The following is a 112,747-nucleotide window of genomic DNA, read 5'->3' on the forward strand; positions in this document are numbered from 1 at the left end:
CCGGTTGCGCCTACCAGCACCCATACCGCCCTGGGCTGGCTGTACTGCAGCGAGGGGTCCAACCTGGGCGCTGCCTTTCTGTTCAAGCAAAGCCAGCAGATCGGCCTGAGCGCTGAAAAGGGTGCCCGCCACCTGGCCGCCCACCCCGATGGTCGCGGCCTGCAATGGCGCCAGTTCGTCGCCCTGCTCGACGGCCTGGCGCTGAGCGAAAGCCAGCGCGAAGAAGCCGTCGGCGGCGCCGTGGCGGCATTCGAACTCTATCGCGCAGCCTTGCGGAACATCTTTCCCGCTGCCTGATGCTTCACTGCGACGCCGGGCTAAACCCAGGCGTCGCCGCCCGCCTTCCGCTGTCACGCCCTGCTAGAATGCCGTCCTCACCCGGAGGACCCATGGCCGAACACGACTTTCGCTACAACCTGCTCAACCCCGAACACACCCTGATCGAGTGCCGCGCCCTGGCTCCAGGTCGTTATCAGGTCACCGGTAACGGGGGTTCGATCAAGGGCAACGACACCCTGGTCGTCAGCCTCAAGGGCAGCCGCGACCTGAGCATGCGTCTGCAGGTCGACAAGGTTCGCCATCTGATCAACCCGCCCGGCCAATGGGTCGCCGTCGCCCACGGGCCGGCGTTCACCGAGCTGTCGATCTTCAACTGGCAGGTCACCTGCGACAGCTGCGCCAGGCAACTGGACTTCGAATTCGCGGTCGACAGTGCACTGGGCAAAAAAGTCCAGACGCCAGCCGCCGACGCCCGCCTTGCCGAGCTGGGCTGGCGCAAACAGCAGGACAAGCACCTGTGCCCTGCGTGCATTAGAAAGGAGGCCTGATGAAACCGCTTCTCGCCCTTGGTCTGCTCGCCGCAGCCCTGGCTGGCTGCGCGGCAAAACCTGTGCAGCTGGAAAACGAGCGCACCTACCGCGTGGAATGGATCGGCGAACGCCCGCTGATCGACAATAGCCACCTGACCATCATCCTTGGCGAAGACGGCCGTGCCTACGGCAACGCCGGCTGCAACCACTGGTTCGCCAGCTATCAGCGTGACGCCGACAAGCTGACCTTCGGTGACGCCGGCAGCACCCGCAAACTGTGCGCACCGGCATTGATGGAACAGGAAAACCGCTTCCTGCAGAGCCTGACGAGCATCGAGCGCTGGGATGTTTCGCCCATCAAGCAACTGCGCCTGTGGCCCGCCAGCGGCAAACCGATCCGCCTGTGGCCTGACGAATAAGCGGCGCTATGGCCAGGTGAGCCGCCCTGCCCACCTGGCCATCCTCTTTCTACCGTTCAGAGGTGGTGAACAGATCCAGCTGTTCATGCTTGCCGCGCAGATCCTGCAACCGCACGCCAACACCGAGTAACCGCACGGGCCGATTGCCGCGGGCATGGGCACTGGTCAGCAACACTCGATAGCTTTCCAGATCCCGCGCCGCGCCAGCCTGTTCCAGGGTGGTCTGGGTAAAGTCGTGGAACTTGACCTTGACGAAGGGCTTGCCCGCTCGGTAGCTGCTGTCCAGCCGCGTCATGCGCCGCTCCAGCTCTTCCAGCAGGGCCGGCAGCTGCGCCAGACAGGCCTGCAGATCCGGCAGGTCCTGATCGTAGGTGTTCTCCACGCTCATCGACTGGCGGCGGCTGTCGGTCTGCACCGCCCGCTCGTCGATGCCGTGCGCCAGGCTCCATAGCCGCTCACCGAAACTGCCGAACTCGCGCACCAGGCGCAGCTTGTTCCACTCGCGCAGATCACGGCAGGTACGTATACCCAGGCGGGTGAGCTTGTCCGCGGTGACCTTGCCCACCCCATGCAGCTTGTTGACCGGCAGCTCGGCCACGAAGTCCTCGACCTGATCCGGGGTGATCACGAAGATGCCGTTGGGCTTGCGCCAGTCGCTGGCGATCTTGGCCAGGAACTTGTTGGGCGCCACGCCCGCGGACACGGTGATATGCAGGTCACTGGACACCCGCCGGCGAATGTCCTGGGCGATACGCGTGGCGCTGCCGCCGAAGTGCTCGCAGTTGGAGACATCGAGAAAGGCCTCGTCCAGGGACAACGGCTCGATCTGGTCGGTGTAATCGCGAAAGATCCCGTGGATCTCCCGGGACACCGCGCGGTAAACGTCGAAGCGTGGTTTGACGATCAGCAGGTCCGGGCACAGCTTCAGCGCATGCCCCGAGGCCATGGCCGAGCGCACGCCATAGGCGCGCGCCTCGTAGTTGCAGGTGGCAATCACTCCGCGCCGATCGGCCGAGCCGCCCACGGCCATGGGCTTGTCGGCCAGCGCCGGGTTGTCGCGCATCTCGACCGACGCATAGAAGGCATCGCAATCGATGTGGATGATCTTTCTCTGCCGCCTATCCATGTAGCTCTATCGAATGTTCCCAGATCAAAGGGGGGGGGTTAACGGCAGCCGTTCAGGCGCCGCCGCAGGGCGCCATTGTCCTCCCTCGATGCCGACACGGCCAGCGGATTGCGCTGGCTTAGCTAACCTGAACGCACCGGGGCGGCAGCCGTTTCATTGCCTTGATACCGGCCATCCGAAAGTTCCCTGCCAACCCGAAAGATTGCCGACCTCACGTCGGATATGGGGTGAAGCCGCTTCTACCGTTGCCGATAGCCTGGGTAACTGCGTTCCATCCAGCGAAAGGCGATCATCATGCTTCTACGACGTATAAATGTGGCTCCCCGAGCGGCATTGTTTTTCTCATTAATCGTGTTGATCGTCGTCCTGCTGGGCGCAGTGGCGATCATCCAGATGAAAACCCTGCGCGAAGTCGAACAGGACGTGGAAACCAACTGGATGGCCAGCGTGCGCCTGGCGGGCCTGATGAACGCCGGTGTACTGCGGCTGAGACTGGAAAGCCTGCGGGGCACCACCACGGACGACCCACAAATTCGCCAGCAAACCCTCGATGGTTTCGCGGGATATCGGACGGCGTTCTTCGATACGGTCAACAACTACGAGAAGCTGGTGACAAACGAAGACGAACGCAAGCTCTACGGGGATATCCGTGCCAGCGCCCAGGCCTACGCACGGCTTCTGGATCAGTTCGAGCCCCTGATGCGCAACGGCGACAATGCCGCAGCCGTGGCACTGATCAACACCTCGATCAGGCCGGCGACCAATGCCATGCAGGAGCAGATTACCGCCCTGCGCGATTTCAACGACCGTGGTGCAGAAGCGGCGGGCATTCGCGCCAGCCAAGCCTATTCCACCGGCCTGACCCTGGTTGGCACCCTGATTGCCATCGCGATCATTGCCACGATTCTGCTGGCCTACCTGTTGACACGCAGCATTACCGTGCCGATCAGCGAAGCGGTGCAGATCGCCCAGCGCATCGCCAAGAAGGATTTGACGGAAAGAATCGTGGTGATCGGTGAGGACGAAGCGGCTGCCATGTTGAGCGCCCTTCACCAGATGCAGGGGAATCTCCGCCAGACCATCGGCCATATCGCCGACAGCTCGAACCAGCTGGCCTCGGCCTCGGAGGAAATGGCCTCGGTGACCGAAGAATCCAGCCGCGGCCTGGTTCGTCAGAACGACGAGGTCAACCAGGCCGCGACAGCGGTAACCGAAATGAGCGCCGCGGTCGATGAGGTCGCCCGAAATGCGGCCGAAGCCGCCGATGCCTCGCAGCGCACCCATGCGCTCACCAGCGCCGGCATCGACAACGTGGCACGCACGCTCAAGGCCATCCAGGATCTGACCCAGAACGTGGGCCATACCAGCGGCCAGGTGCAGCAGCTGTCGGCACGCGCCCAGGAAATCAGCAAAGTGGTCGAGGTGATTCGCGCCATTGCCGAACAAACCAATCTGCTGGCCCTCAACGCCGCCATCGAAGCGGCTCGCGCAGGCGAGCAAGGCCGTGGCTTCGCCGTAGTCGCCGATGAGGTACGCGCGCTGGCTCATCGCACTCAACAGTCCACCCAGGAAATCGAGCAGATGATCGGTGGCATACAAAACGATTCCGTGCAGGCCGTCCGCGCCATGGAGCACAGCCAGCAGATGGCCGGCGATTCCACCGCGGTCGCGCAGAATGCCGACAGCTCGCTACAACAGATTGCCGAGGCCATCACCCTGATCAACGAGCGCAACATCCTTATCGCCACCGCGGCGGAAGAACAGGCCCAGGTGGCTCGTGAAATTGACCGCAACATCACCAGCATCCGCGAACTGTCGACGCAAAGCGCCGAGGGCGCCAGCCAGACCGCGATGGCCAGCGGGGAGGTCTCGAAACTCGCGGTTGGGCTGAATCGTGTAGTGGGAGAGTTCGTGATTTGACCGTTTAGCTACGCACCCTGGCATTGAGGGACCAATGCCAGATCGCGGCGCTCCCCTGGCCTGCACGGCCTTCTCTACTGTCACCGAACAATACGCCGGGAGCGCCCGCAAGGCGCGCTCTTGAGCCGCAGGCACAGGCCTTCCCCGTGCTAACCATTTGAACGGAAAACAGATTTTTCTCCGATAAGCGTTGACACTGGGCCTCAGATGAATAGAATGGCGACCGCGGGATGGAGCAGTCTGGTAGCTCGTCGGGCTCATAACCCGAAGGTCGTCGGTTCAAATCCGGCTCCCGCAACCAGATACCCAGAAAGGCCACTCAATCGAGTGGCCTTTTTGTTTTTCTGCATCTTCGATTTAACCAATTGATTAAAAAGAAGAAATCGATTGACAGAAGCCTCATCTCGGATAGAATGGCGGCCGCGGGATGGAGCAGTCTGGTAGCTCGTCGGGCTCATAACCCGAAGGTCGTCGGTTCAAATCCGGCTCCCGCAACCAGATACCCAGAAAGGCCACTCAATCGAGTGGCCTTTTTGTTTTTCCGCCCTGCCAGTTTTAACCGATTGATTGAAAACGCAAAAGTCGGTTGACAGCATTCGCTTTATCCATATAATGGCCGCCGCGGGATGGAGCAGTCTGGTAGCTCGTCGGGCTCATAACCCGAAGGTCGTCGGTTCAAATCCGGCTCCCGCAACCACCTTCGAAACAAAAGCCCCGACAGTTCGCTGTCGGGGCTTTTGTTTATGGGCGCTGAAAAAACCAGCCTCGCCGTCACCCCACGCTGATCGACCCATCTTTCCAGGTGCCTGCCATGGACACCTTGAAGCGCTTCGCTCAAGCTCATACATTATTTGATACAAATTGGAACTTGGCTTCCAACCTTCAATCTGAGCCGCACTGCCCAAGAGGTATCCGATGCGCGCCAGCTCCGACGCTACTGCTCCCCCTTCGCTGCCCAAATCCAAACTGCTGCTCTGGCGCCAACGCCTGGATCGATACCGCCAGCCCCTGGGGCTGAGTGTCGCCCTGGCACTGTTCGTCATCGCCCTGCTGGCCTGCCGGCATCTGCTCGATGAGCTGGACCCCGGCGCGCTGCATACTTCCATTCTGGCGGTGCCCAAGCTCAATCTGTTCGGCGCTGTCGGCCTGACCGTCATTGGCTTCATCGCCCTGCTCGGCTACGAGTGGTCGGCCAGCCGTTATGCCGGTGTCAGCCTGCCTGGCCGTACCCTGGCCACCGGTGGCTTCTGCGCCTTCGCCATCGGCAACGCCGTGGGCCTGTCGATGCTCTCCGGCGGCTCGATCCGCTACCGCCTGTATGCCCGCCATGGCATCGGCGGCGTCGAAATCGCCCGCATGACGGTGTTCGCCAGCCTATCCCTGGGCTGCGCGCTGCCCATTCTCGCCGCCCTCGCGGCACTGGCTGACCCATCTGCCGCGGCCGCTGCGCTACGCTTGCCACAAGCGTTATTGATAGTCGTCGCCGTGGTGCTGCTGGCACTGGGCGCGGCTTTGCTGCTGGTGCTGCACCGCGCGCGTCTGGCTGAACGGCCGAACGCCGATTGCGTGACGGTGCGGGTGAGCCGCCACCTGCTGCGCATGCCGGGCGCCCGCCTGACCCTGCTGCAGGTGCTGATCACCCTGGTCGACGTCAGCGCTGCGGCCGGCGTGTTGTATCTGCTGCTGCCCGAAGCACCGCCCTTCACCACCTTCCTGCTCGTCTACCTGCTGGCCCTGGCCGCCGGCGTGCTCAGCCATGTGCCGGGTGGCGTCGGGGTGTTCGAGGCGGTGCTGCTGGCCGCCTTCGCCAGCGAGCTGGGCGCTGCGCCCCTGGCGGCGGCGCTGCTGCTCTATCGCCTCATCTATATCGTTCTGCCGCTGCTGGTGGCCTGCCTGCTGCTACTCGGCATGGAGCTGCGCCGGCTGGTCAACGCCCGCCAAGCGATCCGCGCCGCCAGCGGCCTGGCCGCGCCGATCCTCGCGCTGCTGGTGTTCATTTCCGGCATGGTGCTGCTGTTCTCCGGCGCGACGCCGAGCCTGGACGAGCGCCTGGAGATTCTCGACTTCCTCATTCCCCACCGGCTGATCGACGCTTCACACTTTGGCGCCAGCCTGATCGGCCTGCTCTGCCTGCTGCTCGCCCAGGGGCTGCGTCGGCGCTTGTCCGCGGCCTGGGCGATGACCCTGGGCCTGCTGGTGACCGGCGCAATCCTGTCGCTGCTCAAGGGCTTCGACTGGGAAGAGGCGCTGCTGCTGAGCATCACCGCCGGCTTGCTGGCGCTGTTTCGCCCCTACTTCTATCGCCCCAGCCGGTTGATGGAATTGCCCCTCTCGCCCTGGCATCTGGCGGCCAGCGCCTGCGTGCTTGGCGCCTCCATCTGGCTGCTGTTCTTCGCCTACCAGGACGTGCCCTATGAAAACCAGCTGTGGTGGCAATTCGCGGTGAACGCCGATGCGCCACGGGGCCTGCGCGCCGCCCTGGGCTGCGTACTGGTGCTCGGCGTGGTGTTCCTGGCCTGGCTGCTGCGCGCCGCCCCGCCGGCCATCACCTTGCCGAGCAGCGAGGAGCTGGACCGTGCCGCGCAGATCGTCAAGGCCTCCAACCAGGCCGACGGCGGCCTCGCCCTGACCGGTGACAAGGCGCTGCTGGTGCACCCGGAGGGCGACGCCTTTCTGATGTATTCGCGACGCGCGCGCAGCATGGTCGCGCTGTTCGACCCCATTGGCACCGCCCAGCGCCGCGCCGAGCTGGTGTGGCAGTTCCGCGACCTGTGCGACCGCCACCACACCCGCCCGGTGTTCTACCAGGTACGCGCCGAAAACCTGCCGCTGTACATGGACATCGGCCTGACCGCCATCAAGCTTGGCGAAGAGGCGCGGGTGGACCTGAACCGCTTCGAGCTGGAGAGCACCGGCAAGGCCATGAAGGACTTGCGCTACACCTGGAACCGCGGCCAGCGCGACGGCCTGGTGCTGGAGTTCCACGAACCCGGTCAGGCGCCGTTCGACGAGCTGCGTGCCATCTCCGATGCCTGGCTGGCCGGCAAGCAGATGCGCGAGAAAGGCTTCTCTCTGGGCCGTTTCGATCCGACCTATCTGAACCGTTTCCGTATCGTCATCGCCCGGGTCAAGGGCCGCGCCGTGGCCTTCGCCAACCTGCTGGAAACCGACAGCCGGGGCCTTGCTACCCTGGACCTGATGCGCGTGCTGCCCGATGCGCCGAAGCTGACCATGGAATTCCTCATGCTTGGCTTGATCCTGCACTTCAAGGCCGCCGGCTTCGCCCGCTTCAGCCTGGGCATGGTGCCGTTGTCCGGCCTGCAACCACGCCGCGGCGCGCCACTGGCGCAGCGCCTCGGCGCGCTGGTGTTCAAGCGTGGCGAAGCGTTCTACAACTTCCAGGGCCTGCGCCGCTTCAAGGACAAGTTCCAGCCCGACTGGGAACCGCGCTACATGGCCGTACCGGCCGGGCTCGACCCGCTGGTGGCGCTGACCGACACCGCCGCGCTGATCGCTGGCGGCTTTACCGGACTGGTGAAACGCTGATGACCCGTACCGCCAAACGTCGGTTGCCGATCCTCGCTCTGCTGCTGGTGGTGATTGCCGGTGGCCTCTACCTGTGGCTGCGCCCACCGGCTACTGCCAGCCTGGCGCACCATGGGCTGGCGTCCGGCGGCGACCTGCAGGTCGCCACCCCGGGCGGCAAGGTCCAGCGCCGCGTGCTGCTGGTGCTGCCGAGGGATCAACTGCTCGGTGATGAACAGCTGCTGGAGCTGGCCCAGTCCAACCACGCGCTGATCGGCCAGTACCCGGCCACCACGCAAAGCTGCGAAGCGCAAGGCAAGACCCTGCAGGACGCGGCCGCGCATCTGGGCGGGCCGCCGAACCTGGTCGTCGGCAGCGAGAACGCCGCCATGCTCGCCTGGCGCTGGCTCGCCAGCCAGACCGACGACCAGGCCCAGGCGCTGTCGGTCGGTTTCGCGCTGCAGAAACCCGACTGCGATACCCCGCCGCCGGCGAGCAGCGGCCATGGGCATTGGCTGGCCGCCTGGAACGACAACCCGGACGACGCCAGCGCCCGCTTCGTGCGCGAGCAGGCCAACGCCGAAACCCTGATCGGCGATTACGACACCGCGCCCAAGGCGCTGCTGATCGCCCAGTTGCGCCGCCTGCTGCAAGGCGCCAGCGACGACCTGCCGGTGGTCGAGGTGCCGTCCACGCCGCCTGGCGATACGGTAAGCCTGTTCTACTCCGGCGACGGCGGCTGGCGTGATCTGGACAAGGCCGTGGCCGAGCAGATGGCCGAGCGCGGCTACCCGGTGGTCGGCCTCGATACCCTGCGCTACTTCTGGCAGCGCAAGAGCCCGGACCAGGCCGCCAGCGACCTGTCCGAGATGATGCGAGAGTATCGCGAGAAGTGGCACGCCAAGCGGTTCGTGCTGATCGGCTACTCCTTCGGTGCCGACGTGATGCCGGCGCTCTACAACCGCCTGCCCGACAGCGACAAACAGCAGGTCGATGCCGTGCTGCTGCTGGCTCTGGCGCGCAGTGGCGCCTTCGAGATCCAGGTCGAGGGCTGGCTCGGCAAGGACGCCGACGAAGCCACCACCGGGCCGGAGCTGATCAAGCTGCCGGCCGAAAAGGTGCTCTGCGTGTATGGCAGCGAAGAGGCGCCGGAGAGCGGTTGCACCCAGCCGCAGAGCGTCGGCGAGAAGCTGGAGCTGCCGGGCGGCCACCACTACGACAAGGATTACCCGGCCCTGGCCGAACGCCTGATCATTGCGATCAAGAGGCGCCAGCAGGCCGCGCAGTGATCCTCGTGCTGCCGGTTACGCGACCGGCAGCACCCTTTCGCTTCCACCAGAAAGTCGAACGCCCTGCCACGCCTGAATCCACCAGCATGATCAGGCATTAGCTCAGATGCCCCCGCCTCCACCCAGGCGGTAGCCAAAGCGGCAAGGCCCTTGGCACGCGGTCGCGGCTACCCGGCGTATCGACGTACGCTGCAACAGCAGCTTTCGGCCCTGGTTGAGCGGCCCGCATCCACATCCTGTCGGCAGTGCTGGAAAAGTGCCTCGCACGCCGCTAGAATTGCGCACTTTTTGACCAGAGGCGCCCAAAGCGCCCGGCCCGTCTTAGCCCTGAGGTTCACCTGCATGACCACCACCGCCACCCCGAAAGTTGGGTTCGTTTCCCTTGGCTGCCCCAAGGCCTTGGTAGATTCCGAACGCATCCTGACCCAGCTGCGCATGGAAGGTTATGAAGTGGTACCGACCTACCAGGACGCCGACGTGGTGGTGGTCAACACCTGCGGCTTTATCGACAGCGCCAAGGCCGAGTCCCTGGAAGTGATCGGTGAAGCGATCAAGGAAAACGGCAAGGTCATCGTCACCGGCTGCATGGGCGTCGAGGAAGGCAACATCCGTGACGTGCACCCCAGCGTGCTGTCGGTCACCGGCCCGCAGCAGTACGAGCAGGTGGTCAACGCCGTCCACGAAGTGGTGCCGCCGCGCCAGGATCACAACCCGCTGGTCGATCTGATCCCGCCGCAAGGCGTCAAGCTCACCCCGCGCCACTACGCCTACCTGAAGATTTCCGAAGGCTGCAACCACAGCTGCAGCTTCTGCATCATCCCGTCGATGCGCGGCAAGCTGGTCAGCCGCCCGGTCGGCGATGTGCTCAGCGAGGCCGAGCGCCTGGTCAAGGCCGGCGTCAAGGAACTGCTGGTGATCAGCCAGGACACCAGCGCCTACGGTGTCGACCTCAAGTACAAGACCGACTTCTGGAACGGCCAGCCGGTCAAGACGCGCATGAAAGAGCTCTGCGAAGCGCTTTCCAGCATGGGCGTGTGGGTGCGCCTGCACTACGTGTACCCCTACCCCAACGTAGACGACATCATCCCGCTGATGGCCGCCGGCAAACTGCTGCCGTACCTCGACATCCCGTTCCAGCACGCCAGCCCGCGCGTACTCAAGCTGATGAAGCGCCCGGCCTTCGAAGACCGCACCCTGGCGCGCATCAAATCCTGGCGCGAACAGTGCCCGGACCTGACCATCCGCTCGACCTTCATCGTCGGCTTCCCCGGCGAAACCGAAGAAGACTTCCAGTACCTGCTCGACTGGCTGACCGAAGCCCAGCTCGACCGCGTCGGCTGCTTCCAGTACTCGCCGGTCGAAGGCGCGCCGGCCAACGACCTGGACGTCGACATCGTGCCCGATGACGTCAAACAGGATCGCTGGGACCGCTTCATGGCCCACCAGCAGGCCATCAGCACCGCCCGCTTGCAACTGAAGATCGGCCGCGAAATGGACGTGCTGATCGACGAAGTCGACGACCAGGGCGCCGTCGCCCGCTCCTGGGCCGACGCCCCGGAAATCGACGGCAGTGTCTTTATCGAAGGCACCGACTTCCAGCCGGGCGACAAGGTGCGGGTGCGCATCATCGACGCCGATGAGTACGATATGTGGGCAGAGCGGGTTTAACCCCTCGCCTCAGCAAACGCCCACTGCGTCGCCTGACCCAGTGGGCGTTTTTGTATTGGCGCCGATGGAGATGGCCGGCACGAGCCGAGTAGTGTCTTGCCAGTCCCAACCAGGCGCTGACGGCCCCTTGGCACGTCACCGAAGCGCAAGGATCACTGTATGAGCCTTGCTCAGCAACAACGCCGCTTGCAATCACCGATGCTTCGGGGCGTTCAGAATTGTAAAGAAGGCAAAGCTCAGATTCCTTTATGCCCCTTTGGTAGCTCCAATCTCTGTCGCGGGTTTGTCACTCTGCATTTCTTATGATGGTAATACCGTATTTGCAGATCAGATCGTGTGGCAACCGTGCAATTCAAAGGAAATAGTTTTGGAGTGCGACCTAGCCTCTTCCAACGCTTTCGTTGAGATAAATAACCGGCATCGAGTTCGACTATGCCATGCCATTTTGGATATGCACTGGCGGGCTTTAACTAGGTGCTAGGCGCTCAACGCCAAACGTGCATACCATTCTAACCAATGGTTCAAAACCGCTCGCTATCACTGAGACCGGCCTAAAGCCCGCCCCTTATCCCAACGTTAGGACTGGTCATGCACATCGAGGCCTATAATTATGAAATACGACGATCAGAAAATTTCGGAAGTTGTTCTGGCACTGCTTGGAGTGTTTGAGTTTGAAAATGGCAGGATCTGGAAGCGGATTGAATTCAGCGTAATGGATGAGCTATTTGAAAAAGGCTACATCACCGACCCAAAAGGCAAATCTGAGTCTGCTTACTTAACAGAGGAAGGTATGCAGCTAGCTAACAACTTGCAAAAAAGCACTTTTCCGCACAGGAGTAGCCTCTAACTATGTGTTCACCCCCATTTTCCTCGAGCCGGGCGCTAGGCAAACGGTCAAATACCAGTCGTAAGCAAACCAGAGCAGCAAGTAGGATGGACAACGCGAAGCTTGTTCACCGCACTCTGCACGGGACTTAACTCTGCGACTCAATATCGCCACGGTGGATGGAAACAGCCATCCACCCTACCCATTAGCGGTAATCCGTTCGATGAGCATCTTCCAAAAATCCTGGACACGCGCCTGGTCAGGCCTCGGGCTGCAGCCTGACGCCAATCTCCTCGAGAGGTTGCTTGCCGCCTATGCAGAGCCTCAGCGCCATTACCACTCCCTGCAGCATCTGGAGGAATGCCTGACGCATTTCGATCAGGCTCGGCATCTGGCCAAGCACCCCGAGGAGGTCGAAATTGCCTTGTGGTTTCACGATGCCGTCTATGACGTTCGCGGTACGGCAAATGAGCAGCAGAGTACAGACTGGGCTGTGCGTGCCCTGCTGGCCGGCAACGCATCGCGATCTACACAGAACCGCGTCGAGCAGTTGATCATGGCCACCCGGCACGATGCAGCGCCTGTCGATAGTGACGAGCGCCTGCTGGTCGATATCGACCTTTCGATTCTTGGTGCTACGCCCGAGCGCTTTGCCGAATACGACATGCAGGTGCGGGCTGAATATAGCTGGGTGCCGGAAGTTATCTACGGTATGAAGCGCAAAGAGGTGCTCAGCTCATTCCTGGCCCGCTCAAGCATTTACAGCACGCCCTATTTCTACGGACGCTATGAGGCACAGGCGCGTATCAACTTGGCGGTATCTGCCTGATTGGCAAAGCAATCGCGGTCATGGAAGCCTGCACGGATGATCGCGGGCATTGCCGAGGCTGGCATTGGTATAGCTAGCCTCGACGGGTAAACAGTCGACACCCGGTAACGCATCTCGCTGCACAGCCCCAAGTTCCCCCGCCAAGCGTCCAGCCTGTCTCACTTTGTCCAACCTTCGTGCACCTGGATGAATACGATTCGCACCTGCAAACGATTCGTAAGGACTATTCCATGCACGCGCCCTTCCCTCGCCGCCCTGTCGGCACGCTGATTCGCCTGGCGACTCTCTGCCTGGCCACTGGCAGCACCCTTGCCCATGCCGAGCCCCTTGAACTGGACGATATGGTGGTGACCGCTTCCGGCTTCGCCCAGAACCTGGAAGACGCGCCAGCCTCGGTCACCGTGATCAGCGGTGATGACCTGCGCAAGCGCTCGGTACAAAACCTGGCCGATGCGGTGCGCGACGTGGAAGGCGTGGTGGCCAACGGCGGTGCCAACGAGACCGATATCCAGATCCGTGGCATGCCGGGCGACTACACGCTGATTCTGGTCGACGGCAAACGCCAGAGCGGGCGCGATTCGCGGGTCAATGGCAACCGCGGTTACGAACAGAGCTTCGTGCCGCCGGCTGCGGCCATCGAGCGTATCGAAGTGGTGCGCGGGCCGATGTCCTCGCTGTACGGCTCGGACGCCATCGGTGGGGTGATCAACATCATCACCCGCAAGGTATCGCCCGAGTGGGGCGGCAATGTGTCCTACGACTATTCGGCGCGCCCGAACAGCGATCAGGGCAATGCCCGCAATACCCAGTTCTACCTCAATGGCCCGCTGGTCAACGAGGTGCTGGGGCTGCAGGTATGGGGCAATTACCTCGACCGCCAGGCCGATGACGACGCCGAAGCCAACGAGGGCTTCGCCAAGTCCGACAACAAGAGCCTGACCGCACGCCTGGCCCTGACGCCGACCGAGAACCACGACTTCCTGCTCGAAGCGGGCGCCTCACGTTTGAAGAATGGTGATGGCCTGAGTGCCAACTGGTCGACCCGGGAGCAGAAGAACAACCGTGATCACTGGTCGCTGACTCACGAGGGCCGTTGGGGCTGGGCGGATTCGACGCTGTCGTTCGCCGAAGAGACCACCAGCCGCGAAGGCAAGGCCACGCCGGCGCAGGCCGACGTGTACGGGCGCAAGCCGGAGATCCGCAACCGCGTGCTGGACGGCAAGCTGGTGATCCCCACCGATTACCACGTCACCACCACCGGCGTGCAGTGGAACGAGGCCACGCTGACCGACTGGAACCAGGCCAACCGCGGCACCCCGCGCGAGCGTGAGAACGAGGAATACTCGGTGGTGCAGAAGGCCCTGTTCGCCGAAGACGAGTGGTCGATCACCGATGAATTCGCCCTGACCACCGGCCTGCGCCTGGACCATCACGAGCAGTACGGCAGCCACGTCAATCCCCGCGTCTACGGGGTCTGGCACCTGACCAACGAGTGGACGCTGAAAGGCGGCGTGGCCCGCGGCTTCAAGGCACCGGAGCTGCGCGCGGTGATCGACGACTACGCGGTGGTGCGCCGTAACCGCTTCGTGCAGTTCGGCAATGCCAACCTCAAACCCGAGAGCAGTACCAACTATGAGTTGAGCGCGATGTGGTCGAACCGCGACGACCTCTCGGCCGGCGCCACGCTGTTCTACAACGACTTCAAGGACAAGCTCTCCACCGTCACCACCACCGAACAGTGGCAGGGCCTGACCGTGATGGAACGGGTCAACGTCGACAAGGCGGTGATCCGCGGCCTGGAGTTGAGCGGCAACTGGCAGGCACTGAGCAACGTGGCGATCAAGGGTAACTTCACCTACCTGGACTCCGAACAGAAGAGCGGCGTCGACAGGGGCCGACCATTGTCACTGACACCCAAACGCAAGGCGAGCCTGCGCGCCGACTGGGATATCAGCAACCGAGCCCTGGCCTGGGCCGCGACCCACTACAACGGCGAGGAGTATGGCGCCACGCTGACCGGCCAATCGTCGCGCGCCTACACCACTGCCGATGTCGGCGGCTCGTACAAGCTGACCGAGGCGCTGACGCTCAATTCGGCGATCTACAACCTGGGCAACAAGCGCCTGAATGATGAGGACGACGGCACGGTCAATTACGGCCGCACCTACTGGCTGGGAGCATCGCTGGACTTCTGATGACCTGATCGTTCCCAGGCGGAGCGTGGGAACGATCACAAGGGAGAGCCAGCATGTTGTGGGAGCGCGCCATGCGCGCGAATCGCAGGCATGGACTGGGCGTCCCCGCCCGCTCCCACAGGGTATCGCCGAACCGCTGCCAGCGCCTTGTGACTTTCGAGATGAGTAGACCGGTTGGCGATCCGCTTCGGCCCATCAACCGGTCGCCTTGTCTAGCCATGAACGACCGCCTTTATCTGCGGCATCTCCCGCCTGCTCATCTCATCGGCCTGCCTGCCCAGGTACCAGCCAAGCGCGCCCCAGACCAATGCGCAGCCCGCGCCAACCAACGCCACCAGCACCGCGCCCTGGCCAAGCAGATCGAGAAAGCTCTTCACCCAGCCGCTAAGCGCGTCGCCGGCGCGGTAGACCACGGTGTCGATAAAGTTCTTCGCCTTGTATTTGCTCTCCGCGTCCAGCGGTGCGAAGAGCATTTCCCGGCCTGGCCGCACGAATGCGTATTCACCGATGCGCCGCACGATCATCAGCGCCGCCAGCATGGCAAAGCTGGGCGCCAGGGCGAGGCCGATAAAGCCCACGCAGACCAGCAGCGGCACCATGGCCAGCAGCACCCGCACGCCCATCTTCTGGGCGATGCGCCCGGTGATGAACACCTGCGACAGCAAGGCGCCGGCCTGCACGATGACGTCGATGATGCCGAACACGCGGATCTGCGCGTCGCGATCCGGGAAGCGCTCGGCCACCAGGCGTGCCTGCTCGAAGTACAGAAAGGTGGTCACCGTGGCGAGCAGCACCACGAACCCGGCGATCGCCAGCAGATAAGGCGATTGCAGCACCCGCGTCAGGCCGCTGAACGGGTTGCCGGCCACCGGCTTGCGCGAACTCTCGGCCTTCACGGCGCCCGGCCGGCCTGCGCCGCCGACTTCTCGCCAACGCATCAGCGGCGCCTTGAGGGCCAGGGCAACGCCCAGCAGCACACCGGCCAGCAATACCAGGCCGCTTTCGCCGATCACCCCGACCAGCAAGGCACTCATGGCCGGCCCGACCAGGCCGCCGACACTGGCACCGGCGGCGATAAAGGCGAACAAGCGCTTGGCCTGCTGGCTGTCGAACACATCGGCCATCAGGCTCCAGGCCACCGACACCACGAACAGGTTGTAGACCGAGATCCACACGTAGAACACCCGCGCCAGCCAGACGTTGTCATCGCCGAGCTGGAACAGCACGGCGAAGGCCAGCAGGTTCAGGCAGAAGAAGCCGTACACCCAGTCGACGAAATGAATGCGCGGCACCCGTGAGCTGAGCCAGGCGAACAGCGGCACGGCCACCAGCATCACCACGAAGGTGGCGGTGAACAGCCATTGCAGGTTCTCGACCCCGGCCATGATGCCCATCGACTCGCGGATGGGCCGCAGCATGAAATAGCCGGAGAACAGGCAGAAGAACAGCGCGAAGCCGGCCAGCGCCGGCCCCAGTTCGTGGCGCTCGGCGTTGATGGCGGCGCCAAGGCGCCGCACCAGAACAGTGGGAAACATGATGGGCGCTCCTGGCGGTTATCAGCGGTAGGTGACGCCGGTCAGTTGTTCGGCGACCGTCCACAGGCGTGCGGCGGCCTTGGCATCCTGAGCAACCGCCGGCACCGTGGCCAGGCCCAGCGGCCCGCGCTTTTCTTCCTCGCCGGTCGGCCCGTAGTAGGCGCCGCCCTGGGCCTGGTGCGCGGTGGCGGCATAGAGCGTCGGCAGTGCACCCTGGGCGGCGGAGTGGTACTCGTCACGATCCTTGGCCCAGTTGCGGCCGAACTCGCTGTCCAGCCCCGGCCCACGGGCGATCAGCTCGGTCACGGCAACACCCGGGTGCGCGGCGATGCTCTGGATGCCCCAGCCCTGCTGCTCACTGCGGCGCTGCAGCTCGAAGGCGAACATCAGGGTCGCCAGCTTGGATTGCGCATAGGCGGCATAGGGGTTGTAGGCCCGTTCGGACTGCAGGTCATCGAAGTCGAGGTTGCCGCGCAACACGGCGATGCTCGACAGCGTGACCACCCGTGGCGCAGTGCTCTTGCGCAGCAGCGGCAGCACATGGCCGGTCAGGGCGAAGTGGCCCAGGTAGTTGGTGGCCAGCTGCAGTTCATGGCCGTCGGCCGAGGTTCTGCGCTCCGGCGGCGCCATGACCGCCGCGTTGTTGATCAGCCCGTCGAGGCGTGGCAGCTTGGCATTGAGGCGCTCGCCAAGGGCTTTCACCGAAGCCAGGTCGGCCAGGTCGACTTCCTCGAACTGCACCTGGGCGCCGCGAATTTCCTCCTTGATGCGCGCCATCGCCTCCCTGCCCCGCTGCGGGTTGCGAGCGGCGATCACCACTTCGGCGCCCGCGGCGGCCAGGGCCTTGGCATCTTCGAAGCCCATGCCGCTGGTGCCGCCGGTGACCAGGAAGATGCGCCCGCTTTGCGAGGGCATGTCCGCCAGGCTCCAGTCCGGCTTGGGCGGGTTCTGGGCGGTAGCACTGTTCGCCTCCAATGCGAAGCCCAGGGTCAGGCTAAGGGTCGCCAGCCACTTGCGCCAGGGGGCGCCGGGGCTGGCCAGGGTTTCGGTTGGTACGATGGTGGCTGTCATTGTTCGGTCCTCTCGTTGGTGGAGATCCAACGGTTCGCAGCGATGCGGCCCGTCGACGTGAACCATTGTTCATCGGCGGGCAGGCCACGATAAGCCGTATAAAATTGGACGCCATGTACGACCATTCGTACAATCCAGCCACCAACCTCGAGGTGTCCAGCCATGCGCCAGCCCAACCTGACGGACGTCGCCCTGTTTGCTGCCGTGGTCGAAGCCGGTGGCTTCCGGGTGGCGGCGCAGAAACGCGGCATGCCGGCCTCGTCGATCAGCGACTGCGTACGTCGCCTGGAAAGTGACCTCGGCGTGCGCCTGCTCAACCGCACCACCCGCAGCGTGTACCCCACCGAAATTGGCGCACGCCTGCTGCAACGGCTGCGCCCGGCCCTCGCTGAAATCGGCGCCGCCTTCAGCGACCTCGACGACGAGGCGCAACAGCCCGTGGGCACCTTGCGCCTCAACGTGCCGGTGCCCATCGCCCGCTTCGTGCTGCCGCGCCTGGTTCCTGCCTTTCTCGAGCGTTACCCCGGCGTCAGCGTCGAGGTGACGATGGACAACACCTTCGTCGACGTGGTCGCGGCCGGCTACGACGCTGGCGTGCGCTACGAGGAGAGCCTGGCCAAGGACATGATCGCCGTGCCCATCGGGCCACGCCGGCAACGCTTCGTGGCCGGCGCGTCGCCGGCCTACCTCGCGCGTCACGGCACGCCGCAGCAACCGCGCGATCTGCTCGAACATCGCCTGATCGGCCATCGTTTCGAGAGCGGCAAGCTGGGTGTCTGGGAGCTGGAGAAGGATGGCGAGATCGTCCGCGTGCCCCCCCAGGGGCCGCTGCTGTCCTCGTCCCAGGACCTGGAAGTGGGCGCCGCGGTGGCCGGCGTCGGCATCATCTACACCTTCGAGGAATACCTGGGCCCACTGTTCGCACAGGGCGCGCTGGCGCCGGTGCTGGAAGACTGGTGGCAGGCGTTCGACGGCCCCTACCTCTACTACAACGACCGCCGCCACGTGCCCTCGCCACTCAGGGCATTCGTGGATTTTCTCAAGGCCGAGAACCAGGGCTGAGCCAGCTCACCCCTGCGCCGGTAAGCGCACCACCGCGCACAGGCCGGCAGGCGGGCGGTTTTCCAGGCTCAGCTCACCGCCATGGGCCTGCACGCAGGCGCGGGCGATGGCCAGCCCGAGACCCAGGCCTCTGCCACGCCGCTCGCCACTCAACTGCACGAACGGCTCGAACACCTGCACCAGCTTCCCGGGCTCGATGCCAGGGCCGTGGTCGAGAATTTCCAGGCACAGCTCGCCGGACGCATGCCGCTGCAGGGTGACCTGCGCATCGCCGCCATGCTGCAGCGCGTTGTCGATCAGGTTGGTCAATGCTCGCTTGAGGGCCAGCGGCCTGCAGCGGCAGAACAACTCGTCACCGAGCCGCCAGACGACCGGCTGATCGAGGGTGCGATAACGCTGCGCCAGGTCTTCCAGCAGCCGGTTCAGGGACAGGCGCACCGTTGGCTCCTGCACCGCATCGTCGCGGATGAAATCCAGCGTTTCGGCGACCATGGCACGCAGCTCGTCGAGGCTTTCCAGCAGATCCTCGCGCAGCCGGCCCTCATCGAGCAGCTCGAGTTGCAGGCGCAGCTCGGTCAGCGGCGTGTTGAGGTCATGGCTGAGCGCCGCCAGCATGCGCGTGCGCCCTTCCACATGGCGAGCGACGCGCTCCTCCATGCGGTTGAACGCCTGGCCCAGCTCCTGCGCCTCGCGGGGTCCCGATAGCGGCAGCGGGGCGATACGCTCGCCGCGGCTGATGCTCTCGGTGGCCGCGGCCAAGACAGCGAAGGGCCGTACCACCCGGCCGACGAAGAACAACAGAATAAGCAGGATCGGCACGATACTGACCGGCAGCGCATAGGCCAGCAGGCGTCCCCATTCGTAGGCGCCGGACGGATGCTGCAGGGCATTCAGATACGCCCCGCCCGGCAGCGCGATGCTGCTGCGCAGCCGCAGCGGCTCCCAGCCCGCCGGGCTCAACACCTGTTCGCGGGCCGGGCCGCCGCCGACACGTTCGAGCTGCATATGGATCCGCTCGGGCGGCACCTGCAGCCGCGTGGCCAGCTGACGGGTCAGGCGCCGTTCTTCGGCACGCATCGAGAAAGGCTGCACGTCCGCCGCACCGGCCACCCAGAACCGCGCCTCGGCGTCGCCCATGGCCGTCAGCAGCAACCCAGTGTCGGTCGGGGCCAGCTGCGTGGCAGCGTGGTAGGCGGTGCTCAGCCGCTCCAGCACCTGATCGCGAGACAGCGGGTGCACCAGCGCGCCGGTGCGCTGCAACAGCAGCACGGCAATGGCGTGAGACGCCAGCAGGGCGATGATCAGCAATACCGCGAGCTGATGAACCAGGCGCTGCGGCCACAACCGCACCAAGCCCTTCATGCAGAAGTTACATCCGCCACCAGCATGTAGCCGTCGCCCCACACGGTGCGCAGCAGGTCATCGCGTCCGGAACTGGCGATCAATTTGCGGCGCAGGCGACTGACCTGGCGGTCGACGGTGCGGTCGAACAGGTCGCTGTCCGCCCGGGCGGTCAGGTCGATCAGTTGCGCGCGGCTCAACAGCTGATGGGGATGTTCGAGAAACACCTGCAACAGACGCCCCTCCGCGGTACTCAGCCGCGTGGTATGTCCCGCGCTGTCGCACAGGCTGGCACTGCCACTGGCGAAGGCCAGGCCGGCGAACCGGTAATGGCGTACCGGCGCCGGCGGCTCGACCCGCTGCGGCTCTGCCTCGACCGGGCCGCGCCTGCGCAGCACGCTGTTGAGGCGCGCCACCAGTTCGCGCGGTTCGAAGGGTTTGGTCAGGTAGTCGTCAGCGCCCAGGTCCAGGCCACGAATGCGGTCGCAGGTGGCGTCACGGGCGGTAAGCAGGATCACCGGCATGCCGCTGCGCCGATGCAGGCGGCTGCACAGCTCGAAACCGTCGCCATCGGGCAGCATCACATCCAGCACCAGCACATCGAACGCCTCGCCGTCGAGCAACTGCCACATGCCTTCGGCGCTTTCCACGGTGCGCACGTCGAACCCGTGCTTGCGCAGGTAGGCGGCCAGCGGCTCGCGGATCTTGCGGTGGTCATCGACGACCAGCACGCGCGGGGCGGAAAGCGGAGAGCGTGAATTCATGACGGCGCGCAGAGCTGCTTATGCGGAGGATTATCATTTGCATGGCGATGATACCCCAGTGCCATCCCGCCTGCCGAGTCGCCACGGCGCAGCGCACCGTCTCATACCATTTGCTGACATGCGGTTTCGCGGCGCGCACGCCGCGGCTTATCATGCCGGCCATGATCAAAGACCCGTTTCAACGCCTGAACCTCGACCGCGAGGTGCTCAGCGTCAGCCAGCTCAACAACCGCGCGCGCCTGCTGCTCGAAGATGTCTTCGGCGGCATCTGGGTCGAGGGCGAGATTTCCAACCTGGCGCGCCCGGCTTCCGGGCACATCTACTTCACCCTCAAAGACAGCCAGGCCCAGGTGCGCTGCGCGCTGTTCCGGCAGAACGCCGCGCGGGTGCGCCAGGCGCTGCGCGACGGCCTGGCAGTCAAGGTGCGCGGCAAGGTCTCGCTGTTCGAGGGCCGTGGCGATTACCAGCTGATTCTCGACGTGGTAGAGCCGGCCGGTGATGGCGCCCTGCGCCTGGCCTTCGAGGCGCTGAAGGAGAAGCTCGGCGCCGAAGGCCTGTTCGCCGCCGAAAGCAAACGCGCCCTGCCCGCCCATCCACGGCGCATCGGCATTGTCAGCTCGCCGACTGGTGCGGTGATCCGCGACATCATCAGCGTGTTCCGACGCCGCGCCCCGCAGGTCGAGCTAAGCCTGATTCCCACCGCCGTGCAAGGCCGCGAGGCCACCGCGCAGATCGTCCGCGCCCTGAAGCTGGCCGATGCCCAGGGCTTCGATGCGCTGATCCTGGCCCGCGGCGGCGGCTCCCTGGAAGACCTGTGGTGCTTCAACGAGGAAGCCGTGGCCCGCGCCGTGGCGGCCTGCGTGACGCCCATCGTCAGCGCGGTGGGCCATGAAACCGATGTGTCGATCAGTGATTTCGTCGCCGACGTGCGCGCCCCCACCCCGTCGGCCGCCGCCGAACTGCTGGCGCCGCACAGCAATGACCTGGCGCAACGGGTCAACGTATTGCAACGGCGCCTGACCCTGGCGATGAACGGCCGCCTGGCCCGTGAGCGCATGCGCCTCGACGGTCTGACCCGGCGCATGCGCCATCCCGGCGAACGGCTGCGCCAGCAGGCCCAGCGTCTCGATGATCTGGACATGCGCCTGCGCCGCGCCTTCGCCCAGCAGCTCAATCAGCGCAGCCATAAAGTGGCGCAACTCGAAGCCCGTCTGGCCGGTCAACACCCGGGGCGTCATCTCAAGTTGCTGCGCCAGCGCCTCGACAGCCTGGCCGAGCGCCTGCCACGGGTGATGAAGGAAGGCCTCAAGGCACGTCGCCTGGCGTTGCACAGCCAGATGCAGACGCTGCACGTGGTCAGCCCGCTGGCGACCCTGGGTCGTGGCTACAGCATTCTGCTCGACGAGCGTGGCCGGGCGATTCGCAGCGCGGCTGCCACCCAGCCCGGGCAAAGACTCAAGGCGCGCCTGGGCGAAGGCGAACTGGAGGTGCGCGTCGAAGACAACCACCTCGCGCCCGTCACGCTATCGCTGCTCGACTGATACCAATTAAGGAAGCTCCATGCGTTCGTTGTTGTTGCTGCTCACCCTGTGCCTCGCCCTGCCCGCCCACGCCGAAGGCTTTATCAGCCGGCTGCTCAACAAGCCAGTGCCGGGCGGCGTGGCGGTGGTCGACCTGGGCAGTGGTGCCAACGCGCCCAGCGCCACCTATCAAGGCAAGCCGGTGCTGGTGGTGAAAGAGGACGGGCAACGCTGGATCGCCATCGTCGGCATCCCGCTGAGCGTCAAACCCGGTACCCAGCAGATCGAGTCCGCTGGCCAGCGCCTGAGCTTCCAGGTGGGCAGCAAGAAGTACGTCGAGCAGCGCATCACCATCAAGAACCAGCAGCAGGTCAACCCGAACGCCAAGAACCTTGCGCGCATCGAAAAGGAGCTGGCCGAGCAGACCCGCGCCTACCGGCAGTTCAGCCCACGCCAGCCGAGCAACCTGCTGTTCGACAAGCCGGTCAACGGCCCGCTGTCGAGCCCCTTTGGCCTGCGCCGCTTCTTCAATGGCGAAGAGCGCAACCCGCACTCCGGGTTGGACTTCGCCGCCAACCGCGGCACGCCGATCAAGGCACCGGCGGCCGGCACGGTGATTCTGGTCGGCGACTACTTCTTCAACGGCAAGACGGTGTTCGTCGACCATGGCCAGGGGCTGATCAGCATGTTCTGCCACCTCTCGGAGATCGGCGTGAAGGTCGGTGATGAACTGCCCCGTGGCGGCGTGCTCGGCAAGGTCGGCGCCACTGGCCGCGCCACCGGGCCGCACCTGCACTGGAACGTCAGCCTCAACGATGCGCGGGTCGATCCGGCGATCTTCATTGGTGCGTTCAAGCCTTGAGGCGAGGTAGCTAGGCGGCGCTGCATGTTCGCGACTAATCTGAGCGGCAGTCGCCCGACCGCCCCCAGGAGCTCCGATGATCACCGTCCACCACCTGAACAATTCGCGCTCGCAGCGCATTCTCTGGCTGCTCGAAGAACTGGGCGTCGATTACCAGATCAAGCGCTACGAGCGTGACCGCAAGACCATGCTCGCCCCGCCGGAGCTGCGCGCCGTGCACCCGCTGGGCAAGTCGCCGGTGATCACCGACGGCGACCTGACCCTGGCCGAGTCCGGCGCCATCATCGACTACCTGGCCAACCGCCATGGCCCGCACCTGCTACCCCCTGCCGACAGCCCCGAGCGCCTGCGCTGCAATTACTGGCTGCACTACGCCGAAGGTTCGGCCATGCCGCCGCTGTTGCTCAAGCTGGTGTTCGACAAGGTGGAAAACAGCCCGATGCCGTTCTTCGTCAAACCCATCGCCCGGGGCATCGCCCGGAAAGTCAAGAATACCTTCGTCGCCCCGCAACTCAAGCTGCACCTGGACTACCTGGAAAGCGAGCTGGCCAAGAGCACCTGGTTCGCCGGCGAGCAATTCAGCGCCGCCGACATCCAGCTGAGCTTCCCCCTGGAAGCCGCCGCCGCGCGCGCCGGCCTGGACGCCAGCCGCCCGCGGCTGGTGGCCTTTCTCGAACGCATCCATGCCCGCCCCGCTTACCGGCGCGCCCTGGAAAAAGGCGGCGAATACGCCTACGCCAAGTGAGGCCACGATCGGCGTCATGCGATGGGCGCCCGTCGCCGCTGCACCGCTGGAGACCTGCGCAGCCACCGAGCCAATGGTTACCAGAGATGCGCCAACGCCCGCCGGCAATCCGGGTTTGCTAAGGTACGCGCGCCATCGCCCGGCGCGCCGACGATGGCGGCCATGAAACGAGCGAGAGACGCGATGAACGAACAGTACCAGGCCACCCTCAAGTGGCTTCAGCAATACCCGGAGTTGCACGCCCTGATCAGCCTGAGCCTGCTGATCCTCGGTGCCTGGATCGCCAACTGGGTGGTCAAGCGCATCCTGGTGCGCGGCCTCTACCGCGCGCTGCGCTCGACCAGCATCGGCCAGGACAAGGTACTGGGCGACTCCCATGTGGTGCGCCGCCTGGCCAACATCGTGCCGGCGCTGATCCTGGCGGGCGGCATCAAGGTGATTCCGCACCTGCCGGCGGCCGTGGTCACGGTGGTGGAAAACGTTTGCAGCGCCTTCATCATCCTCACCATCGCCCTGGCCATGGGCGGCGTGCTGAATCTGGTCAACGCCTTCTACCAGCGCCGCCCGAACGCACACCTCAAGCCGATCAAGGGCTACATCCAGGTGGTGACCATCGTCATCTACGCCATTGCCAACATTCTGATGATCGCCACGTTGATCGACCGTTCGCCACTGATCCTGCTCTCCGGCCTCGGCGCCATGGCCGCGGTGCTGATGCTGATCTTCCAGGACACCCTGCTGTCGCTGGTGGCCAGCGTGCAGATTTCCTCCAGCGATATCGTGCGCGTCGGTGACTGGATCGAGATGCCACAGCTCAATGCCGACGGTGATGTCATCGATATCGCCCTGCACACGGTCAAGGTGCAGAACTTCGACAAGACCATCACCACCATCCCGACCAAGCGCTTTATCAGCGACCCGTTCAAGAACTGGCGCGGCATGCAGGAGTCCGGCGGGCGGCGCATCAAGCGCTGCCTGTACCTGGATCAGACCAGCGTGCGCTTTCTCAGCCCGGACGAGATCGCTCGCCTGCAGCGCTTCCTGCTGCTCGGCCAGTACCTGAGCAGCAAGCAAAGCGAACTGCTGAGCTGGAATACCGAGCTGGCCGAAGCGGCACAGGAGCCGGCCAACACCCGCCGGGTGACCAACATCGGCACCTTGCGCGCCTACATCGAGCTTTACCTGCGCCAGCACCGCGGCATCAATCAGGACATGACCCTGCTGGTACGCCAGCTGCAACCCACCGCCGATGGTCTGCCGCTGGAGCTGTACTGCTTTACCAATACCGTGGCCTGGGCGGCATACGAAGGCTACCAGTCGGATATTTTCGACCACCTGCTGGCGATCCTCCCGGAGTTCGGCCTGCGCGTCTTCCAGCACCCCAGCGGGGCGGACATGCGCGAGCTGCGCCCTGCCCTGCACGGCAGCGGCTCTTCTCCGCTCTGAATACCGAGCAACGCACCCGCAAAAAACTCCTCAGGCACGCAATAAAAAACCACCAAGGCGCTTACCTTGGTGGTTTCCACCAATTTCCAAGACAGACTTGCCAGCTTTACCCTCAATGGTTAGGGTTGAGCCCATGACTATCTCCCAGACCCTCATCCTGCTTCGGCAACACGCCAATCTCTGTCTGGTCGCTCAGCGACTGCGCTAGGGTCTGCCGGCCCCCTTCTCGCGTTTCGCTTTCTCTCTTTTTCCAGCACGGCCCACCCTGGCCCTCGCCTTCAGGATCGATTCATGAGCATGCTCAAAGACCCGTCGCAGAAGTACCGCCCGTTCACCCGGATTCAGATCCCGGATCGCACCTGGCCCGACAAGATCATCGACAAGGCGCCGATCTGGCTGTCCACCGACCTGCGTGACGGCAACCAGTCGCTGATCGAGCCGATGGATGCCGAGAAGAAGATGCGCTTCTTCAAGTGCCTGGTGCAGGTCGGCCTGAAGGAAATCGAGGTGGGCTTCCCGTCCGCCTCGCAGACCGATTTCGACTTCGTGCGCGAATTGATCGAAGGCGGCCATATCCCGGACGACGTGACCATCCAGGTACTGACCCAGGCCCGTGACGACCTTATCGAGCGTACCTTCGAGTCCCTCAAGGGCGCCAAGAAGGCCATCGTCCACTACTACAACGCCTGCGCACCGAGCTTTCGCAAGATCGTCTTCAACCAGGACAAGGCCGGCGTCAAGGCCATCGCCGTTTCCGCCGGCACCACCATCAAGCGCCTGGCCGCTGCCGCGCCGCAAACCCAGTGGGGCTTCGAGTACTCGCCGGAAGTGTTCAGCAGCACCGAGATCGACTTCGCCGTCGAGGTGTGCAACGCGGTGATCGAGGTGTTCCAGCCGACCCCGGCCAACCCGTTGATCCTCAACCTGCCCGCCACCATCGAGTGCGCCACGCCGAACAACTATGCCGACCAGATCGAGTGGTTCGGCCGCCACGTGAGCAAGCGCGACAGCGTGCTGATCAGCGTGCACACCCATAACGACCGTGGCACCGGTGTTGCGGCTTCGGAGCTGGCCGTCATGGCCGGCGCCGATCGCGTCGAAGGCTGCCTGTTCGGCAACGGCGAGCGTACCGGCAACGTCTGCCTGGTAACCCTGGCGCTGAACCTCTACACCCAGAGCGTCAACCCACAGCTGGACTTCTCCGACATCGATGCGGTGCGCAAGGTGGTCGAGGACTGCAACCAGCTTCCGGTGCACCCGCGCCACCCCTATGTGGGCGACCTGGTCCACACCGCCTTCTCCGGCTCCCACCAGGATGCCATCCGCAAGGGCTTCGCCCAGCAGCAGGATGGCGCGCTGTGGGAAGTGCCCTACCTGCCGATCGACCCGGCCGACATTGGCCGCGACTACGAGGCGGTGATCCGCGTCAACAGCCAGTCCGGCAAGGGTGGCATCAGCTTCCTGCTCGAGCAGGAATACGGCATCAACCTGCCGCGGCGCATGCAGATCGAGTTCAGCCAGGTGGTGCAGAAGGAAACCGACCGCCTGGGCCTGGAGATGACCGCCTCGCAGATCCACAAGCTGCTCGACAGCGAATACCTCAAGGCCACCTCACCCTATGAACTGAAGGGCCATCGCCTGGAAGAAGAGAACGGCGAAAGCCGCGTCGACGCCAAGGTGCAGGTCAACGGCCAGGAACAACGCTGGAGCGGTTCGGGCAAGGGCGCGCTGGAAGCCCTGGCCTCCAGCCTGCCGGTCGCCGTCGAAGTGATGGACTACCACGAGCACGCCATTGGAGGCGGCGCCAACGCCAAGGCGGCCTGCTACATCGAAATCCGCCTCGATGGTCAGCGCCCGCTGCACGGCATCGGCATCGACGAGAACATCACCACGGCGAGCTTCCGCGCCCTGTTCAGCGCCCTGAACCGTGCGGTGAAACAAGCCGAGGAAAAGACCCAGGCCGCGTGATAATCGGCCTGCGGTAAACGACAAAGGGACGCTTCGGCGTCCCTTTGTCGTTTCTGAGCTCGTAGGGCGGACCGGGACGCCGGCCGCTCGTAGCGAAGCGAACAGTCCGCCATAACCTATCGATCCTGACACAACGGCAACGGCGTACTGCTTCGCGAGTACGCCCTACTGCGCTACCGCGACTTAGCCGGCTTCATCTGCTTCTGCAGGGTGTTGCCCCTGAAGAACGCCGGCGCTTGCCAGCGGGCGATGAACATCAGTACCAGGCCCAGCAGCAGGATCACCACGGCGATCACGAACACCAGGCCGAGACCACCGACGTGCGAGCCGCTGCCGAAGTCCGGCGACATGCTGTCCAGGGTGGTTTGCCAGAAAATGACCGACAGCATCACCGCCCCCACCAGCGGGCACAGGCCGCGCATGAAGAAGTGCCGTGCGCTGTCGAACAGGCTGTGGCGAAAGTACCAGACGCAGGCAAACGCCGTCAGCGCGTAGTAGAAGCAGATCATCATGCCCAGGGCGGTGATGGTATCGGCCAGCACGTTCTCGCTCAGCGTGCGCATGGTCACGTAGAACACCGCGGTGGCGATGCCGGCGGCGATGGTCGCGTAGCGCGGCGTCTGCGAATGGGGGTGCACGCTGGCGAAGCGCTTGGGCACCGCTCGGTAGTAGCCCATGGCAAGCAGCGTGCGCGCCGGCGAAATGAAGGTCGATTGCAGCGATGCCGCGGTACTGGCCAATACGGCGATGGACATCAGGATCGCCAGCGGGCCCATCACCGGGCCGGCCAGGTGGGCGAAGACGTTTTCCTGGATCTGCGCATTGCCCAGCCCCAGGCCGCTGTCGCCGGTGCCGGCGAACTGCAGGGTGGCCGCTGCGGTGAACAGGTACAGGGCGAGAATCAGCAGCACGGTCAGGGTCGCTGCGCGCCCCGGCACCTTTTCGCTACCGACCGATTCCTCGCTGACGGTCAGGCACACGTCCCAGCCCCAGAAGATGAAGATCGACAGCGACAGGCCCGCCGCGAAGGCCGAGAACGAATCGATATTGAACGGGTTGAACCACTCGGGATGGAAGACCACCGGCGAGCTGTCCGGCGCGGCGGCGAAGGCGGCGATGGAGAAGCCGATCAGCACCACCAGCTGCAGCGCCACCAGGGTGTATTGCACGCCCATGGTCATGCCGATGCCCCGGCAGCACACCCACACCGCCATGGCGATGAAGGCGCAGCAGGTGACGATGTTGACCAGCAGGTTGCGGGTCAGGTCGGCCAGCCAGTCCAGACCGGTGAGCTGGGCAAGGAACAGGTAGAAGAAGTCCACCGCGATGCCCGCCAGGTTGGACAGCACGATGGTGGTGGCGGTGACCAGCCCCCAGCCGCCGATCCAGCCGATCATCGGCCCGAAGGCCCGCGCCGACCAGGTGAAGGAGGTACCGCTGTCCGGCTCCGCGGCATTCAGCTCGCGGTAACCCAGGGCCACCAGCAGCATCGGCAGAAAGCCGACGATAAAGACTGCCGGCAGGTACACGCCGACCTCGCGCACCGTCGGGCCCAATGCGCCGGTCAGGGTATAGACCGGTGCGATGGTGGAGATGCCCAGCACCACGCAGGCCAGCAAACCGACCTTGCCCTGGGCCAGGCCCTTGCCGGAAACCACGGCGGCGGCGCCAGCGACGGGCGTTGCCTGTACGTGCGATGCCGACGCGTCTGTGTAATCACTCATAAGTCTCTGCCATCGTCTTGGAATTGTTTCCGAACGTGGCCGGGATCTGCCTGGCGCAACTCGCTGCGCCGGCTGGCTGAGGCTGCAGAGCCGATCCCGACCCGTTCAGGTCAGAGCGCCCCGAACCCGAGGGGGTTCAGGGCGGATTCAGCGGGCGTCGCGCGCCTGGGCATAGGCCTGGCAGGCATCGCGGAACGCCTGGAACAACCTCAGCGATTCGGGGTTGTCGCTGAAGCGCCACTCCGGGTGCCACTGCACGCCGATCAGAAAGCCCGGCGCATCGGGAATCGACACCGCTTCCACCAGGCCATCGGGCGCCAGCGCTTCGACGCGCAGGCGCTCGGCCAGGCGGTCGATGCCCTGGCTGTGCAGCGAGTTGACCTGGAACTGCGCCGGCAGGCCGATCCGCTCGAACACCCCGCCCGGCTGCACGGCGACCGCGTGCTGCGGCGCGTACTGCTCGGCCACCGAATCGCGCTGCGGCTCGCGGTGGTCCAGGTAGCCCGGCAGCTCCTGCACACGCTGGTGCAGGGTGCCGCCCAGGGTCACGTTGAGCTCCTGGAAGCCGCGGCAGATGCAGAACACCGGCACACCCTTGTCGATCGCCAGGCGCAGCAGCGGCAAGGTGTTGGCATCACGGCTGGGGTCGTGCTGGGTGCCTTCCAGGCTCGGCGTGCCCTGGTAATGCCGCGGCTCGACGTTGGACGGCGAGCCGGTAAACAGGATGCCGTCGAGTTGCTCGAGCAGCTGCCGGGGGTCACTCGGCGTGCTGCGCGCGGGCAGCACCAGTGGCAGGCCGGCGTAGGCCGCCGCTTCGACGTATTTGTCGCCGACCGTGTGCGAATCGTATTTGCCAAGTTGCTGCCGGCAGGCAGTCACGCCGATCAGGGGCATGCGGGTCATGGTGTTCTCTCCGGAAAAGCCTGCCGACGGCGCACGTCGGCAGGCGCAGCATCAGAAACCCAGGCGGTCACGCAGCTGGTAATAGGCGGCACCCAGGGCGGTGAAGGGCACGCGCAGCAGCTGCCCACCCGGGAACGGGTAATGCGGCAGCCCGGCGAAGGCGTCGAAACGCTCGGCCTGGCCGCGCAGCGCCTCGGCCAGGACCTTGCCGGCCAGGTGCGTATAGGTCACGCCATGGCCGCTGCAGCCTTGGGAGTAGTAGATGTTCTCGCCGATGCGGCCGACCTGGGGCAGGCGCGACAGGGTCAGCAGGAAGTTGCCGGTCCAGGTGTAATCGATCTTCACGTCCTTGAGCTGCGGGAAGGTCTTGAGCAGCTTGGGGCGGATGATCGCCTCGATGTCCGCCGGGTCGCGGGCGCCATAGACCACACCGCCACCGTAGATCAGGCGCTTGTCGGCTGTCAGGCGATAGTAATCGAGCAGGTAGTTGCAGTCTTCCACGCAGTAGTCCTGGGGCAGCAGGCTGCGGGCCAGCTCGTCGCTCAGCGGCTCGGTGGCGATCACCTGGGTGCCGCAGGGCATCGACTTGCTCGCCAGTTCGGGCACCAGGCCGCCCAGGTAGGCGTTCCCGGCGACCACCACGAACCTGGCCTTCACCTGCCCGTTCGGCGTATGCACCACCGGCTGCGGGCCGCGATCGATGCGGGTGGCCGGGCTCTGCTCATGGATCGCGCCACCCAGTGAGGCCACCGCAGCGGCTTCACCCAGGGCCAGGTTGAGCGGGTGGATATGGCCGCCGCTCATGTCCAGCATGCCGCCGACATAGCGGTCGGTGCCGACCACTTCGCGAATACGGCGCTCGTCCATCAGCTCCAACTGGGTATGGCCGTAGCGCTCCCAGAGCTTCTTCTGGGCTTCGAGGTGGCCCAGCTGCTTGCCGGTGATGGCGGCGAACACGCCACCGTCCTTCAGGTCGCACTGGATGCCGTACTTGGCGACCCGCTCACGGATGATGCGCCCGCCCTCGAAGGCCATCTCGCCGAGCAGCTGGGCCTGGCGCGCGCCGACCTGCTTTTCGATGACGTCGATGTCGCGGCTGTAGCTGTTGACGATCTGCCCGCCGTTACGCCCCGAGGCGCCGAAACCGACCTTGGCGGCTTCCAGCACGGTCACCCGGAAACCGTTTTCCAGCAGGAACAGCGCGGTGGAAAGGCCGGTGTAGCCGGCGCCGATGATGCACACATCCGTCTCGACGACGTCGGTGAGCGCTGGGTAATCGACCCGCGGGTTGCGCGAGGCGGCGTAGTAACTGTCGACGTGTTGAGTCATTTGAAACTCCCTAACAACTGCAAATTTCCGCCTTGGGACAAAGCCGTTCAAGAACGCGCGAGCTAGAGCCATGCAAGACCTAGGCGGCCCCGCAAAAAGCAGGCAAGGAAGCGACCGGGGTCGCGGGCGATTGTACTGTGGTACATGAGCATTCCGAGCCTGTTTTTTAACGCCGCAGGGCCGACGCGCAGCGGGTCGGTTTTACCCTCAGAGCTTGATCCAGGTCGCTTTCAGTTCGGTGTACTTGTCGAAGGCATGCAGCGACTTGTCGCGGCCATTGCCCGATTGCTTGAAGCCGCCGAACGGCGCGGTCATGTCGCCGCCGTCGTACTGGTTCACCCACACGCTGCCGGCGCGCAACGCCCGCGCGGTGCGGTGGGCGCGGGAAATGTCGCGGGTCCACACCGCTGCGGCCAGGCCGTAGGGCGTGTCGTTGGCGATGCGGATGGCTTCCTCGTCGCTGTCGAAGGTAATCACCGACAGCACCGGGCCGAAGATTTCCTCGCGGGCGATGCGCATGGCGTTGTTCACGCCGGCGAAAAGGGTCGGCTGCACGTAGCTGCCGCCGGTTTCCTGCAGGGCGCGTTCGCCACCGGTAAGGATCTCGGCGCCCTCCTGGCGACCGGCCTCGATGAAACCGAGCACGGTGGCCAGGTGGCCGTCATCGACCAGTGCGCCGACGCGGGTGTCCGGCTCCAGGGCGTGGCCGGGTTTCCACCTCTGCAGCGCCTCGACCACCATGGGCAGGAAACGCTCCTTGATCGAGCTTTCCACCAGCAGGCGCGAGCCGGCGACGCAGACTTCGCCCTGGTTGAAGGCGATGGCGGTGGCCGCTGCCTCGGCGGCGGCCTGCAGGTCCGGCGCATCGGCGAAGACGATATTGGGGCTTTTGCCGCCGGCCTCCAGCCACACGCGCTTCATGTTCGACTCACCGGAATAGATCAGCAGTTGCTTGGCGATCCTGGTGGAGCCGGTGAACACGAGGGTGTCGACATCCATGTGCAAGGCCAGGGCCTTGCCGACGGTGTGGCCGTAACCGGGCAGCACGTTGAACACGCCGGCCGGAATGCCGGCTTCCAGCGCCAACTGGGCGACACGGATGGCAGTCAGCGGCGACTTCTCGGAGGGTTTGAGGATCACCGAATTGCCGCTGGCCAGCGCCGGGCCGAGCTTCCAGCTGGACATCAGCAACGGGAAGTTCCACGGCACGATGGCCGCCACCACGCCGACCGCCTCGCGGGTCACCAGGCCAAGCTGGTCGTGGGGCGTGGGCGCCACTTCGTCATACAGCTTGTCGATCGCCTCGGCGCTCCAGCGGATGGCATTGGCCGCCGCCGGTACGTCGATGCTCAACGAATCGCTGATCGGCTTGCCCATGTCGAGGGTTTCCAGCAACGCCAGTTCCTCGACATTGGCCAGCAGCTTGTCGGCGAAGGCGATCAGCACACGCTTGCGCTGTGCCGGGGCGAGTCTTGCCCAGTCGCCGCGCTCGAACACGGCGCGAGCGGCCTTTACGGCCAGCTCGGCATCCTCGGCCATGCAGCTGGCCACGCTGGCCAGATGTCGGCCATCCACCGGGCTGATGCTGTCGAAGGTCGCACCGCCCACGGCATCGCGATAGCTGCCGTCGATAAAGGCCCGGCCCTCGATGCGCAGGCCCCGGTAACGCTGCTCCCAATCCTGGCGAGTCATGGTGGTCATGTTCATCACTCCCTCAGACGGTATGCAGGTACCAGTTGTATTCCAGGTCGGAAATGGTGGTCTCGAACTCGTGCATTTCCGCTTCCTTGCAGGCCACGAAGATGTCGATGTACTCGGGACGGATGTACTTGTTCATCACTTCGCTGTCGTCCAGCTCGCGCAGGGCATCGCGCAGGTTGTTCGGCAGGCTCTGCTCCAGCTGTTCGTAGGAGTTGCCCTCGATCGGCGCCCCCGGCTCCAGCCTGTTGGTCAGGCCGTGGTGAATACCGGCGAGGATCGAGGCCATCATCAGGTACGGGTTGGCGTCGGCACCGGCCACGCGGTGCTCGATGCGGATCGCGTCGCTGCTGCCGGTCGGCACGCGTACCGCCACGGTGCGGTTGTCCAGGCCCCAGCTCGGCGCATTGGGTACGTAGAACTGCGCGCCGAAACGGCGGTAGGAGTTGACGTTCGGACACAGGAAGGCCATCGACGCCGGCATGGTGTCGAGGATCCCGGCGATGGCATGGCGCAGCGGCGCGTGCTGCTCCGGATCGTCGGTGGCGAAGATGTTCTGGCCGGTCTTCTTGTCGAGCAGCGAGATATGCACGTGCAGACCGTTACCCGCCTGGCCCGGATAGGGCTTGGCCATGAAGGTCGAATCCATTTCATGGTCGTAGGCGATGTTCTTGATCAGGCGCTTGAGCAGCACCGCGTAGTCGCAGGCCTTGATGGCGTCCTCGACGTGGTGCAGGTTGACCTCGAACTGCGCCGGGGCACTTTCCTTGACGATGGCGTCGGCCGGCAGGTCCTGCTCCTTGGCGGCTTCGAGCATGTCCTGCAGGCAGTCGACGTACTCGTCGAGGTCGTCGATCAGGTAGACCTGGGTGGAAATCGGGCGCTTGCCGGAAATCGGCGAGCGCGGTGGCTGCGGGCGGCCGTTCACGTTTTCCTGGTCGATCAGATAGAACTCCAGCTCGAAGGCCGCGCAAATGGTCAGGCCCAGCTCGTCGAACTTCTCCACCACCTGGCGCAGCACTTCACGGGGGTCGGCGAAGAACGGCGCGCCGTCCAGCTCGTGCATGGTCATCAACAGCTGTGCGGTCGGGCGCTTCTGCCAGGGCTCCTTGCACAGGGTATCGGGGATCGGGTAGCAGATGCGGTCGGCATCGCCGATGTCCAGGCCCAGGCCGGTGCTTTCCACGGTGGAGCCATTGATGTCCAGGGCGAACAACGAGGCCGGCAGGTTGATGCCTTTTTCATAGACCTTGTGCAGGCTGGCGCGCTCGACGCGCTTGCCACGCACGATACCGTTCATGTCGGTGATCAGCAGGTCGACGTACTGAACCTCAGGGTGCTCCTTGAGAAAGGTGTTCGCTTCGTTGAGCTGAACAACACGTGGGGAAACCGAAGTCATGGGAAATACATCCTTTCGCATCGGCGCGCCCGCGGAAGACATCTCACGAGCCTTGGCGCCTCATTATTCTGGGTATCCGCTAGCGGATTTGATTCTAGGCAACGCCTTGAGTATAAGTGGGCGCACACGCAACCGATACTGGCAACAGAGCAATTGATGATTGCATCTACGCAATACCAGATCAGCCACGTCGACCTCGCCCTGGTGCTCGCCCTGGTGCGCGGACGCTCTCTGGCACGGGCCGCCGAACAATTGCAGGTGGATGTATCGACGGTGTTCCGGGCCATCCGCAAGCTGGAGGCCAATCTGGGCATCGCCCTGTTCGAGAAGAGCCGCCGCGGCTACATGCCGACCCAGAGCGCCCAGGCCCTGGCCGAGCAGGCCGAGCGCGCCGAGCAGGCCCTGGATGCCGCGCGCATCGCCCTGCAGCATGGCGAGAAAGTCATCAGCGGCACGGTGCGCCTGACCTGCACCGATGCGGTACTGCAGAACCTGCTGCTGCCCAGCCTGGCCGAACTGATGCCGCGCTACCCGGCACTGTCGCTGGAGCTGGCCACCACCAACACCTTCGCCAATCTCAGCCGCCGCGACGCGGACATCGCCCTGCGCCTGTCCAACGCACCGCCCGAGCATCTGGTCGGCCGTCAACTCGGCCACACCGCCTATTACATCTGCGGCCGCCCGGAACACCGCGACGCCTTTGTGCAGGCGCCGACCTCGGTGCCGTGGATCGCCCCGGACGATTCCATGCCCGACCACATCACCGTGGCCTGGCGCCATCAGGTGCACCCCAGCCTGGTGCCGCGTTACCGCTGCAGCAGCATGTCGGCGGTCGCCACCCTGGTCCAGGGCGGCCTGGGCATCGCCGCCCTGCCCGACTTCATGGCCCGCAGCCTCGATGGCGTGGAGCGCCTGAGCGAGGCACTGGTCGCTTGCGACACCGACCTGTGGCTGCTGACCCGCCCCGACTGCCTGGCGCTGCGCTCGGTGCAGACGCTATTCGACGAACTCACCCCGCTGCTGCGCGCGCGCCTTAACAGTCGCTAGGCGATCCGACCCCGCTCTAGGGTTGCGGCGCGGCGCGCTGCGTTTCAGTCACGCCGTCATAAAACCCACTGCTGGCCCCCACGCAGAGCCTGAGCGCAGGTCGATCCGAACCCGGCAAACCGCAGGGCGGGGGAATCAACTACCGGCCCGTACCGCCTAAACCACAGGATCAGGACAGACAGCGACAGGATTGTGCAATCGACCCGGCACCGGACTGCACTACGCTTATCCACCCCCGCGGCCACAAGCCGCTGATTCACAATCGACAGGAATTGCCCATGACCACCATTCTCGGCTACGCCGCCCAGGATTCCAGCAAACCTCTCGCGCCCTACCGCTTCCAGCGCCGCGCCGTCGGCGCCAACGACGTGCAGATCGACATCCTCTACTGCGGCGTCTGCCACTCCGACCTGCACACCGCGCGCAACGAGTGGAAGAACACCCTGTACCCCTCGGTGCCCGGCCACGAGATCGTCGGCAAGGTCACCGCAGTCGGTAGCGACGTGACCGGCTTCAAGGTCGGCGACCTGGCCGGCGTCGGCTGCATGGTCGACAGCTGCCAGAGCTGCTCGTCCTGTTCCGAAGGCCTGGAGCAGTACTGCGAGGCCGGCTTCACCGGCACCTACAACGGCCCGCTCTTCGGTGGCGAAAACACCTTTGGTGGCTACTCCGACAACATCGTCGTCGACCAGAAGTTCGTCCTGCGCATCCGCCACACCGACAACCTGGCCGCCGTGGCGCCGCTGCTCTGCGCCGGCATCACCACCTACTCGCCGCTGCGCCAGTGGAACGTCAAGCAGGGTGACAAGGTGGGTATCGTCGGCCTCGGTGGCCTCGGCCACATGGGCGTGAAGATCGCCGCCGCCATGGGCGCTCACGTGGTGCTGTTCACCACCTCGCCGAACAAGCGAGAAGATGCCCTACGCCTGGGCGCTGCCGAAGTGGTGGTGTCGAAGAATGCCGACGAGATGGCGGCCCACGTCAACAGCTTCGACTTCATCCTCAACACCGTGGCCGCGCCGCACAACCTGGATGCGTTCCTCGGCCTGCTCAAGCGCGACGCCACCATGACCCTGGTCGGCGTACCGGACTCGGCGCACCCGTCGCCGGAAGTCTTCGGCCTGATCTTCAAGCGCCGCCGCCTGGCCGGTTCGCTGATCGGCGGTATCGCCGAAACCCAGGAAATGCTCGACTTCTGCGCCGAGCACAACATCGTCTCGGACATCGAAATGATCGATATCCAGAACATCAACGAAGCCTACGAGCGCATGCTCAAGAGTGACGTGAAATACCGCTTCGTGATCGACATGGCTTCCCTGGCCAAGGATCAGAACGCCGCCTAACAAGGGTGTCTGGTTGCCAACCGGCCCGGTTTCGCCCTCGCGAACCGGGCCGGTGGCGTTTCAGGCTCAACGAAACTCGAACGGATCGGCGTCCTGATGCGCCGGGAAGCGCTCGCGGTAGGCGACTAATGCAGAGCCATCAAGACGCTGATGGAACACGCCCGTCCTATCCCCGGCATCGAGCAGGCTGTCGCCCTGGAAATCCAGCACCTGGGAATCGCCGCTGTAGGGGTGACCCTTGCCGTCCACGCCGATGCGATTGACCGCCGCGACGTAGCAGAGGTTTTCGATGGCTCGCGCCGGCAGCAGGCGGTTCCAGTGCAGGCGCCGGGCGGCTGGCCAGTTGGCGGTGTAGAGCAGCAGGTCGGTGCCCACGGCATCGCGGCTCCATACCGGAAAGCGCAGGTCGTAGCAGATCAGCGGGCGTACCCGCCAACCCTTGACCTCGAATACTGCCTGGCGCTCGCCGGCGGCATAGTGCTGGTGCTCACCGGCCATGCGAAACAGGTGGCGCTTGTCGTAATGGGCCAGCGAACCATCCGGACGCGCCCACAACAGTCGATTGCGGTAGCTGCCATCGGCGGCCTGGATGATCAGGCTGCCGGTGATCACCGCATTTATTCGCCGGGCCTGCTCGCTGAGCCACTGGCTGGTGGGGCCGTCTTCCGGCTCGGCCAGCTCGGCGGACTGCATGGAAAAACCGGTGCTGAACATCTCCGGCAGGATTACCAGGTCGGCGCCCGCAGCCTGCTGCAGCTGGGTCTCGAAGTGGGCGCGATTGGCCTCAGGGTCGTGCCAGGCCAGGTCGCTCTGGATCAGCGCCAGTTCGAGGTGGTCTTGTTTGCTCATCGATAGCCCTCCCGTGATATCGCATGCCAAGCGGTGGCCAACGCATCGCGGTTGTCCACCCTACAAGGTGCTAGATGGCGCTGAGTTTTTCCGCTGCCTGGCGCAGGGTGTCCTCGCGCTTGGCGAAACAGAAGCGTACCAGGCGCTGCGCTGGATCCGGCCGTTCGCTGAACACCGACACCGGAATTGCCGCCACGCCGTGCTCGCGGGTCAGCCACTGGGCCATGGCCACGTCGTCCAGGTCCGGGCGGATCGCCGAGTAGTCGGCCAGCTGGAAATAGGTACCCGGCGTGCGGCTGAAGGTGAAGCGCGAGCCCGCCAGCAGGTCGCAGAACAGATCGCGCTTGGCCTGGTAGAACGCCGGCAGCTCGCTCACATGTTCGGGCCACTCGGCCATGAAGTCCGCCAGCGCACATTGCAGCGGCGTCACCCCACAGAAGCTGACGTACTGGTGCACCTTGCGCAACTCGGCGCTCAGCGCCGGAGGCGCCACTACATAACCGGTCTTCCAGCCGGTGACGTGGTAGGTCTTGCCGAACGAGCTGACCACGAAAGCCCGGGCGTAGAGCTCGTCGTGGCTCAGTACGCTGGCGTGCTGGCGGCCGTCGAACACCAGGTGCTCGTAGACTTCATCGCTGAGGATATGGATGTCGCGGTCACGGATCAGTGCGGCCAGGCGATCCAGCTCGTCGCGGCTGATCAATGCGCCGCTGGGGTTGTGCGGCGTGTTGAGCACGATCAGCCGGGTACGGGGGCTCAGCGCCGCTTCCAGGCGTTGCCAGTCGATGGCGAAATCACCAGCGGCCAAGGGTAGGTGGATGCAGCGCCCGCCGGCCAGGGTCACGCTGGGGTCGTAGCTGTCGTAGCAAGGGTCGAAGACGATCGCCTCGTCGCCGGGATGAATCAGCGCCTGGATCGCGCAGAAGATCGCCTGGGTGGCGCCCGGCGTGACGGTCACCTCGCTGTCCGCACTGACCTTGCGCCCGTACAGCCGCTCGATCTTCAGGGCGATCTGCTCGCGCAATGCCGGCAGCCCGGTCATCGGCGCGTACTGGTTGTGCCCCGCCGCCACGTGCCGGGCCAGCGCTTCGCGCAGGGCCTCGGGGCCGTCGAAATCCGGGAAGCCCTGGGACAGGTTGATGGCGCCGGTCTGGGCCGCCAGCTGGGACATGGTGGTAAAGATGGTGGTGCCGACAGCGGGCAACTTGCTGGTGAACATCGAGGCGTCCTGGGCAGTTGGGGCAGACGCCGAGGATAGCCGATGGCGCGAAGCCCACGCACCCGGTAATAATCGCGGGCCAACCGATGAGAAGCCCATGAACGTCGAAGATCTGCGCCTGTTCGTCACCACCCTGGACGCTGGTAGCTTCACCGCTGCCGCCGACACCCTCGGGGTGACCAAGCAGTACGTCAGCCGCCGCGTCGCCGCCTTGGAAGCGCTGCTCGGCGTGCGCCTGCTCAACCGCACCACGCGCCGCCTGCAGGCCACCGAGCTGGGCCTGCTGCTGTACGACAAGGCCACCAACATCCTCGCCGACCTACGCGATGCCCAGGAGCTGGTGTCTGCCCAGGGCGCTTCCCTGCGCGGCACCCTGCGGGTCAGCGCGCCGATGACCTTCGCCACCCTGCACCTGAGCCAGGTGCTGCCGCTGTTCATGCAGCAGCACCCGCACATCAACCTGGAGATCGACCTCAACGACCGCGCCGTCGACCTGCTCGCCGACGGTTACGACATGTCGATCCGCATCGGCACCCTGGAAGACTCCAGCCTGATCGCCAAGCGCCTGACCGACATGCAGACCATCCTCTGCGCCAGCCCCGCTTACCTTGAGGAACACGGCGCACCGGCCGACCTCGACGAACTGCAGCAGCATGCCTGCCTGCTCTACGGGCACAGCCGCCACGTGGAGTGGCGCCTGCGCGAGGCCGGCAAACCCAGGAACCTGAGCATGCGCGGCCAGTTGCGTGCCAACAACGGCGAGCTGATTCGCGATGCGGCCGTGGCCGGCATGGGCATCGCCTACCTGCCCACCTTTATCGTCGGCCAGGCCCTGGAGAGCGGCGCGCTGGTGCCGATCCTCGCTCAGCACTGGCCTGCGCCCGCTGCGGTGTATGCGGTGTATCCACAACACCGGCAATCCGCCCGCGCGGTGCAGGTGTTCTCGGATTTCATCAAGCAGCAGATAGAGCACCTGAACGCCTGATACCGTCAACCTGAAGCGGACAATAAATCCATTTCCAGCTAGTTAATCAATCTGCAGATAGTCAGTAACATTACCTCCATGCCGCCGATAGAGGCCGCACTTATCAACCGGAGGATTCATCATGCTGGCTATCCGTAAAGCGACCGACCGTGGCCATGCCGACCATGGCTGGCTCAACTCCTTTCACACCTTCTCGTTCGCCAGCTACAACAACCCGAAGGAGCGTGGCTTCTCCGACCTGCTGGTGATCAACGACGACACCGTGGCCGCTGGCCAGGGTTTCGGCGAGCACCCGCACCGCAACATGGAGATCTTCTCCTACGTGCTGCAAGGCGCCCTGGAGCACAAGGACAGCCTGGGCACCGGCTCGGTGATCCGCCCTGGCGACGTGCAACTGATGAGCGCCGGTAGCGGTGTGTCGCACAGCGAATTCAACCACTCGCGTAGCGAGCCGGTGCACTTCCTGCAGATCTGGATCGTGCCGAGCGAACGCCAGGCCGAGCCGCGCTACCAGCAGGAGCACTTCAGCGAGGCGCAAAAACGCGGTCGCCTGCAGCTGATCATCTCGCCGGATGGCGCCGATGGTTCGCTGAGCGTGCGCCAGAATGCGCGGGTGTATGCCGGGCTATTCGACGGTGCCGAGCAGGCGCATCTGCAACTGGACGATGACCGCTACGCCTACGTTCACGTGGCCAGCGGCAGCGTCCAGCTCAACGGCGAGCAGTTGCAGGCCGGCGATGGCGTAAGGCTGCGCGACGTGCGCGACCTGCACCTGAGCAAAGGCCAGCAGGCCGAGGTGCTGGTCTTCGACCTGCGCCCCAACGAGCTGCCCTCGTTGTACTGATGGCTGCGTGAGCGAGGCGAACCAGGGATTACAGGGTTCGCCTCGCTCTATATCAGGCTACGGGGCTGTGCGGCGCCTGTCGCCAGCCCCTAGGCGCTTATATACGCCTGCCTTAGAATGAGCCTCCGCCGCCCGCCGGCCATCTGCTCAGTCGAAAATTCCATGCGCTGGTTGCTCGCCTTTACCCTCTTCTCGCTGGCCCTCGCCGGCCAAGCCGCCACCGCGCCCGCCGCTCCCGTGGCCACCGTCGACAAGGTATTGGTGGAAAAGTCCCAGCGCCGGCTGCAACTGATCAGCGGGGCAAGACGCTCAAGTCCTATCGCATCTCCCTGGGCAAACAGCCGCTCGGCGCCAAGCTGCGCGAGGGCGACCTGCGCACGCCGGAAGGTTTCTACTGGATCGACTGGCGGCGCAAGAGCGAGAAGTACAACCTGTCCATGCACATCTCCTACCCCAACGCCCGTGACCAGGCCCAAGCCAAGGCCGCCGGGGTGAAACCGGGCAGCATGATCATGATCCACGGCACGCCGCTGGACGACGAATACCCCGAGTGGTTCTTCCATACCCTGGACTGGACCGAAGGCTGCATCGCCATGAAGAACGCCGACATGCGCGAGGTCTGGGCGCTGGTTAAAGACGGCACGCTGATCGAGATTCGCCCCTGACGGCCTGTTGAGCTGGCGTGATTACCAACGGATAGTGCGCGCCACCTCGGTGCCGCCCGGCGCCAGCCATTGCCCACTGACCAGCAGCGGTTGCAGCGCCGCGCCAGGCTCGACGCGCCCCGTCAACCTGGCCTGCCGGGCGAGCAGATCGGCCGCCAGGTCGGCATGGTGCTGACCGGCCAAACTCAGCTGCCCTGCCAGTTTCCAGCCGGTGCTGCAATCCAGCGCCAGGCGCGCCTGGCCCAATTCCAGCTGCCAGGGCGCCTGCAGCGCCAGCCCATCACCCTGCAACTGGCCCTCGGCTGAGCGGCAACGCGACGCGCTGCCGCTCAGCACGATACGGCCCTGCCACTGCCCCGCCAGGCGGTAATCGGTCGCCAGCGTATGAGGATCGCTGACCGGCTGTAGCGAGGCCTGCCAGGCCCAAGGCCACCCGGCCACCTGCAACTGCCAGCGCTGCCCCTGGTAACCGGCGCTCGCCTGGGCCCTGGCTCGCCAGGGTTGCCATTGCCAACGCAGCGGCCCCAAGTCCCCCAGGCGCTCGGCCTGCCCCTGCCAGAGACTGCCGCTGATGCCGGCCAGCGGTACCGGCAGGGGCGCCAACAGCCAGCGGGCGGGCAGCTCGACCAGCAGGGTCAGGGCGAATACCAGCAGCGCCCACAGCCACGCGCGCCGGCTCATCGCTGCAGGGCCAGTTCGAAGTGCAGCGCCGACTCCTCACGGCGCAGGCTCCAGCGCAACAGCTGGGCGCCCTCCCGCTCCAGCTGCAGGAGCCAGTCCTGCAACACGCGCTCATCCTTGAGCCGCCCCCGTACCAGCCAGTGCGCGGTGTCCGGCTCCAGGGTGTCGATGCGGATGGCGCGGGCCTTGGCAGCCTGCTGCAGGTCCTCGGCGCTCAGCGTCCTGTCGGCCCGCAGGGCCAGGCTCGCGCCTGCCAGCGCCTGCCATTGGCCAAAGGCCTGCCAGCGCTGCTGGCCTTCACGCCAGGCCAGCAGCGCCAGCAGTACGGCGATGATTGCCACCGCCAGCAGGCGTAGGCCGCGGTGTTCGAGATTCAGGCTCATTAGGCGCCTCCGAGGTCGAAAGTCAGATCGAGTTCGTCGCCGGCCTGGCTCACCTGTACCGCCACGCCAATAGCGCCCGCCATCGCCTGCCAGGCTGAATCGTCGATGGCTTCATGGCCCTGCAGGCGCAGGGCCCAGCGCTGCCCATCGAACTGGGCAGCGCTCAATTGCCAGCCGGCGTTGGCACGCAACCAGCCATCGAGCTCGGTCTGCAGATGCTGCAGTTGCCGCAGGCGCAGCTGCCGCTCGTCCGCGCCCAGACGCTGCTGCTTGACCCGCTGCGCGGCTTCGCGCAGTGAAGCGACCGGGCCGACCACGGCTTCCACCTGCGCCTGATAGACGCCCTGCTGCCGCCATTGCTGGCTGGCCCACAGCCCCGCCCAGAGCACGGCCAGAGCCAGGCAGGCAGCCGGCAGGCGCCACAGGCCAGGGCTGAGTGCGCGCGCCTGGCGCTTCGCCCGGCGCCGTTCGAACAGGCTGGGCAGGTCATCCAGCGCGGCGAGCGGCTCGGGCCAGGCGCCCTCGAGCCTGTGGATCTCCAGCTCGCCCCAGATACCGGCAGGCGCCGCCGCCTGCAGCTCGACCGGCCAGGCCAGCCAGTGCTGGCGCGCCTCGGCGCTGCTACCGACGAACAGACTCGCCCCGCCCTCCTGGCGCCAGCACCAGGCGGCGCCGGGAGCTGGCACCGGCAACAGCTGGAACTGCGCCCAGCAGCGCTGCACATCGAGCTGCCACTCGGCGCATTGCGCCAGCCAACCGTCGAGCAGCGCCTGCTCGATGTAGACCAGCCTCATCCAGCCGGGCTCGCGGGCCAGGCAGCCGCAGGCCAGTTCCTCGGCGCTCTGCAGCAGGCGATCCTCGAGCAGCAACGGCCACTCGTGACGCTTCAGCCCCGGGGGCGCCGCCACCTGAAAGTGGCTGCACCGCTCCCCCGGCAGCACCAGCGCCACCCGTGCACCCGGTATTGCCGGCGGCGTTCCCGAACCTGAGGCCGGCACGCGGCCCTGCTCGACCCGAGCCCACTGCCAGGCCTCGCCATGGCTGCCCGGGCGCAGCAGCAACCAGGGCCGTGCCGCACGGCGACGCCAAGGCTCAAGTTTCATGAACGGCCCCACGGCAGGGCGAAGGTACAGACATAGGGGGCTCCATCACGCTGAAACGTCAGGCGCACGCCCCTGTCCGGGCGCAACCTGTCCGTCGATGGCCAGGCCAGCCAGCGGCTGTCCTGGCGAAAACTGAAAGTCACCGATTCGACCCGGTCCAGCTGCTCGCGCAGGGTCCACGCCGGGGCGCCTGCGGCGTACAGATCACCGGAGGTGTACAGCAGCAGGCGCTGGCTGCGGCGCTCGTATCCCAGACGCTGGCGCTGCAGGCGGGCGCCGCCTTCGGCGCTCGGCCAGGCGCCGAGCGCCACCCACTGCAGTTGCAGCTCGTCCGGCTGCCAGTCCAGCCAGTTCAAGGCCAGCGGCAAGCGGCGCTCATGCAGCTGACGCAGCACGGTGGTATCGAAACGACGCTCCAGGGCCAGGCAGAAATCCAGTACCGGGATACCTGGCGCGCCCTGGGACAGGCGCTCGCGCACATTGATCCAGCCATTGACCAGGGCGGCCAGCAGCACGCCCAGCAAGGCCGTCAGCGCCAGGGCGACCAGCAGTTCGATCAGGGTCAAGCCGCCCTGCCTGGCGTTCATGGGCGCACCAGAAACAGCTGATACAACCCCAGCGACTCGCGGCGCTCGCCATCGGCGAACAGGCTCAGCTCGGCACGCCGCAGGTTGCGTACCCCGGTGCCCTGCATCTGCAGTTGCCAATGACAGCTGCCGTGGCCCTGGGCGAGCACCCCGGCGAGGCTGTTCTGCGCCGGCCAGAGTTGCTCGACCGCAAAACGTGCTTCCAGCTCACGGGCACACAACGCCCCGAGCTGATGCTGCTGAACGCTCTGCTGTACGGCCAGGCGCTGGCGCAGCACCTGGCTGGTCATGACCGCCAGCACGGCGGCGATACCGAGGGCGACCGTCACCTCGAGCAGGGTGAACCCGCGCTGGCGCTTCATGGCAACGACGTCCGCTGCAAGCGCCCGGCGCTTTCCCACTGCCACTGTTCGCCGCCATCGGGCCAGTGCCAGCGCAATGCCTGCGCACGCCCGACACCGTTTGGCGTGAACACCAGACGCGGCTCACCGGCAGCCGGCCAGTCAGGCCTCAGCAGCGCCGGCCATTCGCCCAGCGCGACCGCCTCGACCTGCCAGCGCAGCCCCTCCCGATCGCGCACCTGGCGCACGAACTCGGGGCGCTGGCCGTTCCAGCGCAGGCCATGAATCTGCCCGGCGTGCAACGCCTCGGCGGCCTGGGCGCGGCTGGCGGCGGCAAGGCGCTCCAGGGCCTGCTGCGCCGGCGCCTCACCGCTGTCGAGCCAGGCCACGCTGAGGCTGGTCAGCAGGCCGGCGATAAACAGCACGACCAGCAACTCCAGCAGGCTGAACCCGCGCTGCTCGGACACCCTTCAGAGCTCCCCGCCACTTAGAGTGGACGACGCTTTACCCGCCCACCGCTCACGATCGCAATGGTGGACAAAAAGAGCGTTGTCCACCCTACGGATTACGATCGCAACGGTGGACAACAGCGTTGTCCGCCCTACGCAAGTGCCTGCCACCTTGTCGCAACTCCCGCCCATGGCAGCGTCTCAGAGTTCCCAGTTGCCCAGGTCGGCATCGATGCCCTCGCCGCCCGCGACGCCATCGGCGCCCAGCGAGTAGACATCGACCCGACCATGCTGGCCCGGGCTGCGGTATTGATAAGGCTGGCCCCAGGGATCCTCGGGCAAGCGGCGGATATAGCCGTCGGCACGCCAGGCACGCGGCAGCGGCTCGACGGTCGGCTTGGCCACCAGTGCCGACAGCCCTTGCTCGTTGCTGGGGAAGCGCAGGTTGTCGAGGCGGTACATGTCCAGGGCCTGCTCGAAGGTGGACAGGTCGGCCATCACCTTCTGCTTCATGGCCTTGTCCTGGCTGCCCAGCACGCTGGGTGCGACCACGGCGATCAACAGCCCCATGATGAAGATCACCACCATGATTTCCATCAGGGTGAAGCCCCGCTGGGTGAAACGATTGCTGCGCATGATGGCGCTCCTCCTTACAGTGTCAGGCCCTGGTTGAGCTGCATGATCGGCAGCAGCACGGCCATTACGATGAACAGCACCACGCCGCCCATCACCAGAATCATCAGGGGTTCGAACAGTGCCATGGCGGTGTCCACCTGGCGGGCGAAGCCACGCTCCTGGTTGTCCGCCACGCGTTCGAGCATGTCCGGCAGGGTGCCGCTGGCCTCGCCACTGGCCACCATGTTCAGCAGCAACGGCGGGAAATGGCCGCTGGCCTCCAGCGCCCGATGCAGGCTGACGCCGCCCTTCACCTCATTGCCGACCCGCTCCAGGGCCAGACGGATGCGCCGGTTATTGACCGTGGCGGTGGCCACCTGCAGGGCCTCGAGCAGGGGCACGCCGCTGCCGACCAGAATCGCCAGGCTGCGTGACAGCCGTGCGCTTTCCAGCACCTGCAGGAGCACACCGACCTGGGGCAGGCGCAGCAGCAGATCATCGCGGCGCAGGCACCAGTGCGGTTTGCGCAGCAGTAATTTGCCGAGCAACCCCGCCAGCAGCGCCGCCCCCAGCAGCCAGGGGCCGAGCAGCACCAGCGCGTTGCTGATGCCGATCAGCAGCGTGGTGATCCACGGCAGGCTCTGCCCGGCATGGGCGAACTGCTCGGTAAGCTTGGGCACCACGAAGGTCATCAGGCCGATCACCACGGCCAGGGACACCCCCATCAGCACGGCCGGGTAGATCAGCGCGGTGCGCGCCTTGTGCTGCTGGCGTTGCACCTGCTCCAGGTGCTCGGCCAGGCGTTCGAGCACCTGGGCCAGGCGGCCGGAGCGCTCCCCGGCCTCGACCAGCGCGCAATACAGGGCCGAGAACACCCCGCCCTGGCGGGCCAGGCTGCGGGCCAGGCCGACGCCCTCGGCCAGCGAGCCGCGTACCGCCACCAGCAGGCTGCGCAGGGCGGGCTGGACCAGCTGCCGCTCCAGGGTGCCCAAGGCGTCAACCAGCGGAATGCCAGCGCCGGTAAGGGTCGCCAGTTGCCGGGTCAGCTCGCACAGCTGGGCGCGGCTGACCCGCTGGCGGCGCGGTTGGCGGCTTTGCGGGTCGTGACGGTGCAGCTCACGGGCGAACAGCCCGTTTTCGCGCAGCAACTGCCGGGCATGGCGCTCGCTGTCCGCCTGCAGGCTGGCCTTGTGCGCCTTGCCGGCCAGGTCGACGGCCTGATAGCGATAGGTCGGCATGCTCAGCCCTGCACCGCGCGCAGCACTTCGGCCAGGCTGGTGTCGCCGCGGCCCAGGCAATCGCAGGCCATGGCCGCCAGGCTCTGCCGACGCTCCTCGAGGTAGGCGTGCATGCTCACCTCGCTGGCGCCGCTGTACAGCAGCGCGATCAGCCCGTCGTCCAGCTCGATGAATTCGTACAGCCCCAGGCGCCCCTGATAACCGCTGCCCTGGCACTGCGCGCAGCCCACCGGATGAAAGCTGTGGTCGAGGCCGGCCAGCTCAGGCAGCAGCTGCCGCTCGGCGGCCTGCAGGGGGCGCCGCTCGGCGCAATTGCACAGGCGACGAACCAGGCGCTGGGCGAGCACGCCGCGCAGGCAGGAGGCGATCAGGAAGGGCTCGATACCCATGTCGCGCAGCCGGGTCACCGCGCCCACGGCGCTGTTGGTATGCAGCGTCGACAGCACCAGGTGCCCGGTAAGGCTGGCCTGCACGGCGATCTGCGCGGTTTCCCGGTCACGGATTTCGCCAAGCATGATCACGTCCGGGTCCTGGCGCAGGATCGCCCGCAGGCCACTGGCGAAGGTCAGCCCGGCACGCGGGTTGATGGCGGTCTGGCCGATGCCGGTGATGGCGTATTCCACCGGGTCTTCGACGGTGAGGATATTGCGGCTGCCATCGTTGAGGCTGTTGAGACTGGCATACAGCGTGGTGGTCTTGCCCGAGCCGGTCGGCCCGGTGCTCAGCACGATGCCGTTGGGGCGGCCCAGGCAGGCGCGCAGGCCCTGCTCCACCGCAGAGGGCATGCCCAGGTTGGGCAGCGCCAGCAGGCTGGCCTGCTTGTCCAGCACGCGCATCACCACCCGCTCGCCGTGGATGCCCGGCAGGGTGGAGACCCGCACGTCGACCTCACGGCCGGCGGCGCGCAGGGTGATGCGGCCGTCCTGGGGCTGACGCTTTTCGGCGATGTCCAGGCGCGCCATGACCTTGATGCGCGACACCAGCATCGCCGACAGCGCCCGTGGCGGGCGCAGCACCTCGCTCAGGTGGCCGTCGATGCGCAGGCGCACCACCAGGCTCTGCTCGAAGGTCTCGATATGGATATCCGAGGCCTGCAATTGCAGGGCCTGGGCGAACAGGCCGTTGATCAGGCGGATCACCGGCGCCTCGTCATCGCTCTCCAGCAGGTCCTCGATGCGCGGCATGTCGTTCATCAAACTGTCGAGATCGACCTGCTCGCCGATGCCCTCGATCAGCGCCGCATTCGCCCCCTCGCCGGCCTGGTACAGCTGGCCCAGGCGCTGTTCGAACTCGCTGCGTGGCAAGCGACACACCGAAGCCGGTGCACCCTCGACGCGCAACAGCTCCTGCAACTGGTCGGTGTCGGCGTCCTCGCACAGCCACAGGCTCCAGCTGCCCTCGCCGGGCACCCAGGCCAGGCCGGCCTGCCGGGCCAGGCGATAGGGCAACAGGCCCATTACCAGGCGCCCCCATCGAGGCGCGCGCGGCTGGCCGGGAACAGCTGCTGCAGCCCGGCGTCGCCGTCCAGCGCCGGCAACTCCAGCGCCGTCTCGCGCTGCAGGTTCTGGTATTTATCGGCACTGAAGCTGGCGATGCTCGGCCCGTCACGCAGGATGCGCGGGCGGATGAACACCATCAGGTTCTGTTTGACGCCGCTCTTGCCGGTCGAGCGGAACAGCCGGCCGAGGCCGGGTATGTCGCCGAGCAGGGGCACCTTCTGGTCGGTATTGCTGGTTTCATCGCTGATCAGCCCACCGAGAATGATCAGGCCGTTGTCCTCGACCATGACCTTGGTCTTGATCTCGCGCTTGTTGGTGATCACGTCGCTGGCCGAGGCGAAGTCGGCAATCGACGACACCTCCTGGACGATGTCCAGGCGCACGCTGTTGTCGATATTGATCTGCGGCTTGATGCGCAACTTCACGCCGACCTCGCGGCGCTCGATGGTCTGGTACGGGTTGCTGTTGTTCTGGGTCACCGAGCCGGTGACGAAGGGCACTTCCTGGCCAACCAGAATCGACGCCTCGGCGTTGTCCAGGGTCAGCAGGGTCGGGGTGGACAGCAGGTTGAAGCCGCTCTTGCTCTTCAGCGCATTGAGCAGCACGGCGAAATTGAAGCCACCGCCGAAATGACCGATGCCGGCGGTCGCGCCGTTGACACCCGACAGCAGCTCGCCGAGGGCGGCGTTGTCGCCACTGGCCGCCGCACCGGCGATGCTGGCGATATTCGCGCCACCAGCGCTGAAGTTGACCACCCCGGCGCCGAGTTTCTCGTCGGCGAACAGCCACTGCACGCCCAGCTCCTCGGCGCGGGAATCGGAAACCTCGGCGATGATTGCCTCGACCACCACCTGGGCGCGGCGGATGTCCAGTTGCTCGACGATCGAGCGGTAGGCCGCCAGTTCGCTGTCCGGGCCGACCATCACCACCGCGTTGGTGCCCTCCTCGTATTCCAGGCGCACCCCGGAATCGCTGATCGGCAGGCGCGCGACCTGGGCGCCCTCCGCGCCCTCGCCGGGGGCCTGGGGCGCCTCCTGGCTGAGACCGCGCAGCACCTTGACCACCTCGGCGGCGTTGGCATGGCGCAGGTAGATCACCTGGGTATTGGAGGCGCGCAACTCGCCGCCCGGTCGATCCAGCTGGGTCAGCAGGGCGCGCACCCGCTCACGGCTGTCGGCACTGCCGCGGACCAGCAGGGCGTTGCTGCGCGGGTCGGCGATCACCTGGGCGCCGTCGGCGCCCTTGTCGCTGGCCAGCAGGCGAGTGATCAGCGCGCTGGTATCGGCGGCGCTGGCGTGCTGCAGGGGCATCACCTGCAGCGGCTCGTCGCTGACCTGATCGAGTTCGGCGAGCAGGCGGTCGATACGCCCCAGGTTGCTGCGCCAGTCGGTGACCACCAGCAGGTTGGCGGCAGGGTACGGGGTGATGACCCCGACCCGCGGATCGATCAGCGGCTTGATGATGCCGAGCAACTGCTCGCTGGCGGCATTGCGCACGCTGAACACCCGGGTGGCGATACCGTCGCCGGCGGCCGGCTGCCCGCCGCTGGGGTCCACGGGCACCGGTTCCAGGCGCGCGGCCTGGTCAGGCAGAATCTTCACGCTGCCGTTGGGCAGGTTGACCGCGGCGAAGCCCTGGGCACGCAGTTGCGCCAGAAAGATGTCGTAGATGGCTTCGCTGTCATGGCGCTCGACGGTGCGCACGGTGACCTTGCCCTTGACCCGCGGGTCGACGATAAAGGTGGTGCCGGTGATCTGCGACACGCTGTCGATGAACTCGCTGAGCTCGGTGTCGACGAAATTCACCTCGTACAGCGGCGACTCGGCGACCGGCAGGTCCAGCAGCTCATCGGCCAGAATCTGGGTAGCGCCCAGGGCCAGCAGCGCGGCCAGGCAGTAGCGAACAATCATCTCTTATCCTTGCCGCTTGAAGCCGGTCACGGCAGGCCGTGGCGGCCAGGGCAGGCGCTCGCGCCGCCCCTGGTTATCGAAAATCAGCCCCGTGTCGTCGATGTCCTGCAGCACGATGCCGGGGGCGAGGCGTTGCCCGCGGCGGTAGCTGCGTACCTGCTGCTCGTAGCGCAGCACCACCACCGTGGCGCCCAGCGGCTGCGCGCGCAGCCCGCCCAGGTACTGGACCGGCAGCCGGGTCAGCGGCACTGCACCGTCGTCGGCCTGCAGCTGCCAGTGGCCAACCAACAGGCCGGGCGGCGCGGCCACCTCGACGGCGGCGGCACGGGCCGGTTGCGGCTCACGGCTGAGCAGCAGCACGCACTGCGCCGCCAGCCAGGCCCCGAGGGTCAGCCACAGGCCGTTCCACAGGCGCGGCGCGCTGATCAACTGATGCCTCTGGGGTGCCAGCCGGGATGGCCCTGCACGTAGCGCACGCTGGGCAGCTGCAGGGCCGGCAATTGCCAGTCGGCCGGCTGCCTGCTCAGCCAGGTTTCCACGCGCTGCCAGAGGGGTTCACCGCGGGCATCGGCGCTCAGGGAAACGCTGCGACACAGGCCGTCGAGCGGCGCCAGGCCGGAAACCCGCTTGCCGCCCGGGCTGTAGTTGACCTGCCAGGCCTGCCCCTGCCAGCGCGGCAGGTCCTGGCTGTTGTCGAGCAGCAGGGGGTCGCCGAACAGCTGGTCGGCGGCGTTCTCCAGCACGCTTTCCAGCGGCTTCACCGGCGCCTCGACCACGGCGGCCGGATAGCCGCCGGTCAGGCTGATCAGCTGTTCGCGGGTAATCGCCTGGCCAGCGGCCAGGGGGCTGTCGTAACGCAGGCCGGGCAACAACACCTGCATCCGGCCGTCATCGGAGAGGGCCTGATGCAGCAGGCGGTCCCAGCTGCCACCGCGGGTGTCGCGCCGCCACAGCGCCTGTGGCGCCCTGGCCAGGGGCTGATCGAGCCAGGCGGCGTGGGGCGCGCGCTGGCTCTGCAAGTGGCTGCGCAAGTTTGCTGCATAGGCCTGGCCGGCCGGGGAAAGCAGTTGCTCGAAGGCGGGGTGAAAACGGGCGACGAAGGTCCATCGCCCGGCCTGGCGCTGGCAACCGATATGAAAGGCACCGCTGGCCCGGCAGCCGCCGAGCACCACCGGCACCCGCCTGCCGCTGCTCTGCAGCACCTCGATCGGCGTTGGCCAGAAATCCTGCCCGCGGGCACACAACAGCAGGTCGGTATCGCCCAACCGTTCGGCCAGCCAGAGGCCGGGCCCGGTGCCCACGTCGGCAAGGGCGATGACCAGATCGGCCTGGCCACGCGCCGCCTTGAAGGCTGGCAGCAGCGATTGGTACCACTGTTTCAAGGAAGCCTTCTGATCCCCGGCATAGGGGTCGGTGATGCCTACCACGGCAATTCGCAGGCCAGCACGGCGGATCAGGGTGAAGGGTTGCACCCCCAGGGCCTGGGCCTGATCCTCGGCCAGGCTGGCACCCAGCACCGGCCGAGCGAACTGTCGATAGAGACCGGCGCAGCGCTGTGGCCACAGCAGCCGCTCATCGCTGCTGACCCGCACCTCGCTGCCCAGCAGTTGGCTACCCTGGGCGCCACTCTCGCCCTGGGTCAGATAGGCCAGCCCGCTGCCGTTCCAGCCCTGGCCGTTCTCCAGGGTCAGGCAGCGCCCGGCGCCGTGGCGCTGGCGCAGTTCTTCCAGCACGGCGCCCAGCACCGCGTAGCCACCGATGCTGACGGCCTCGGCCAGGTGCGCATCAAGCAGCGGGTTGAGTTCGCTGCGCGCCTGGTGGGCATGGCTGCCGCTGAGCCAGGGCGCGCGCCCGAGGTGGGAAACCGGCCCCAGCCGGGTCGCCGGCACCACCGGCTGACCGGGCTGGCGGGCATCCAGGGTATCGGCGATATAAAGCAATTCCAGTTCCGATTGCCCGGCCGACCGTGGGGTCGCGAAGCCCGAGCAGGCGCTGAGCAGCGGTGCCATCGCGCCGATGCCCATCCAGCCCATCACTTCCCGTCTGCCGATGTCTGTCATCGCCCCGCTCGCCTCACCTTTATGCATGGTCGGGGCGGGATACTGGGCAGCTTATGTGACAGTTTAATGGCGGTTATTCGACAGCCCTACCGCTAGTCTGAATTGAAAAAACCAGATAAATCAGAAAGCTAGCGTCATAAAGCTTTCAATAGCCATTAACAGAACTGCCAAAAAATCATCACACACGGTCTCTACAGTCCCGGTTTCCTCAAGCCGCTTCACCAGAAAAAGGACATGACCTGATGAGTCGAGATACCGGCGATAACCTGGACCGCAATAGCAGTGGCAACCTGCCCATGGCATCGGTTCTGGACGCGTACCTGAGCCGCCGCAGCGTGATGCGTGGAGGCCTGGGCGCGGCAATCGCGATGATCGCAGGCACCGGCCTCACCGGCTGTTTCGACAGCGGCGGCTCCAGCAACGACAGCGCCCCCAGCGAGCCACCCGCCGAACCGAACCTGGCCCTCGGCTTCCAGTCCATCGCCGGCTCGCGTACCGATGCCTGCGTGGTGGCTGCCGGTTACAGCGCCTACGTGCTGGCCCCCTGGGGCACGCCGTTCAACTCCCTGGCCGCCCCCTGGAAAGACGATGGCAGCAACACCGCCACCGACCAGGAAAACTCGGCCGGCATGCACCATGACGGCATGCACTTCTTCCCCATCAACGGCAGTTCCGAAGATGGCCTGCTGGCGGTCAACTACGAATACATCGACGAAGATGCCCTGCACCCCAATGGCCCGACCACCGTCAACGGCCGACGCCCGGCCGAGGAAGTGCGCAAGGAAATCAACGCCCATGGCGCCGGTGTCATTCGCATCAGCAAGGTCAACGGCCGTTGGCAGGTGGTCGATAACGACCCCCTGAACCGCCGCTTCACTACCGCCACCGTGATGGACATCTCCGGCCCGCTGAGTGGCACCGACCACCTGAAGACCAAGTTCTCGCCGACCGGTACCCAGACCCGCGGCACCAACAACAACTGCGGCAACGGTTACACGCCGTGGGGCACCTACCTGACCTGTGAAGAGAACTGGCCGTCGATCTTCATCAACACCGGCACCCGCCCTGCCGACCAGTCGCGTATCGGTATCGGCACCAGCACCGGTCGCTATGGCTGGGAAACCGCCGCCGGGGATGCCTCGGAACAAAACGACGAATTCACCCGCTTCAACATCACCCCAAGTGGCGCGTCGGCCACCGATGACTATCGCAACGAAGCCAGCACCTACGGCTACATCGTCGAGATCGACCCCTTCGATGCCAGCACCCGCGCCGTGAAGCGCACTGCACTGGGCCGCTTCCGCCACGAAGGCTGCTGGCCGGCGCTACCGGTGGTCGGCAAACCGGTGGTGTTCTACAGCGGCGACGACTCGAACAACGAGTACCTGTACAAGTACGTGTCCAACGCCCTGTGGGAGGCCGCCGACGCCAACCCCAGCGACCGCCTGGCCACTGGCGCCAAATACATGGATAACGGCACCCTGTACGTGGCCCGTTTCGATGCCGACGGCACCGGTGCGTGGATCCCGCTGGTAGCGGCCACCCCGACCACCGATGGCAGCACCCTGGGCGCCAAGTTCACCGACCTGCCGGGGATCATCCTCAACACCCGGGGCGCGGCCGATGCCGTGGGTGCAACGCCGATGGACCGACCGGAGTGGACCGCCGTCAACCCGCTCAATGGCGATGTCTACCTAACCCTGACCAACAACAGCGCGCGCACCGCCGCCACCGTGGACGCCGCCAACCCACGCGGCCCGAACCGCCATGGCCACGTGATCCGCTGGCACGACAGCGACGATCAGCTGAGCTTCACCTGGGACATCTTCGTGTTCGGCGCCAATGCCTCGGCCACGCCGGACATCAACCGGTCGGGCCTGACCGAGCTCAACCAGTTCGCCAGCCCGGACGGCATGAGCTTCGACAGCCGCGGGGTTCTGTGGATCCAGACCGACAATGGCGAATCCAGCGTGACCAGCTACACCAACGACCAGATGCTGGCGGTGATCCCCACCAACCTGGTCGACACCAACGGCCAGCAGGTACCGGTCAACGCGCAGAACCAGGTGGACCTGCGCCGTTTCTTCGTGGGCCCCAACGGCTGCGAAGTGACCGGCATCGCCTTCACCCCGGACAACAAGTCGATGTTCATCAACATCCAGCACCCGGGCAACTGGCCATACAGCGACGTCGCCACCGAGGAAACGCCAGCCGGCACCACCGTCCGCCCACGGGCCTCAACGGTGGTAATCCAGCGCAACGACGGCGGCGAAATCGGCGTCTGACCGGCCCACGCGGCACGGGGCAATCTCGTGCCGCCTCTCTTCGCCTGGGTGGCGCAACCGCGACGCCCAGGCGCTCTCTTCTCAGAACCTGTTCACGATCATTCGCCGTAATTGCACCTGCAATGACTGCAACGTGGCGCAAGCAGCCGCAAGCTGCAAGCCCCGAGCTACAAGTTAAAAAGCAGTCCACAGTGCTCTAGCTTCTTCTTGCAGCTTGCAGCTTGCGGCTTGAAGCCCAATGTCCGCTTTTGCAGTCGATTCCAAGGATACAAGCTTCCAGAAACCCAGAGATCGTGAACGGGTCTCAGGTACCGCTTGCCATCAGCCCCTAGCTACAAGGCGAACGGCAAGGGTTCCCGGCTGATCACCTGCACCCGTTGCGCGGGCACCTGTGCGTGCCAGCGCACCACCCCCTGGGCCTGCACCTGGAACTGGCTGCTGATCCGCCGGCCATCCTGCTCGAACTCGAGCTGCAGCAGGAAATCACCGCTGTTGAGCAGCAGCCCTTCGCTCAAACGCTCGAACGTCGGGTCGTCCAGCGCGCCCAGGGCCTCGCGCAACGCGGCCACATCGCGGTAACCGTTGGCCGGTCGGCCGGTGATGATGCGCGCCAGCAGCGAGCGCGCGAACTCGCCCTCGTAGAGCGCGTCGAGCAGGGGCAGATGCTCCAGGCTCAGGGCATTGGCATTGAGTCGCCAGCCTGATGTCTGCGGCAGCGCACAGAGCTGCGGATAGCGCAGCTGCCGGCCACGCTGGGGGGTGAGCAGCAGATTCAGCTCGCTCATGTCCACCATCGGCTGATTGGCTGCCAGCCGAGGGGGCGTCTGGCGCAGGTACTGATCGCTTTCGGCGCCGTGCAGGCGGCTTTGGCCGTCGCTGTCGATCCAGTCGGCCAGGGCCTGCACCAGTTGCTCGGCGGCCAGGTCGTCGCCGAGCAGATACTGCAGCTGACGCTCGGCCCGTTCGGCCTCCTGGCCGGCCAGCGCGTTGACGTTGAAGCAGCTGTGCAGATCACGAATGCGCAGGGTCGCCGCGCCGCCGGCGAAATCGTAGCGCAACGGCTGGCCACGCAGGGCTTGCCAGAACAGCGGGCTCTGCCGCCAGGCAGGATCGCGCAGCGCCTGCTCGGCGAACGCCAGGCCGGCCACCTCCAGGGCCCGCGCCTGGATACGCTGTTGCTGCAGACGCACCGCATCGACCTGCTGACGGCCCTGCTGCACCATCCACGCCAATCCGCCGGCGAGCATGGCCAGGGCCACCAGCACCATCAATAACGCTGCGCCGCATTGCCGCCTGCACCCCATCACTCAGCCCTCGAAAACACGGAGCCGACAGTCAACAGGCTGAATGTTGCAGAGAGGTGGCAAGCGCCTCTTTTCGTCATCGCCGCGTCACCGTAGCGTCACAAAGCCCAGGCAGATTAGCCCTTCAATTTCATGGCGTTGGAGCGTTTTTCATGGGTGGTATCGGTATCTGGCAACTGGTCATCGTGCTGTTGATCGTGTTCCTGCTGTTCGGCAGCAAACGCCTCAAGACGCTGGGTGGCGATCTGGGTGAAACCATCCAGGGTTTCCGCAAATCCATGGCCGGCAACAGCGAAGCGGACGAGCCACCAGCCCAGGTGCAGCAGCAGGCACCACTGGCCGAAACCGCTCAGCCAGCCCAGGCCCACTCGGACCGGCCGGCCTGATGTTCGAAATAGGCTTCACCGAACTGCTGCTGGTCAGTGTGGTGGCGTTGCTGGTGCTCGGCCCGGAACGCCTGCCGGTGGCGGCCCGCACCCTGGGCCGCGGCCTTGGCCAGGCAAAACGGGCAATGAACATGCTGCGTGACCAGGTGGAACGTGAGTTGGATGCCCAGGCCGTGAGCAAGGAGCTGGATGCCCTGCCGTTGCGGCAACTGGAGCAGGAGCTGCGTCGCGGCACCAGCCTGCAGGCGCCGCAGCCGGCGACCGGCAAAGCGGAGGGCACGCCATGAGCAGCATGCCGTTGACCGCCCACCTGGGCGAACTGCGCAAGCGCCTGGTGCGCTGCCTGCTGGCGATCGTGCTGGCGTTCCTGGGCCTGTTCCCCTTCGCCCAGACCCTTTACACGCTGATCTCCGAACCGCTGCGCCGCTACCTGCCCGAAGGCGCGAGCATGATCGCCACCAGTGTGACCTCGCCGTTCCTGGCGCCATTCAAACTGACCCTGATGGTCGCCGTGTTCCTCTGCATGCCGGTGCTGTTGCATCAGGCGTGGGGCTTCGTGGCACCGGGCCTGTATCGCCGCGAGCGACGCATCGCGGTGCCGCTACTGGTCTCCAGCATCCTGCTGTTCTATGCCGGCATGGCCTTCGCGTTCTTCGCGGTATTCCCGATGATGTTCGGCTTCTTCGCCAGCGTCACCCCCGATGGCGTGGAGATGATGACCGATATCGCCCTGTACCTGGACTTCATCCTCGCCCTGTTCCTGGCATTCGGGCTGGCCTTCGAGATTCCCGTGGCCACTTTCATCATCGTCTGGGCCGGGCTGACCGATGTCGACACCTTGCGTCGCAGCCGGCCCTACGTGATCGTCGGCTGCTTCGTGGTCGGCATGCTGCTGACCCCGCCGGACGTGTTCTCGCAAACCATGCTGGCGGTGCCGATGTGGCTGCTGTTCGAAGTCGGCCTGCTGGCCTGCGGCAGCATCCAGCGGCGCCCGCAGCAGCAAGGCGAGCAGGAACTGGCCGTCAGCGAGTAGGCGAGGCAGGCGCCTCGCCCACGGATCAGATGGCGGGATTGGTCTATCGATAGCCTGCTGGCAGCCAGCAGGCCGGGTCAGAACTGCAGATCGGACAGGCGCCACACTTCGAAGGCGGGCACTTCATAGGGATGGGCTTTCTTCAGGGCCTTGACGGCGTTGTGGATCAGCTCGTCACCGACCACCAGCTCGACCTTCCACTCGGCAACCGTCGCCAGCTCACCGCTTTTGCCAATGAACGGCGTGCTGCCTTCCAGCGGGCGGAACTGGCCGCGCCCCAGGGTTTGCCAGCAGCAGTGTTCGTAACCCGCAGCGCGTCCGGCGCCCTCCGCGAAAACGGCGGCTTTCACGCTTTCCAGGTGGCTCTCTGGAACGTAGAAACACAGCTTGTACATCAACTACTCCACTGCAAGTCGCTGAAAACAATGTGCTAATCATGCCACAGCATAATGGCACATTGCCTAGCGAGATTCGTGATACAGCCAACACTGCTGAAATATTCAGACTCATCTAGCCGGCCGCCGTTTCGCCGCGCCCTGTGCTGCGCGAGTCGCCGGCCACTCCCTGCAGACTAGCCGCTGCCATGCAAAAACCCAGGCGCTACGTCTCAAAACCGACGACCTGAACCACCTCCGAATTGATACCCCAAATAAAAAACGCCAGGCAATGCCTGGCGCTTTTGGTGCTGCGAGCGGTGTCGATCAGTCGACCCACACCCGCGCATTGCGGAACATGCGCATCCAGCCGCCGTCTTCCTGCCACTCGTCCGGGCGCCAGGAGTTCTGCACGGCGCGGAATACCCGCTCCGGGTGCGGCATCATGATGGTCACGCGGCCGTCGCGGCTGGTCAGACCGGTTATCCCGCGCGGCGAGCCGTTGGGGTTGGCCGGGTAGGCTTCGGTGACCTTGCCGTGGTTGTCGATGAAACGCAGCGCCACGGTGCCGGACAGGTCGGCTTCGAGCAGGGCTTCTTCGCTTTCGAACTCGGCATGACCTTCGCCGTGAGCGATGGCGATCGGCATGCGCGAACCGGCCATGCCACGCAGGAAGATCGACGCCGACTCCTGCACCTGCACCATGGCTACGCGCGCCTCGAACTGCTCGGAGCGGTTACGCACGAAGTGCGGCCAGAACTCGGTGCCCGGGATCAGCTCGCTGAGGTTGGAGAGCATCTGGCAACCGTTGCACACGCCGAGGGTGAAGCTGTCCTTACGCTCGAAGAAGCCCTGGAAGGCATCGCGGGCACGGGCGTTGAACAGGGCCGACTTGGCCCAGCCTTCACCGGCGCCGAGCACGTCGCCGTAGGAGAAGCCGCCGCAGGCAACCAGGCCCTTGAAGTCGTTGAGGTCAACGCGACCGGCGAGGATATCGCTCATATGCACGTCCAGCGCGGCGAAGCCGGCGCGGTCGAAGGCCGCGGCCATTTCCACCTGACCGTTGACTCCCTGCTCACGCAGCACGGCGATCTGTGGGCGCACGCCCTTCTTGATGTACGGCGCAGCGATATTGTCGTTGACGTCGAAGCCCAGCTTGATCGACAGGCCCGGGTTGTCCTCTTCCAGCAGCGTGTCGAATTCCTGATCCGCGCAGTCGGCGTTGTCACGCAGACGCTGAATGCGGTGGCTGGTTTCCGCCCACTGACGCTGCAGCAGACGACGCTGGCCGGTGAACACCGGCTGGTCGTTGAAGCTGATCGTCACGTCGCCGTTGTTGACCGGCTTGCCGATCACCGCCACGCAATCATCCAGGCCAGCGGCGCTGAACTGGGCGAGCACGTCCGGGGTGGCGTCCTGGCGAACCTGAATCACCGCGCCCAGTTCTTCGTTGAACAGGAAGGCGGCGAGTTCTTCACGGCTCTCCACCAGGCCGTCGAGTTGCAGGCTGAGGCCGCAATGACCGGCGAAGGCCATTTCCAGCACGCTGACCAGCAGGCCACCGTCGGAGCGGTCATGGTAAGCCAGCAGGTGACCGTCGGCGTTGAGGCCCTGGATCACCGCGAAGAAGGCCTTGAGGTCTTCGGCATCGTCGACGTCCGGCGCCTGCCTGCCGAGCTTGCTGTACACCTGGGCGAGGATCGAAGCGCCCATGCGGTTCTGGCCACGGCCCAGATCGATGAGGATCAGATCGGTCTCGCCCTTGTCCATGCGCAGCTCGGGGGTCAGGGTCTGGCGCACGTCGGCGACCGGCGCGAAACCGGTGACGATCAGCGACAGCGGCGAGGTGACGCTCTTCTCAGCGCCCTCTTCGCTCCACTTGGTCTTCATCGACATCGAGTCCTTGCCGACCGGAATGGTCAGGCCCAGCTCGGGGCACAGCTGCATGCCGACGGCCTTGACGGTGTCGTACAGGCGGGCGTCTTCACCCGGGTGACCGGCAGCGGACATCCAGTTGGCCGACAGCTTGATGTCGGACAGCTTCTCGATGCGCGAGGCGGCGATGTTGGTAAGGGTTTCACCAATGGCCATACGCCCGGACGCCGGGGCATCGAGCAGCGCCAGGGGGGTACGCTCGCCCATCGCCATGGCTTCACCGGTATACACGTCGAAGCTGGTGGCGGTAACGGCCACGTCGGCCACCGGCACCTGCCACGGGCCGACCATCTGATCACGGGCAACCAGGCCGGTGATGGTGCGGTCGCCGATGGTGATCAGAAAACTCTTGCTGGCCACGGCCGGGTGGCGCAGTACGCGCCCGGCGGCTTCGCCGATATCCAGGGTGCTCGGGTCGAAGTCATCGCCCAGTTCGGCTTCACGGGTGACCGAACGGTGCATGCGCGGCGGCTTGCCGAGCAGCACTTCGAGCGGCATGTCCACCGGGGTGTTGCCGAAGTGGCTGTCGGTCACGGTCAGGTGCGGCTCTTCGGTGGCTTCACCCACCACCGCGAACGGGCAACGCTCGCGCTCGCAGATGGCCTGGAAACGCTCGAAGTCCTCCGCGCTGACAGCCAGCACGTATCGCTCCTGGGACTCGTTGCTCCAGATCTCGTGCGGGGCCATGCCCGGCTCGTCGTTGGGCACGTTGCGCAGCTCGAAGCGGCCACCGCGGCCACCGTCGTTGACCAGTTCCGGGAAGGCGTTGGAGATACCGCCGGCACCGACGTCATGGATGAAAGCGATCGGGTTGGCGTCGCCCAGCTGCCAGCAGCGGTCGATGACCTCCTGGCAGCGGCGTTCCATTTCCGGGTTCTCGCGCTGTACCGAAGCGAAATCCAGGTCCGCCGAGCTGGCACCGGTAGCCACCGACGAAGCAGCGCCGCCGCCCAGGCCGATCAGCATGGCCGGGCCGCCGAGCACGATCAGCTTGGCGCCGACGGTGATCTCGGCCTTCTGCACGTGGTCTTCACGAATGTTGCCCATGCCGCCGGCGAGCATGATCGGCTTGTGGTAGCCGCGCACTTCGTCGCCATGGGGGGTGGCGATCGACTGCTCGAATGTACGGAAGTAACCGGTCAGTGCCGGACGGCCGAATTCGTTGTTGAACGCGGCGCCGCCCAGCGGGCCTTCGATCATGATGTCCAGCGGCGTGACGATCCGCTCGGGCTTGCCATAGGCCTGCTCCCAGGGCTGTTCGAAGCCGGGGATGTTCAGGTTGGAGACGGTGAAGCCGGTCAGGCCGGCCTTGGGCTTGGCACCGCGACCGGTGGCGCCTTCGTCGCGAATCTCGCCGCCGGAACCGGTGGACGCACCGGAGAACGGAGAGATGGCAGTCGGGTGGTTGTGGGTTTCCACCTTCATCAGGATGTGCACCGGCTCCTGCACCGCGCCGTACTGGCGGGTTTGCGGATTGGGGAAGAAGCGCCCGGCGGTGTGACCCTTGATCACCGAGGCGTTGTCCTTGTAGGCGGACAGCACGTTCTCGCTGTGCATCTGGTAGGTGTTCTTGATCATGCCGAACAGCGACTTCTCTTGGGCTTGGCCGTCGATGTCCCAGCTGGCGTTGAAGATCTTGTGGCGGCAATGCTCGGAGTTGGCCTGGGCGAACATCATCAGTTCGATGTCGTGGGGGTTGCGCGCAAGATTCCGGAAGGCGTTGACCAGGTAATCGATTTCGTCTTCGGCCAGGGCCAGGCCCAGCTCGACGTTGGCCTTTTCCAGCGCGGCGCGACCGCCACCGAGGATGTCCACGGCGGTCAGCGGCTTGGGCTCGGCATGGCTGAACAGCTTGGCGGCGTCCTGCAGGTTGCTCAGCACCAGCTGGGTCATGCGGTCATGCAGCAGCGCGGCGACTTGCTGCACGTCAGCGTCGCTCAGCTCACCGGCTACGTAGTAGGCAATGCCCCGCTCCAGGCGGCGAATCTTTTCCAGACCGCAGTTGCGGGCGATGTCGCTGGCCTTGCTCGACCACGGCGAGATGGTGCCGAAGCGCGGGATGGTCAGCAGCAGGCGACCGCTGGGTTCCTGCACCGGCACGCTCGGGCCGTACTTGAGCAGACGGGCCAGTACCTGCTCTTCGTCGGCACTCAGCGCACCGTCGACATCGGCAAAGTGGGCGAACTCGGCGTACAGGCCGGTCACAGCAGGCACTTTACTGGTCAGTTGCTCGAGCAATTTACCGTGGCGAAAAGCGGAAAGGGCGGGAGCGCCGCGCAGGATCAGCATCAGGGGACAGCCTCTGGGAAGGGGGTGTGCTTTGAGGGCGCATATTCTAGCCTAAAGCGACGAGCGCGGCACGCCCGCTCATGCCCTGGCGCGCCAGCCAGCGCCCCTCTGCAAAAGCGCTTTCGCCTAGCAGAGCGCAGCCGCGCTGTCCAGATATGGCACGGCACGACGTTGGCGTATACTGCGCCGATGCCCTCTCCTTACCTGATTGGCAAGCGCTACGCCGGCTGGCTGTCGGCGATCGGATTACTCCTGATGCTCAGCGGCTGCGCGGAACCTCCGAGCAGCCTGGAGCGGATCAAGGAGGAAGGCGTGCTGCGCGTGATAACCCGCAACAGCCCGGCCACCTACTTTCAGGATCGCAACGGCGAAACCGGTTTCGAATACGAGCTGGTCAAGCGCTTCGCCGACGACCTGGACGTGAAACTGGAAATCCAGACCGCCGACAACCTCGACGATCTCTTCGACCGCCTCGGCAAGCCGGGTGGCCCGGTGCTGGCCGCCGCCGGCCTGGTGGAAAGCGAAGGCCGCCAGCAGAGCGCACGCTTCTCCGTTCCCTACCTGGAAGTCACCCCGCAGATCGTTTACCGCAACGGCCAGCGCCGCCCAAGCCGCCCGGCGGATCTGATCGGCAAGCGCATCCTGGTGCTCAAGGGCAGCAGCCATGCCGAGCAACTCGCCGCGCTGAAGATCGAGGAGCCGGAGCTGCAGTATGAAGAGTCGGCCGACGTCGAGGTGGTCGACCTGCTGCGCATGGTCGACGAAGGCGAGATCGACCTGACCCTGGTGGACTCCAACGAACTGGCCATGAACCAGGTGTACTTCCCCAACGTGCGGGTCGGCTTCGACCTCGGCGACTCACGCAATCTCGGTTGGGCCGTGGCGCCGGGCGAGGACACCAGCCTGCTTGAGCAGGTCGATGGCTTCCTGCGCCGCTCCCAGGACAACGGCAGCCTGCAGCGCCTCAAGGAGCGCTATTACGGCCATGTCGACGTGCTGGGTTACGTGGGCGCCTACACCTTTGCCCAGCATTTGCAGCAGCGCCTGCCCCGTTACGAGAAGCACTTTCGCAAGGCCGCTCAGGAACACGGCCTGGACTGGCGCATGCTCGCCGCGGTGGGCTACCAGGAGTCGCTGTGGCAACCCGGCGCCACCTCCAAGACCGGCGTGCGCGGCCTGATGATGCTGACCCTGCGCACCGCCCAGGCGATGGGGGTGTCCGACCGTCTCAACCCGCAGCAGAGCATTCAGGGCGGCGCCAAGTACCTGGTGCACGTCAAGGAGCAGCTGCCGGACAGCATTCAGGAGCCGGATCGCACCTGGTTCGCCCTCGCCTCCTACAACATCGGCGGCGGTCACCTGGAAGACGCGCGCAAGCTCACCGAAGCCGAGGGCCTGGACCCCAACAAATGGCTCGACGTGCAAAAGATCCTGCCGCGCCTGTCGCAGAAACAGTGGTACAGCAAGACCCGTTACGGCTATGCCCGTGGAGGCGAGCCGGTGCACTTCGTGCGCAACATCCGCCGCTACTACGACATCCTCACCTGGGTGACCCAGCCGCAGCTGGAAGGCAGCCAGGTCGCCGAAAGCGGCCTGCACGTACCGGGGGTCTCCAAGGATCACCCCGAGCAGCAGGAAAAGGCGCCGCTCTGAGAACCTGTTCAAAGTCTTGTATGCGCATGAAGCGGCAACTACAAGGCAGAAGCGGACATTGAGCTTCAAGCCTCAAGCGTCAAGCTGCAAGAAGAAGCTAGAGCACTGCGGACTGCTTTTAACTTGTAGCTTGGGGCTTGCAGCTTGCGGCCGCTTCCGCCACTTAGCTGCCAAATCTACGAGCCTGGGCTGAAAGATTATGAGCAGGTTCTAAGAGCCCGCGCTTTCACCCTGCCGCCGCTAGCGAACGCTCTTCATCACCTCGATAAACGCCCGCAGCGCCGCCGATACATGCCGGTGGCTCGGGTAATAGAGGCGCAACCCGCCCACCAGCGGCGCCCAGTCCTCCAGCACGGCGACCAGCCTGCCTTCGGCCAGCCAGCGCTGTGCCGCCATATCCGGCACATAGGCGATTCCCATCCCGGCGACGGCCGCCTCGATCATCAGCTGCGTATGGTTGAGGGTCATCGCCCCTGGCACATCGACCGTGACCTGCTGGCCGCGCTGCTCGAACTCCCAGCGGTACAGCTTGCCGCTGGGCAGGCGCTGACGGATGCAGCGATGGGCGCGTAGGTCCTCCGGCGTGACGGGGCGCCCGGCACTGGCCAGGTACTCGGGCGACGCCACGGCAAGAAAGCGGAAATCCTCGCTGAGGGCGACCGCGATCATGTCCTGGGGCACCGCCTCGGCCAGCCGAATGCCGGCATCGAAGCCTTCGCGCACCACATCCACCAGGTGACCGTCGCTGACCAGATCCAGGGAAACCTGCGGGTAGCGCTGCAGAAAGGCCGGCACCACGTGCTTGAGCAACACACGCATGGCCTCCTCGCCACCGTTGATGCGCAAGGTGCCGGTGGGATGGCCGCCCTCCTCGGTCAGCGCATCGATGGCGTGGTCCAGCCCCGCCAACACCGGCGCCAGGCGCTGCAGGAAGTGCTCGCCGGCCTCGGTCGGCGCCACGCTGCGGGTGGTGCGGTGTAGCAGCCGCACGCCCAGCCGGCGCTCCAGCGCGGCGATGGCATGGCTCAGCGCCGACCGCGAAATCCCTAGCTCATCGGCTGCCTTGCGAAAGCTGCGGTGCTGCGCCACCGCCATCAGGGCGGTGAGATCGGTCAGCGTGGGCCTATTCATTGTTCGCCCCCATTCACCAGCTCATGCGGATTAAAGCCGATTATCGCAACAAAAAACCGGGTTTAGAGTGAACGCTTCACGAAATGATCAAGGAGCACAGCATGAACAAGACCTGGCTTATCACCGGCGCCTCGTCCGGGCTCGGCAAGATCATGACCACCCAGCTGCTCGAACGCGGCGATCGGGTGATCGCTACCGCGCGCCGTCAGGAGGCCCTGCAGGACCTGGCGAGCGCCTATGGCGAGCAGCTGCAGGTGCTCGCCCTGGATCTCACCGATACCGCGCAGATTCGCCGTGGGATCGACCACGCCTTCGAGCGCTTCGGCCGCATCGACGTGATCGTCAGCAACGCCGGCTATGGCCTGTTCGGCCCGGCCGAGCAGGTAAGCGACGAGCAGATCGACCGGCTGCTGGCCACCAACCTCACCGGCTCGATCCAGCTGATCCGCCGCAGCCTGGCCCATCTGCGCGCCCAGGGCGGCGGGCGTATTGTGCAGGTGTCGTCCGAGGGCGGGCAGATAGCCTACCCCGGCTTCAGCCTCTACCACGCCAGCAAATGGGGGATCGAAGGCTTCGTCGAAGCCGTGGCCCAGGAAGTCGCGCCCTTCGGGATCGAGTTCATCCTCGCCGAGCCCGGCCCGACTCGCACCAACTTCGCCGCGGCGCTCGATCTGGTTGCGCCCTCGGGGGCCTATCGCGACACACCAGCCGGCCAGGTTCACGGGATGATCGCCAGCGGCGAATTCGAGATCCGCGGCGATGCCGTCAACACGGTCGCGGCAATCATCCAGGCGGCCGATGCGGCCAACCCGCCCCTGCGCCTGCCCTTGGGCAGCACCGCTTATGAGAACATCCACCGCGCCCTGAACCAGCGCCTCGCGATCCTCGAAGCCCAGCGCGATGTGGCCTTCTCGGCTGACAGTCGGGAGGCCTGATATGTACCCGCATTCCTTGATCCGCCTGGCCGCTGCGGCGGCGTTGCTGCTGGCTGCCATGGGCAGCCACGCCGAGCCGAAACCGAACCAGGTTGCCGGCACCTGGAACCTGATCGCCGCCACGGTCGAAAGCGACGGCGTGATCAGCCACCCCTACGGCCCCGAACCGCGGGGCCGGCTGGTGTTCACGCCGGATCTGCACTTCGTGGAATTTCTGCACGATCCGCGCATTCCGCGCTTCCAGTCCAACCAGCGGGGCGGCGGCAGCGACGCGGAAAACCGTGCGGTGATGGCCGGCAGTCTGGCGCTGTACGGGCGCTACACCGTCGATGAGCAAGGCAACTTCAGGGGCAACACCGTGGAAGGCTCGTCGTTCCCGAACTGGACCGGCGACGTGCGCACCACCCGGGAACTGCGCATGGAGGTCCAGGGCGAGCGCATGATCGAAAGCTTCCAGCGTCCTGGAGGCGCCAAGGTCAGGCTGGTGTTCGAGCGCGCTCGATAGGCGAGAACGCCTCAGCGCGTGACGGTCTGATTGCCCATGGCGCAGAAACTCTGCGCCTGCTTCTTCGCCGGCAAGGCACGCAACCGTGTCGAGCATTGCGCCAGACTCGGCGGGCGGCTGATGCTCAGCACCGCGTCATTATCGATGCTGATCAGGTACGGCTGGTTGTAGCGCACCTTGTCGTACCAGGCGCTGATCTGCAGGTCGCTGTAGACACAGCGGTAGCGCATATGGCCGGTGAAGCCCTTGAATTTGTCGCGCTGGAAGATGTGGTGATACTGCATCCAGTCGCGCTCGCGCTGGCCCTTGCGCACGGCATCCAGACAGCCCTGCAACTCGGTGATCTGCGGCTCATGCAGAAAGATGCTCTGGGCCAGATTGGAACCGTCCAGCTGCGCAGTGGCCACCAGATACACCTGCCGCTCCGCCGCCTGGGTAGACGCGCCCAGCAATGCCGCTACTACTGCCAACATTCTTGCTTTGATCAACCTCAATGCTCCTCGAGTGTTGTCACGGGCCTGTGGGAATCCCCGGCCCTATGGCCTAGTTCCTTTAAACCGACTAACCCCGCCGCGCCTTGAAAAACGCCTTCAACACCTCACCACACTCTTCAGCCAGCACCCCACCTTCTACCAGCACCCGATGGTTGAGAAAGCCCTGGTCGAAGAACTGGCCGCGGCTTACCGCCATGCCCGCGCGGGGTTCGCTGGCGCCGAATACCACGCGCTGCACACGCGAGTGGACGATAAGCCCCGCGCACATGGCGCAGGGTTCCAGGGTCACGTACAGGGTGCTGCCGGGCAGGCGGTAGTTGGCGATGGCCTGGGCTGCGGCGCGGATGGCGACCATTTCGGCATGGGCGCTGGGATCCGAGGTGGAGATGGGGCAGTTGAAGCCGCGGCCGATTACCTCGCCGTCCTGCACCAGCACGGCGCCCACCGGCACTTCGCCACGGGCAGCGCCCTCGGCAGCCAACGCCAGCGCCTCGCGCATAAAGCGCTGGTCCTGGCTGCGGTCGATGATCAAGGGGGCTTTCAAATCCGGGCTCTCAAATCAGGCGATCTCGATGGCGGCCATCAGGCCGGTTTCCATATGGTCGATGACGTGGCAATGGAACATCCACACCCCGGGGTTATCGGCCACGAAGGCGATGCGCGCGGTCTCGTTCTTGCCGAGCAGGAAGGTGTCGGTGTAGTACGGCTCGATCTTGCGGCGGTTGGAATCCAGCACCTTGAAGATCAACCCATGCAGGTGGATCGGGTGCTGGTACTGGGCCATGTTGCGCAGCACGAAGATGTAGTGGCCGTCCTTTTTCAGCTTGGCGATGGGCCGGTCGGCGCAGGTCTTGTCGTTGATGTCCCAGGCCTGGCCGTTGATCTGCCAGTACTTGTAGCGGCCGGCCGCCTCATCGGCAGGCGACGCCAGGGAGGCCGCCCATTCGAAGTTGAAGCGCAGGGTCTCGGCCTGCGCCAGGTCCGGCTCGACCACCGGGTTCGGCGGCAGCGCCGGCGGCCACTCGGCGGAAGGCTCGCTGCTGGCGACGGACTTAATGGTGGCCAGGCGCAGCGGCCCGTTGCGCAGCGACAGCGCTTCGCTGCCAACCGCCGGCACCTTGAGCGCCAGGTCGATACGCATGCCCGGGCCCAGCCAGTACTCCTTGCCCAGCGGGCGCGGCTCGATCGGATTGCCGTCCAGGGCGTAGATTCGCGCATCGCCCTTGGGCAGGTTGAGCCGGTAGGTGATGGTGCTGTCGACGTTGATCAGGCGCAGGCGCACCACTTGCCCAGCCGGCAATTCCAGGCTCGGCAATGACACGCCGTTGATGGTCGACAGGCGCCCACGGGTGCCTTCCCGGGCAGCCTCGCGGGGCACGCTGAACTGGGTGAAGGCGCCCTCCTCGTCCACATGCCAGCTCTTCAGGCACAGGGTGCGCTCATGGCGGAAACCGGTCGGCTCGCGCTCGTCGATGATCAGCGGGCCGACCAGCCCGCGGCCCAGCTGTTTCGCGCTGGACTCGTGGGGGTGGTACCAGTAGCTGCCGGCATCCGGGGTGACGAAGCGGTAATCGAAGAATTCCCCCGGCAATACCGGCGCCTGGGACACATAGGGCACGCCGTCCATTTCCAGTGGCAGGCGGATGCCATGCCAGTGGATGGTGGTGGGCTCGGGCAGGTGGTTGATGAAACGCACCCGCAACTCGTCGCCCTGGCGGCAACGCAGCTCCACACCCGGTGCCTGACCGCCAAAGGTCCAGGCGGGCGTGACATGGCCGGGCACCAGTTCGATATCGTGGGGCGCAGCGATCAGCTCGTAGTCGTGGGTCTTGCGGTCGAACGTCCGCCCTAGCCAATAGCGCGCGCCGCCAGCGCCGAGACCGACCACGCCAAGGCCGACCAGACCGCCCAACACCTGTCTACGGGTGAAACTCATGAAACCTGCTCCTGAAGCGGGACTGCGGTGACGCTAATCAGGTTTGTTCGATACGCCTCTGCGGGCGCTAGCAGACGGTTAAAAAAACTACCTACGTTGCCGGCCTGCTGAAAGCTGCGCACGATACACCTTGAACGCCGGGGCGTTAAGCCGCGACGCCATGACATCGCTTCCTGCCCGCGCTCAAGAGCGCCGATAAGCCCGTGTGGTCAGCAGATACACCGGCAGCCCCGACACCAACACGATCAGCGCGGCATAGGGCGCGGCGCCTGCGTACTCAAGGTTGCCGGTGTGCGACCAGACCTTGGTTGCCAGGGTTTCCAGGCCGGTCGGGCCGAGAATCAGGGTAGCGGTCAGCTCTTTCATGCAGTCGAGAAATACCAGCACGAAGCCGGCACCGATAGCCGGCGAGATGATTGGCAGGGTCACTCGCAGAAAGGTGGCAATCGGCGTATGCCCCAGGGTGCGCGCAGCCTCTTCCAGTTGCGGCGAGGCTTTTTCCAACGCCACGCGGATCGGCCCCTGGGCCATGGGCATGAACAGCAACGCATAGGCCACCAGCAGCAGGATGCTGGTCTGGTACAGCGCAGGCACATAGCCAAGGGCGAAGAACACCAGCGACAGGGCGATCACCAGGCCCGGCAAGGCGTGCAGCAGATACGGCAGACGATCGGCCAGGGTGGCCATGCGCCCGTAGTAACGCACCACCACCAGGCATACCGGCAACGCCAGCAGGCAACTGAACAAGGCGCCGCCAAAGGAATAGGTCAGGGACGACCACAGCGTCTGGGCGATCTCCGCCACCGGGAAGCTCGCCGAGCTGCCTTCGACGATCCAGAAGCCCAGCATCACCAGCGGCACGCCGCAGCCGATGGCCACCAGGGCCAGCAGCAGCAACTGAGCGGGCACGCTCCAACGCCCCAGACGCACCCGCGCCGCGCTGCGTGCCACACCCTGGCCGGTGCGCGCGAAACCACGCCCGCGCAACCGGAATTCGCCCCACAACAGCAGCATGCACAGCCCCAGCAGCAAGGCGGACAGCATGGCCGCGTTGCTGCCACTGAATTCCAGCTCGAACTGCTGATAGATGGCAGTGGTGAAGGTCTGGTAACGCATGATCGACGGCGCGCCGAACTCGACCAGCATATGCACCGCCACCAGCAAACTGGTGGCCATCAGCACCGGGCGCAGCAGCGGCAGCGTGACCCGCCAGAACACCTCACGGCGACTGCAGCCGAGCATGCGTGCCGACTCTTCCAGGGCCGGGTCGAGGTTGCGCAGCACCGCCACCACCGGCAGGTAGATCAGCGGGTATTTGGACAGGATCATCACCAGCACCGTGCCGCCCAGGCCTTCGAACAGCGGGCTGATCGACACCCAGGTAAAGCCGCTGACGAACGAGGGAATGGCGAACGGCAAGCACAGCAGCACGTTCCACTGGCGGCGCCAGCGCAGGTCGCTACGCTCCACCAGCCAGGCCAGCGCCAGGCCGAGCAGCGCACAGCCCAGGGTCACCAGCACCATCAGCTTCAGGGTGTTGGCCAACAGGCCGAACACGAATGGCCGCCACAGCAGCGCAAAGGCTTCGTGGGGGCCGACCTGGGCCGCGCGCACCACCACGAAGAACAGCGGCAGCGCGGCGAGCAGCAACAGCGCCAGCACCGGCAACTGCAGCCAGATCGGCGGCGCCTTGCGGCGACGGCTGCTGAGGGCCGGCGCCGGCAGCGGCAGTTCGGGGGTGACCGCCTGGGGTTGCATGGTCAGTTCATACCCACTTCGCGTTGCAGCTCCAAGGCATCCTCGGCCAGGCCGATCTGCGCGGCGGTGATGGCCGGCGGCTTGAGCTGGTCATAGGGTTTGAGCAGCGGGTCGGCCGCCACCTTGGGGTTGACCGGGTATTCGGCGGACTGGGTGAGCACGGCCTTCTGGCCCTCCTCGCTGATCATGAAGGCGAGAAACTGCTGCGCCTCCTTCGGGTGTTTGCTGGCCTTGACCACGGCAGCGCCGGAGACGCTCGACAGGCCACCGGCGTCGCCATCGGCGAAGTAATGCAGCCTGGACTTCAGCTCGCCCTTCTCTTTCTTCAGCGCCGTCCAGTAATAACTGTTGACCAGTGCCGCCCCGACCTCGCCGTTCTCCACCGCCTTCATGGCGATCACGTTGTTGGTGTAGGTAGAGCCGAAAGCCTTGAGCCCGGTCAGCCATTCCTCGGCGGCTTCGCGGCCGTTGAGACGAATGACGGCTGCGGTCTGACCGAGGAACTCGCCACTGCTGGGCACAAAGGCGATTTTGCCGGCCCACTCGGGATCGGCCACTTCCAGTACGCTTTTCGGCAGCTCGGCCTCGCTGACCAGATCCGGGTTGTAGGCCAGCACGCGCACGCGCGAGGTGATGCCGATCCAGTTGCCGTTGTCATCGGAGAACCTGGCATCGATCTGCTTGAGGGTGCTGTCGTCGACCTTGGCCAACAGGCCCTGGCTGCCGAGCTTGATCAGCGGCGGCGCCTCTTCGGTGTAGACGATGTCGGCCGGCGAGCGATCGCCCTCCTCGGCGATCTGGTTGGCCAACTGGCCGCCACCGCCCTTGCGGATCAGCACCTTGATGCCGGTCTTCTTCTCGAAGGCAGCCGCCACGGCCTTGCCGGTGGCTTCATGCTGGCCGTTGTAGAGGGTCAGGGTCACCGGATCCTCGGCATGGGCCAGGCTGCTCAGCAGCAGGCCGCAGGACAGAACGCTGGCGGCGATCACGCGCGCCAATCCGGTTACTCGATGTGCCGACATAAGCCTGTTCCCCTGGAAACAAATAGTTACCAGAGGATTATACGGGCCAACTGCGTCTGATTCTCAGGAAAATCCACCTGGAGATTCAGCGGTGATGAAACGCAAAAGCGCGAGCGGCCTGCACCGCTCGCGCCCCGCACCGCCGTTTCCGAGTCAATCGTCGGTCGGCTGCAGTTCGCGCAGCTCGCCGCCCTCCTGCTCCAGGCGCTGCAGAAAGCGCGAGCGATCCAGCAACTGGTAGGGGAAGTACAGGCCAGGTTCCGTCGCCGCGCTTCCGTCCAGGCCCAACAACCGTTCGATGAGCATTGCCACGCTCAGGGCCGTCAGCAACGCGGCGCCCTTGGGATGCACCACGGCATGTCGGGTGCGCAGCGGCTTGCCGTGCGAGTCCTCACCCGACAGTTCGATAAGGATCTCCGTCGACATCGCCCCGCCCTGACGGCGCGTCGAGCTGACGCCGATGGCCATGTTGAATTGCACGTTCGGCGCATCCGTGGCCGCCGCGAGACCGACGACATCGATGGACGAAAAGCCGTTGGCTCCGATCGGCGTGCCGTCCACGGCGCGGAAGCGGGCCTTCGCCTCCTCGCCTTCGCGCCAGAGGTAGCGGTTGCCACGCCGTGTCAGCGCAGCCGGGAGCATCCTGTTCAGATGCTCGAAATCGGTGGCAACGGTCGGCCCGCCGGTATCCTGCTCATCGACCAGGGCGTTGATGCGGATCTCGTCGACCCGCCGAAACGCCTCGGCAATGCGCAGCGTCGCCACCGTGGTGGCGCCCACCATCCATTCGTAGCCAAGCACGATGGGCGCGGCGTCAGGTTTGTGCATGTAGGTGGCGATTTCCGGGGCGATCTCGAACACCCCGGAGGAAATGCTCAGGTGCGGCACGCCGCGTTTCTGAGCGAAGCGCAGGCCAGCCAGGTCATGGTCCATATAGAAGACCACCACCGCACTCACCGGTTGCTCGCCGAGGCCGAGGTCATCGGCAGCGGGATCTATCACCACCGCCCGCGCATTGCCGATTCGCTCGGCGGCTTGCCGGGCCTTGGCCAGATCGCGGCCACCGATCAACAAGCCAAGGTCGGGATGCTGGGCACGCAGCGCCGCAGCCGTGTGGCTACCGATGGCTCCAGAGCCACCCATCAACAGAACAGGATCAATAGACATGCTGTACGTCCTCCGGTTACTGGCTTAACCTACCTTTAGTAGGAACCTGTAAACGAGCCTAGCCCCTTTAACCTACCTTTGGTAGGTTTCTGTTCTGGAACCCGACGACGTGCAAAAAAACCATCACTCTGCCACTACCCCATCGACAGGTCGGTTGTCGAAAGCCGAACGTCGACGTCAGCTGCTGGAAACCGCGCGGCAGGTGGTGCGCCAGGAAGGTGCCGACCGCCTGACCCTCGGCCATCTGGCCACGTGCGCCGGCGTGTCCAAGCCGGTGGTCTACGACCACTTCGGCACCCGTTCCGGCTTGTTGATCGAGCTGTACCGGTGGATCGACATCGAACGGATCAATGCCTTTCGCGAACTGATGGCGGGCACCACCCGCAGCCTGGAGGACACCGCACAGCTGTTGTCCAGCGCCTATATCGACTGCGCATCCAATAACACCGACGAGTTCTACGCCGTAGGTGCCGCCCTGGCGGGCAGCGATGAGAAAGCTGCGGTGTTCCAGGAGCTGCTCGCCAACTGCGTGCAGATGTTCGTCAGCGTGCTCGAGCCCCACGCCAACCTGCCGGCAGCCGAGCTGGAGCGGCGCTGCGCCGGTCTGGTCGGCGCGGGGGAAGCCCTGGCAGGCGCGCTGGTGCGCGGCCGGTATGCCAAGGCGGAGGTGATCGCCACCTTTACCTCGCTGATTCAGGGCGCGTTACAGCAGCCTGCCTGAGCCGCCTTGTGCGGGTGAGTCGCTTGCCAAAACGCATCGCGGCAGTCTTCAAATACAGAACAATTCAAACCCTACAAAAAGAGACCGGTAGATGATCGACTTCAACAACAAGGGCTTTTTCAAACTCAAGCAGAACGACGAATACGCCCAGCGCGTCAGCGACCTGCTGCTTGAAAACGAACAGGTCATCGACGCCTACAAATCCATGCGCGACGGCGTGGTGTTCACAGACAAGCGCATCATCGCGGTCAACGTGCAGGGCCTTACCGGCAGCAAGAAGGATTTCACCTCCCTGCCCTACAAGAACATCGTCGCCTACTCGATCGAAACCTCCGGCACCTTCGACCTGGACTCGGAGCTGGAAATCTATTTCTCCTCACTCGGCAAGGTGAAATTCGAGTTCACCGGCAAGACGGCGATGGTGGAAATTTCCAAGCTGATTTCGGCCCATGTTTTCGGCTGACGCCAGCGAGCGGCAAGGGGTCTATGCCAATAAAAAGGCGCGATTAACGATTCGCGCCTTTTTCATAAGTGCTGCCTCACCTCGCAGAGTGATAGCAGCCATGAACACCGCCCGAGGGCAAAAATGCTCGGGCTACGGTGCACCCACTTACCAGTTGTAACTCACCTTGGCGGTGATTTCGCGGCCAGAATTGTAGTAGTTCGCACTACCGCGACCGACCACATGTTGCTCGTCCAGTAGGTTGCTGAGGTTAACCGCCAGGTCAGTCCCTTTAGCGATCTGATAATTGAACGCGGCATCAAATATTGTAGCGCCTTTGCTCTCGCCATTGTTGTTCAGGTCATTGAAGTAATAGGACCCTATATAACGGGCGCCCAGGCCGACGCTAACAGCTGTTCCCGGCACGCTGTAATAACTCCAGAGCGAGGCCGAATGCTTCGGAGCGGTAACCAGCCTGTTACCCTTGATTGATACGACGTCATAGGCCGCGCCGTTCCATACCTGCAGCGCGCCGCGCAGCACCTCGGTGTCCATATAGGTGTAGCCACCTACCAGACTCAGGTTATCGGTCAACTCTGTCTTGGCCTCCAGCTCGAGGCCACGCACACGCTGCTCACCCACAGTCTGCTGATCGATAACGCCGTTCTGCTGCACGACCGCTGTGGCGACATCTTCCTGAGTCAGCTCATAGACAGCGGCAGAGAACAGCGCATTCATTGATGCCGGCGAATACTTCAGACCGACTTCGTATTGTGTGCCGCGCTCTGGAGTAGTGCCCACCTCAGGTGGAGCGACGGACTCGACCATGCTGATGTAGGTGGATAATTCGTCAGTGACTATATAGGTCAACGCGCCACGGAAGGAGTTTTCCGAGAAGCTATCAGACGCCTTGCTTCCGGCGAGGTAATCAGTCTCCGAAACGTCCATGGAGTCATTGCGCATACCGAAAGTGACAATGAAACGCTCGTAGAACGAGATATTTTGTTGCAGGAATACAGATTTGACCCGGTTGTCTCGGTCCTTGTTCTCATAAATGATCGGTGCAGAAACACCGGTATATCGCGGATTGGCTACATCAATTGGATCTGCCGAACCATATACGGAAACCCCCTTGCTCGTGGAATCGAGATATTCCACGCCCGCGATGCTGCTGCTATCGATGTTCTCGAAACGCGCATCGTATTGCAGGATGACGTTGCCATTGAACTGCTCGGCTTCACTGTCGTACCCCAGGTAACCCCGGTCAACCAGAGTTCCGCTATGACCGGAAGCGTCACTGATATAGGCATAGCCGTACTCATCGGACAAATCGCTGTAGCGCAGATTGCTGCTCAGCGTAAAGCCATTATCAAAGTTATGGCTGAAGCTGCCACTGATATTGGTGCGCTCGACATCATGGAAGTTGTAGGTTGGCTCGCCAAAGAACTCGTCGCGATCATATTCCCTGTCCATCGGGTAACCGCCGCTGTTCGGCGTGCTGTCCTGGCGCAGGTGATCCACCACCAACGTGGCCGAGGTAAAAGCCGTTGGTGCCCAAGTCAGCCCTCCCATAACGAAGTTGTTATCGTCTTGTGAGTGGTCATATTCCCGATCACTGCCCTGAAACTTACCAGTGAATCGATACGCGAGAGTCTGATCCGCATTCAGCGAATCACCGACGTCGATACCCGTCTCCTTGTGATCGAAAGAACCGTAGCTCGCATACACTTGTCCAAACTTGTCGAAGCGCGGCTTCTTGGTCACGAAGTTCACCGAGCCACCAGGGTCGGCAGGGCCGAACAGCGTCGAGTTGGCCCCACGCAGTACTTCGACACGCTCATAGGCGAACGAATCTTCACGCACGCCACGCATCGAACCCAGGGTCAGGCCGTCGCGGTAAGTCGTAGCATTGAAGCCTCGGATCTGGAAATAGTCATTGCGATCATCAGTACTGTAGTAGTCGGCAACAACGCCTGGTGTGTATTTCAACACTTCTTCAGTCGTACTGGCGTTGCGCTGCTCGATTTCCTTCTGCGTGATCACCGAAACCGAAGCCGGCGTATTGAGAATGCTGGTCGCAACCTTGCCCCCTACCCAAAGCTCCTGAGCGACCACCGTGCTGGCATCATCGCTGGCGGCCGCCTGCGTGTTGACGATGATCGGCGCGAGGCGATAGGCCTCCTCCTCACTGATGGTGGTGGCCTCCTGGGCATTTACGCTCAGGGGAACGGCAACCAGCGGCGTGCAGAACAGGGCGGCAGCGGTTCGCTGCCAGGACATGGTTGTAGGAATGGCCCTGGGTTTGCAGTGAGTCATGCTCAAGATCCTTGATTGTTGGAAGCCCCCTGCCGCGAGCGCCATTCAGTGCTGTCGCAGAAATCAGCAGAGGTCGTACAACAATCATATTCGAAAACCTCTATCACAACGATAGTCATTAACAATAAAGTTCCCGACTGTCGCATAAAAATCAGCAGCTTGATCTGCCGTTGGCGGCGCCAGGCCTATGCCCCCCTCCCAATTGAAACGTCGCGGCCCGCGCCGGCTCGATCAAAATACGGTACGCAAGAAGCACAAAAGCCCGCATTACGCGGGCTTTTGGCTTCCTGACCACTGACTACCGGCTCAAACCGGACGCGGGATCATTCCCACTCGATCATCAACAAGCCGCCCGAACCCGCTTGGCTTAAGGGACTGGCTGAAATTGACATGGGCCTTACCGCCACTTCTACCGTCAATCGCGCAGAGCTTTACTAAGGCGAGAGATAGATCGATTTGCGGGGCGACGGATCTGGCAACGCCATCATCAATCAGCCTACATATTATCCGCAAGCCGCCCCCGAGACGAACCCGAACATGCCGTCGCTGAATCAGGGCCGAGGTGTTGCCCGTCTTCAATCTCACCTACGCCACAGTAGGTTGCCATCCTGAAACCCTCGGGCTAGAGTGCGCCCGTCGTGGTAAATCCCACGACCGGGTGTGACAACCTGATTCGTTCGAGGCGCGGTAGCGCCATAGCTTAGGTAGCCAGCAATACGATTGCTTGGCTGCTTAACTTCTATGGCGGGCCGTGTGGGGCAGGCTTTTGCCTGGCCGGTTCCCTCGGACGCCGGTTTGTCACCCCCGCACGGTCCGCCACCCATATCCGAGTGACAACGGCGGGTGACGGCTCCTTAATCGTCTGAGGAGCACAAGGAAAATGCGCTACCCCTTTTTTACCCGAGAGCTCCGCCTTGGGCTTCAGGTCTTGCTGTCCACCTCTGACCCGGAGGTGCGCCATGGCTGAGTTCGAATCCTGCGTTGTACCTTTCCCGCTGCAGCGAAGCCCGCTGCATGAATCCGAACGCTCTCCCCTACCCTCTGAAGCTGCCGCTGAACTGCGCGGCGTCATGCTCGGCAATCTGCTGGATCAGTTGGCCGAACCCGATGGGTTGCAGCCGGATGATCTGCGCGTGCGGATCGCTGCTTACTCAGCTCTGGATCTGCTCGATGAGATGGTCGTGCTCTATCGTCGCGCCCTATCCGAGGCGCGAGGGGGGCGAGATGAGCAAAGGTGTAATAACCTGCCTTCCACCTCACGACGGCCACCCAGGTGTGGAAATTACCTGGGCCACCGACTGCAAGGAGGCGTTCAATCAGGGCGCAATGCTGGCCCAGAGCTGGCTGGATAATGCTCGCAGTGGTTGGCTCTGGGCAGTCATGATCGCCGAGCGCGACTTACTAGCATGTGCGATAGAACGGAGAGCCTTTGAAGTGGGCTTCCTCAGCCGCGTCCACCAGCGCATATGCTCACCCAGGTGCTGCGGCCAGTCGGCTAAACCCCTTTCCTTGGAGCGGTAAAGCTGATGTTCGCCAGCCGGCCTTGCCGGCTTGCGCTAACCGTCACATGCCGTCAAATTTTGGCCCCCATAACGCGGGCTCCCTAGAACAGGCAGAGAACGGCCAAAATCAGCCGCTTTTTCTAGTACTAGTGATGAAGTTTGGCGCCCTTAGGGGGCTACTAAGTCCTAGCTTAGAAAGGGTTAGTACCGAGGCTTCGACCATCCAGGATAGCCGTCGAGTTCTTCTAGCAGGTCATCGCGGTCATCCTGGATACGGCGATTGCCGCTGGATGCTGGGCGCTGCTCGAGTTCCTCGAAAATGAGGATGGACTGAGTCTGTTTAGTGGGGGCGTGGTAGGTCGTTTGCTCATAGCAGGCAAATCGTCGGGCATCATCACTGTTGCTCCAGTCCAGGCCCTCAGCATCCGCTTCGTGAAAGCCACTGGCTCCGGACATGAAAGCCTTTGCAGCTGCGGAGTTCTTGGGCAATGGAATGTCCCTAGATATCCAGACTCGAGCCTCTTTCAGTGCCTTCGAGGTGATGGCGTATTTGACGACTCCTTCCTCGGCCACCACAAACGCTAGGTGGGCTCCAGAGGCTTGAGCAAATCTGGAGGCGACGCATGATCGGGACGCCTGAAACTGTTCAGCCAGTTCCGCTAGATGCTCAAGCGTAAAGTCTTTCTCTTCAGCAAGAGGCTGAATCACTCCCCAGGGCACCAAGCACTCAGCGGCAAAAATGTCGCAAAGCACCTCTTCAGGAGGGCGGCCAGTAAAGTGTTCCAGCTCAGCAGCTGGAACCTTTTCTTCATGGTTGGATTTGAGTTCGAGGACGTGGTGGGCGATCTCATGAAGGATCGTAAATCTCTGACGGAGGGGGCTGTCATCCTGATTGACCCAGATACAGGTCTTTCCACGGCGAACAACGGTGCAGCCGGCTTCACCCTCTGCCATCTCCGTCCGAGCAACTCGAATATCCAGAAATGAAGCGAGGGCTTCCACATCGACAGGCACCGTTGTGATACCCGCATCTTTCAAGAGCTTTCGAGCCCGAGCGACCGCAATGTTTTCGTCCATGAAAATCCTCGCTCTACATCTGTTGAATGAGCTCGATCCGCTTGAGCCAAGCTTCCTCTGTGTTAGGTCGCTCACCTCGGAAGCTCATGGTTGCAACGTCCTCGAAGTCCTCCCAAGGGATGTCTTCACGAGACATCATCAGGCGGTAGAGCGCGTCGTCGAGGGTTACAGGCTTTGCCAGCAGTTTAAACACCTCAGCCTCGCGAGGCCCCAACCCCAGAGCCTGGCCCAATCGGGATACGACGTCGTCGGAAGGGGCCTGTTTACTACCCTTTTCTAGTCTCCAGATGTACGCGTGATCTAGATCGCCTGCGCGCTTCTCCAGCTCACGAAAGCTCAGCTCTTGCCGTTCACGCATGGCTGCGATGAACCCCGCCAAATCCATTTTTTTCTCCAACCGCTTGCATTGCCCGCGAAGGCGGGAGTAGTCTGTTGTCCAGCCAGACAACAGCTGCGTTTCATGCTCCATGATAAGCGGCTTTTTTTTGAAGTCCACTGTTGTCTGGCCGGACAACGACCTACGGGTCGTTTTTATGGGCGGCGGTGTTGTCCAGACAGACAACGCGGCGTCTAACTCATGCAAGAGGGCTTTACCATGACTCAGTTGAACGATCTCGACGTGGAGGACGTGGCCGCCGCTGTATCGGTTGGCCGCGAAGTTCGCGAGCACGGGCCTTACAAAATCCAGGTGGGTAATGAGAACCTGGACTACCGGTCTTTGGTGATCACTGATCCAGTTCCGACCGGGCAACAGGTACTGGAAGCAGCGGGACTGCGCCCAGTCAGCGAGTACCTGCTCTACCAGATGTATGCCAATGGCCATCTCGAATTGCTCAGCCCGAGCGAGACGACCGATTTGCGCCAGGCAGGGATCGAGAAATTCCTGGCATTCAAGAGCGACCGCTCGTTCCGCTTCTTCATCGATGGTCGCTCGCAGGACTGGGGAGGCCAGCGCATTTCAGGCCGCACTCTGAAGCACCTCGCAGGCGTCGACGCTCATAAATATGAGGTTTTCCTGGTGATCCCCGGCGAGGACGATGAGCTGGTTGAAGACAATGAGCTGTTTGACCTGGCTCGCCCTGGGGTGGAGCACTTCGCTGCAGTCGAGATCAGTATCAAGGTCTTCGTGAACACCCTGCCTGCCTTCGTCCACTCCCGCTACCTCAGTTACTGGGAGGTGGTACGCCTTGCCTATCCCGACGCGGTGCCGTCGCCCAATGCTCAGTTCACGGTGACCTACGCCAAGGGCTTTGAAGGCAACTCGCTTACCAACCTGGTTGAAGGCCAGATCGTCCGTATCAAGAAGGGGATGCACTTCAATGTCACACCAACTGATAAGTCGTAGTCCGCAGCTCCTGCGCTTGCGCAATGAAGGGTACAACCTCGAAGTCATGGGTTCTTACCTGCTGGTTCGCGAGGTTCCCTACGTGAATGCGCAGCGCCAGGTCTGCAAAGGCGTGCTGGTCATGACGCTCAACCTCACTGCTGATGTGGCAGAGAGCCCCGGCGACCACACTGCATATTTCATTGGCGAAATCCCCTGTGACTCACAGGGGAGACCACTCGAGCAGATCATCAACAACAGCAACCAGCAGCAGCTGCTGCCCGAGTTGGCGGTGAACCACTACTTCTCTGCCAAGCCTCGCACTGGAAATTACGCGAACTACTACGAGAAGGTGTCGCTGTACGTGGCCATGCTGTCTGGCCCAGCCAATGCTCTCGACAAGGATGTCACCGCAAAAACCTTCTCGCCCATCCGGTCGGACGCGGATGAGTCGGTGTTTGTATATACCGATACAGCCTCTGCGCGAGCAGGTATCGGTATGCCTACCGAGAAGCTCAAACGGCTGAAAATTGCGATTGTGGGATTGGGCGGTACAGGCGCGTACATCGTGGATCAGGTGGCGAAGACACCTGTGGCTGAGATCCACCTGTATGACGGCGATGCCCTACAGCAGCACAACGCGTTTCGTTTCCCCGGGGCTGTGCCGTTCGCGGTACTGGAGCGGGGTATTACGAAGGTGGAGTACCTGTATGAGGTCTACAGCGAAATGCACCGCCATATCACTCCTCACGCGCGCATGATCACTGCGGACAATGTGGGTGAGCTTCGTGTCTTTGACTATGTGTTCCTGTGCGTCGACAACACCAAGGCACGCAAGCTGGTGGTGAAGGAGCTCAAGGGGACACAGACCACTCTGATCGATGTAGGCATGGGCGTTCATTTGGTTGGCGAGACGCAGCAGATTTGGGGGACGTGCCGGGTGAGCGCACTTACTCCTGAGCACCATGATCATGCTGATCGGACGATGCCGCTAACCGAAAATGACGCTGAGGATATCTACCGCTCGAACATCCAGATCGCTGATCTGAACGGCCATAACGCGATGCTAGCCATTGGGGTTTGGAAGCGACTCTGCGGCTTCTACTCCGATAACAGTCAGGCTAGTCACATCACCTATTCGACCAACCTGAACGAAATGGGTAACAGCGAGGAGAGGCTATGACAATTCGTCGCCTCACCCCACAGTTTGTAGAGCATTTCCCGGAGAGGCTCGAGCCTGGTGAGATTTACCTCGCAATGGAGTTCGCTACTGCAGTGCATCTGTGTGCGTGTGGTTGCGGAAACAAGGTAATAACGCCGTTCTCTCCGACTGACTGGCAGATGTCCTTTGATGGTGAGTCGGTTTCGCTGAAGCCCTCGATAGGAAATTGGTCGTTCCGCTGCCGATCACACTATTGGCTACGATCAGGCCGGATTGTTTGGGCTGGCGATATGTCCCAAGAGGCAGTCAATGCAGTTCGCAATCGAGACCTTCGAGCGAAGGTACTGCACCAAGCAGCTCGGGCTAAGGGCGAGGACGCAGGTCAGTCGGAGTGGGTAGATCCTCAGGTAGAGCCTAAGGCCGCGACTTGGTTTGATCGGCTCAAAAGCCGGCTTGGGTTGTGATGGGATGGAGCATCGGAAATCTACGTTTGAAAAGAACGGGGAAACTCTTCAGCAGTTGACTGAGGGGCCGACGCCATTCCGCCAAGCGAGCTCTGCTTGGACTGCTGTGCCGATGATTTAAGGCTCTGATTTACTGGATGAGAAGGCTTATCGTTACCGAAAGCATCCAGAGCGCGCAAAGCATACTCAAGTGATAATGCGGAGTGATCGAATTTGTATGAGGTCAACCGCCTACCGCACGCTATTCTCCAAAAAACCAGCACAGTTTTTCATAAAAAATCCCATGAAAATAATGAGTTGCGTGCGAGTTTCATATGTATTTTGCTGGCTGCTAGCAATTTGCTATATTTGTTCAAAGAGCCAATCAAGGATGTAAGGCCGCAGCATGCCAACATTGAAGTGCCTCCACACGGGTAAAGACATCCCGTACGCCATCTCCGATGGCATTGATCTCCGCACGACGGTCAGCCTTGACGTGGATTGGGGCGAGGAGAAAGCAAGGCTCTTCGGGCAGCTGATCGCAGAGAATCCAGGCGCCTTGGACGATCCTGCTAAATGGGATGAGCTGCTTAATACCTATCAGTTAAATGACTATCACTGGGCATGGGCTCAAAAAGCCCGGCAGTGTAATTCTGCTGAATATTTTTGGTTTTATTTAATGGCGGACGGTAAAGTCCAGGCCGCATGTATTATTAAACACCCCAAAGAAAGCCGGGTGGATAATGCGGGAATTTTCTATGTCGATTACCTTGCTGTTGCATATTGGAATCGGCGAAGGAATGGTTATGCTCGGCGCTTCGATGGGGTTGGTACGAAGCTATTGATTCATGCAATAAATTATTCAATTAATGTCTTAGGATATCGCCCTGGATTCTCGCTTCATTCTTTGCCTTCATCGGAAGGTTACTACCGAAGCCTGCAAATGACAGATTATGGAATTGATGCCGCTTACCAGAATCTTCGGTATTTTGAAGCAACAGAGCCAGTAGCTCGGTCAATAGCGCAAGGAGCTGCGTGATGAGCGAGGGTAATTTCTCTCCTTGGGATGACGCTCCCATAATCCCAAGCTCCGAAACGTCACCCCAACCATTGTTTGAGGCATTTAAGCGCTTTAGCGAAGAGCTTTCAGGTAAAGACATCGATTCGCGAAAGCCGGCGAATATGTCGAGGCAAGAGTATTTGGCAATGCTCGCGTTTCAGTCGACTGAGGTGGCCGGCGTTCTATATAGAAAGAACCCCCAGGCACACGAAACAAAAGTCCAAGCTTGGCTTTCGTCCTCTATCACGATGGCAAAGCGGCTTTCACTTACGATGGCTGCGGAATACAAAGGTATCTCTCAGGACGATATCGGTAACATTATACGACTAAGCCTGAAGCCGGAGAACATTGCTAGGCTGCCAGATATTCTAGCTGAACAGCATGGTGTGGCTTTGATAGTTCAGCCCGGTTATACCTCGATGAAAATGGACGGCTGCGCACTAAAGTTGCCAGACTCTCGGCCAATGATTGGGATTACGCTTCGATACAATCGTTACGACAATTTTTGGTTCACCCTTGTGCATGAGCTCGCACATCTTTGCCTCCATGATGATCATCTTGATACTCCAATCGTAGATGACTTAGATGAAGCTGTAACAGATGACATAGAGGCAGAAGCGAACGCATTTGCTAGAGAATGCTTTGTCCCGCGTCGTGAGTGGCGCGTTCTATATGAAAATCGTCACAGCGAATCCCAGCTAGAGAAAACGTGTGCGGATCTTGGGGTTCATCCAGATATTGTCGCAGGCTTAATAAGGTTTGCTGCCAAAGACTACAAGCTCTATCCCCGCCGTCATCGTACAGTGGACGTTAAAAAACTTTTGGGGTTTGCGGATGTATAAATACGCTCCGTTTCTGAAGTTTAAGCAAAATGAGATCCAAGCGGTATTTTCCATATATCCTGACATTCAGGGCTTTACTTTGCCGCTTTTTGATATACCTAAAGAAAAAAAACAAGACACTGAACTAGATATACTAAATAGGCTAAGCAAGGGCGAGAAGCAGTTAGCTGCTCATTCAAGAAAGATCCCGAATCTAAAATTCTTCATAGATAACTTTGATATTGACGACAGCGTACTTTTGGGCGGCACCCAGCAGTACCGATATATCCTCGGCAAGCTTGAGACTTACAACATTATACCTATTGTTGCTTTTGATCGGGCGCCGGATCACAACGTCGCAGCTATTGAATACTGCAAGCGAAAGTGCAGCAGATTAGGAATCCGACTGCAAACTGAGGATTTTCAAAGCTTCAATTTGCTTAAGCTGAAATTGGCTCAGATTTTGTCTGAGGCGACTGAGGCAGGCGTGACGACCACCTATCTCATTTTCGACTGCAGGATGATTGAAAGTCACGAGGACGTTGACGATCTTAAAGCTTCGATTGAAAAATTCTACAACCAATGCAGCCAGCAATTTTCCATTAATCATTACATAGTTGCTGGATCGGTAATCCCTGCAAACATTACAAAACTAATGAAAACCAAAACCACAATGATGGTTGAAAGGTTAGAGGATAAGCTTTGGAGGAAGTTGACAGCCATTCCGGCACTTTCAGGAATTAATTACGGTGACTATGGGGTAGTTAGCCCTGAGTTTTCAGAGGCGGACTTACCTGTCGAGTTAATGCCTAAATTTATGGCCCCTAAAGTTTTTTATACAACGAAAGGGGAGTTTTATGCTGAGCGCGGAGGGCAGTTTCAAGGCCATGCCAAGGGGTACGGCCAATATTTCGATATTGCGGACAACATAGTAAGCAAGCCCTATTTTCGTGGAGCCGGGCATTCAGATGGCGACAAGTATATACACACAAGGAGTCATCTGAGTGCGCGACGCCCTAAGAAGGGTGGTTCGCCTGGTAGCTGGATAAAAGCAACCCTCTCAGCTCACATTACGTTTGTCGTAAGGAAGCGTTAGTTCGGTTTAGAATGGCGCTTTGGATCTGCGCCAAGGCGTCGCTCTTATTGACAATGGACCCTAGGTTCTTTGCGAAGTCATTTCGATTGCCGGACTTCTTCTGTATCACTCCCATCCTCTCGGAAACGTCGAGAAGCTCCTGACGCCAAAGCATCATGAGCGCCTTGTTGGTGACGAAGTCAGGATTATTGGATGCTTTGCGTTCATATCTAAATATGACTCGGTCGCCCTTATCCTGCGCAACCAAAACACCCCAGTATTCAGGAAGGTTCCGCAGCGCCCAGCGAACATGTTTAGTGGTAAGCACTAGCGTAAGTTTGGGGAAGGAGTGAGAGAATACTTCCGCTTGCTTTAGTATTCGCTGAATGCTATCAGTTTCACCCTTGATCTCGTAGCAGTGCATTTGCTTATAAAATGCGACGACGTCCGCAACAGCATTTCCATTGTGCACATGAAGTTCTTGCAACACATGGGTCGGTCGAGGAGACCTAGTATTCAGATGCTGCACTAGCGCATTTCGAATCTCAGCATCTTTAAGCATGCAATAAATGCTCCACTGTAAAGCTTGTAAACTTTTATTTTACACACGCAATATAGATAAATCGACAACGAAGATGTGGCCTACTTCATGCCGCGGGTCTTTCATCGATGCCAACAGGCAGCAATGCGAAATCAATCGCCCTTGGGGCGCCCCCTCCATACCTATGCGTAAGCATTTCTGTCAGCGCCCTTTTGGCCCAGGCCGTGTAAAAGCGTTGGCATCGACCTTGCTGTGATTTGATGGAGTCAAACTCAGCAGGGCTAGCCATGAAGCGTTTCATACAGGGAGAGCATCGAGGCCAAAGCACACTGCCGCGCGCACCCACCCGAAAGGCTGATGCTCAGGCGCGCGCACCCGGCAATCAGCCTGGAGCAACCGCATTAAGCCGCCAGTTGATTGAGACCGTTAGTCTTACGGTTTTGCACAAATCCGTCGATACGTATCCACGGATTTACGGATTGGTGGGGAAGCGGATCTGCGCTTTTGCGGATTTACGGAAAACCGCCGATACGGTTTTCCGGTTTTGTAGAAAGCCGTAGAACCGCATCTTCGGAGACTGCAGCCGCACACGCCATATGCCGCCCGTTGGGCGAGACTGCGAGACGCGAGCTCGCACACGAACAGGCCAGGGTCTACCAGTGAGGCGCACCTGTTCACCCTTGAGCTACGCTTACCGACAGCGGCTAGAAACGCCTCCAGAGCCCTTTAGAACGCTCCAGCCGCTTTACCCCACAAGTCATCTGAAGCGTTTCAACGCGCTCCTAGGCCGTTCCCTGCAAACGCGCACAGACCCGGGGGCGACCATCGGCGCTAACACCAGCAAGAGGACGACGCGCCGCAGATCGCAACGCATCCCCTCGGCGAGATTATCTGGAGCCGCCTGCGCCCAGCTTCGGAGCGACGCCCTCTCCTGCCTCGGAAACCGCTGAAACATCGCAGCGCTTGCCCACCAGGCGACCGGATCTCCGGCGCGTGCCGTCAACGGCACGGGGATAACTTTGGGAAAAGCTGTGAATGCAGTCGTGCTATCAGGCGCACGCCGGCACGTGCTATCAGGCGCATCACTCTCGTGCTATTAGGCGCATGAACTCCGCTGCAGGCCACGGCTGGCGGGGCTTCCAGCTTCCCTTAACTTAACTAACTTAAAAGCTCTAACTTGTTATTGGGGCAGCGCCTGTGTGTGAACAGGTGCTAATCGGGGCAGTCTGGCCGGGGAGATCCGGCCATGATCGTCGCCCTGCTCAACCAGAAAGGCGGGGTGGGCAAGACCATCCTGGCCACCCATATCGCCGGCGAACTGACCCTGCGCGGGCAGAACGTCATCTTGCTCGATGCCGACCCGCAGGGCTCGGCGCCGGACTGGACGCAGCGGCGCAGCCAGCAGGGCTTGCCCAGGCTGTTCAGCGCCGTCGGCCTGGCGCGCGAGACGCTGCACCAGGAAGCACTGGAGCTGGCTCGTCGCGCCGATCACGTGATCATCGACGGGCCACCGCGCATCGCCGCCCTCGCCCGCTCAGCGTTGATGGCGGCAGATCGCGTGTTGATCCCGGTGCAGCCGAGCCCCTACGACCTGTGGGCCAGCGCGGAGATGGTCAACCTGATCCGCAAAGCGTAGGTGTTCAGGCCGATGCTACGCGCGGCGTTCGCTATCAACCGCCGCGTCAGCACCACGGTGATCGGCCGTGAAGCGCGCGGCGCCCTGGCCGACCAACCGCTACCGACACTGCAGACCGAAGTACGCCAGCGCATCGTCTTCGCCGAGAGCGTGGCAGCCGGTCGTCTGGCACGTGAACTGGCGCCGGACAGTGCCGCCGCGCGGGAGGTCAGCAGCCTGGTGGACGAGTTGCTGAGGTGGTCGCCATGAGCGGCAAGCGCATCGGTATCGGTGCACGTCCACTGGCAGATCCGCAGGCCGAAGCCTGGATACGCCAGGGCGTCGCCATCGATCACGGCAAGGTCGAGCGCTACAGCGCTCGGCTGACGCTGGACGTGACGCCAGCACTGCGCACGCGCATCAAGCTGGCGGCCTTCGACCGCGGCGTGACCATGGCAAAGATGCTGCGCGAGGTGCTGGAGCAGCGGGCAACGTCATGACGTCGGGAACTCACCAGGCATGGCGACCGCTGACACTGCTCACAGGCGCATGTTCGCCCCAGGTTCGACAGCGCTCGCAACGTCGCCACCACGGCTGATCCACAAAAGGTCCGACAGCGTCCCTGACGGCGTATCGCACTTCGCCGGCCAATTCACTGGCGCCTGGCGATCTGATGCTGGTTCACCTACTACTAGAGGAATGCAATGGCTACGCAGCACGGCTACCTGCCGGCGAATGCACCGCCATTGAAGACCGTGGCGGCGATGGTGCCGCAGCACATGTGCATGCAAGAGAGTCAGGTGCTGTGCACATCAATGGCGTCCTTATTGCCTGGCTCTTGCGCAGGGATCGACAGAGTCGCGCGCTGCTAGTCTGGCAGGCCTGTCGGCGCTTGGTTGGTGATGAATGCTCCGGCTCAGCAGCACCAACCCGAAGTCATTCCACAGTCGTTACTTAGGTCCGTTGTCTGTCGGCGCGGTGATCGTTCGGGCGCAGCTCTTGAGGTCAGACTCATGTCTGATGAGCTGTCGATTGTCGCGTCGATCTGGATGTCGATAGCGTGTGCTCAGCCTGCGCATTCAAGCACCGCGGCCCCGCGGATACCTCTGCCCTCGGCTACCACCCAGCGACTGCGAGATCCTTAGTATCCCCCAGCCTGATTACCCTGCTCAGGAGCACAAAGACACGGAAAAAGCGGAGGGCAAGATAAAAGGAGGCGGCACTTCGTTGGCCTGGAAAGCAGTCTGCACGGGGGTTGGAGACGGCACCCAATCAATGCGTCTGCGTGCCGCCTACGCCGCAAACCTGCGCCAGCACTGGCTCTGAAGCGTGCCTAACACGCCAAACTACGATCAGGCTGGAGGTTCACTCTGGATGGTCTTGCATTAACGGTTAGCTGTCCGGCCAGCTAGCCGATACGCACTGGGTCATCGAGTGGCTCAATGCCATGGTCAAACTCGGCTCATCTTGGTTAAGCTGCCCTCACTTACGCACGATAAAGCCATACAGGGCTTATTAAGTGGGAACGCAACCGAAGGATCGATCATGGCGGCCAGCAGTAACTTTGCCTTTCTCCAGGAGCACGACCCCGTTTTCCTGCAGCTTGCGAGCACAGCCGAGCAGGTCTTCGCCAGCGATCCCAACACCACACTGATCAAACTGCGCCAACTCGGCGAAGCGCTGGCTCAGGACTTGGCCAGCCGCGCCGGTATCGAGTTCGATGCCACCACCACGCAGTCCGACCTACTCTACAAGCTCAGCCGCGAGATCCAGCTGGATCAGAACATCCGCAGCCTGTTCCACACTCTGCGCGTCGAGGGCAACAGAGCCACCCATGAGTTCCGCACCCAGCATCGCGAGGCCATGGATGGTTTGAAGGTCGCCCGCGCTCTGGCCATCTGGTATCACCAGTCGTTCGGCAAGAATGCTCATGCGTTCAAACCTGGCCCGTTCGTCACCCCCGCAGATCCCAGCGCACCGCTGCGCGATCTGCAAAGCCAGATCGAACAGCTCAAGACGCAGCTCAGCGAGTCCAGCCAGCAACTGGAGAGCAACCAGAAGCTGGCCGACCTGCTCAAGCAGGAGGCTGAAGAATACGCCGTGCTTGCCGAGCAGATGGATGCCGAATCACGCAGCCATAAGCAACTAGCAGCCGAACACGAAGCCTCGCTGCAAAAGCTGCGCAGTGAGCACGAACAAAGCCTCAAAGCCCTGCAGCAGCAGCTGGCTGCCCAGCCACAAGCCAGCCAACAGGTCGCCAAGCTGACTCAGCAGGCCAGCAGCAGCTTCGATCTATCCGAAGACCTGACCCGTATCTTGATCGACCAGCAGTTGATCGACGCTGGCTGGGAGGCCGACTCCCTCGACCTCACCTACAGCAAGGGAGCGCGCCCGGAGAAGGGCAAGAACAAGGCCATCGCCGAATGGCCCACCAGCAGCCCCAAAGCATGCGCCGACTACGTACTGTTCGCTGGTCTCACGCCCATCGCCATCGTTGAAGCCAAGCGTAAGCGCATCAATATCGCCGATCGTATCCCCCAGGCCGAGCGCTATGCCCGTGAGTTCAACTTGGCGACAGAGCATCAGCAGCCCTGGCTACTGGCCGGCCAAGCTCAGCCCTGGAACGATGGCCAGGGTGGTCACTTCCGCGTGCCCTTTGCCTTCGCCTGCAACGGCCGGCCCTTTATCAAGCAGCTCGCCGAACAGTCCGGAACCTGGTTCCGTGACCTGCGCAGTCCGGCCAATACACGCCGTCCGTTGCAAGATTTCCACAAACCGGATGACCTGCTCGACCTGCTCAAACGCAGCCAGGCAGACGCCGAGGCCAAGCTCAAGGCCGAGGGCTTCTCCTACCTCAAGCTGCGCGACTACCAGGAGAAAGCCATCCAGGCCGTAGAGCAGGCCCTGGCCAACAATCAGCGTGACTGCCTGCTGGCCATGGCCACCGGCACCGGTAAAACCCGCACCATCATTGGCCTGATGTACCGATTTCTGAAGGCCGAACGCTTCAAGCGCATCCTTTTTCTGGTGGACCGTAGTGCCCTAGGCCAGCAAGCCATCGACTCGTTCAACGACACAACGCTTGAGCAGAACCACACCCTGGCGCAGATCTACGACATCAAAGAGCTGGGCGACATGGCTGCCGAAGCGGAAACCCGCATTCAGGTGGCCACCGTGCAGGCTATGGTCAGCCGCATTTTCCGCTCGGATAACCCGCCGCCCGTGGGCGAATTCGATTGCATCATCGTGGACGAAGCCCACCGGGGTTACACCCTCGATCAGGAGATGACCGAAGGTGAGTTGGCCGTGCGCGATCACAGCCAGTACCTCTCGCAGTACCGTCGCGTGCTCGACCACTTCGACGCTTGCCGCATCGGCCTCACCGCCACCCCAGCCAAGCACACCAGCGAAATTTTCGGCAAACCGGTCTTCACCTACAGCTACCGCGAGGCCGTGGCCGACGACTGGCTGGTGGATCACGAACCACCGATCCGCTATGAAACCCAGCTCAGCAAGCACGGTATCCGCTTCGAGAAAGGCGAGTCGGTCAGCGTCATCAACACCCAGACCGGCGAAGTAGACGTAGCTGAGCTGGAAGATGAACTCAGCTTCAACATCGAGTCGTTCAACCGCCGCGTGATCACCCCGGCCTTCGATAAAGTCATCTGTGACGAGCTGGCTAAGGAGCTGGACCCGTTTGGCGAAGAAAAGACTATGATCTTCTGCGTCAACCAGGCCCACGCCGAACGGGTGAAAAACCTGCTCGACGATGCCTTCAAAGAGGCCTACGGCGAGCAATACAACGAAGCGGCCGTGCGCATCATCACCGGGCAAAGCGACAAGGTTGAGCAGCTGATTCGTCGCTACAAGAACGAGCCCAACCCTAGTATCGCCATCACCGTCGACCTGCTCACCACCGGTATCGACGTGCCGAAAATCTGCAACCTGGTATTTATGCGCCGGGTACGCTCGCGCATCCTCTACGAGCAGATGAAAGGCCGTGCCACCCGCCGCTGCGACGACATCGGCAAAACCGTATTCCGCATCTACGACCCCGTCGACCTTTACGCCAGCCTGGAAGCGGTCGACACCATGAAGCCCCTGGTGAAGAACCCCAACATCAGCCTGGAGCAACTGGTCAGCGAACTCACCGGCGGAGCCAGCCATGACGCACCCGGCAGCCAGGACGACAGCAGCCATGCCCATGACGTGCTCGACCAACTGAGCCAACGCGTCATGCGTATCCTGCGCAAGGCCCAGCACAAGGCCGAGGACAAACCCACGCTCAAGAAAAAGCTCGATGAGCTGCAAGAAGTTTGGGGCGTTGAGCCGGCCCAATTACATAAACACCTGCACGACCTTGGCCCGCAGCAAGCGGCCAACTTCGTCCGCCAACACAGCCAGTTGCTCAACCAGCTCGCCGCCGTCAGCGCCCTGCTCGGCTCGGAGAACTACCCGGTTATCTCCACCCACAGCGACGAACTGCTGCTGCGCGAGCAAAACTACGGACAAAACCAGAAGCCGGCTGACTACCTGGAAAGCTTTAACGACTTTATTCGCAGCCAGCTCAACCAATCTGCGGCTCTTGGCGTTGTGGTCAACCGCCCCAAGGATCTGACCCGCGAACAACTGCGCGAAGTCCGCCTACTGCTCGACCAGCACGGCTTTAGCGAAGCCAGCCTGCAAAGCGCCTGGCGCAATCAGACCAACCAGGAAATCGCCGCCAGCATCATCGGCTATATCCGCCAGGCGGCCATCGGCGAAGCCCTGCTGCCCTTCGATCAACGGGTGGCCAAAGCCATGCAGGCCATCTACGCCCAGCAACCCTGGACGCCCGTGCAACGCAAATGGCTGGATCGCCTGGCCAAGCAATTGGTGCACGAAGTGGTCATCGACCCGCAGCAGGTCAACGATGCTTTCCGCAACGATGGCGGCCTCAAGGCGCTGGATCGCAACCTGGGCGGCAACTTGGAACAGGTATTGGAAGCGTTGAATGACAACCTGTGGTCGGCTGCTGGATGAAAGGTCCGCAATCCCTCCATTTCAACCAAAGAGAAAGCACCGTACAACGTGCGGCAGGCTTTGCTGTGCTGCCCTTCCGTCCATCCGAGCAGTGCCAAATACCCTGCAAAACAATGCCAAATCTCTTGCAAAACGATGCACTGGTGCATAACCTCTCACGTAACACACCCGCCATGCCTATGGTTGCTTCGGCAGCTACGCACAAATTGAGCGGGTTTTTTATGCCCGATTGTTTTTCCGCATGAAGCCCTTCAGCAAGCCAGCCATTGATATTCCTGCGCAGCTGACCCTACTCAAACAGCGCGGACTAACCATCCAGGACGAAGCCAAGGCGCACTGCTTTCTGGAAGCGGTCAGCTTCTTCCGCCTCACGCCCTACATGCGCCCATTCCAGCTTTTGGAAGATGCCGACCACGGTTTCAAGCCCGGCACCCGCCTGCAGGCACTCACCCGTCTATATGACTTCGACCGTCGCCTGCGCCTGCTGGTCATGGATGCCATCGAGCGCATAGAAGTCGCGGCCAGAGCCGTCATTAGCAACCACATGGGGCCGCAATATGGCTCGCACTGGTATCTGGAGCCAAAGCTCTTCCAGCGCGGCTATCGGCACCAGACGCTGCTCGACAGCATTCGTAGCAAGCAGGACAAGGCGTTCCAGGATCATCTGCGCGAATGCCAGCGTATCGACGCCTCCCAAGCCTCTGACGCCCGCAAAGAGCAACTCAAGAGCATGCGTGCCAAGGAAAGTTATGCACGCCATTACGCCCTGACGTACAACACCCCCGACCTGATGCCCGCCTGGGCGGCCATGGAAGAAATCACCCTGGGCGATCTCTCGCACCTGTTCAAGGGCCTGGCCCGCGACGCCGACAAAAAGGCCATCGCCAGACGCCTGAAGCTACCGGCCCCTCTACTGCAATCCTGGCTGCACACCCTGACCACCATTCGTAATATCTGTGCGCACCACGCACGCCTATGGAACCGCGAGTTGGGCATCCGTCCCGAGCTACCCCGGACGGTTAATTTCCCCTGGCCGCAACACCTGCAACAACCCGGACAACATGCCCGCCTGTTCACCGTGCTGTGCATCCTCAACCTGCTGATGCGCCAGGTTAGCCCGCATACCAGTTGGGACAGGCGTCTGCACGACTTACTGGCAGAGTTTCCAGAGACCAACCTACGGGCCATGGGCTTTCCGCCCGACTGGCAGAACGACCCTTTCTGGCAAACACCCGACTAAGCCTCCCTATTTCCCCGTGAGCCGAATAGCAGATGTATTCGGCTCACGTCATGAGCCAATTAGAGATCACCCCATGACCAACTCCGATATCGTTCAGAAGCTCTGGAACCTCTGCGACGTGCTGCGCGACGACGGCATCAACTACAGCGACTACGTCACCGAACTGGTGCTCCTGCTGTTTATCAAGATGGAATACGAACAGGCCCAGAGCGGCAACCAGTTCGAGCACAAGCTGCCCGCAGGCGCGCGCTGGCCGGATCTCACCGACAAATCCGGTCTTAACCTGCTCGACCACTACCGGCAGATGCTGCTGGATCTGGGCAAGAACAGCGACCCGCTGATCGCCGCCATCTATGCCGACGCGCAAACGCGCCTGAAAGAACCACGCCACCTGGAACAACTGATCAAGAGCCTAGACGGCATCGACTGGTTCAGCGCCCGCCAGGATGGCCTCGGCGATCTCTACGAAGGCCTGCTGGAAAAGAACGCCAGCGAAACCAAATCCGGCGCCGGCCAGTACTTCACTCCGCGCCCGCTGATCGACAGCATTATCCGCTGCATCAAGCCACAGCCCGGCGAAGTGATTCAGGATCCGGCCGCCGGCACTGCAGGCTTTCTGATTGCCGCCGATGCCTATATCAAGCGCCACACCGACGACCTCTATGACCTCGATGAGAAAGCTCGTAGCTTCCAGCGCAACAGGGCCTTTGTCGGCATCGAACTGGTGCCCGGCACGCGCCGCCTGGCCCTGATGAACACCCTGCTGCACGGCATGGAGGGCGACGAGGAAGGCGTGGTGCACCTCGGCAATGCCCTTGGCCAGGTCGGCGCCAGCCAGCCCAAGGTCGAGGTGATTCTCTCCAACCCGCCCTTCGGCACCGCCAAAGGCGGCGGTGGCCCGACCCGCGACGACCTCACCTACAAGACCAGCAACAAGCAGCTGGCCTTTCTGCAGCATATCTATCGCGGTCTGAAACCGGGTGGCCGCGCCGCCGTGGTGCTGCCGGACAACGTACTGTTCGAGGCCGGCGTCGGCACCGAGGTGCGCCGCGACCTGATGGACAAGTGCAACTTGCATACAATCCTGCGCCTGCCCACCGGCATTTTTTATGCGCAAGGCGTCAAGACCAACGTGCTGTTCTTCCAAAGAGGCACCGCAGATAACCCGCGACAAGAACAAGGCTGCACCCAGCGCGTCTGGGTCTATGACCTACGCAGCAATATGCCCAGCTTCGGCAAACGCACCCCCTTTGGTGCTCAACACCTCAAACCCTTCGAGGACGCCTACGGCGATGACCCCAACGGCAATAGCTCGCGCGCCGAGAATGTCGAAGGCATTGGCGAGCTCAGCCGCTTCCGAGTGTTTACCCGTGAACAGATCCGCGAACGCGGCGACTCCCTGGATATCAGCTGGCTAAAGGATGCCGATAGCCTGGATGCAGCCGACCTGCCCGCCCCGGAAGTGTTGGCCGGTGAGGCCATGGCCGAACTGACCGAGGCCCTGCATGAGTTGGAAGAGCTGATGAAGGCGCTGGGGGCTGGTGATGAAGTGGCGGCGCAGAAGCAGTTGATGGCGGAGGTGATGGGGTTGGCGGTGGTTGAGGGGAACGGGGAATGAGTGAGTTGCCAAGCGGGTGGGCAAGGACCTCACTTGGAGAGATCGCAACGTGGGGATCAGGCGGAACTCCGTCTCGCAGTGAGCCGAACTTCTACGGTGGCTCAATACCCTGGATTAAAAGTGGCGAGCTAAATGCTCGCTATGTGAAAAGCACCGAAGAGAACATCACTGAAGCTGCCGTGAGTGGGTCCAGCGCCAAGATCTTTCCTGCGGGCTCAGTAGCCATTGCTATGTACGGGGCCACAATCGGAAAAACGGCCATTCTTGGAGTGGATGCTGCAACGAACCAAGCCTGTGCTGTGGGTGCTCCAATCGAAGGTTTGACCTCTTCAGAGTTCCTGTACCGACTGCTGCAGAACGAAAAAGATGCATTCATCGAGAAAGGGAAAGGCGGGGCTCAACCAAATATTTCACAAGCGGTGATAAAAGCGCATGAAGTGAGCCTTCCGCCACTCGCCGAACAAACCCGAATCGCCCAGAAACTCGATGAACTGCTGGCCCAGGTCGATACCCTCAAAGCCCGCATCGACGGCATCCCCGCGCTGCTCAAACGCTTCCGCCAATCCGTCCTCGCCGCCGCAGTTTCCGGGCGGTTGACGGAAGAGTGGCGTGGATTGCAGTCGGATAGTTTGCCGCAGAGTCACAGCGCCGACATGCCAGCCGGTTGGTCTGTGATCCCGTTGGGTAATTACGCCGCGAACCATGATGGTGCTCGCAAGCCGATCTCAGCCAAAGAACGCGAGTCGCGGAAGGGGGATCATCCTTATTTCGGTGCTACAGGACAGATCGACAGAATCGACGGCTATACACATGACGGTGAGTTCGTGCTGGTTGGTGAAGATGGTGCAAACCTTCTGACTCGGGCTAAACCTCTCGCCTTCATCGCCAAAGGACAGATATGGGTGAACAATCATGCTCACGTAATTGCCAGCCCATCCGGGCATTCAAATACTTACTTGGCGATTTATCTGAATACTCTCGATATAACACCGTGGGTCAGTGGGTCGGCCCAGCCGAAGCTGAACCAGAAAAACATGAACGAAATCCCTGTCCACGTTCCGCCCCCTGCTGAGCAGGTTGAAATCGTCCACCGCGTCGAACAACTATTCGCCTTCGCCGACCAATTGGAAGCCAAAGTCGCCTCGGCCAAAAGCCGTATCGACCATCTAACCCAAAGTATCCTGGCCAAAGCCTTCCGCGGCGAACTGGTGCCGCAAGACCCGAACGACGAACCGGCCAGCGTGCTGCTGGAACGCATCAAAGCCCAACGCGCCGCCGCCCCCAAGGCCAAGCGCGGCAGAAAGGCCTCAGCGTGAGCAACACCGGACAACTCTTTACCTTACAGTCGCCAGCAAAGCTAACCACAACCGAAGCGCGGAATCGCTGAATGACTGTTTTAACGAGCGGAGTTCGAAAGGTCGATATTTCTTATCGATTCCACCCAGTGGGCCAGGGATTATTCACATCTGGCCGGATTGTCCATAACTATCGACTCCACTCATGGACGCCCCCGGTATTCAGCTGGGTCTACGACTGTGGAACGAGCAGCTCAATAAGCAAATTTCTGCTTCCCGAACTCAACCATTTCGGGATGGAGTCTTTGCTGCTGGGCAGCAGCATTGATCTCGTCACGCTTTCTCACTTCGACAGCGATCACATTAATGGGCTTACCGAGTTACTCGAGCGCGTTTCAGTTCAAACGCTACTCCTGCCACTAATCCCTCTGTGGAAGCGTCTTGAGTTGGCCTTTATGGATGGTGTTCGTCTGGACAGCGAGACCATGGACTTCTACCTGAACCCCGTTGCTTATCTGATGAATCGCTTTCCTGAGCGCCTTCAGACCATCGTATTAGTGCCTGCCAGCCTCCCTCCGCCAGAGAGATCTTCCGAGAAGATCAACGAGCCAAGGCCCTGGGTAGAGGCGGGACAAAGTCATATTGCAACAGAACAGGAACTGGACGCCGATCTTTCCGAAGAACTGAAAACGCTTGATCCCCGCCAGAGAGATAGCATTAAGCAGTTAGCACCTGCGGGCACGATCCAGGTCTCTCAGTTCTGGGAGTTCATGCCTTACAACGACCTTCATATGTGTCCTATACCTCCACCTGCCTTCATTGCTAATGTCAGCTCCCTCGGGGCTCAGTTGCTGAATCCAAAATGCTCTAAATTCCATCGGTCCGTGCTGCTATTGGCAATAAGAGGGCACTACAGCTCTCTAGCCGGCCATACAGCTCACGCGCGCAACCGTATCTCTCTCTTTCTGTATGCAGGCCCGATTGGGCGTGTAACCGTATCTCAAGCGATTGGCTCTACCTTCATGAGACCAGGGGGCGTGGAGACAAAAGCCACTATCAACCTGCCGTTTGGTCCTACGACACAACAGCGACTGTCGGTGCTTTATACCGGTGACGGATACCTCAGCGATCAGCGCAGCGTTGATGCCCTATTTGCCTATTTAGGGCCTTCACGAATTGCTAGCTTGGCCTGCTTGCAAGTGCCCCACCACGGGGCTAGGTCTAATTGGGCAGCAGGGCATGCCGCGCAATTTGATCCTCATATGGCGGTATTCTGCAGCGACCCAGCCCGGAAGAACCTTAGACACCCACACAGCGAAGTGGTGAGCGACTTTAGTGGTTACTCAACCGTATCCGTCGATAAGAAAAAAGGGGCCGTTATTGAGGGAACCCTAGTCCTGCACTGATAACGCTGAGGCTGGGCGAGCCCGACGAGCTTTGCCTAACACGCATGTAAGGATACAGAGCCAATGTCCGTACCGACCTACGACCAGTTTATCGAACCCGTCCTGCGCTTTCTTGCGGCTCGCCCGAACGGTGCGACAGCAGCGGAAACCCAGGAAGGCGCGGCCCTCGCCCTTGATCTGAACAGCGCTCAGCGCGAGGAAACCATCGCCAGCGGTCAAGCTACCTACAAGAACCGCGCCGGCTGGGCACATGATCGGCTCAAGCGCGCCGGCTACTCCAGCAGCGCCAAGCGCGGCTATTGGAAGCTGACCGAGGCAGGTTTCGCCTTCGCCCAAAGCCACCCGGCCCCGCTCAGCGTCGAGCAGGTCGAGTATCTGGCGGTGAATTTCATGAGCGTGAAGCTGAAGTCCGCCCCCGATGCCGCCTCGCTGGACGAGACCGACGACACGCCGACGCCAACCAATCTTGCCACCAGCAGCCCGCAGGAGCGCCTCGAACAGGCAATTTATGAGCTGCGGGCCAGTGTCGCCGGCGACCTGCTGGACAACCTGCTGCAAGCCAGCCCGACCCGTTTCGAACATATCGTGCTCAATGTGCTGCATCGTCTGGGCTACGGCGCCAACCGTCAGGCCCTGCAGCAGGTCGGCGGCAGCGGCGATGGCGGTATCGACGGAGTGATCTCGCTGGATGCCCTGGGCCTAGAAAAGGTCTATGTGCAAGCCAAACGCTGGCAAAGCACGGTCGGCCGCCCAGACCTGCAAGCCTTCTACGGCGCCCTGGCCGGCCAGAAAGCCAAGCGCGGCGTATTCATAACCACCTCCGGCTTCACCGCCCAGGCGGTCGACTTCGCCCGCTCGGTCGAAGGGCTGGTGCTGGTCGACGGCAAACGCCTGGTCAACCTGATGCTGGATCACGAGGTTGGCGTCAGTTCGCAGCTCTACAAGGTGCCGAGACTCGACAGCGACTACTTCGACGAATCACTCGGATAGGCTAAAACGCCTCACACAAGCGATGCCAAAGCAGGGCAACGATTATTGCAGACTACAAATATTTACCCCCACACAAGTGAAAATAATGACTTATAGAAATATCGAATTCAAAAAAATAGCCCTTCAGCATCCTGAAACTTATGTCGCAATGCTGAAGGATGGAGTTGAACACTGGGAGTCATGTTTTGATAACGCGATATTGCGCGACAACAATTCCGATAACTACCCTGCACTTAGAGCCTTGTTTCTCAGCGAGGGCTATTCATATGATTTTTTTAAAATAGAAGCTGGCGGATGTGACCATACCAACTGGATTCGAGGGCGAAACGGGGAGGAAATTCACACCAGCATTAGCTATCAGAGCGCAGACTATATCGAGCTGAATGCCCTTTCAAAATAATATCTCTCCCAGCACCTCAGCCCCCTAAGCAAGGGCCGCAAATAGCGATGATGGGATAAAAGCAAGCTCTGCCTTTCCAGTCAGCGAGGAGGCAGGGCTCTTGGTTCCAGAAGTCTCGACGGTACAAAAATCGTACACTGACAGTACAGTGCCCAGCTTTTACAGTTCTCGCCAAATTACGTTTAACCCGCTCTACAACGCTACTTTCAGCTAACTGCACCTGCGCTAGGCTACGCCCGATTTTACTGGGCTTGCAGCGTTTCTAGGCAACTCATAATCCTCTGGCCCACGGTTCGCAACGCGCCCCCCAGAACTGAGGGGGAGCTTCAACACAGCCTGGGCCGGAAGCAGCCTCTGCACCAGACTACGCCACAGCATGTTGTTCCGATAAATACCGGCATCCACCATCTCACCATGGAGCGTAATCATGGAGATAGAGATGGATACTTCTTCGCGTACTACCGAGGTTCTCGATACAGACTCTGACCAGTCCCTTCCCTTACCGGGCACGGAAGCCTACGAGTCGCTTCCGCAGTTTCCGAAGGGTAGCCCCCTGCCCTTCCGGCGAACAATTCGCAAGCATGAGCTGAGACAGATCGTCCCCCTGGCTGAATCAACGATCTATGAAATGGAACGTCGCGGTGAGTTCCCCCGCCGCTTCAACCTGACACCACGTTGCGTGGTCTGGGATCTGGCCGAGGTGGAGGCCTGGGTCGAGGAGCGCAAGCGGGCGCCTCGGGTCAATATCAGCAAGCCGGATGTTTACCTGAGGAAAACCCGCCCAGTCCGGGCGGGCTCAAACCAAGCATGAAGTCGGCGCCGTCCTCATCCGACAAGGGCTTGCAGTTCCTTGGAGGCGGGACGCGTTAGCCGCCGTTCTTCCTTGGCCAGATTGACCTGCAAGGCCACCTGAGCCACGTCCAAGATACCGCCAGGCAGCAGATAGCTGCCTTTGGCCTGTAGCCAGGCCAGCACGTCTGCCAGATGCCAGATCGATGCACTGCCCTCATGTACCGGCGTCGGGAAGCTGCTCGGATAAGCCAACATCAGCTTGCGCATGTTCTGGCGCGACACACCGACGATCTCCGCCACATCGGTGAGTCCGACCAGATCTGGCGCCACCTCGATCAGCCTGGCCGACGGTACGGCATTGCGCACATCAGCCAGTGCGCTGCACACAGCCGCCTCAGCGTTCTCCGCTTCGCGGGTGAACTCCAACGCCAGGCGACCTGGCTGGCCAATGCCAATCAAAGCATCGTCGCAGCCGGCCTCGCCGAGGCGCTCGACCAACGCTTCCGGGTCACGGTCATCGTCGGCCAGTTGGTATTTCAGGGTGAAGATGTATTCCATAGCGCTACTCCTCTGCGCCCTCAGCGGTCTGCCGCTGCTTACGGTGCGTGGTGCAGTTGTCGACGACGCGCCGAAGGGCACGCGCATGGTTGCCTGGGTTCTTCGGTGTGCTCCACACGCTGGTGATGCAGAACTCGCCGCAGCGGCACTCTTCATCGTTGTAGGGACAGTAGATTCGTCCCCAAGCGTGGCTACCACCCAGCTCTATGCGCCAGCCCTGCTCTTCGGCATGCCTGAGTGCTTCTTCGACCTCTTTCTTCGAGTGAGAAGGACGGGTCATCAGTGATCTCCAGTATTCGCACGACCGGCAAGGTTGTCAACTGACAACCTTGCACTTTCCTTAAACCGTGGCACTCAGCACCGGCACTACGACGTTGTCCGGCAGCAGCTGGGGAACATGAGTGCGGCCATCGATCCAAGCGTCGATCATGTCCGCCCACTCCTGCAGCATGTGCCGGCGCTGCTCCGCGTACTCGGCCTTGTTGTAGACCGAGCGAGAGGAGCGACCATCCTCGTGAGCCAGGCATTTCTCGATCCAGTCGCCGTTGAAGCCCACCTCGTTGAGCAGCGTGGAACCCGTCCTGCGCAGGTCGTGGACGGTGAACGGCTCCAACGGCAGGCCTGCTTCCTTCGCACGGGAGGCGATGAGCTGGGTGATGCGGTTCAGGGTGGCGTGCGACATGGAGCGATAGATGTCATAGCGCGAGGGCAATACGTACCGGGAACCAGCCGCACAGGTGTGCAGCGCCACGAAGATGTCCAAGGCCTGGCGCGACAGGTAGACAACGTGCGGGTTACGCCCCTTCATCCGCTCCTTGGAGATCGTCCAGGTGGCGTTCTCGAAGTCCACCTCGTCCCAGGTTGCCTCGATCAGCTCGCTCTTGCGTACCAAGGTCAGCAGCACCAGCCGCAAGGCCAGCTTAATCGTGGGATACGCGGCGATAGTCTCCAGTTGATGGAAGGCCAGCCGAATTTCGGTCGGGCTCAGTGCCCGGTCCTTCGGCACGAAAGTGGCGATGGAAGACGCCTTAACGTCGTCAGCCGGATTCTCGACCTTCTCGCCATGCAGGATCGCGAACGCGTAGACCTGTTTCACGATGTCGCGAATATGGACCGCAGTTGCCGGTGCCCCTCGAGCCTTCACCTTGGCACACAGTGCTCGCAGATCGTCAGGGGTGATTTCGGTCAGCAGCCGGTTCTCGAAGACCGGCAGGATGTCTCGGTCGATGATGCTTTTGCGCATCGCGCGCGTGCTGTCGGCCATGCGCGCACCGGCCAACCACTTCGTCAGCGTTTCACCGAAATTCTTGGCAGCGTTCAGGCGTCGCTTTGCGCGCTGCTTTTCCAGGGAGGGAGACTTGCCAAAGGCGACCATGCGCTTGGCATCGAGCAGCTTCTCGCGAGCCATGGCCAGGGAAATGCCAGTTGGCCCATAGCGCCCGATGGTCAGCGTTTCTCGGCGTCCATTGAGACGGTAGTCGTAGCGAAAGGTGACGGTACCGGTAGGCGATACCGTCACGTACATACCATCGCGGTCGAAAGCCTTGTACAGCTTGGACTTGGGCTTGAGATTGCGCAGTTTGGTATCAGTAAGCATCGAGGTTTTTACTCCTGTTCATGACGGCTTTTACCGTCAAGGGTCAGGAGACCTGTTGATGCCGGGAAAGCCGCACGGGGCAAGCTTTCCCAAGGAGCGATTTACCGTCAAAGACCGGTTTTGACCGGATAGTAAACAGAACGGTCTCAATCCGACCGCTGTTTACTACCGTCCCCGCTACCGCCAATCCGTTCTGCTAATCGGCGATAGGCCCCGATAACCATTGCAACGAATTTTCTTTTAAATCAACACGTTGCAATTGGCTATCGATACATCTCAATGAGCCCAGAAGGACCCGACATCACTCCCACTCGATGGTCGCTGGCGGTTTGCTCGATACGTCGTAGGTAACACGGGAGATGCCGTCGATCTCGTTGATGATGCGCCCGCTCACGGTTTCCAGCAGCTCGTAGGGCAGGTGCGCCCAGCGTGCGGTCATGAAGTCCACGGTTTCCACGGCGCGCAGGGCGACGACCCAGGCGTAGCGACGACCGTCACCGACCACGCCCACCGAGCGCACCGGCTGGAACACCACGAAGGCCTGGCTGGTCTTGTGGTACCAGTCGGCCTTGCGCAGTTCTTCGATGAAGATGTGATCCGCGCGGCGCAGGATGTCGGCGTATTCCTTCTTCACTTCACCGAGGATGCGTACGCCCAGACCCGGGCCCGGGAACGGGTGGCGGTAGACCATGTCGTAGGGCAGGCCCAGCTCCAGGCCGATCTTGCGCACTTCGTCCTTGAACAGTTCGCGCAGCGGCTCGACCAGCTTGAGGTTCATCTCCTCCGGCAGGCCGCCGACGTTATGGTGGCTCTTGATCACGTGGGCCTTGCCGCTCTTGGCGCCAGCCGACTCGATCACGTCCGGGTAGATGGTGCCTTGGGCGAGGAACTGGATGTTGTCCAATTTGCTGGCTTCGGCATCGAACACGTCGATGAAGGTACGGCCGATGATCTTGCGCTTCTTCTCCGGGTCGGCTTCGCCGGCCAGGTTGTCGAGGAACTGCTGCTCGGCGTCGGCGCGGATCACCTTGACGCCCATGTTCTCCTTGAACATGGCCATCACCTGATCGCCTTCGTGCAGGCGCAGCAGGCCGTTGTCGACGAATACGCAGGTCAGCTGATCACCGATGGCCTTGTGCAGCAGCGCGGCGACCACCGAGCTGTCGACGCCGCCGGACAGGCCCAGCAGCACGTTGGCGTCGCCGACTTGCTCACGCACCTGGGCAATGGCGTCTTCGACGATGTTGGACGGCGTCCACAGGGCTTCGCAGCCGCAGATGTCCTGCACGAAGCGGGTGAGGATGCGACCGCCCTGCTTGGTGTGGGTCACTTCGGGGTGGAACTGCACGCCGTAGTAGCCACGGGCGTCGTCGAACATGCCGGCGATCGGGCAGCTCGGGGTGCTGGCCAGCACGTTGAACTCGCCAGGCAGCTGGGTGACCTTGTCGCCGTGGCTCATCCACACGTCCAGGCCCAGCACGCCGTCGGCGTCGACATGGTCTTCGATGCCGTCGAGCAGGCGGCTCTTGCCGACCACGTCGACCCGGGCGTAGCCGAATTCGCGCAGGTCGGAACCTTCGACCTTGCCGCCCAGTTGCTCGGCCATGGTCTGCATGCCGTAGCAGATGCCCAGCAGCGGTACGCCGAGGTCGAACACGGCCTGGCGCGCACGCGGGCTGTTGGCCTCGTGAACCGACTCCGGGCCGCCGGCGAGGATGATGCCGCGCGGGGCGAAGGCACGGATGTCCTCGTCGGACATGTCCCAGGGATGCAGTTCGCAGAACACGCCGATCTCGCGCACGCGGCGGGCGATCAGCTGGGTGTACTGGGAACCGAAATCGAGGATCAGGATACGGTGAGCGTGAATGTCGAGGGCCATGGGTGCCTCTGCGAGGCAGCTGCAAGCTGCAAGCTGCAAGTTGACGAAGAAAGCGGCAGCCACACGCTCGATGGCTTGTGGCTTGCCGCTTGGAACTTGGGGCTGGTGGGCTTTAGCCCACCCGGTAGTTCGGGGCCTCTTTGGTGATCTGCACGTCGTGGACGTGGGATTCGGCCATGCCGGCACCGGTGATACGCACGAACTCGGGCTTGGTGCGCATCTCTTCGATGGTCGCGCAACCGGTGTAACCCATGGAGGCACGCAGGCCGCCCATCAGTTGATGGACGATGGAGCCCATGGCGCCCTTGTAGGCCACACGGCCCTCGATGCCTTCGGGTACCAGTTTCTCGGCACCGGCCGAGGAATCCTGGAAGTAGCGATCCGAAGAGCCCTGGGCCTGGGACATGGCGCCCAGCGAGCCCATGCCGCGGTAGGCCTTGTAGGAACGGCCCTGGAACAGTTCGATCTCGCCCGGCGCTTCTTCGGTACCGGCCAGCATGGAACCGATCATCACGGCGGACGCGCCGGCGACTATGGCCTTGGACAGGTCACCGGAGAAGCGGATGCCGCCATCGGCGATCAGCGGGATACCGGTGCCTTCCAGCGCAGCGGCAACGTTGGCCACCGCGGAGATTTGCGGCACGCCGACACCGGCGACGATACGGGTGGTGCAGATCGAGCCCGGGCCGATGCCGACTTTCACGGCGTCAGCGCCGGCTTCGGCCAGGGCCAGGGCGGCAGCGCCGGTGGCGATGTTGCCGCCGATCACCTGGATATCCGGGAAATTCTGTTTGACCCAGCGCACGCGCTCGATCACGCCCTTGGAGTGACCGTGGGCGGTATCGACGATGATCACGTCGACGCCAGCATGGGCCAGGGCAGCAACCCGGTCGCCGGTATCGGCGCCAGTGCCGACCGCGGCGCCAACGCGCAGACGACCCTGGTCGTCCTTGCTGGCCAGCGGGTAGGCCTTGGCTTTTTCAATGTCCTTGACGGTCATCATGCCTTTCAGCGTGAAGGCGTCATCGACGATCAGTACTTTCTCGATGCGGTGCTTGTGCAGCACTTCACGAACGGCTTCCTTGGCAGCGCCTTCCTTGACGGTGACGAGGCGCTCCTTGGGGGTCATCACTTCACGCACCAGGGCGTCCAGGCGATTCTCGAAACGCACGTCGCGGGAGGTGACGATACCGACCAGGTCGCCGTTGCTCAGCACCGGCACACCGGAGATGTTGTTCTGGCGGGTCAGCTCGAACAGGTCACGCACGGTGGCGTCGGCCTCGATGGTGATCGGATCCTTGACCACGCCGGACTCGAACTTCTTGACCTTGCGCACTTCGGCAGCCTGCTGCTCGATGGTCATGTTCTTGTGGATGATGCCAATGCCACCTTCCTGCGCCATGGCGATGGCCAGGCGGGCTTCGGTGACGGTATCCATGGCTGCGGAAAGCAGCGGGATATTCAGCTCGATGCCGCGGGTAAGGCGAGTCTTGAGGCTTACGTCCTTCGGCAGAACGTCGGAGAAACCGGGAATGAGAAGAACGTCGTCGAAGGTAAGGGCTTCTTGACTGATACGCAGCATGGCGGGGGCTCCCAGGCGGGAAAATTGGAAGCGCGCCATTATACCGAGTCAGCCTCTGTCACTCAATGTAAAGAATGGCGATCGACCGTTCGGCGTTTAACCGAAATGATTCTCGGCGAGCAGGGAACCGAAGCGCATTCGCGTAGCCTGAATTATCTCAGGCTCAAGGAAGAGCTCCCCTTCCTCCTTGAATTCGTCACCCTCGACGAGTTCTCGACGCCTCATTCAAGCCTCTACCACGGTCACCGGATAGCCCAGCCGCTCGGCGAACTCTTCGAGAAAGCTCGCCGTGAAGCGCGCCTGCGCCCAGCCGTTGAAGATGAAGCCCAGGTTGGAAAACCCGCAGGGCTGCAGGAACAGAAAGCCGTTGATGTCGTCTTCATGCCCACACAGCGGGCAGGCGAAGTTGTCGGTTTCGCCGGGCATCCACTCATCCAGGCTCTCGAACAGCGCCTCGCCGATCTCCTGCCGGCACTCCGGGCAACCGGCTTCCTCGAGAAACCCTTCGGTGGGCGTATAGATGCAGCGCCGGTAGATGACCTCCAGGCCGTTGACCGGCTGGGCGAATGGCAACTGCCCGGCCGCCTCCACCACCCGGCTCGCCCCCGGCGCGATGGCGTAGGCCATGCCGCTGCGCCCGCAGGTGGTCGGCAGCGCCTCGACGATATCGCGCTTGGCCAGCCAGCGCAGGATCTGCTGCGCCTTGCGCTCGTGACCGGGAAAGCTGGAAATGCGCGGGACGATGATGCTTTGCGTGGCCATACCGACTCTTCGGGGTAACGAAACCGCGCAGCTTAGTGGCAGCCGCCAGCTGGCCACAAGCCGGCCAGGACTGACGGCCCTGCCCGCTCGCACCTCAGGAGCACGCCAGCGTGCGGGCCTGACGCCGGCTGACATAGCGCTCGCGCAATTTGTCGTAGGCCAGGTTGTAGCCCAGGGTGTAGGGCAGGAAGAACAGGATCAGCCCGATATCCAGGAAAACCGCCGCCACCAGGCTGATCGACAGCCACCACGCCGCCAGCGGTACCAGCACCAGGATCAGGCCGGCCTCGAACAGCAGCGCATGGCTGATTCGCGCCCACAGGCCGCGCTCGAAACCCATGCGCCGCTGCGCGGCATCGAACAGAATGTTGAAAATCATGTTCCAGAGCATGGCGATGGCCGAGAACATCAGGGTCAGGGCGCCCATGTGCGCCAGCGACTTGCCCATCGCCCAGGCCAGCAGCGGTGCGCACACCATCACGGCGATCAGTTCGAACAGGGTGGCGTGTAATACGCGCTCTTTCATGGAGCGCCGGGCAACGGTGGACGGCTTCATTTCAGACTCGCTAGGTAGGATCGATGGCGCTATTCTCATCGGCAGAACTGCGAGCTGAAAGTTAACTGCCATCGGTTAAACCGATATGAATCTATCTCCCGAATCCCTTCAGGCCTTCGCCCAGGCGGCAGCCACGGGCTCGTTCAGCGCCGCGGCCCGGCGCCTGGGCAAGAGCCAGTCGACGATCAGCGAGGCAATTTCGCGCCTCGAAGTCGACCTCGACGTCACCCTGTTCGTGCGCGGCGCCCGGCAACTGGCCCTGACCGAAGCCGGCAGCAGCCTGCTGAGCCGCGTGCAGGACGTGCTGGCCGCCTCGGACCGCCTCCTGCGCCAGGCCAGCCAGCTGGCGGCGGGCCTGGAGCCCAAGCTGACCCTGGTACTCTCCGACGCCTATCAGGCCAGCCAGTACCAGGCGCGCCTGAGCGAGCTGGATGAGCGCTACCCGGATCTGGAGTTCGAGTGTTTCTTCGCCGAACACGCCGATGTGCTGGATCTGGTCGGCCAGGGCCGCGCCCACCTGGGCCTGCTTGCCGCCCAGGCCAGCTACCCGCCCGAGCTGGCCCACGCGAGCCTGGCGGACGCGGCGGACTTCGGCCTGTTCGTCGCCAAGGGGCACCCGCTCGGCCAACTGCCTCGCGTCACCCTCGAAGACCTGATGCACTGGCGCGTGCTGCGCCTGAGCAGCGTGGCGGACCACCCCGGCGAACTGGATGACCTGCCCGGCAGCGGGGGGCGCTGCTGGTCGGCGCCGGACTACCTGCTGTTGCTGGAAATGGCCGCCCTGGGCTTCGGCTGGGCCGCCCTGCCCCGGCAACTGGTGCAGAGCCACGGTAACCAGGGCCTGCATGAGCTGGCGGTCAATGGCTGGCCGAAGCAGGTACCGGTCGATGTCGTCTGGTCTCGCGTAAGGCCCCTGGGCCCGGCAGCCTCATGGCTGCTGGAACGACTATTGAGCGCCTGACGGAGGCCGCCATGGAAAGCGTTACGCCGATCGATCTGGAGCGCCGCAGTTTCACGGCCCTGCGCTGCGTCTTTCTGGTGATCATGGTGCTGGCGGTTGGCGGGTCGCTGTATGCCTTGATCGCGACGGCCTTCAACCTGTGGCTGGCGGTTTTTCTGCTGCTGCCCAATGGCCTGCTGATCTACCTCGGCGTCTTCGCCAAGGACAACACCCTGCGTAACACCTACGAGACCTTGAAGATGCTTGGCGACACCTTCGGCTGAGCCTGGTGCCGGGCTTCGGCGAGCTGGGCTATGCTGCTCGCCCCGTCAAGGAGAAGACCATGATCACCTGTTACCTGCGCTATATCATCGATCCCTACCAGTTGGCCGAATTCGAGCACTACGCCAAATTGTGGATTCCCCTGGTGGAGAAGTTCGGCGGCCAGCACCACGGCTATTTCCTGCCTAGCGAAGGTGCCAACAACGTGGCCCTGGCGCTTTTCAGCTTTCCCAGCCTGGCCGCCTACGAGGACTACCGCGAGCGCTCCATGCAGGACGAAGAGTGCCAGGCCGCCTTCGCCTACGCCCAGCAGAACCGCTGCATTCTCAGCTACGAGCGCAGCTTCATGCGTCCCGTTGGCGTCGAACCCCGTTAACGATCATCTGGTTTCCAGGCACTTGGATCCGGTGAACCGGCTGCAATAAGGCAAAAGCGGACGGTCATCGCTGGCTTTGTAATGTCTTTCTTGCGCAAAAATAACTGACCACGCCAATGGCGCCTTCAGGAGGCCGAGTGGAATCGTTGTGGAGAGGGTTGAGCGACATGGATGTCGCGAAAGCCGCGATGGGCCAAGGATGGCCCTTCGCGGCGTGCCCTCGGAACAATGATGAAGCGAGGGAACCCCGGCGAGGCCGGGGCCGGATGTCGGGGCTAGACCTTTTGGTTACTTTTGGGGCAATGCCAAAAGTAACCCGCTCGTCAGAGCGGAACCGAGCGCATAAACAACTCGGTAATGCTGGCCCCATCGTGGGAATGGGCTATGCCTATTATTTCGCGGGCATGGCCCGCTCCCACAGATAATCACCAGCCTCCCTAACGTGGCCGACCGGCCGCTTCCGCGACGTTGCAGTCACTACCTGCGCAATCACGGCGAATGATCGTAAACAGGGTCTAGGCCCTATAGCTCACCGGCATAACACACTGGCGAGCTGCTCGCGCCCCGCCGATCCAGTTCATCCTCGAGAAACTCCTGCAGCACGCGGGCATTGTTGTGCTCCCTGTCGCGGGCGGCGTACAGCAGCGTCAGCTTGCCTGCTGCGGCGCGTACCAGCAGGCCTTGCCAATACTCCGGGTGCGCCGCCAGTTCGCGGCGATAGCCCTGGCTGAACACCTCGAACGCCTCGGCCCGGTGAGCGAAGGCACGGCGCAACTCCGCCGATGGCGCCACCTCACGCAGCCACTCGTCATGCTGCAGCCGCTCCTTGCTCAGGCCCCTCGGCCACAACCGATCGACCAGCACTCGATAGCCGTCACCCTCTCCATAGGGTTCATACACCCGCTTGCAGCAAATCATCGCTGGTCTCCTTGAGATTGCCCGGCGGCCTCGGTAACGTGGCCGCTCGCCAGTCGGAGAGCCCCATGCACATCAGCCGTAAACTCCTAGTGTTCACCCTGCTGCCCCTGTTCGCCAGTTGTGCGGTGTATACGGGCAAACCCGTGGACGTGGAAAAAGCCCAGACCCGCCTGCAGGGCGAACTGACCCGCGAGAACGGCCAGCTGTGGCTCAAGCCCTGCGAGGATCCACGGCGCTTCGCGATCACCGAGGGCACCACCACCATCACCCAGGATGCCAGCGAACTGCTGGGCGATGGCCACTCGGCGCTGTTCGCCGACCTGCGTGGGCTCATGGGCTCGACCCCGATCAGCGGCGCCGACGGCGCGATGCAGGTCGGCCGGGTATACCGCCTGCAACCCGAAGGCCACGGCTGCGACGACCCCAACTTCAAACGCACACTGGTGCGCGCCGCCGGCCAGGAGCCGTTCTGGAGCGTCACGGTAAGCAATCAGGGCATGGTGCTCAGCGGGCCCGACCGTGAACCGCTGGCATTGCCCTATATGGAAGAGCAGTTGCCCGAGGGCCGCATCAACCTGACCAGCGAAGCCAATGGCGAGCGCGTGGAACTGTGGCTGGCGCCGCAACGCTGCGTGGACAGCATGAGCGGCGCGGTGCAGCACATGAGCGCCCAACTGCGCCTCAATGGCAAGCTGATGCGTGGCTGCGCGGCGTTCGGCGGCGCGCGCAACGACTAACGGGTCAGAGCAGGATGCCCTTGTCGCGGGCCCGCTCGTGGCACAGCTGCAGCACCTGGCGGCGCTCGTCGTTCTCCATGGCGCTCCAGCGGGTGATCTCGTCGACGTTGCGCTGGCAGCCGATGCAGATGTCTTCTTCATCCAGCGCACAGACATGCACGCAGGGCGAGGCGACCGGACGCTCGAGGGTCCGCATCAGTCGTCCTGCTCGGCCAGTTCGGCGGCGTAGCGCCGGGCGTTGTGCACGTAATGGGCGGCGCCGGCTTCGAGCAGCTTCCTCTGCTGCTCGCTGAGCTCGCGCACCACCTTGCCGGGCGAGCCCACCACCAGCGAGCCGTCGGGGATTTCCTTGCCCTCGGCGATCAGCGCATTGGCGCCGATGATGCAATGCTTGCCGATGCGCGCCCCATTGAGCACCACCGCGTTGATGCCGACCAGGCTGTAATCGCCCACCGTACAGCCGTGCAGCATGGCGTTGTGGCCGACGGTCACCCCGGTACCCAGGGTGAGCGGCGAGCCCGGGTCGGTGTGCATCACCGCGCCGTCCTGCACGTTGCTGTTCTCGCCGATATGAATCAGTTCGTTGTCGCCACGCAGCACGGCGCCGAACCACACGCTGGCGCCCTCATCGAGGCGCACGTTGCCGATCACCGTGGCGTTGGGGGCGATCCAGCTCTGCGGGTGTTGGTCGACGCGGGCATTGCCCAGGCGGTATTTCATGACGGAAGTCTCGCAGGCTGGCTCACTTGAGGTGAACGTAATGTTCGGGCGGGCGGCGCATGTCGATGTCGGCGTCGTAAACCAGGTTGACCAGCTCCACCAGCATGATCGCCGTCAGCCCCCAGATCTTGTACTCGCCATAGCGATAGCTCGGCACGTACCAGCTGTGCCCGAGGTAATCGATACGGTGGGTGACCTCGCGGGGGTCGTTGCGAAAGAACGCCAGCGGCACCGAGAACACCGCGGCGATCTCACCGTCGTTGGCCTGGTAGTCGACGAAGTCCGGCACCACCCCGACGTAGGGCGTGACCTGAATGCCATGCCTGGAAACCAGGGTACTGAGCGGACCGACGATCTCCACCAGCCCCGGCGGCAGGCCAATTTCCTCATCGGCCTCACGCAACGCGGTTTCGATCAGATCACGGTCTTCCGGGTCGCGGCGGCCGCCGGGAAAGGCGACTTCGCCGCCATGGGTGGACAGGCCGCTGGCACGCAGCGTAAGCACCACGTCGGGCTCGTCGCTACGGGTGATGGGCACCAGCACCGCGGCTTCGGGAAAGCCCTCCTGGGTTTCCATGAAGCGCGGACTGTAATCGCGTACACGTTGGAGTAGCTCGTCCAGCATGGGCATTCTCGGCATTCTTCTGCGCCGGATAATGGCACGAAAAAAGCTCGGAACCCACCCTTCAACACTCGCGAAAAGCTCGCGAGCTAGGATCATGCAAGGCGCTACGTTAGTAACAGCCTTCGGCTGGTCAAAACAGGCGGGAAAGCGGAGTGTACTTTTGTACATCAGCATTACTCGCTCCGCTCGCCCTTCGGGCCGCACTGAAGTGCATTAGCCGCAAGCGGCTTGCCGACCGGGCTGGCGATCCAGCCTGTTCTTAACGCAGCAGGGCCGACGCGCAGCAGCTTTTCAGCTTTTGAGGCGGTAGCCGGTTTTAAAGATCCACCCGACAGTCAGGATGCAGGCGAGCAAGAAGCCCAGGATCATGCCCAGGCTGACCATCACGTTGACGTCCGACACGCCGTAGAAGCTCCAGCGAAACGCGCTGATCAGGTACACCACCGGGTTGAACAGGGTCACCGTCTGCCACACCGGTGGCAGCATGCTGATCGAGTAGAAGCTGCCGCCGAGAAAGGTCAGCGGCGTGACGATCAGCGCCGGGACGATCTGCAGCTTCTCCCAGCCATCGGCCCACACCCCGATGATGAAGCCGAACAGGCTGAAGGTCAGCGCCGTGAGCACCAGGAAGGCCAGCATCCAGAAAGGATGGAGAATCTCGAAATCGACGAACAGCCGCGCCGTGGCTAGGATGATCAAACCGAGCACGATGGACTTGGTGGCCGCCGCACCGACATAGCCGATCAGGATTTCGAGGTAGGAAATCGGCGCCGACAGCACCTCGTAGATGGTGCCCGAGTACTTGGGCATGTAGATGCCGAACGAGGCGTTGGAAATGCTCTCGGTCAGCAGCGCCAGCATGATCAGGCCGGGGATGATGAAAGCGCCGTAGCTGACGCCATGCACCTGGGTCATGCTCGAGCCGATGGCCGAGCCGAACACCACGAAGTACAGCGAGGTGGTGATCACTGGCGTGGCGATGCTCTGCAACAGGGTGCGCCAGGTGCGCGCCAGTTCGAACAGGTAGATGGCGCGGATCGCGTAGAAATTCATGGCCGCTCCTTCACGAGACTGACGAAAATATCTTCCAGCGAGCTCTCGCTGGACTGCAGGTCCTTGAAGGCGATGCCGTGCTGGGCCAGGGCCTGCAGCAGCTCGGCGATGCCGGTGTCCTCCTGCTGGCCATCGAAGCTGTAGACCAGCTCATAGCCGTCGTCACGCAGTTGCAGGTCATCGCGCTGCAAGGCCGGCGGCAGTTCGCTGATCGGCTGCTGAAGGTGCAGGGTCAGCTGCTTCTTGCCGAGCTGACGCATGAGGGTGTCCTTGTCCTGCACCAGAATGATCTCGCCCTTGCGGATCACCCCGATGCGGTCGGCCATCTCCTCGGCTTCTTCGATGTAGTGAGTGGTAAGGATGATGGTCACTCCGCGCTCGCGCAGCTTGCGCACCATTTCCCACATGTTGCGGCGCAGCTCGACGTCGACGCCGGCGGTCGGCTCGTCGAGAAACAGGATCTCGGGTTGGTGGGACAGCGCCTTGGCGATCATCACCCGGCGCTTCATGCCACCGGACAGTTCGAAGATCCGCGCATCCTTCTTTTCCCACAGCGACAGGTCGCGCAGTAGCTGCTCCAGGTAGGCATCGTCCGGTGCCTTGCCGAACAGCCCGCGGCTGAAACGCACCGCCGCCCACACGCTCTCGAAGCCCTCGTTGAACAGCTCCTGGGGCACCAGGCCGATCTTCGAGCGGGCCGCGCGGTAGTCGCGCAGGATGTCGTGGCCAGCTACGGTCACCGAGCCGCTGCCCGGATTGACGATGCCGCAGATGATGCTGATCAGCGTGGTCTTGCCCGCCCCGTTGGGGCCGAGCAGCGCGAAGATCTCGCCCTGGCGGATGTCCAGGTCGATGGATTTGAGCGCCGGATGGCCGGACGCGTAGGTCTTGTTCAATTGCTGGATGGAAATGACCGGTTGCACGGATAGGCCTCGATCCTGAAAACAGCGGGCCATTGTAAAGAAATGTTGCTCTGCCCGCTTAGCCGCCTGACGACTGCGATCATGGCGATGCGCGATCGGCTGCCGTCTGCACGGTTACAAACGCCTGCTCCGCGCGCACAGGCTCATGTCGCCATTGGCCAAATTCGGAACATGGACACGACAACCGAGTCCGATACACGGCACACTCATGCACTTCACCGCGAACCCTTCACACACAAGGATCATGCAATGGCTTTCAAACACCTGATTGGCGGCGCCGCTCTGCTCGCCCTGCTCGCCGGCTGCAGTTCGACCGACACAGCACCCACCCAGGCGTCGAAACCCGCCAGCAGCAACGGCAAATGCACTGCCGAAGCCG

The 112,747-nt window shown here is 63.0% G+C and carries 102 protein-coding genes, 3 tRNA genes and 3 pseudogenes (2 of these 108 running past the window's edge); 57 read left to right on the top strand and 51 right to left on the bottom strand.

The genetic code is table 11. The annotated features are described in order from the left end of the window. The 3 genes from SA190iCDA_RS18320 to SA190iCDA_RS18330 form a co-directional block, all read left to right on the top strand. Positions 1–297, top strand: the 3' portion of a protein-coding gene (locus SA190iCDA_RS18320; protein WP_070885476.1) for a biliverdin-producing heme oxygenase. Its footprint begins 291 nt before the window's first position; only the last 297 of its 588 coding nucleotides appear in the window; its start codon lies beyond the left edge, outside the window; it ends in the stop codon at positions 295–297. Between the two features lie 92 nt (positions 298–389). Continuing rightward, positions 390–827: a hypothetical protein gene (locus tag SA190iCDA_RS18325; protein ID WP_070885477.1), complete on the top strand. Its 438-nt coding sequence runs from the start codon at positions 390–392 to the stop codon at positions 825–827. Continuing rightward, positions 827–1,228, top strand: a complete 402-nt coding sequence (locus SA190iCDA_RS18330; RefSeq protein WP_070885478.1) for an META domain-containing protein — start codon at positions 827–829, stop codon at positions 1,226–1,228. Before SA190iCDA_RS18325 ends, SA190iCDA_RS18330 begins: the two co-directional genes overlap by 1 nt. Positions 1,229–1,277: 49 nt before the next feature. On the opposite strand, the gene dinB is transcribed toward SA190iCDA_RS18330, so the two are convergent. Then, positions 1,278–2,354 carry a DNA polymerase IV gene (gene dinB, locus SA190iCDA_RS18335; RefSeq protein ID WP_070885479.1) on the bottom strand — a complete coding sequence of 359 codons (1,077 nt, stop codon included), beginning with the start codon at positions 2,352–2,354 and terminating at the stop codon, positions 1,278–1,280. Between the two features lie 294 nt (positions 2,355–2,648). Here dinB and SA190iCDA_RS23570 point away from each other — a divergent pair. The 11 genes and pseudogenes from SA190iCDA_RS23570 to SA190iCDA_RS18385 form a co-directional block, all read left to right on the top strand. Next, positions 2,649–3,371, top strand: a pseudogene (locus SA190iCDA_RS23570) (MCP four helix bundle domain-containing protein); the annotation flags it as partial. A gap of 198 nt (positions 3,372–3,569) precedes the next feature. Next, a complete protein-coding gene (locus SA190iCDA_RS23575) occupies positions 3,570–4,274 on the top strand; it encodes a methyl-accepting chemotaxis protein (RefSeq protein WP_419203955.1) in 705 nt (234 codons plus the stop codon). A gap of 224 nt (positions 4,275–4,498) precedes the next feature. Beyond that, a tRNA-Met gene (locus tag SA190iCDA_RS18345) sits at positions 4,499–4,575 on the top strand. Positions 4,576–4,695: 120 nt separating this feature from the next. Then, a tRNA-Met gene (locus SA190iCDA_RS18350) sits at positions 4,696–4,772 on the top strand. 122 nt (positions 4,773–4,894) lie between these two features. Beyond that, positions 4,895–4,971, top strand: a tRNA-Met gene (locus tag SA190iCDA_RS18355). 218 nt (positions 4,972–5,189) lie between these two features. Then, positions 5,190–7,820: a bifunctional lysylphosphatidylglycerol flippase/synthetase MprF gene (mprF, locus tag SA190iCDA_RS18360; protein ID WP_070885481.1), complete on the top strand. Its 2,631-nt coding sequence runs from the start codon at positions 5,190–5,192 to the stop codon at positions 7,818–7,820. After that, positions 7,820–9,088 carry a virulence factor family protein gene (locus SA190iCDA_RS18365; RefSeq protein ID WP_070885482.1) on the top strand — a complete coding sequence of 423 codons (1,269 nt, stop codon included), beginning with the start codon at positions 7,820–7,822 and terminating at the stop codon, positions 9,086–9,088. The genes mprF and SA190iCDA_RS18365 overlap by 1 nt, the downstream gene beginning before the upstream one ends. 342 nt (positions 9,089–9,430) lie before the next feature. Next, positions 9,431–10,756 (top strand): 30S ribosomal protein S12 methylthiotransferase RimO, encoded by a 1,326-nt coding sequence (gene rimO, locus SA190iCDA_RS18370; protein ID WP_070885483.1) that lies wholly within the window; start codon positions 9,431–9,433, stop codon positions 10,754–10,756. Between the two features lie 610 nt (positions 10,757–11,366). Further along, positions 11,367–11,603 (top strand): DUF6429 family protein, encoded by a 237-nt coding sequence (locus SA190iCDA_RS18375; RefSeq protein WP_070885484.1) that lies wholly within the window; start codon positions 11,367–11,369, stop codon positions 11,601–11,603. Positions 11,604–11,805: 202 nt separating this feature from the next. Then, on the top strand, positions 11,806–12,411 hold the full coding sequence (locus tag SA190iCDA_RS18380; RefSeq protein ID WP_070885485.1) for an N-methyl-D-aspartate receptor NMDAR2C subunit: 606 nt from the start codon (positions 11,806–11,808) through the stop codon (positions 12,409–12,411). Between the two features lie 230 nt (positions 12,412–12,641). Further along, positions 12,642–14,606 carry a TonB-dependent receptor domain-containing protein gene (locus SA190iCDA_RS18385; protein ID WP_070885486.1) on the top strand — a complete coding sequence of 655 codons (1,965 nt, stop codon included), beginning with the start codon at positions 12,642–12,644 and terminating at the stop codon, positions 14,604–14,606. Between the two features lie 212 nt (positions 14,607–14,818). On the opposite strand, the gene SA190iCDA_RS18390 is transcribed toward SA190iCDA_RS18385, so the two are convergent. Together SA190iCDA_RS18390 and SA190iCDA_RS18395 are read right to left on the bottom strand one after the other, a co-directional pair. Continuing rightward, positions 14,819–16,141, bottom strand: coding sequence for an NTP/NDP exchange transporter (locus SA190iCDA_RS18390; RefSeq protein ID WP_070885487.1), 1,323 nt, complete (start codon positions 16,139–16,141; stop codon positions 14,819–14,821). Positions 16,142–16,162: 21 nt separating this feature from the next. After that, positions 16,163–17,212: an SDR family oxidoreductase gene (locus SA190iCDA_RS18395; RefSeq protein WP_083329773.1), complete on the bottom strand. Its 1,050-nt coding sequence runs from the start codon at positions 17,210–17,212 to the stop codon at positions 16,163–16,165. A gap of 162 nt (positions 17,213–17,374) precedes the next feature. On the opposite strand from SA190iCDA_RS18395, the gene SA190iCDA_RS18400 reads away from it, so the two are divergent. Beyond that, positions 17,375–18,274, top strand: a complete 900-nt coding sequence (locus SA190iCDA_RS18400; protein ID WP_070885488.1) for a LysR family transcriptional regulator — start codon at positions 17,375–17,377, stop codon at positions 18,272–18,274. Positions 18,275–18,280: 6 nt separating this feature from the next. Here SA190iCDA_RS18400 and SA190iCDA_RS18405 read toward each other — a convergent pair whose 3' ends face one another. Both SA190iCDA_RS18405 and SA190iCDA_RS18410 read right to left on the bottom strand, forming a co-directional pair. Next, positions 18,281–19,603: an ATP-binding protein gene (locus SA190iCDA_RS18405; RefSeq protein WP_139159476.1), complete on the bottom strand. Its 1,323-nt coding sequence runs from the start codon at positions 19,601–19,603 to the stop codon at positions 18,281–18,283. Positions 19,604–19,632: 29 nt separating this feature from the next. Next, positions 19,633–20,379, bottom strand: a complete 747-nt coding sequence (locus SA190iCDA_RS18410) for a response regulator transcription factor (protein ID WP_070885490.1) — start codon at positions 20,377–20,379, stop codon at positions 19,633–19,635. Between the two features lie 161 nt (positions 20,380–20,540). Between SA190iCDA_RS18410 and xseA the strand changes: the two genes are divergently transcribed. The 5 genes from xseA to leuA all read left to right on the top strand — a co-directional run bounded on the left by xseA (position 20,541) and on the right by leuA (position 26,920). Beyond that, the gene (xseA, locus tag SA190iCDA_RS18415) at positions 20,541–21,920 is read left to right on the top strand and encodes an exodeoxyribonuclease VII large subunit (protein WP_070885765.1); all 1,380 of its coding nucleotides are present in this window, start codon (positions 20,541–20,543) and stop codon (positions 21,918–21,920) included. 19 nt (positions 21,921–21,939) lie between these two features. Continuing rightward, positions 21,940–22,761 carry a M23 family metallopeptidase gene (locus SA190iCDA_RS18420; protein WP_070885491.1) on the top strand — a complete coding sequence of 274 codons (822 nt, stop codon included), beginning with the start codon at positions 21,940–21,942 and terminating at the stop codon, positions 22,759–22,761. Positions 22,762–22,837: 76 nt separating this feature from the next. After that, entirely contained in the window at positions 22,838–23,506 is a 669-nt protein-coding gene (locus SA190iCDA_RS18425; RefSeq protein ID WP_070885492.1) for a glutathione S-transferase family protein, read from the top strand. 183 nt (positions 23,507–23,689) lie between these two features. Further along, positions 23,690–24,952 (top strand): mechanosensitive ion channel family protein, encoded by a 1,263-nt coding sequence (locus SA190iCDA_RS18430; RefSeq protein ID WP_070885493.1) that lies wholly within the window; start codon positions 23,690–23,692, stop codon positions 24,950–24,952. A 291-nt stretch (positions 24,953–25,243) separates the two neighbouring features. Next, positions 25,244–26,920, top strand: a complete 1,677-nt coding sequence (gene leuA / locus SA190iCDA_RS18435) for a 2-isopropylmalate synthase (protein WP_070885494.1) — start codon at positions 25,244–25,246, stop codon at positions 26,918–26,920. Between the two features lie 173 nt (positions 26,921–27,093). On the opposite strand, the gene SA190iCDA_RS18440 is transcribed toward leuA, so the two are convergent. The 5 genes from SA190iCDA_RS18440 to SA190iCDA_RS18460 form a co-directional block, all read right to left on the bottom strand. Then, complete coding sequence (locus tag SA190iCDA_RS18440) at positions 27,094–28,644, bottom strand: APC family permease (protein ID WP_070885495.1); 1,551 nt, start codon at positions 28,642–28,644, stop codon at positions 27,094–27,096. A 147-nt stretch (positions 28,645–28,791) separates the two neighbouring features. Next, positions 28,792–29,547: a gamma-glutamyl-gamma-aminobutyrate hydrolase family protein gene (locus tag SA190iCDA_RS18445; RefSeq protein ID WP_070885496.1), complete on the bottom strand. Its 756-nt coding sequence runs from the start codon at positions 29,545–29,547 to the stop codon at positions 28,792–28,794. Between the two features lie 51 nt (positions 29,548–29,598). Further along, the gene (locus SA190iCDA_RS18450) at positions 29,599–30,876 is read right to left on the bottom strand and encodes an NAD(P)/FAD-dependent oxidoreductase (RefSeq protein ID WP_070885497.1); all 1,278 of its coding nucleotides are present in this window, start codon (positions 30,874–30,876) and stop codon (positions 29,599–29,601) included. 207 nt (positions 30,877–31,083) lie between these two features. After that, the gene (locus tag SA190iCDA_RS18455) at positions 31,084–32,577 is read right to left on the bottom strand and encodes an aldehyde dehydrogenase (RefSeq protein ID WP_070885766.1); all 1,494 of its coding nucleotides are present in this window, start codon (positions 32,575–32,577) and stop codon (positions 31,084–31,086) included. 13 nt (positions 32,578–32,590) lie between these two features. Beyond that, positions 32,591–33,973 (bottom strand): glutamine synthetase family protein, encoded by a 1,383-nt coding sequence (locus SA190iCDA_RS18460; protein WP_070885498.1) that lies wholly within the window; start codon positions 33,971–33,973, stop codon positions 32,591–32,593. Between the two features lie 156 nt (positions 33,974–34,129). On the opposite strand from SA190iCDA_RS18460, the gene SA190iCDA_RS18465 reads away from it, so the two are divergent. Both SA190iCDA_RS18465 and SA190iCDA_RS18470 read left to right on the top strand, forming a co-directional pair. Further along, entirely contained in the window at positions 34,130–35,020 is an 891-nt protein-coding gene (locus tag SA190iCDA_RS18465; RefSeq protein WP_070885499.1) for a LysR family transcriptional regulator, read from the top strand. Between the two features lie 278 nt (positions 35,021–35,298). Beyond that, positions 35,299–36,363 (top strand): NAD(P)-dependent alcohol dehydrogenase, encoded by a 1,065-nt coding sequence (locus SA190iCDA_RS18470; protein ID WP_070885500.1) that lies wholly within the window; start codon positions 35,299–35,301, stop codon positions 36,361–36,363. Between the two features lie 66 nt (positions 36,364–36,429). On the opposite strand, the gene SA190iCDA_RS18475 is transcribed toward SA190iCDA_RS18470, so the two are convergent. Together SA190iCDA_RS18475 and SA190iCDA_RS18480 are read right to left on the bottom strand one after the other, a co-directional pair. Beyond that, entirely contained in the window at positions 36,430–37,212 is a 783-nt protein-coding gene (locus SA190iCDA_RS18475) for an amidohydrolase (protein ID WP_070885501.1), read from the bottom strand. 70 nt (positions 37,213–37,282) lie between these two features. Then, positions 37,283–38,431 (bottom strand): pyridoxal phosphate-dependent aminotransferase, encoded by a 1,149-nt coding sequence (locus SA190iCDA_RS18480; RefSeq protein WP_070885502.1) that lies wholly within the window; start codon positions 38,429–38,431, stop codon positions 37,283–37,285. 97 nt (positions 38,432–38,528) lie between these two features. Between SA190iCDA_RS18480 and SA190iCDA_RS18485 the strand changes: the two genes are divergently transcribed. The 3 genes and pseudogenes from SA190iCDA_RS18485 (at position 38,529) to SA190iCDA_RS18495 (ending at position 40,925) form a co-directional block, all read left to right on the top strand. After that, positions 38,529–39,416: a LysR family transcriptional regulator gene (locus tag SA190iCDA_RS18485; RefSeq protein WP_070885503.1), complete on the top strand. Its 888-nt coding sequence runs from the start codon at positions 38,529–38,531 to the stop codon at positions 39,414–39,416. Positions 39,417–39,537: 121 nt separating this feature from the next. Then, a complete protein-coding gene (locus SA190iCDA_RS18490) occupies positions 39,538–40,260 on the top strand; it encodes a pirin family protein (RefSeq protein WP_070885504.1) in 723 nt (240 codons plus the stop codon). Between the two features lie 162 nt (positions 40,261–40,422). After that, positions 40,423–40,925: pseudogene (locus tag SA190iCDA_RS18495) on the top strand (L,D-transpeptidase family protein). A 21-nt stretch (positions 40,926–40,946) separates the two neighbouring features. Here the strand turns inward: SA190iCDA_RS18495 and SA190iCDA_RS18500 are convergent. From SA190iCDA_RS18500 to SA190iCDA_RS18555, 12 genes are all read right to left on the bottom strand, one after another. Continuing rightward, positions 40,947–41,606, bottom strand: coding sequence for a general secretion pathway protein GspN (locus tag SA190iCDA_RS18500; RefSeq protein ID WP_070885506.1), 660 nt, complete (start codon positions 41,604–41,606; stop codon positions 40,947–40,949). After that, positions 41,603–41,989, bottom strand: coding sequence for a type II secretion system protein GspM (gspM, locus tag SA190iCDA_RS18505; RefSeq protein WP_070885507.1), 387 nt, complete (start codon positions 41,987–41,989; stop codon positions 41,603–41,605). The genes SA190iCDA_RS18500 and gspM overlap by 4 nt, the downstream gene beginning before the upstream one ends. Next, complete coding sequence (locus SA190iCDA_RS18510) at positions 41,989–43,092, bottom strand: GspL/Epsl periplasmic domain-containing protein (protein WP_070885767.1); 1,104 nt, start codon at positions 43,090–43,092, stop codon at positions 41,989–41,991. Before SA190iCDA_RS18510 ends, gspM begins: the two co-directional genes overlap by 1 nt. Further along, positions 43,089–43,679 carry a prepilin-type N-terminal cleavage/methylation domain-containing protein gene (locus SA190iCDA_RS18515; protein WP_070885508.1) on the bottom strand — a complete coding sequence of 197 codons (591 nt, stop codon included), beginning with the start codon at positions 43,677–43,679 and terminating at the stop codon, positions 43,089–43,091. The genes SA190iCDA_RS18510 and SA190iCDA_RS18515 overlap by 4 nt, the downstream gene beginning before the upstream one ends. Continuing rightward, on the bottom strand, positions 43,676–44,041 hold the full coding sequence (locus SA190iCDA_RS18520; RefSeq protein ID WP_070885509.1) for a type II secretion system protein: 366 nt from the start codon (positions 44,039–44,041) through the stop codon (positions 43,676–43,678). The genes SA190iCDA_RS18515 and SA190iCDA_RS18520 overlap by 4 nt, the downstream gene beginning before the upstream one ends. Next, complete coding sequence (gene gspH / locus SA190iCDA_RS18525; protein WP_070885510.1) at positions 44,038–44,487, bottom strand: type II secretion system minor pseudopilin GspH; 450 nt, start codon at positions 44,485–44,487, stop codon at positions 44,038–44,040. The genes SA190iCDA_RS18520 and gspH overlap by 4 nt, the downstream gene beginning before the upstream one ends. Before the next feature lie 183 nt (positions 44,488–44,670). After that, entirely contained in the window at positions 44,671–45,105 is a 435-nt protein-coding gene (gspG, locus tag SA190iCDA_RS18530; RefSeq protein WP_070885511.1) for a type II secretion system major pseudopilin GspG, read from the bottom strand. Positions 45,106–45,119: 14 nt separating this feature from the next. Further along, a complete protein-coding gene (gene gspF / locus SA190iCDA_RS18535) occupies positions 45,120–46,322 on the bottom strand; it encodes a type II secretion system inner membrane protein GspF (RefSeq protein ID WP_070885512.1) in 1,203 nt (400 codons plus the stop codon). A 2-nt stretch (positions 46,323–46,324) separates the two neighbouring features. Beyond that, entirely contained in the window at positions 46,325–47,773 is a 1,449-nt protein-coding gene (locus SA190iCDA_RS18540; RefSeq protein ID WP_083329793.1) for a GspE/PulE family protein, read from the bottom strand. Between the two features lie 5 nt (positions 47,774–47,778). Continuing rightward, the gene (gene gspD / locus SA190iCDA_RS18545) at positions 47,779–49,731 is read right to left on the bottom strand and encodes a type II secretion system secretin GspD (RefSeq protein WP_070885514.1); all 1,953 of its coding nucleotides are present in this window, start codon (positions 49,729–49,731) and stop codon (positions 47,779–47,781) included. A gap of 3 nt (positions 49,732–49,734) precedes the next feature. Further along, the gene (locus tag SA190iCDA_RS18550; protein WP_070885515.1) at positions 49,735–50,160 is read right to left on the bottom strand and encodes a pilus assembly protein PilZ; all 426 of its coding nucleotides are present in this window, start codon (positions 50,158–50,160) and stop codon (positions 49,735–49,737) included. Continuing rightward, a complete protein-coding gene (locus SA190iCDA_RS18555) occupies positions 50,157–51,791 on the bottom strand; it encodes a lipoprotein UxpA (RefSeq protein ID WP_070885516.1) in 1,635 nt (544 codons plus the stop codon). The genes SA190iCDA_RS18550 and SA190iCDA_RS18555 overlap by 4 nt, the downstream gene beginning before the upstream one ends. A 242-nt stretch (positions 51,792–52,033) precedes the next feature. Between SA190iCDA_RS18555 and SA190iCDA_RS18560 the strand changes: the two genes are divergently transcribed. After that, positions 52,034–54,076: a PhoX family protein gene (locus SA190iCDA_RS18560; protein WP_070885517.1), complete on the top strand. Its 2,043-nt coding sequence runs from the start codon at positions 52,034–52,036 to the stop codon at positions 54,074–54,076. A 332-nt stretch (positions 54,077–54,408) separates the two neighbouring features. Here the strand turns inward: SA190iCDA_RS18560 and gspK are convergent, their stop codons facing one another. Next, on the bottom strand, positions 54,409–55,380 hold the full coding sequence (gene gspK, locus SA190iCDA_RS18565; RefSeq protein ID WP_070885518.1) for a type II secretion system minor pseudopilin GspK: 972 nt from the start codon (positions 55,378–55,380) through the stop codon (positions 54,409–54,411). Positions 55,381–55,532: 152 nt separating this feature from the next. On the opposite strand from gspK, the gene tatA reads away from it, so the two are divergent. From tatA to tatC, 3 genes are read left to right on the top strand one after another with little or no spacing between them, the layout of a single operon-like run. Next, complete coding sequence (gene tatA, locus SA190iCDA_RS18570; RefSeq protein ID WP_070885519.1) at positions 55,533–55,766, top strand: twin-arginine translocase TatA/TatE family subunit; 234 nt, start codon at positions 55,533–55,535, stop codon at positions 55,764–55,766. Further along, positions 55,766–56,053, top strand: coding sequence for a Sec-independent protein translocase protein TatB (tatB, locus tag SA190iCDA_RS18575; protein ID WP_070885520.1), 288 nt, complete (start codon positions 55,766–55,768; stop codon positions 56,051–56,053). The genes tatA and tatB overlap by 1 nt, the downstream gene beginning before the upstream one ends. Next, positions 56,050–56,799 carry a twin-arginine translocase subunit TatC gene (gene tatC, locus SA190iCDA_RS18580; RefSeq protein ID WP_070885521.1) on the top strand — a complete coding sequence of 250 codons (750 nt, stop codon included), beginning with the start codon at positions 56,050–56,052 and terminating at the stop codon, positions 56,797–56,799. Before tatB ends, tatC begins: the two co-directional genes overlap by 4 nt. Positions 56,800–56,876: 77 nt before the next feature. Here tatC and SA190iCDA_RS18585 read toward each other — a convergent pair whose 3' ends face one another. Together SA190iCDA_RS18585 and purL are read right to left on the bottom strand one after the other, a co-directional pair. Next, positions 56,877–57,194 (bottom strand): YqfO family protein, encoded by a 318-nt coding sequence (locus SA190iCDA_RS18585; protein ID WP_070885522.1) that lies wholly within the window; start codon positions 57,192–57,194, stop codon positions 56,877–56,879. 306 nt (positions 57,195–57,500) lie between these two features. Next, positions 57,501–61,397, bottom strand: coding sequence for a phosphoribosylformylglycinamidine synthase (gene purL / locus SA190iCDA_RS18590; RefSeq protein ID WP_070885523.1), 3,897 nt, complete (start codon positions 61,395–61,397; stop codon positions 57,501–57,503). Between the two features lie 189 nt (positions 61,398–61,586). Here purL and mltF point away from each other — a divergent pair, with 189 nt between their 5' ends. Beyond that, positions 61,587–63,050: a membrane-bound lytic murein transglycosylase MltF gene (gene mltF / locus SA190iCDA_RS18595; protein ID WP_070885524.1), complete on the top strand. Its 1,464-nt coding sequence runs from the start codon at positions 61,587–61,589 to the stop codon at positions 63,048–63,050. Positions 63,051–63,290: 240 nt separating this feature from the next. On the opposite strand, the gene SA190iCDA_RS18600 is transcribed toward mltF, so the two are convergent. Then, on the bottom strand, positions 63,291–64,181 hold the full coding sequence (locus SA190iCDA_RS18600) for a LysR family transcriptional regulator (RefSeq protein WP_070885525.1): 891 nt from the start codon (positions 64,179–64,181) through the stop codon (positions 63,291–63,293). A gap of 101 nt (positions 64,182–64,282) precedes the next feature. On the opposite strand from SA190iCDA_RS18600, the gene SA190iCDA_RS18605 reads away from it, so the two are divergent. Both SA190iCDA_RS18605 and SA190iCDA_RS18610 read left to right on the top strand, forming a co-directional pair. Beyond that, a complete protein-coding gene (locus SA190iCDA_RS18605; RefSeq protein ID WP_070885526.1) occupies positions 64,283–65,116 on the top strand; it encodes an SDR family oxidoreductase in 834 nt (277 codons plus the stop codon). A gap of 1 nt (position 65,117) precedes the next feature. Next, a complete protein-coding gene (locus SA190iCDA_RS18610; protein ID WP_070885527.1) occupies positions 65,118–65,621 on the top strand; it encodes a lipocalin-like domain-containing protein in 504 nt (167 codons plus the stop codon). An 11-nt stretch (positions 65,622–65,632) separates the two neighbouring features. Here the strand turns inward: SA190iCDA_RS18610 and SA190iCDA_RS18615 are convergent, their stop codons facing one another. The 6 genes from SA190iCDA_RS18615 to SA190iCDA_RS18640 all read right to left on the bottom strand — a co-directional run bounded on the left by SA190iCDA_RS18615 (position 65,633) and on the right by SA190iCDA_RS18640 (position 71,998). Next, entirely contained in the window at positions 65,633–66,094 is a 462-nt protein-coding gene (locus SA190iCDA_RS18615; protein ID WP_070885528.1) for a hypothetical protein, read from the bottom strand. A gap of 88 nt (positions 66,095–66,182) precedes the next feature. Then, positions 66,183–66,659, bottom strand: coding sequence for a tRNA adenosine(34) deaminase TadA (tadA, locus tag SA190iCDA_RS18620; RefSeq protein ID WP_070885529.1), 477 nt, complete (start codon positions 66,657–66,659; stop codon positions 66,183–66,185). 15 nt (positions 66,660–66,674) lie between these two features. Then, entirely contained in the window at positions 66,675–68,051 is a 1,377-nt protein-coding gene (locus tag SA190iCDA_RS18625; RefSeq protein ID WP_070885530.1) for a multicopper oxidase family protein, read from the bottom strand. Positions 68,052–68,234: 183 nt separating this feature from the next. After that, on the bottom strand, positions 68,235–69,809 hold the full coding sequence (locus tag SA190iCDA_RS18630; protein ID WP_070885531.1) for an ABC transporter permease: 1,575 nt from the start codon (positions 69,807–69,809) through the stop codon (positions 68,235–68,237). Between the two features lie 2 nt (positions 69,810–69,811). Then, positions 69,812–70,831, bottom strand: a complete 1,020-nt coding sequence (locus tag SA190iCDA_RS18635; RefSeq protein ID WP_070885532.1) for an extracellular solute-binding protein — start codon at positions 70,829–70,831, stop codon at positions 69,812–69,814. Positions 70,832–70,984: 153 nt separating this feature from the next. Continuing rightward, positions 70,985–71,998, bottom strand: a complete 1,014-nt coding sequence (locus SA190iCDA_RS18640; protein ID WP_070885533.1) for a saccharopine dehydrogenase — start codon at positions 71,996–71,998, stop codon at positions 70,985–70,987. 154 nt (positions 71,999–72,152) lie between these two features. Here SA190iCDA_RS18640 and SA190iCDA_RS18645 point away from each other — a divergent pair, with 154 nt between their 5' ends. Both SA190iCDA_RS18645 and SA190iCDA_RS18650 read left to right on the top strand, forming a co-directional pair. Continuing rightward, on the top strand, positions 72,153–72,719 hold the full coding sequence (locus SA190iCDA_RS18645; RefSeq protein WP_236100908.1) for a TetR/AcrR family transcriptional regulator: 567 nt from the start codon (positions 72,153–72,155) through the stop codon (positions 72,717–72,719). Positions 72,720–72,810: 91 nt separating this feature from the next. Next, complete coding sequence (locus tag SA190iCDA_RS18650; RefSeq protein WP_070885534.1) at positions 72,811–73,182, top strand: PH domain-containing protein; 372 nt, start codon at positions 72,811–72,813, stop codon at positions 73,180–73,182. 147 nt (positions 73,183–73,329) lie between these two features. Here the strand turns inward: SA190iCDA_RS18650 and SA190iCDA_RS18655 are convergent, their stop codons facing one another. Continuing rightward, complete coding sequence (locus tag SA190iCDA_RS18655; RefSeq protein WP_070885535.1) at positions 73,330–75,477, bottom strand: TonB-dependent siderophore receptor; 2,148 nt, start codon at positions 75,475–75,477, stop codon at positions 73,330–73,332. A 959-nt stretch (positions 75,478–76,436) separates the two neighbouring features. Between SA190iCDA_RS18655 and SA190iCDA_RS18660 the strand changes: the two genes are divergently transcribed. Together SA190iCDA_RS18660 and SA190iCDA_RS18665 are read left to right on the top strand one after the other, a co-directional pair. After that, positions 76,437–76,829, top strand: a complete 393-nt coding sequence (locus SA190iCDA_RS18660) for a hypothetical protein (RefSeq protein ID WP_236101341.1) — start codon at positions 76,437–76,439, stop codon at positions 76,827–76,829. Then, positions 76,753–76,998 carry a LasR-specific antiactivator QslA gene (locus SA190iCDA_RS18665; RefSeq protein WP_236101309.1) on the top strand — a complete coding sequence of 82 codons (246 nt, stop codon included), beginning with the start codon at positions 76,753–76,755 and terminating at the stop codon, positions 76,996–76,998. Before SA190iCDA_RS18660 ends, SA190iCDA_RS18665 begins: the two co-directional genes overlap by 77 nt. Positions 76,999–77,180: 182 nt before the next feature. Here the strand turns inward: SA190iCDA_RS18665 and SA190iCDA_RS18670 are convergent, their stop codons facing one another. Together SA190iCDA_RS18670 and SA190iCDA_RS18675 are read right to left on the bottom strand one after the other, a co-directional pair. Then, positions 77,181–78,056 (bottom strand): ImmA/IrrE family metallo-endopeptidase, encoded by an 876-nt coding sequence (locus SA190iCDA_RS18670; RefSeq protein WP_070885536.1) that lies wholly within the window; start codon positions 78,054–78,056, stop codon positions 77,181–77,183. A gap of 13 nt (positions 78,057–78,069) precedes the next feature. Next, a complete protein-coding gene (locus tag SA190iCDA_RS18675) occupies positions 78,070–78,639 on the bottom strand; it encodes a helix-turn-helix domain-containing protein (RefSeq protein WP_236100911.1) in 570 nt (189 codons plus the stop codon). A 12-nt stretch (positions 78,640–78,651) separates the two neighbouring features. Here SA190iCDA_RS18675 and SA190iCDA_RS18680 point away from each other — a divergent pair, with 12 nt between their 5' ends. The 6 genes from SA190iCDA_RS18680 (at position 78,652) to SA190iCDA_RS18705 (ending at position 83,962) form a co-directional block, all read left to right on the top strand. Next, positions 78,652–79,401 (top strand): multiubiquitin domain-containing protein, encoded by a 750-nt coding sequence (locus SA190iCDA_RS18680; protein WP_070885769.1) that lies wholly within the window; start codon positions 78,652–78,654, stop codon positions 79,399–79,401. Continuing rightward, positions 79,376–80,563 carry a ThiF family adenylyltransferase gene (locus SA190iCDA_RS18685; protein ID WP_070885538.1) on the top strand — a complete coding sequence of 396 codons (1,188 nt, stop codon included), beginning with the start codon at positions 79,376–79,378 and terminating at the stop codon, positions 80,561–80,563. The genes SA190iCDA_RS18680 and SA190iCDA_RS18685 overlap by 26 nt, the downstream gene beginning before the upstream one ends. A gap of 74 nt (positions 80,564–80,637) precedes the next feature. Continuing rightward, entirely contained in the window at positions 80,638–81,006 is a 369-nt protein-coding gene (locus SA190iCDA_RS18690) for a DUF6527 family protein (RefSeq protein ID WP_236101311.1), read from the top strand. A 385-nt stretch (positions 81,007–81,391) separates the two neighbouring features. Then, complete coding sequence (locus tag SA190iCDA_RS18695; protein WP_083329776.1) at positions 81,392–82,024, top strand: hypothetical protein; 633 nt, start codon at positions 81,392–81,394, stop codon at positions 82,022–82,024. Next, a complete protein-coding gene (locus tag SA190iCDA_RS18700) occupies positions 82,024–82,887 on the top strand; it encodes an ImmA/IrrE family metallo-endopeptidase (protein ID WP_083329777.1) in 864 nt (287 codons plus the stop codon). Before SA190iCDA_RS18695 ends, SA190iCDA_RS18700 begins: the two co-directional genes overlap by 1 nt. Then, the gene (locus SA190iCDA_RS18705) at positions 82,880–83,962 is read left to right on the top strand and encodes a beta family protein (RefSeq protein WP_070885770.1); all 1,083 of its coding nucleotides are present in this window, start codon (positions 82,880–82,882) and stop codon (positions 83,960–83,962) included. The genes SA190iCDA_RS18700 and SA190iCDA_RS18705 overlap by 8 nt, the downstream gene beginning before the upstream one ends. On the opposite strand, the gene SA190iCDA_RS18710 is transcribed toward SA190iCDA_RS18705, so the two are convergent. Continuing rightward, positions 83,937–84,503, bottom strand: coding sequence for a sce7726 family protein (locus SA190iCDA_RS18710; protein ID WP_070885539.1), 567 nt, complete (start codon positions 84,501–84,503; stop codon positions 83,937–83,939). The two genes, SA190iCDA_RS18705 and SA190iCDA_RS18710, sit on opposite strands and share 26 nt — an antisense overlap. A 1,225-nt stretch (positions 84,504–85,728) precedes the next feature. Here SA190iCDA_RS18710 and parA point away from each other — a divergent pair. The 10 genes and pseudogenes from parA to SA190iCDA_RS18760 all read left to right on the top strand — a co-directional run bounded on the left by parA (position 85,729) and on the right by SA190iCDA_RS18760 (position 98,879). After that, positions 85,729–86,367: pseudogene (gene parA / locus SA190iCDA_RS18715) on the top strand (ParA family partition ATPase). Then, positions 86,364–86,597 (top strand): hypothetical protein, encoded by a 234-nt coding sequence (locus SA190iCDA_RS18720; protein ID WP_070885540.1) that lies wholly within the window; start codon positions 86,364–86,366, stop codon positions 86,595–86,597. Before parA ends, SA190iCDA_RS18720 begins: the two are co-directional and overlap by 4 nt. Positions 86,598–87,642: 1,045 nt before the next feature. Then, a complete protein-coding gene (gene hsdR / locus SA190iCDA_RS18725) occupies positions 87,643–91,119 on the top strand; it encodes a type I restriction-modification system endonuclease (RefSeq protein ID WP_070885541.1) in 3,477 nt (1,158 codons plus the stop codon). A 241-nt stretch (positions 91,120–91,360) separates the two neighbouring features. After that, a complete protein-coding gene (locus SA190iCDA_RS18730; RefSeq protein WP_070885542.1) occupies positions 91,361–92,359 on the top strand; it encodes an Abi family protein in 999 nt (332 codons plus the stop codon). Between the two features lie 73 nt (positions 92,360–92,432). Further along, a complete protein-coding gene (locus SA190iCDA_RS18735; RefSeq protein ID WP_070885543.1) occupies positions 92,433–93,977 on the top strand; it encodes an HsdM family class I SAM-dependent methyltransferase in 1,545 nt (514 codons plus the stop codon). Continuing rightward, entirely contained in the window at positions 93,974–95,293 is a 1,320-nt protein-coding gene (locus tag SA190iCDA_RS18740; protein WP_070885544.1) for a restriction endonuclease subunit S, read from the top strand. The genes SA190iCDA_RS18735 and SA190iCDA_RS18740 overlap by 4 nt, the downstream gene beginning before the upstream one ends. Before the next feature lie 71 nt (positions 95,294–95,364). Next, the gene (locus tag SA190iCDA_RS18745; RefSeq protein WP_139159471.1) at positions 95,365–96,678 is read left to right on the top strand and encodes a hypothetical protein; all 1,314 of its coding nucleotides are present in this window, start codon (positions 95,365–95,367) and stop codon (positions 96,676–96,678) included. 63 nt (positions 96,679–96,741) lie between these two features. Next, positions 96,742–97,668 (top strand): restriction endonuclease, encoded by a 927-nt coding sequence (locus SA190iCDA_RS18750; protein WP_070885546.1) that lies wholly within the window; start codon positions 96,742–96,744, stop codon positions 97,666–97,668. An 85-nt stretch (positions 97,669–97,753) separates the two neighbouring features. After that, entirely contained in the window at positions 97,754–98,068 is a 315-nt protein-coding gene (locus SA190iCDA_RS18755) for a hypothetical protein (RefSeq protein WP_125482540.1), read from the top strand. A 427-nt stretch (positions 98,069–98,495) separates the two neighbouring features. After that, positions 98,496–98,879, top strand: coding sequence for a helix-turn-helix transcriptional regulator (locus SA190iCDA_RS18760; RefSeq protein WP_070885547.1), 384 nt, complete (start codon positions 98,496–98,498; stop codon positions 98,877–98,879). 14 nt (positions 98,880–98,893) lie between these two features. Here the strand turns inward: SA190iCDA_RS18760 and SA190iCDA_RS18765 are convergent, their stop codons facing one another. The 7 genes from SA190iCDA_RS18765 to SA190iCDA_RS18795 form a co-directional block, all read right to left on the bottom strand. Then, positions 98,894–99,418: a helix-turn-helix transcriptional regulator gene (locus SA190iCDA_RS18765; protein WP_070885548.1), complete on the bottom strand. Its 525-nt coding sequence runs from the start codon at positions 99,416–99,418 to the stop codon at positions 98,894–98,896. A 4-nt stretch (positions 99,419–99,422) separates the two neighbouring features. Next, positions 99,423–99,698, bottom strand: coding sequence for a hypothetical protein (locus SA190iCDA_RS18770; RefSeq protein ID WP_012019489.1), 276 nt, complete (start codon positions 99,696–99,698; stop codon positions 99,423–99,425). Positions 99,699–99,758: 60 nt separating this feature from the next. Then, positions 99,759–101,015 (bottom strand): tyrosine-type recombinase/integrase, encoded by a 1,257-nt coding sequence (locus tag SA190iCDA_RS18775; protein WP_070885549.1) that lies wholly within the window; start codon positions 101,013–101,015, stop codon positions 99,759–99,761. 301 nt (positions 101,016–101,316) lie between these two features. Next, a complete protein-coding gene (gene guaA / locus SA190iCDA_RS18780; RefSeq protein ID WP_070885550.1) occupies positions 101,317–102,894 on the bottom strand; it encodes a glutamine-hydrolyzing GMP synthase in 1,578 nt (525 codons plus the stop codon). Positions 102,895–103,006: 112 nt separating this feature from the next. Further along, positions 103,007–104,476, bottom strand: a complete 1,470-nt coding sequence (gene guaB, locus SA190iCDA_RS18785; protein ID WP_070885771.1) for an IMP dehydrogenase — start codon at positions 104,474–104,476, stop codon at positions 103,007–103,009. Positions 104,477–104,701: 225 nt separating this feature from the next. Continuing rightward, positions 104,702–105,238: a sugar ABC transporter ATPase gene (locus SA190iCDA_RS18790; protein WP_070885551.1), complete on the bottom strand. Its 537-nt coding sequence runs from the start codon at positions 105,236–105,238 to the stop codon at positions 104,702–104,704. A 94-nt stretch (positions 105,239–105,332) separates the two neighbouring features. Next, a complete protein-coding gene (locus SA190iCDA_RS18795; protein WP_070885552.1) occupies positions 105,333–105,794 on the bottom strand; it encodes a multidrug/biocide efflux PACE transporter in 462 nt (153 codons plus the stop codon). An 85-nt stretch (positions 105,795–105,879) separates the two neighbouring features. On the opposite strand from SA190iCDA_RS18795, the gene SA190iCDA_RS18800 reads away from it, so the two are divergent. From SA190iCDA_RS18800 to SA190iCDA_RS18810, 3 genes are read left to right on the top strand one after another with little or no spacing between them, the layout of a single operon-like run. Then, on the top strand, positions 105,880–106,755 hold the full coding sequence (locus SA190iCDA_RS18800) for a LysR family transcriptional regulator (RefSeq protein WP_070885553.1): 876 nt from the start codon (positions 105,880–105,882) through the stop codon (positions 106,753–106,755). 11 nt (positions 106,756–106,766) lie between these two features. Then, positions 106,767–107,018 carry a hypothetical protein gene (locus SA190iCDA_RS18805; RefSeq protein ID WP_070885554.1) on the top strand — a complete coding sequence of 84 codons (252 nt, stop codon included), beginning with the start codon at positions 106,767–106,769 and terminating at the stop codon, positions 107,016–107,018. Between the two features lie 59 nt (positions 107,019–107,077). Further along, the gene (locus tag SA190iCDA_RS18810) at positions 107,078–107,392 is read left to right on the top strand and encodes an NIPSNAP family protein (protein ID WP_070885772.1); all 315 of its coding nucleotides are present in this window, start codon (positions 107,078–107,080) and stop codon (positions 107,390–107,392) included. A gap of 522 nt (positions 107,393–107,914) precedes the next feature. On the opposite strand, the gene SA190iCDA_RS18815 is transcribed toward SA190iCDA_RS18810, so the two are convergent. Beyond that, a complete protein-coding gene (locus SA190iCDA_RS18815; RefSeq protein WP_070885555.1) occupies positions 107,915–108,310 on the bottom strand; it encodes a DUF488 domain-containing protein in 396 nt (131 codons plus the stop codon). A gap of 65 nt (positions 108,311–108,375) precedes the next feature. On the opposite strand from SA190iCDA_RS18815, the gene SA190iCDA_RS18820 reads away from it, so the two are divergent. After that, the gene (locus SA190iCDA_RS18820; protein WP_070885556.1) at positions 108,376–109,047 is read left to right on the top strand and encodes a COG3650 family protein; all 672 of its coding nucleotides are present in this window, start codon (positions 108,376–108,378) and stop codon (positions 109,045–109,047) included. A gap of 4 nt (positions 109,048–109,051) precedes the next feature. On the opposite strand, the gene SA190iCDA_RS18825 is transcribed toward SA190iCDA_RS18820, so the two are convergent. From SA190iCDA_RS18825 to SA190iCDA_RS18845, 5 genes are all read right to left on the bottom strand, one after another. Continuing rightward, positions 109,052–109,243, bottom strand: coding sequence for a DUF1289 domain-containing protein (locus tag SA190iCDA_RS18825; RefSeq protein ID WP_070885557.1), 192 nt, complete (start codon positions 109,241–109,243; stop codon positions 109,052–109,054). After that, entirely contained in the window at positions 109,243–109,767 is a 525-nt protein-coding gene (locus SA190iCDA_RS18830) for a gamma carbonic anhydrase family protein (RefSeq protein ID WP_070885558.1), read from the bottom strand. Before SA190iCDA_RS18830 ends, SA190iCDA_RS18825 begins: the two co-directional genes overlap by 1 nt. A gap of 22 nt (positions 109,768–109,789) precedes the next feature. Beyond that, a complete protein-coding gene (locus SA190iCDA_RS18835) occupies positions 109,790–110,392 on the bottom strand; it encodes a CoA pyrophosphatase (protein WP_070885773.1) in 603 nt (200 codons plus the stop codon). A 291-nt stretch (positions 110,393–110,683) separates the two neighbouring features. Next, positions 110,684–111,445, bottom strand: a complete 762-nt coding sequence (locus SA190iCDA_RS18840; RefSeq protein WP_070885559.1) for an ABC transporter permease — start codon at positions 111,443–111,445, stop codon at positions 110,684–110,686. Next, positions 111,442–112,368, bottom strand: coding sequence for an ABC transporter ATP-binding protein (locus SA190iCDA_RS18845; protein WP_070885560.1), 927 nt, complete (start codon positions 112,366–112,368; stop codon positions 111,442–111,444). Before SA190iCDA_RS18845 ends, SA190iCDA_RS18840 begins: the two co-directional genes overlap by 4 nt. Before the next feature lie 249 nt (positions 112,369–112,617). Between SA190iCDA_RS18845 and SA190iCDA_RS18850 the strand changes: the two genes are divergently transcribed. Then, on the top strand, positions 112,618–112,747 hold the start of the coding sequence (locus SA190iCDA_RS18850) for an I78 family peptidase inhibitor (protein ID WP_070885561.1). It continues 182 nt past the right edge of the window; 130 of the gene's 312 nt are visible here — the first part of the coding sequence; its start codon is at positions 112,618–112,620; the stop codon falls past the right edge of the window.

The organism is Pseudomonas argentinensis (assembly GCF_001839655.2).
GTDB lineage: Bacteria > Pseudomonadota > Gammaproteobacteria > Pseudomonadales > Pseudomonadaceae > Aquipseudomonas > Aquipseudomonas argentinensis_B.

Excerpts from the sequence above, each read along its gene's own strand:
- gspD (WP_070885514.1), bottom strand. The coding sequence starts at position 49,731 with ATGATTGTTCGCTACTGCCTGGCCGCGCTGCTGGCCCTGGGCGCTACC.
- SA190iCDA_RS18605 (WP_070885526.1), top strand. The coding sequence starts at position 64,283 with ATGAACAAGACCTGGCTTATCACCGGCGCCTCGTCCGGGCTCGGCAAG.
- SA190iCDA_RS18425 (WP_070885492.1), top strand. The coding sequence starts at position 22,838 with ATGATCACCGTCCACCACCTGAACAATTCGCGCTCGCAGCGCATTCTC.
- SA190iCDA_RS18500 (WP_070885506.1), bottom strand. The coding sequence starts at position 41,606 with ATGAGCCGGCGCGCGTGGCTGTGGGCGCTGCTGGTATTCGCCCTGACC.
- SA190iCDA_RS18815 (WP_070885555.1), bottom strand. The coding sequence starts at position 108,310 with ATGATTTGCTGCAAGCGGGTGTATGAACCCTATGGAGAGGGTGACGGC.
- SA190iCDA_RS18740 (WP_070885544.1), top strand. The coding sequence starts at position 93,974 with ATGAGTGAGTTGCCAAGCGGGTGGGCAAGGACCTCACTTGGAGAGATC.
- gspG (WP_070885511.1), bottom strand. The coding sequence starts at position 45,105 with ATGCGCAGCAATCGTTTCACCCAGCGGGGCTTCACCCTGATGGAAATC.
- hsdR (WP_070885541.1), top strand. The coding sequence starts at position 87,643 with ATGGCGGCCAGCAGTAACTTTGCCTTTCTCCAGGAGCACGACCCCGTT.
- leuA (WP_070885494.1), top strand. The coding sequence starts at position 25,244 with ATGAGCATGCTCAAAGACCCGTCGCAGAAGTACCGCCCGTTCACCCGG.
- mltF (WP_070885524.1), top strand. The coding sequence starts at position 61,587 with ATGCCCTCTCCTTACCTGATTGGCAAGCGCTACGCCGGCTGGCTGTCG.
- SA190iCDA_RS18775 (WP_070885549.1), bottom strand. The coding sequence starts at position 101,015 with ATGCTTACTGATACCAAACTGCGCAATCTCAAGCCCAAGTCCAAGCTG.
- SA190iCDA_RS18750 (WP_070885546.1), top strand. The coding sequence starts at position 96,742 with ATGTCCGTACCGACCTACGACCAGTTTATCGAACCCGTCCTGCGCTTT.
- SA190iCDA_RS18670 (WP_070885536.1), bottom strand. The coding sequence starts at position 78,056 with ATGGACGAAAACATTGCGGTCGCTCGGGCTCGAAAGCTCTTGAAAGAT.
- SA190iCDA_RS18765 (WP_070885548.1), bottom strand. The coding sequence starts at position 99,418 with ATGGAATACATCTTCACCCTGAAATACCAACTGGCCGACGATGACCGT.
- guaA (WP_070885550.1), bottom strand. The coding sequence starts at position 102,894 with ATGGCCCTCGACATTCACGCTCACCGTATCCTGATCCTCGATTTCGGT.
- SA190iCDA_RS18685 (WP_070885538.1), top strand. The coding sequence starts at position 79,376 with ATGTCACACCAACTGATAAGTCGTAGTCCGCAGCTCCTGCGCTTGCGC.
- SA190iCDA_RS18640 (WP_070885533.1), bottom strand. The coding sequence starts at position 71,998 with ATGTCTATTGATCCTGTTCTGTTGATGGGTGGCTCTGGAGCCATCGGT.
- SA190iCDA_RS18755 (WP_125482540.1), top strand. The coding sequence starts at position 97,754 with ATGACTTATAGAAATATCGAATTCAAAAAAATAGCCCTTCAGCATCCT.
- SA190iCDA_RS18400 (WP_070885488.1), top strand. The coding sequence starts at position 17,375 with ATGCGCCAGCCCAACCTGACGGACGTCGCCCTGTTTGCTGCCGTGGTC.
- mprF (WP_070885481.1), top strand. The coding sequence starts at position 5,190 with ATGCGCGCCAGCTCCGACGCTACTGCTCCCCCTTCGCTGCCCAAATCC.
- SA190iCDA_RS18555 (WP_070885516.1), bottom strand. The coding sequence starts at position 51,791 with ATGACAGACATCGGCAGACGGGAAGTGATGGGCTGGATGGGCATCGGC.
- dinB (WP_070885479.1), bottom strand. The coding sequence starts at position 2,354 with ATGGATAGGCGGCAGAGAAAGATCATCCACATCGATTGCGATGCCTTC.
- SA190iCDA_RS18510 (WP_070885767.1), bottom strand. The coding sequence starts at position 43,092 with ATGAAACTTGAGCCTTGGCGTCGCCGTGCGGCACGGCCCTGGTTGCTG.
- xseA (WP_070885765.1), top strand. The coding sequence starts at position 20,541 with ATGATCAAAGACCCGTTTCAACGCCTGAACCTCGACCGCGAGGTGCTC.
- SA190iCDA_RS18840 (WP_070885559.1), bottom strand. The coding sequence starts at position 111,445 with ATGAATTTCTACGCGATCCGCGCCATCTACCTGTTCGAACTGGCGCGC.
- SA190iCDA_RS18465 (WP_070885499.1), top strand. The coding sequence starts at position 34,130 with ATGATTGCATCTACGCAATACCAGATCAGCCACGTCGACCTCGCCCTG.
- SA190iCDA_RS18810 (WP_070885772.1), top strand. The coding sequence starts at position 107,078 with ATGATCACCTGTTACCTGCGCTATATCATCGATCCCTACCAGTTGGCC.
- SA190iCDA_RS18325 (WP_070885477.1), top strand. The coding sequence starts at position 390 with ATGGCCGAACACGACTTTCGCTACAACCTGCTCAACCCCGAACACACC.
- SA190iCDA_RS18690 (WP_236101311.1), top strand. The coding sequence starts at position 80,638 with ATGGAGTTCGCTACTGCAGTGCATCTGTGTGCGTGTGGTTGCGGAAAC.
- SA190iCDA_RS18375 (WP_070885484.1), top strand. The coding sequence starts at position 11,367 with ATGAAATACGACGATCAGAAAATTTCGGAAGTTGTTCTGGCACTGCTT.
- SA190iCDA_RS18390 (WP_070885487.1), bottom strand. The coding sequence starts at position 16,141 with ATGTTTCCCACTGTTCTGGTGCGGCGCCTTGGCGCCGCCATCAACGCC.
- tatA (WP_070885519.1), top strand. The coding sequence starts at position 55,533 with ATGGGTGGTATCGGTATCTGGCAACTGGTCATCGTGCTGTTGATCGTG.
- SA190iCDA_RS18735 (WP_070885543.1), top strand. The coding sequence starts at position 92,433 with ATGACCAACTCCGATATCGTTCAGAAGCTCTGGAACCTCTGCGACGTG.
- SA190iCDA_RS18490 (WP_070885504.1), top strand. The coding sequence starts at position 39,538 with ATGCTGGCTATCCGTAAAGCGACCGACCGTGGCCATGCCGACCATGGC.
- gspM (WP_070885507.1), bottom strand. The coding sequence starts at position 41,989 with ATGAGCCTGAATCTCGAACACCGCGGCCTACGCCTGCTGGCGGTGGCA.
- rimO (WP_070885483.1), top strand. The coding sequence starts at position 9,431 with ATGACCACCACCGCCACCCCGAAAGTTGGGTTCGTTTCCCTTGGCTGC.
- SA190iCDA_RS18805 (WP_070885554.1), top strand. The coding sequence starts at position 106,767 with ATGGAAAGCGTTACGCCGATCGATCTGGAGCGCCGCAGTTTCACGGCC.
- SA190iCDA_RS18610 (WP_070885527.1), top strand. The coding sequence starts at position 65,118 with ATGTACCCGCATTCCTTGATCCGCCTGGCCGCTGCGGCGGCGTTGCTG.
- SA190iCDA_RS18600 (WP_070885525.1), bottom strand. The coding sequence starts at position 64,181 with ATGAATAGGCCCACGCTGACCGATCTCACCGCCCTGATGGCGGTGGCG.
- SA190iCDA_RS18480 (WP_070885502.1), bottom strand. The coding sequence starts at position 38,431 with ATGTTCACCAGCAAGTTGCCCGCTGTCGGCACCACCATCTTTACCACC.
- SA190iCDA_RS18380 (WP_070885485.1), top strand. The coding sequence starts at position 11,806 with ATGAGCATCTTCCAAAAATCCTGGACACGCGCCTGGTCAGGCCTCGGG.
- SA190iCDA_RS18660 (WP_236101341.1), top strand. The coding sequence starts at position 76,437 with ATGGCTGAGTTCGAATCCTGCGTTGTACCTTTCCCGCTGCAGCGAAGC.
- SA190iCDA_RS18625 (WP_070885530.1), bottom strand. The coding sequence starts at position 68,051 with ATGAGTTTCACCCGTAGACAGGTGTTGGGCGGTCTGGTCGGCCTTGGC.
- SA190iCDA_RS18630 (WP_070885531.1), bottom strand. The coding sequence starts at position 69,809 with ATGCAACCCCAGGCGGTCACCCCCGAACTGCCGCTGCCGGCGCCGGCC.
- SA190iCDA_RS18835 (WP_070885773.1), bottom strand. The coding sequence starts at position 110,392 with ATGCTGGACGAGCTACTCCAACGTGTACGCGATTACAGTCCGCGCTTC.
- SA190iCDA_RS18385 (WP_070885486.1), top strand. The coding sequence starts at position 12,642 with ATGCACGCGCCCTTCCCTCGCCGCCCTGTCGGCACGCTGATTCGCCTG.
- SA190iCDA_RS18585 (WP_070885522.1), bottom strand. The coding sequence starts at position 57,194 with ATGTACAAGCTGTGTTTCTACGTTCCAGAGAGCCACCTGGAAAGCGTG.
- SA190iCDA_RS23575 (WP_419203955.1), top strand. The coding sequence starts at position 3,570 with ATGAGCGCCGCGGTCGATGAGGTCGCCCGAAATGCGGCCGAAGCCGCC.
- SA190iCDA_RS18820 (WP_070885556.1), top strand. The coding sequence starts at position 108,376 with ATGCACATCAGCCGTAAACTCCTAGTGTTCACCCTGCTGCCCCTGTTC.
- tatC (WP_070885521.1), top strand. The coding sequence starts at position 56,050 with ATGAGCAGCATGCCGTTGACCGCCCACCTGGGCGAACTGCGCAAGCGC.
- SA190iCDA_RS18695 (WP_083329776.1), top strand. The coding sequence starts at position 81,392 with ATGCCAACATTGAAGTGCCTCCACACGGGTAAAGACATCCCGTACGCC.
- gspK (WP_070885518.1), bottom strand. The coding sequence starts at position 55,380 with ATGGGGTGCAGGCGGCAATGCGGCGCAGCGTTATTGATGGTGCTGGTG.
- SA190iCDA_RS18635 (WP_070885532.1), bottom strand. The coding sequence starts at position 70,831 with ATGTCGGCACATCGAGTAACCGGATTGGCGCGCGTGATCGCCGCCAGC.
- gspF (WP_070885512.1), bottom strand. The coding sequence starts at position 46,322 with ATGCCGACCTATCGCTATCAGGCCGTCGACCTGGCCGGCAAGGCGCAC.
- SA190iCDA_RS18795 (WP_070885552.1), bottom strand. The coding sequence starts at position 105,794 with ATGAAGCCGTCCACCGTTGCCCGGCGCTCCATGAAAGAGCGCGTATTA.
- SA190iCDA_RS18830 (WP_070885558.1), bottom strand. The coding sequence starts at position 109,767 with ATGAAATACCGCCTGGGCAATGCCCGCGTCGACCAACACCCGCAGAGC.
- SA190iCDA_RS18560 (WP_070885517.1), top strand. The coding sequence starts at position 52,034 with ATGAGTCGAGATACCGGCGATAACCTGGACCGCAATAGCAGTGGCAAC.
- SA190iCDA_RS18825 (WP_070885557.1), bottom strand. The coding sequence starts at position 109,243 with ATGCGGACCCTCGAGCGTCCGGTCGCCTCGCCCTGCGTGCATGTCTGT.
- SA190iCDA_RS18440 (WP_070885495.1), bottom strand. The coding sequence starts at position 28,644 with ATGAGTGATTACACAGACGCGTCGGCATCGCACGTACAGGCAACGCCC.
- SA190iCDA_RS18720 (WP_070885540.1), top strand. The coding sequence starts at position 86,364 with ATGAGCGGCAAGCGCATCGGTATCGGTGCACGTCCACTGGCAGATCCG.
- SA190iCDA_RS18470 (WP_070885500.1), top strand. The coding sequence starts at position 35,299 with ATGACCACCATTCTCGGCTACGCCGCCCAGGATTCCAGCAAACCTCTC.
- SA190iCDA_RS18710 (WP_070885539.1), bottom strand. The coding sequence starts at position 84,503 with ATGCTTAAAGATGCTGAGATTCGAAATGCGCTAGTGCAGCATCTGAAT.
- purL (WP_070885523.1), bottom strand. The coding sequence starts at position 61,397 with ATGCTGATCCTGCGCGGCGCTCCCGCCCTTTCCGCTTTTCGCCACGGT.
- SA190iCDA_RS18460 (WP_070885498.1), bottom strand. The coding sequence starts at position 33,973 with ATGACTTCGGTTTCCCCACGTGTTGTTCAGCTCAACGAAGCGAACACC.
- SA190iCDA_RS18615 (WP_070885528.1), bottom strand. The coding sequence starts at position 66,094 with ATGTTGGCAGTAGTAGCGGCATTGCTGGGCGCGTCTACCCAGGCGGCG.
- SA190iCDA_RS18365 (WP_070885482.1), top strand. The coding sequence starts at position 7,820 with ATGACCCGTACCGCCAAACGTCGGTTGCCGATCCTCGCTCTGCTGCTG.
- SA190iCDA_RS18655 (WP_070885535.1), bottom strand. The coding sequence starts at position 75,477 with ATGACTCACTGCAAACCCAGGGCCATTCCTACAACCATGTCCTGGCAG.
- SA190iCDA_RS18485 (WP_070885503.1), top strand. The coding sequence starts at position 38,529 with ATGAACGTCGAAGATCTGCGCCTGTTCGTCACCACCCTGGACGCTGGT.
- SA190iCDA_RS18770 (WP_012019489.1), bottom strand. The coding sequence starts at position 99,698 with ATGACCCGTCCTTCTCACTCGAAGAAAGAGGTCGAAGAAGCACTCAGG.
- SA190iCDA_RS18700 (WP_083329777.1), top strand. The coding sequence starts at position 82,024 with ATGAGCGAGGGTAATTTCTCTCCTTGGGATGACGCTCCCATAATCCCA.
- SA190iCDA_RS18730 (WP_070885542.1), top strand. The coding sequence starts at position 91,361 with ATGAAGCCCTTCAGCAAGCCAGCCATTGATATTCCTGCGCAGCTGACC.
- SA190iCDA_RS18410 (WP_070885490.1), bottom strand. The coding sequence starts at position 20,379 with ATGAATTCACGCTCTCCGCTTTCCGCCCCGCGCGTGCTGGTCGTCGAT.
- SA190iCDA_RS18430 (WP_070885493.1), top strand. The coding sequence starts at position 23,690 with ATGAACGAACAGTACCAGGCCACCCTCAAGTGGCTTCAGCAATACCCG.
- guaB (WP_070885771.1), bottom strand. The coding sequence starts at position 104,476 with ATGCTGCGTATCAGTCAAGAAGCCCTTACCTTCGACGACGTTCTTCTC.
- SA190iCDA_RS18475 (WP_070885501.1), bottom strand. The coding sequence starts at position 37,212 with ATGAGCAAACAAGACCACCTCGAACTGGCGCTGATCCAGAGCGACCTG.
- SA190iCDA_RS18705 (WP_070885770.1), top strand. The coding sequence starts at position 82,880 with ATGTATAAATACGCTCCGTTTCTGAAGTTTAAGCAAAATGAGATCCAA.
- SA190iCDA_RS18790 (WP_070885551.1), bottom strand. The coding sequence starts at position 105,238 with ATGGCCACGCAAAGCATCATCGTCCCGCGCATTTCCAGCTTTCCCGGT.
- SA190iCDA_RS18445 (WP_070885496.1), bottom strand. The coding sequence starts at position 29,547 with ATGACCCGCATGCCCCTGATCGGCGTGACTGCCTGCCGGCAGCAACTT.
- SA190iCDA_RS18450 (WP_070885497.1), bottom strand. The coding sequence starts at position 30,876 with ATGACTCAACACGTCGACAGTTACTACGCCGCCTCGCGCAACCCGCGG.
- SA190iCDA_RS18420 (WP_070885491.1), top strand. The coding sequence starts at position 21,940 with ATGCGTTCGTTGTTGTTGCTGCTCACCCTGTGCCTCGCCCTGCCCGCC.
- SA190iCDA_RS18745 (WP_139159471.1), top strand. The coding sequence starts at position 95,365 with ATGACTGTTTTAACGAGCGGAGTTCGAAAGGTCGATATTTCTTATCGA.
- tatB (WP_070885520.1), top strand. The coding sequence starts at position 55,766 with ATGTTCGAAATAGGCTTCACCGAACTGCTGCTGGTCAGTGTGGTGGCG.
- SA190iCDA_RS18455 (WP_070885766.1), bottom strand. The coding sequence starts at position 32,577 with ATGACCACCATGACTCGCCAGGATTGGGAGCAGCGTTACCGGGGCCTG.
- SA190iCDA_RS18520 (WP_070885509.1), bottom strand. The coding sequence starts at position 44,041 with ATGAAGCGCCAGCGCGGGTTCACCCTGCTCGAGGTGACGGTCGCCCTC.
- SA190iCDA_RS18515 (WP_070885508.1), bottom strand. The coding sequence starts at position 43,679 with ATGAACGCCAGGCAGGGCGGCTTGACCCTGATCGAACTGCTGGTCGCC.
- SA190iCDA_RS18800 (WP_070885553.1), top strand. The coding sequence starts at position 105,880 with ATGAATCTATCTCCCGAATCCCTTCAGGCCTTCGCCCAGGCGGCAGCC.
- SA190iCDA_RS18650 (WP_070885534.1), top strand. The coding sequence starts at position 72,811 with ATGATCGACTTCAACAACAAGGGCTTTTTCAAACTCAAGCAGAACGAC.
- SA190iCDA_RS18395 (WP_083329773.1), bottom strand. The coding sequence starts at position 17,212 with ATGACAGCCACCATCGTACCAACCGAAACCCTGGCCAGCCCCGGCGCC.
- SA190iCDA_RS18760 (WP_070885547.1), top strand. The coding sequence starts at position 98,496 with ATGGAGATAGAGATGGATACTTCTTCGCGTACTACCGAGGTTCTCGAT.
- SA190iCDA_RS18680 (WP_070885769.1), top strand. The coding sequence starts at position 78,652 with ATGACTCAGTTGAACGATCTCGACGTGGAGGACGTGGCCGCCGCTGTA.
- SA190iCDA_RS18330 (WP_070885478.1), top strand. The coding sequence starts at position 827 with ATGAAACCGCTTCTCGCCCTTGGTCTGCTCGCCGCAGCCCTGGCTGGC.